106 protein-coding genes (1 of these 106 cut by a window edge) are annotated in these 114049 nt (G+C 68.6%); 39 read left to right on the top strand and 67 right to left on the bottom strand.

Annotated elements, in window-relative coordinates; genetic code table 11:
- The 3 genes from IG65_RS34655 to IG65_RS0113010 form a co-directional block, all read right to left on the bottom strand.
- Window positions 1–226 carry the 5' portion of a M56 family metallopeptidase gene (locus IG65_RS34655; RefSeq protein WP_036524287.1) on the bottom strand. It extends 2612 nt beyond the left edge of the window, so 226 of the gene's 2838 nt are visible here — the first part of the coding sequence; its start codon is at window positions 224–226; the stop codon falls past the left edge of the window.
- Between the two features lie 2 nt (window positions 227–228).
- The gene (locus IG65_RS0113020; protein WP_063833597.1) at window positions 229–762 is read right to left on the bottom strand and encodes a hypothetical protein; all 534 of its coding nucleotides are present in this window, start codon (window positions 760–762) and stop codon (window positions 229–231) included.
- Between the two features lie 380 nt (window positions 763–1142).
- Window positions 1143–1856 carry a hypothetical protein gene (locus tag IG65_RS0113010; RefSeq protein ID WP_051755875.1) on the bottom strand — a complete coding sequence of 238 codons (714 nt, stop codon included), beginning with the start codon at window positions 1854–1856 and terminating at the stop codon, window positions 1143–1145.
- Window positions 1857–2095: 239 nt separating this feature from the next.
- Between IG65_RS0113010 and IG65_RS0113005 the strand changes: the two genes are divergently transcribed.
- A complete protein-coding gene (locus IG65_RS0113005; protein ID WP_030515162.1) occupies window positions 2096–3025 on the top strand; it encodes a family 43 glycosylhydrolase in 930 nt (309 codons plus the stop codon).
- Window positions 3026–3044: 19 nt separating this feature from the next.
- Here IG65_RS0113005 and IG65_RS0113000 read toward each other — a convergent pair whose 3' ends face one another.
- The 5 genes from IG65_RS0113000 to IG65_RS0112980 all read right to left on the bottom strand — a co-directional run bounded on the left by IG65_RS0113000 (window position 3045) and on the right by IG65_RS0112980 (window position 7730).
- Window positions 3045–3713: a PhoU domain-containing protein gene (locus tag IG65_RS0113000; protein ID WP_030515161.1), complete on the bottom strand. Its 669-nt coding sequence runs from the start codon at window positions 3711–3713 to the stop codon at window positions 3045–3047.
- Window positions 3714–3823: 110 nt separating this feature from the next.
- Window positions 3824–4507: a hypothetical protein gene (locus IG65_RS0112995; protein WP_030515160.1), complete on the bottom strand. Its 684-nt coding sequence runs from the start codon at window positions 4505–4507 to the stop codon at window positions 3824–3826.
- Between the two features lie 86 nt (window positions 4508–4593).
- Window positions 4594–5772 carry an NAD(P)/FAD-dependent oxidoreductase gene (locus IG65_RS0112990; protein WP_030515159.1) on the bottom strand — a complete coding sequence of 393 codons (1179 nt, stop codon included), beginning with the start codon at window positions 5770–5772 and terminating at the stop codon, window positions 4594–4596.
- Window positions 5773–5906: 134 nt separating this feature from the next.
- Window positions 5907–6998: a trans-acting enoyl reductase family protein gene (locus IG65_RS0112985; RefSeq protein WP_030515158.1), complete on the bottom strand. Its 1092-nt coding sequence runs from the start codon at window positions 6996–6998 to the stop codon at window positions 5907–5909.
- A gap of 111 nt (window positions 6999–7109) precedes the next feature.
- The gene (locus IG65_RS0112980; RefSeq protein ID WP_030515157.1) at window positions 7110–7730 is read right to left on the bottom strand and encodes a PadR family transcriptional regulator; all 621 of its coding nucleotides are present in this window, start codon (window positions 7728–7730) and stop codon (window positions 7110–7112) included.
- 124 nt (window positions 7731–7854) lie between these two features.
- Between IG65_RS0112980 and IG65_RS0112975 the strand changes: the two genes are divergently transcribed.
- Window positions 7855–8319, top strand: coding sequence for a hypothetical protein (locus IG65_RS0112975; protein WP_030515156.1), 465 nt, complete (start codon window positions 7855–7857; stop codon window positions 8317–8319).
- A gap of 43 nt (window positions 8320–8362) precedes the next feature.
- On the opposite strand, the gene IG65_RS0112970 is transcribed toward IG65_RS0112975, so the two are convergent.
- From IG65_RS0112970 to IG65_RS0112955, 4 genes are all read right to left on the bottom strand, one after another.
- Window positions 8363–9139, bottom strand: a complete 777-nt coding sequence (locus IG65_RS0112970; RefSeq protein WP_030515155.1) for an acyl-[acyl-carrier-protein] thioesterase — start codon at window positions 9137–9139, stop codon at window positions 8363–8365.
- 126 nt (window positions 9140–9265) lie between these two features.
- A complete protein-coding gene (locus tag IG65_RS0112965) occupies window positions 9266–9604 on the bottom strand; it encodes a carboxymuconolactone decarboxylase family protein (RefSeq protein WP_051755918.1) in 339 nt (112 codons plus the stop codon).
- 84 nt (window positions 9605–9688) lie between these two features.
- On the bottom strand, window positions 9689–10420 hold the full coding sequence (locus IG65_RS35835) for a hypothetical protein (protein ID WP_030515153.1): 732 nt from the start codon (window positions 10418–10420) through the stop codon (window positions 9689–9691).
- 11 nt (window positions 10421–10431) lie between these two features.
- Complete coding sequence (locus tag IG65_RS0112955) at window positions 10432–11739, bottom strand: MFS transporter (protein ID WP_030515152.1); 1308 nt, start codon at window positions 11737–11739, stop codon at window positions 10432–10434.
- A gap of 206 nt (window positions 11740–11945) precedes the next feature.
- Here IG65_RS0112955 and IG65_RS0112950 point away from each other — a divergent pair, with 206 nt between their 5' ends.
- Window positions 11946–12977 (top strand): AraC family transcriptional regulator, encoded by a 1032-nt coding sequence (locus IG65_RS0112950; RefSeq protein WP_030515151.1) that lies wholly within the window; start codon window positions 11946–11948, stop codon window positions 12975–12977.
- 35 nt (window positions 12978–13012) lie between these two features.
- On the opposite strand, the gene IG65_RS0112945 is transcribed toward IG65_RS0112950, so the two are convergent.
- The 6 genes from IG65_RS0112945 to IG65_RS0112920 form a co-directional block, all read right to left on the bottom strand.
- On the bottom strand, window positions 13013–13678 hold the full coding sequence (locus IG65_RS0112945; RefSeq protein ID WP_030515150.1) for a 3-oxoacid CoA-transferase subunit B: 666 nt from the start codon (window positions 13676–13678) through the stop codon (window positions 13013–13015).
- Window positions 13675–14445, bottom strand: coding sequence for a CoA transferase subunit A (locus IG65_RS0112940; RefSeq protein WP_030515149.1), 771 nt, complete (start codon window positions 14443–14445; stop codon window positions 13675–13677). The genes IG65_RS0112945 and IG65_RS0112940 overlap by 4 nt, the downstream gene beginning before the upstream one ends.
- Entirely contained in the window at window positions 14442–15041 is a 600-nt protein-coding gene (locus IG65_RS0112935; protein WP_030515148.1) for an alpha/beta hydrolase, read from the bottom strand. Before IG65_RS0112935 ends, IG65_RS0112940 begins: the two co-directional genes overlap by 4 nt.
- An 88-nt stretch (window positions 15042–15129) precedes the next feature.
- On the bottom strand, window positions 15130–16182 hold the full coding sequence (locus IG65_RS0112930) for a 3-keto-5-aminohexanoate cleavage protein (protein ID WP_030515147.1): 1053 nt from the start codon (window positions 16180–16182) through the stop codon (window positions 15130–15132).
- A 58-nt stretch (window positions 16183–16240) separates the two neighbouring features.
- Entirely contained in the window at window positions 16241–17134 is an 894-nt protein-coding gene (locus IG65_RS0112925) for a TauD/TfdA family dioxygenase (protein WP_030515146.1), read from the bottom strand.
- A complete protein-coding gene (locus tag IG65_RS0112920; RefSeq protein WP_030515145.1) occupies window positions 17131–18123 on the bottom strand; it encodes a quinone oxidoreductase in 993 nt (330 codons plus the stop codon). The genes IG65_RS0112925 and IG65_RS0112920 overlap by 4 nt, the downstream gene beginning before the upstream one ends.
- Window positions 18124–18494: 371 nt before the next feature.
- Here IG65_RS0112920 and IG65_RS0112915 point away from each other — a divergent pair, with 371 nt between their 5' ends.
- The 8 genes from IG65_RS0112915 to IG65_RS0112880 all read left to right on the top strand — a co-directional run bounded on the left by IG65_RS0112915 (window position 18495) and on the right by IG65_RS0112880 (window position 24106).
- Entirely contained in the window at window positions 18495–18914 is a 420-nt protein-coding gene (locus tag IG65_RS0112915) for a hypothetical protein (RefSeq protein ID WP_030515144.1), read from the top strand.
- 58 nt (window positions 18915–18972) lie between these two features.
- Window positions 18973–19320 (top strand): DoxX family protein, encoded by a 348-nt coding sequence (locus tag IG65_RS0112910; protein ID WP_030515143.1) that lies wholly within the window; start codon window positions 18973–18975, stop codon window positions 19318–19320.
- Window positions 19321–19393: 73 nt separating this feature from the next.
- Complete coding sequence (locus tag IG65_RS0112905; protein ID WP_030515142.1) at window positions 19394–20239, top strand: alpha/beta fold hydrolase; 846 nt, start codon at window positions 19394–19396, stop codon at window positions 20237–20239.
- 131 nt (window positions 20240–20370) lie between these two features.
- Window positions 20371–21072 carry a hypothetical protein gene (locus IG65_RS0112900; protein ID WP_051755873.1) on the top strand — a complete coding sequence of 234 codons (702 nt, stop codon included), beginning with the start codon at window positions 20371–20373 and terminating at the stop codon, window positions 21070–21072.
- Window positions 21073–21087: 15 nt separating this feature from the next.
- The gene (locus IG65_RS35830; RefSeq protein WP_051755871.1) at window positions 21088–21828 is read left to right on the top strand and encodes a hypothetical protein; all 741 of its coding nucleotides are present in this window, start codon (window positions 21088–21090) and stop codon (window positions 21826–21828) included.
- 63 nt (window positions 21829–21891) lie between these two features.
- The gene (locus IG65_RS35825; RefSeq protein ID WP_051755868.1) at window positions 21892–22656 is read left to right on the top strand and encodes an IclR family transcriptional regulator; all 765 of its coding nucleotides are present in this window, start codon (window positions 21892–21894) and stop codon (window positions 22654–22656) included.
- A 101-nt stretch (window positions 22657–22757) separates the two neighbouring features.
- Window positions 22758–23372: a hypothetical protein gene (locus IG65_RS35820; RefSeq protein ID WP_051755865.1), complete on the top strand. Its 615-nt coding sequence runs from the start codon at window positions 22758–22760 to the stop codon at window positions 23370–23372.
- Between the two features lie 41 nt (window positions 23373–23413).
- Complete coding sequence (locus IG65_RS0112880) at window positions 23414–24106, top strand: response regulator transcription factor (protein ID WP_030515137.1); 693 nt, start codon at window positions 23414–23416, stop codon at window positions 24104–24106.
- Between the two features lies 1 nt (window position 24107).
- Here IG65_RS0112880 and IG65_RS0112875 read toward each other — a convergent pair whose 3' ends face one another.
- Window positions 24108–25502, bottom strand: coding sequence for an ATP-binding protein (locus IG65_RS0112875; RefSeq protein ID WP_030515136.1), 1395 nt, complete (start codon window positions 25500–25502; stop codon window positions 24108–24110).
- A gap of 130 nt (window positions 25503–25632) precedes the next feature.
- On the opposite strand from IG65_RS0112875, the gene IG65_RS0112870 reads away from it, so the two are divergent.
- Together IG65_RS0112870 and IG65_RS0112865 are read left to right on the top strand one after the other, a co-directional pair.
- Window positions 25633–26454 carry a membrane protein gene (locus IG65_RS0112870; RefSeq protein ID WP_030515135.1) on the top strand — a complete coding sequence of 274 codons (822 nt, stop codon included), beginning with the start codon at window positions 25633–25635 and terminating at the stop codon, window positions 26452–26454.
- Between the two features lie 41 nt (window positions 26455–26495).
- Window positions 26496–27362, top strand: coding sequence for an NAD-dependent protein deacetylase (locus IG65_RS0112865; RefSeq protein ID WP_036524283.1), 867 nt, complete (start codon window positions 26496–26498; stop codon window positions 27360–27362).
- 48 nt (window positions 27363–27410) lie between these two features.
- On the opposite strand, the gene IG65_RS0112860 is transcribed toward IG65_RS0112865, so the two are convergent.
- Genes IG65_RS0112860 through IG65_RS0112840 form a run of 5 tightly spaced genes read right to left on the bottom strand, consistent with a single transcriptional unit; the run spans window position 27411 to window position 29940 of the window.
- Entirely contained in the window at window positions 27411–27986 is a 576-nt protein-coding gene (locus tag IG65_RS0112860) for an ATP synthase F0F1 subunit delta (RefSeq protein ID WP_030515133.1), read from the bottom strand.
- Entirely contained in the window at window positions 27986–28486 is a 501-nt protein-coding gene (locus IG65_RS0112855; RefSeq protein WP_036524281.1) for a F0F1 ATP synthase subunit B, read from the bottom strand. The genes IG65_RS0112860 and IG65_RS0112855 overlap by 1 nt, the downstream gene beginning before the upstream one ends.
- Window positions 28487–28494: 8 nt before the next feature.
- On the bottom strand, window positions 28495–28746 hold the full coding sequence (locus tag IG65_RS0112850) for a F0F1 ATP synthase subunit C (RefSeq protein WP_025352811.1): 252 nt from the start codon (window positions 28744–28746) through the stop codon (window positions 28495–28497).
- Window positions 28747–28801: 55 nt separating this feature from the next.
- On the bottom strand, window positions 28802–29563 hold the full coding sequence (gene atpB, locus IG65_RS0112845; RefSeq protein ID WP_030515131.1) for a F0F1 ATP synthase subunit A: 762 nt from the start codon (window positions 29561–29563) through the stop codon (window positions 28802–28804).
- Window positions 29560–29940, bottom strand: coding sequence for an ATP synthase subunit I (locus IG65_RS0112840; RefSeq protein WP_030515130.1), 381 nt, complete (start codon window positions 29938–29940; stop codon window positions 29560–29562). The genes atpB and IG65_RS0112840 overlap by 4 nt, the downstream gene beginning before the upstream one ends.
- 969 nt (window positions 29941–30909) lie before the next feature.
- Between IG65_RS0112840 and IG65_RS0112835 the strand changes: the two genes are divergently transcribed.
- Window positions 30910–32013, top strand: coding sequence for a glycosyltransferase family 4 protein (locus IG65_RS0112835; protein WP_081879462.1), 1104 nt, complete (start codon window positions 30910–30912; stop codon window positions 32011–32013).
- Between the two features lie 91 nt (window positions 32014–32104).
- On the opposite strand, the gene IG65_RS0112830 is transcribed toward IG65_RS0112835, so the two are convergent.
- From IG65_RS0112830 to IG65_RS0112820, 3 genes are all read right to left on the bottom strand, one after another.
- On the bottom strand, window positions 32105–32698 hold the full coding sequence (locus IG65_RS0112830) for a MarR family winged helix-turn-helix transcriptional regulator (RefSeq protein ID WP_081879449.1): 594 nt from the start codon (window positions 32696–32698) through the stop codon (window positions 32105–32107).
- Window positions 32698–34470: an FUSC family protein gene (locus IG65_RS0112825; RefSeq protein ID WP_036524279.1), complete on the bottom strand. Its 1773-nt coding sequence runs from the start codon at window positions 34468–34470 to the stop codon at window positions 32698–32700. The genes IG65_RS0112830 and IG65_RS0112825 overlap by 1 nt, the downstream gene beginning before the upstream one ends.
- Window positions 34471–34834: 364 nt before the next feature.
- The gene (locus tag IG65_RS0112820) at window positions 34835–35872 is read right to left on the bottom strand and encodes an AraC family transcriptional regulator (protein WP_197039827.1); all 1038 of its coding nucleotides are present in this window, start codon (window positions 35870–35872) and stop codon (window positions 34835–34837) included.
- A gap of 89 nt (window positions 35873–35961) precedes the next feature.
- On the opposite strand from IG65_RS0112820, the gene IG65_RS0112815 reads away from it, so the two are divergent.
- Entirely contained in the window at window positions 35962–36180 is a 219-nt protein-coding gene (locus IG65_RS0112815) for a hypothetical protein (RefSeq protein ID WP_030515125.1), read from the top strand.
- 17 nt (window positions 36181–36197) lie between these two features.
- Here the strand turns inward: IG65_RS0112815 and IG65_RS0112810 are convergent, their stop codons facing one another.
- The 18 genes from IG65_RS0112810 to IG65_RS0112720 all read right to left on the bottom strand — a co-directional run bounded on the left by IG65_RS0112810 (window position 36198) and on the right by IG65_RS0112720 (window position 68742).
- Window positions 36198–36794, bottom strand: a complete 597-nt coding sequence (locus IG65_RS0112810) for a TetR/AcrR family transcriptional regulator (protein WP_051755861.1) — start codon at window positions 36792–36794, stop codon at window positions 36198–36200.
- A complete protein-coding gene (locus tag IG65_RS0112805; protein WP_030515123.1) occupies window positions 36784–37215 on the bottom strand; it encodes a hypothetical protein in 432 nt (143 codons plus the stop codon). The genes IG65_RS0112810 and IG65_RS0112805 overlap by 11 nt, the downstream gene beginning before the upstream one ends.
- Window positions 37212–37520, bottom strand: coding sequence for a hypothetical protein (locus tag IG65_RS0112800; RefSeq protein WP_030515122.1), 309 nt, complete (start codon window positions 37518–37520; stop codon window positions 37212–37214). The genes IG65_RS0112805 and IG65_RS0112800 overlap by 4 nt, the downstream gene beginning before the upstream one ends.
- 84 nt (window positions 37521–37604) lie before the next feature.
- Complete coding sequence (gene fabD, locus IG65_RS0112795; protein ID WP_051755859.1) at window positions 37605–38936, bottom strand: ACP S-malonyltransferase; 1332 nt, start codon at window positions 38934–38936, stop codon at window positions 37605–37607.
- A gap of 1 nt (window position 38937) precedes the next feature.
- Window positions 38938–39843 (bottom strand): 3-oxoacyl-[acyl-carrier-protein] synthase III C-terminal domain-containing protein, encoded by a 906-nt coding sequence (locus IG65_RS0112790; protein WP_030515120.1) that lies wholly within the window; start codon window positions 39841–39843, stop codon window positions 38938–38940.
- Complete coding sequence (locus tag IG65_RS35815; protein WP_197039826.1) at window positions 39840–46130, bottom strand: type I polyketide synthase; 6291 nt, start codon at window positions 46128–46130, stop codon at window positions 39840–39842. Before IG65_RS35815 ends, IG65_RS0112790 begins: the two co-directional genes overlap by 4 nt.
- A complete protein-coding gene (locus IG65_RS0112775) occupies window positions 46127–49510 on the bottom strand; it encodes a type I polyketide synthase (protein WP_081879447.1) in 3384 nt (1127 codons plus the stop codon). The genes IG65_RS35815 and IG65_RS0112775 overlap by 4 nt, the downstream gene beginning before the upstream one ends.
- 5 nt (window positions 49511–49515) lie before the next feature.
- On the bottom strand, window positions 49516–57171 hold the full coding sequence (locus IG65_RS35810) for an amino acid adenylation domain-containing protein (RefSeq protein ID WP_051755853.1): 7656 nt from the start codon (window positions 57169–57171) through the stop codon (window positions 49516–49518).
- 16 nt (window positions 57172–57187) lie between these two features.
- Window positions 57188–58984 carry a carbamoyltransferase C-terminal domain-containing protein gene (locus IG65_RS0112765; RefSeq protein WP_030515117.1) on the bottom strand — a complete coding sequence of 599 codons (1797 nt, stop codon included), beginning with the start codon at window positions 58982–58984 and terminating at the stop codon, window positions 57188–57190.
- Window positions 58985–58993: 9 nt separating this feature from the next.
- Window positions 58994–59818, bottom strand: a complete 825-nt coding sequence (locus tag IG65_RS0112760; protein ID WP_081879446.1) for a class I SAM-dependent methyltransferase — start codon at window positions 59816–59818, stop codon at window positions 58994–58996.
- Window positions 59819–59833: 15 nt separating this feature from the next.
- Window positions 59834–60979 carry an acyltransferase gene (locus tag IG65_RS0112755; protein WP_030515115.1) on the bottom strand — a complete coding sequence of 382 codons (1146 nt, stop codon included), beginning with the start codon at window positions 60977–60979 and terminating at the stop codon, window positions 59834–59836.
- Window positions 60980–60981: 2 nt separating this feature from the next.
- A complete protein-coding gene (locus IG65_RS0112750) occupies window positions 60982–62613 on the bottom strand; it encodes an AMP-binding protein (RefSeq protein WP_051755851.1) in 1632 nt (543 codons plus the stop codon).
- Entirely contained in the window at window positions 62610–62867 is a 258-nt protein-coding gene (locus IG65_RS0112745) for an acyl carrier protein (RefSeq protein WP_030515113.1), read from the bottom strand. Before IG65_RS0112745 ends, IG65_RS0112750 begins: the two co-directional genes overlap by 4 nt.
- 24 nt (window positions 62868–62891) lie before the next feature.
- Window positions 62892–63857 (bottom strand): hypothetical protein, encoded by a 966-nt coding sequence (locus tag IG65_RS0112740; RefSeq protein ID WP_030515112.1) that lies wholly within the window; start codon window positions 63855–63857, stop codon window positions 62892–62894.
- Window positions 63858–64356: 499 nt separating this feature from the next.
- Window positions 64357–65577: a gephyrin-like molybdotransferase receptor GlpR gene (glpR, locus tag IG65_RS0112735; protein ID WP_030515111.1), complete on the bottom strand. Its 1221-nt coding sequence runs from the start codon at window positions 65575–65577 to the stop codon at window positions 64357–64359.
- A gap of 229 nt (window positions 65578–65806) precedes the next feature.
- Entirely contained in the window at window positions 65807–66457 is a 651-nt protein-coding gene (locus IG65_RS0112730; protein WP_030515110.1) for a GNAT family N-acetyltransferase, read from the bottom strand.
- A 9-nt stretch (window positions 66458–66466) separates the two neighbouring features.
- Window positions 66467–67720 (bottom strand): gephyrin-like molybdotransferase Glp, encoded by a 1254-nt coding sequence (glp, locus tag IG65_RS0112725; RefSeq protein WP_030515109.1) that lies wholly within the window; start codon window positions 67718–67720, stop codon window positions 66467–66469.
- Window positions 67721–67788: 68 nt separating this feature from the next.
- Window positions 67789–68742: a UTP--glucose-1-phosphate uridylyltransferase gene (locus tag IG65_RS0112720; RefSeq protein WP_030515108.1), complete on the bottom strand. Its 954-nt coding sequence runs from the start codon at window positions 68740–68742 to the stop codon at window positions 67789–67791.
- Between the two features lie 292 nt (window positions 68743–69034).
- On the opposite strand from IG65_RS0112720, the gene IG65_RS0112715 reads away from it, so the two are divergent.
- The 4 genes from IG65_RS0112715 (at window position 69035) to mscL (ending at window position 71616) form a co-directional block, all read left to right on the top strand.
- Window positions 69035–69730, top strand: a complete 696-nt coding sequence (locus IG65_RS0112715) for a 5-formyltetrahydrofolate cyclo-ligase (protein ID WP_030515107.1) — start codon at window positions 69035–69037, stop codon at window positions 69728–69730.
- A 120-nt stretch (window positions 69731–69850) separates the two neighbouring features.
- Entirely contained in the window at window positions 69851–70171 is a 321-nt protein-coding gene (locus tag IG65_RS36795) for an FmdB family zinc ribbon protein (RefSeq protein ID WP_081879444.1), read from the top strand.
- A 158-nt stretch (window positions 70172–70329) separates the two neighbouring features.
- A complete protein-coding gene (gene cpaB / locus IG65_RS0112705) occupies window positions 70330–71064 on the top strand; it encodes a Flp pilus assembly protein CpaB (RefSeq protein WP_030515106.1) in 735 nt (244 codons plus the stop codon).
- Window positions 71065–71208: 144 nt separating this feature from the next.
- The gene (mscL, locus tag IG65_RS0112700; RefSeq protein WP_030515105.1) at window positions 71209–71616 is read left to right on the top strand and encodes a large conductance mechanosensitive channel protein MscL; all 408 of its coding nucleotides are present in this window, start codon (window positions 71209–71211) and stop codon (window positions 71614–71616) included.
- A 39-nt stretch (window positions 71617–71655) separates the two neighbouring features.
- Here mscL and IG65_RS0112695 read toward each other — a convergent pair whose 3' ends face one another.
- The 6 genes from IG65_RS0112695 to IG65_RS0112670 form a co-directional block, all read right to left on the bottom strand.
- A complete protein-coding gene (locus tag IG65_RS0112695) occupies window positions 71656–72342 on the bottom strand; it encodes an MspA family porin (RefSeq protein WP_030515104.1) in 687 nt (228 codons plus the stop codon).
- A gap of 107 nt (window positions 72343–72449) precedes the next feature.
- On the bottom strand, window positions 72450–72671 hold the full coding sequence (locus IG65_RS0112690; RefSeq protein ID WP_030515103.1) for a hypothetical protein: 222 nt from the start codon (window positions 72669–72671) through the stop codon (window positions 72450–72452).
- 7 nt (window positions 72672–72678) lie between these two features.
- Window positions 72679–73173: a molybdenum cofactor biosynthesis protein B gene (locus IG65_RS0112685; RefSeq protein ID WP_081879443.1), complete on the bottom strand. Its 495-nt coding sequence runs from the start codon at window positions 73171–73173 to the stop codon at window positions 72679–72681.
- A gap of 98 nt (window positions 73174–73271) precedes the next feature.
- Window positions 73272–74816: a trypsin-like peptidase domain-containing protein gene (locus IG65_RS0112680; protein ID WP_081879442.1), complete on the bottom strand. Its 1545-nt coding sequence runs from the start codon at window positions 74814–74816 to the stop codon at window positions 73272–73274.
- A gap of 194 nt (window positions 74817–75010) precedes the next feature.
- A complete protein-coding gene (locus IG65_RS0112675; protein ID WP_081879461.1) occupies window positions 75011–76408 on the bottom strand; it encodes a HAMP domain-containing sensor histidine kinase in 1398 nt (465 codons plus the stop codon).
- Between the two features lie 89 nt (window positions 76409–76497).
- Window positions 76498–77187: a response regulator transcription factor gene (locus IG65_RS0112670; protein WP_030515099.1), complete on the bottom strand. Its 690-nt coding sequence runs from the start codon at window positions 77185–77187 to the stop codon at window positions 76498–76500.
- A 368-nt stretch (window positions 77188–77555) separates the two neighbouring features.
- On the opposite strand from IG65_RS0112670, the gene IG65_RS0112665 reads away from it, so the two are divergent.
- The 5 genes from IG65_RS0112665 (at window position 77556) to IG65_RS0112645 (ending at window position 82857) form a co-directional block, all read left to right on the top strand.
- Complete coding sequence (locus tag IG65_RS0112665) at window positions 77556–80441, top strand: ATP-binding protein (protein ID WP_063833594.1); 2886 nt, start codon at window positions 77556–77558, stop codon at window positions 80439–80441.
- A complete protein-coding gene (locus IG65_RS0112660; protein WP_030515097.1) occupies window positions 80438–80848 on the top strand; it encodes a roadblock/LC7 domain-containing protein in 411 nt (136 codons plus the stop codon). The genes IG65_RS0112665 and IG65_RS0112660 overlap by 4 nt, the downstream gene beginning before the upstream one ends.
- Window positions 80849–80856: 8 nt before the next feature.
- The gene (locus IG65_RS0112655) at window positions 80857–81231 is read left to right on the top strand and encodes a DUF742 domain-containing protein (protein WP_030515096.1); all 375 of its coding nucleotides are present in this window, start codon (window positions 80857–80859) and stop codon (window positions 81229–81231) included.
- Between the two features lie 151 nt (window positions 81232–81382).
- A complete protein-coding gene (locus tag IG65_RS0112650) occupies window positions 81383–82006 on the top strand; it encodes an ATP/GTP-binding protein (protein ID WP_051755848.1) in 624 nt (207 codons plus the stop codon).
- A gap of 23 nt (window positions 82007–82029) precedes the next feature.
- Complete coding sequence (locus IG65_RS0112645; protein WP_030515094.1) at window positions 82030–82857, top strand: MHYT domain-containing protein; 828 nt, start codon at window positions 82030–82032, stop codon at window positions 82855–82857.
- Between the two features lie 94 nt (window positions 82858–82951).
- On the opposite strand, the gene IG65_RS0112640 is transcribed toward IG65_RS0112645, so the two are convergent.
- Window positions 82952–83461: a hypothetical protein gene (locus IG65_RS0112640; protein WP_051755846.1), complete on the bottom strand. Its 510-nt coding sequence runs from the start codon at window positions 83459–83461 to the stop codon at window positions 82952–82954.
- A gap of 531 nt (window positions 83462–83992) precedes the next feature.
- Between IG65_RS0112640 and IG65_RS0112635 the strand changes: the two genes are divergently transcribed.
- Window positions 83993–84409, top strand: a complete 417-nt coding sequence (locus IG65_RS0112635) for a hypothetical protein (RefSeq protein WP_156055570.1) — start codon at window positions 83993–83995, stop codon at window positions 84407–84409.
- Between the two features lie 272 nt (window positions 84410–84681).
- On the opposite strand, the gene rpmF is transcribed toward IG65_RS0112635, so the two are convergent.
- Genes rpmF through mrf form a run of 3 tightly spaced genes read right to left on the bottom strand, consistent with a single transcriptional unit; the run spans window position 84682 to window position 86444 of the window.
- A complete protein-coding gene (rpmF, locus tag IG65_RS0112630; protein WP_030515091.1) occupies window positions 84682–84855 on the bottom strand; it encodes a 50S ribosomal protein L32 in 174 nt (57 codons plus the stop codon).
- A 1-nt stretch (window position 84856) separates the two neighbouring features.
- Window positions 84857–85135, bottom strand: a complete 279-nt coding sequence (locus IG65_RS0112625; protein WP_030515090.1) for a type B 50S ribosomal protein L31 — start codon at window positions 85133–85135, stop codon at window positions 84857–84859.
- Between the two features lie 4 nt (window positions 85136–85139).
- Complete coding sequence (gene mrf, locus IG65_RS0112620) at window positions 85140–86444, bottom strand: ribosome hibernation factor-recruiting GTPase MRF (RefSeq protein WP_036524270.1); 1305 nt, start codon at window positions 86442–86444, stop codon at window positions 85140–85142.
- A 94-nt stretch (window positions 86445–86538) separates the two neighbouring features.
- Between mrf and rpmB the strand changes: the two genes are divergently transcribed.
- From rpmB to rpsR, 4 genes are all read left to right on the top strand, one after another.
- Window positions 86539–86775: a 50S ribosomal protein L28 gene (gene rpmB, locus IG65_RS0112615; RefSeq protein ID WP_030515088.1), complete on the top strand. Its 237-nt coding sequence runs from the start codon at window positions 86539–86541 to the stop codon at window positions 86773–86775.
- A complete protein-coding gene (rpmG, locus tag IG65_RS0112610; RefSeq protein WP_030515087.1) occupies window positions 86775–86942 on the top strand; it encodes a 50S ribosomal protein L33 in 168 nt (55 codons plus the stop codon). Before rpmB ends, rpmG begins: the two co-directional genes overlap by 1 nt.
- Window positions 86942–87247 carry a 30S ribosomal protein S14 gene (gene rpsN, locus IG65_RS0112605; protein ID WP_030515086.1) on the top strand — a complete coding sequence of 102 codons (306 nt, stop codon included), beginning with the start codon at window positions 86942–86944 and terminating at the stop codon, window positions 87245–87247. The genes rpmG and rpsN overlap by 1 nt, the downstream gene beginning before the upstream one ends.
- Before the next feature lie 97 nt (window positions 87248–87344).
- Window positions 87345–87599 (top strand): 30S ribosomal protein S18, encoded by a 255-nt coding sequence (gene rpsR / locus IG65_RS0112600; RefSeq protein WP_030515085.1) that lies wholly within the window; start codon window positions 87345–87347, stop codon window positions 87597–87599.
- A 59-nt stretch (window positions 87600–87658) separates the two neighbouring features.
- On the opposite strand, the gene IG65_RS0112595 is transcribed toward rpsR, so the two are convergent.
- The gene (locus IG65_RS0112595; protein ID WP_030515084.1) at window positions 87659–88219 is read right to left on the bottom strand and encodes a LysM peptidoglycan-binding domain-containing protein; all 561 of its coding nucleotides are present in this window, start codon (window positions 88217–88219) and stop codon (window positions 87659–87661) included.
- A 187-nt stretch (window positions 88220–88406) separates the two neighbouring features.
- On the opposite strand from IG65_RS0112595, the gene IG65_RS0112590 reads away from it, so the two are divergent.
- The gene (locus IG65_RS0112590) at window positions 88407–88868 is read left to right on the top strand and encodes a hypothetical protein (RefSeq protein WP_051755844.1); all 462 of its coding nucleotides are present in this window, start codon (window positions 88407–88409) and stop codon (window positions 88866–88868) included.
- Between the two features lie 85 nt (window positions 88869–88953).
- On the opposite strand, the gene purH is transcribed toward IG65_RS0112590, so the two are convergent.
- The 6 genes from purH to sucC all read right to left on the bottom strand — a co-directional run bounded on the left by purH (window position 88954) and on the right by sucC (window position 96790).
- Window positions 88954–90543 carry a bifunctional phosphoribosylaminoimidazolecarboxamide formyltransferase/IMP cyclohydrolase gene (purH, locus tag IG65_RS0112585; protein WP_030515082.1) on the bottom strand — a complete coding sequence of 530 codons (1590 nt, stop codon included), beginning with the start codon at window positions 90541–90543 and terminating at the stop codon, window positions 88954–88956.
- Window positions 90536–91180, bottom strand: coding sequence for a phosphoribosylglycinamide formyltransferase (purN, locus tag IG65_RS0112580; RefSeq protein ID WP_197039830.1), 645 nt, complete (start codon window positions 91178–91180; stop codon window positions 90536–90538). Before purN ends, purH begins: the two co-directional genes overlap by 8 nt.
- 65 nt (window positions 91181–91245) lie before the next feature.
- Window positions 91246–92982, bottom strand: coding sequence for a DUF6350 family protein (locus IG65_RS35805; protein ID WP_051755842.1), 1737 nt, complete (start codon window positions 92980–92982; stop codon window positions 91246–91248).
- 153 nt (window positions 92983–93135) lie between these two features.
- Window positions 93136–94260, bottom strand: coding sequence for a DUF5336 domain-containing protein (locus IG65_RS0112570; protein ID WP_030515079.1), 1125 nt, complete (start codon window positions 94258–94260; stop codon window positions 93136–93138).
- Window positions 94261–94696: 436 nt separating this feature from the next.
- Window positions 94697–95611 carry a succinate--CoA ligase subunit alpha gene (sucD, locus tag IG65_RS0112565; RefSeq protein ID WP_030515078.1) on the bottom strand — a complete coding sequence of 305 codons (915 nt, stop codon included), beginning with the start codon at window positions 95609–95611 and terminating at the stop codon, window positions 94697–94699.
- Window positions 95612–95623: 12 nt separating this feature from the next.
- On the bottom strand, window positions 95624–96790 hold the full coding sequence (gene sucC, locus IG65_RS0112560) for an ADP-forming succinate--CoA ligase subunit beta (RefSeq protein WP_030515077.1): 1167 nt from the start codon (window positions 96788–96790) through the stop codon (window positions 95624–95626).
- 1035 nt (window positions 96791–97825) lie between these two features.
- Here sucC and IG65_RS36460 point away from each other — a divergent pair.
- Both IG65_RS36460 and IG65_RS0112550 read left to right on the top strand, forming a co-directional pair.
- On the top strand, window positions 97826–98716 hold the full coding sequence (locus tag IG65_RS36460) for a M23 family metallopeptidase (protein WP_231509188.1): 891 nt from the start codon (window positions 97826–97828) through the stop codon (window positions 98714–98716).
- Window positions 98717–98741: 25 nt separating this feature from the next.
- Window positions 98742–99269 carry a GNAT family N-acetyltransferase gene (locus IG65_RS0112550; protein ID WP_030515075.1) on the top strand — a complete coding sequence of 176 codons (528 nt, stop codon included), beginning with the start codon at window positions 98742–98744 and terminating at the stop codon, window positions 99267–99269.
- A 24-nt stretch (window positions 99270–99293) separates the two neighbouring features.
- On the opposite strand, the gene pcrA is transcribed toward IG65_RS0112550, so the two are convergent.
- Window positions 99294–101840 (bottom strand): DNA helicase PcrA, encoded by a 2547-nt coding sequence (pcrA, locus tag IG65_RS0112545; RefSeq protein ID WP_030515074.1) that lies wholly within the window; start codon window positions 101838–101840, stop codon window positions 99294–99296.
- A 326-nt stretch (window positions 101841–102166) separates the two neighbouring features.
- On the opposite strand from pcrA, the gene IG65_RS0112535 reads away from it, so the two are divergent.
- Window positions 102167–102475 carry a chorismate mutase gene (locus IG65_RS0112535; RefSeq protein ID WP_030515073.1) on the top strand — a complete coding sequence of 103 codons (309 nt, stop codon included), beginning with the start codon at window positions 102167–102169 and terminating at the stop codon, window positions 102473–102475.
- A gap of 170 nt (window positions 102476–102645) precedes the next feature.
- On the opposite strand, the gene IG65_RS0112530 is transcribed toward IG65_RS0112535, so the two are convergent.
- Complete coding sequence (locus IG65_RS0112530) at window positions 102646–104097, bottom strand: NAD-dependent succinate-semialdehyde dehydrogenase (protein WP_030515072.1); 1452 nt, start codon at window positions 104095–104097, stop codon at window positions 102646–102648.
- Between the two features lie 124 nt (window positions 104098–104221).
- On the opposite strand from IG65_RS0112530, the gene pgi reads away from it, so the two are divergent.
- The 3 genes from pgi to IG65_RS0112515 all read left to right on the top strand — a co-directional run bounded on the left by pgi (window position 104222) and on the right by IG65_RS0112515 (window position 107285).
- Window positions 104222–105874, top strand: coding sequence for a glucose-6-phosphate isomerase (pgi, locus tag IG65_RS0112525; protein WP_030515071.1), 1653 nt, complete (start codon window positions 104222–104224; stop codon window positions 105872–105874).
- A gap of 105 nt (window positions 105875–105979) precedes the next feature.
- Window positions 105980–106405: a hypothetical protein gene (locus IG65_RS0112520; RefSeq protein WP_030515070.1), complete on the top strand. Its 426-nt coding sequence runs from the start codon at window positions 105980–105982 to the stop codon at window positions 106403–106405.
- Window positions 106406–106514: 109 nt separating this feature from the next.
- On the top strand, window positions 106515–107285 hold the full coding sequence (locus tag IG65_RS0112515; RefSeq protein WP_197039829.1) for a metalloregulator ArsR/SmtB family transcription factor: 771 nt from the start codon (window positions 106515–106517) through the stop codon (window positions 107283–107285).
- 36 nt (window positions 107286–107321) lie between these two features.
- On the opposite strand, the gene IG65_RS0112510 is transcribed toward IG65_RS0112515, so the two are convergent.
- Window positions 107322–108941 carry an acyl-CoA dehydrogenase family protein gene (locus IG65_RS0112510; RefSeq protein WP_030515068.1) on the bottom strand — a complete coding sequence of 540 codons (1620 nt, stop codon included), beginning with the start codon at window positions 108939–108941 and terminating at the stop codon, window positions 107322–107324.
- A 10-nt stretch (window positions 108942–108951) separates the two neighbouring features.
- Window positions 108952–109548 (bottom strand): TetR/AcrR family transcriptional regulator, encoded by a 597-nt coding sequence (locus IG65_RS0112505; protein WP_030515067.1) that lies wholly within the window; start codon window positions 109546–109548, stop codon window positions 108952–108954.
- A gap of 53 nt (window positions 109549–109601) precedes the next feature.
- Here IG65_RS0112505 and IG65_RS0112500 point away from each other — a divergent pair, with 53 nt between their 5' ends.
- Together IG65_RS0112500 and IG65_RS0112495 are read left to right on the top strand one after the other, a co-directional pair.
- The gene (locus IG65_RS0112500) at window positions 109602–110375 is read left to right on the top strand and encodes a crotonase/enoyl-CoA hydratase family protein (protein WP_036524266.1); all 774 of its coding nucleotides are present in this window, start codon (window positions 109602–109604) and stop codon (window positions 110373–110375) included.
- Between the two features lie 6 nt (window positions 110376–110381).
- On the top strand, window positions 110382–111608 hold the full coding sequence (locus tag IG65_RS0112495; RefSeq protein ID WP_030515065.1) for a hypothetical protein: 1227 nt from the start codon (window positions 110382–110384) through the stop codon (window positions 111606–111608).
- Here the strand turns inward: IG65_RS0112495 and IG65_RS0112490 are convergent.
- A complete protein-coding gene (locus IG65_RS0112490) occupies window positions 111595–112269 on the bottom strand; it encodes a pyridoxamine 5'-phosphate oxidase family protein (protein ID WP_030515064.1) in 675 nt (224 codons plus the stop codon). The genes IG65_RS0112495 and IG65_RS0112490 overlap by 14 nt on opposite strands.
- Window positions 112270–112390: 121 nt before the next feature.
- Here IG65_RS0112490 and IG65_RS0112485 point away from each other — a divergent pair, with 121 nt between their 5' ends.
- Complete coding sequence (locus IG65_RS0112485) at window positions 112391–113854, top strand: PLP-dependent aminotransferase family protein (protein ID WP_231509181.1); 1464 nt, start codon at window positions 112391–112393, stop codon at window positions 113852–113854.
- The last annotated feature ends 195 nt before the right edge of the window (window positions 113855–114049 follow it).

Below are 114049 nucleotides of genomic sequence, written 5' to 3'. Positions count from 1 at the left end.
GCTCGGTCGGATCGTATCCCACTGCGAGACGGCACAACTGGAACCAGGTGTACCACTCGTCGCCCTCGCGTAACTGCACCAGGGTGGTCGACAGCAGAGTCAGGCTGTCGACCATGACGAAGGCGAGCAGCAACGCGAACCGGACCGCGGTGCCTGCGGCGAAGAATCCGGTGTCTATAGGTACCGCGTCCGGACCCGCGGCGGCCTCCCCCTCCTCGGCACGCACGGTCAGCTCGGTGTACTCGAATCGCGGTCGGGTTCGGCCGAGGGCTCGGCGAGCTCGGGCACCGCGTCGACGACCAGACGGCCGGCCACCGAATCGGCCAGCAGCCGAGCCCGATCGGCGTCCATGCCACTGCGCAGTGCGGAATCCAGCACCCGCGCCCGCACCTCCGCGATCTGCTCGGGCTCGAGCGGAGGCAGTACCGTCACGGCCTTCGAGCGGCCGAGCCGCTTGCGCAACCAGCGCCGTGCCGCCTGGCCGCCGCTGCTGATCGCCCCCTCCGTGAACTGCTCCGCCGCCTTGGTGAGCACGATCCACAGCACCGGGCTCGCCAGCACAGCGACCTCGTCGATGCCGAAACCGAGCAGATCACCACCACTTCTGCGGCGTTCGAGCAGACGCGCCGCGCGGTCGTCGCCCAATTGCCGCAGTCGATCCACCACCGGCAGCTCGTCGGGAGCTATCTCCGCGACGACATCCCGAACCACGGCACCGATCTGAATCGAACCGACGGGCACCGTGCCCCCTACCGCGTCCATCGAATCGCCCTCCCCGCCCGCTCGAACGCGGGATTCTCCGAAATACCTTCCCCCGCAGCGGCAGAACCAAACGGAGGATCTCCACGAGTATGCCGGATTTCGGTCAGCCCAGGGCCAGAGCGAACCACACGCAGGCGGCGAGGAGCACGGCGGTGATCATCCAGACGGCGCGAGTGGTGTAGGTGTGTCGCATAACCGGGCCTTTCGGGTCAGACGAAGCTGAAGCGCTCGGTGTGAACGCGGGTCGGTCGGGAAGGTGCCGTCGGAGCAGGGCGCGGTCGACGAAACCACTGTCGCCGTCCCCGCCGGGGGCCGGGTCCTGCGGGACCGGTACCACGGTCAAATCCAGACGTCGGGTCAGCGCCGTGATTTCGACACCGCTACCTCCCGATGGGATGTTCGGCTGTGCCCGTCCGGGCGGTGAATACCGCGAGGTCGGCGTCCTCGTCGTTCGCATCGCCGTGGGTGAAGGCGGCGATCGCGAAGCCCGGACCGAAGGAGGCGGAGGCGACCTCGGTGCCGTCGTCCGACCATCCCCATTTCGTGCCGATGATCGCGGGAAGATGCGCGGTGCCCCAGTTCTGTGCCGTACCGTCGGCGGCGATCGGGCTCGCGGTGGCCATCCACCGCAGCATGAGCGAACCGGGATCGGTGCGTTGCTTGGCGACGAGGAATTCGGCTATGTCCCGGGCGCTGGTGTAGGAGTCGCCCCAGAACGAACCGCGCCGGGTATCGGCCGATCCGAATTCCGCGGCGGTGGCGTCGATGGCGCGGGGGTACTTGGTATCCAGCTCAGTGGCGGCGGCACTGTCGGAGAGCTGGATCGCGCGCTGCGCCGCTCGCCGATCCGAGGCGGACCCGTCGCCGTGGCGCAGCACGTAGTCGACCAGATACAGCTTGATGATCGACAGGGCGGGCCGGATCTCGTCGGAATTCTTTGTGCCGGCGCGGGTTCCGGGGACCAGTGCGGCCACAGCGAACGAGGTGCGCGGGTTCATCGGAATCGGATCGGAGTGCGCGGATGCCGGACTCGCCGTCGCGGCGCCGCCCGCTATCAACAGGGCCAGCACGGGCGCCACAAGAGTTGTTCGCACGAGTGAGTTCTCCCTCTTGGTCTGGCCACCTTCGGTCCGGCCACGGCCTTCGCCGCGTCGGCCGGGAGGTCGGTGCCGGTGGTGTCGAGCAAGATCACTTCACGTTCGGGCTGAACCGCGGGGCTGCGCATCGATTCCACTACAGCCGGCGGCGCGCTGGGGCCACGCCACGCCGGAGGCGAGTCCGCTCCGGCGCGCCTGCGGCGGATCGTCGCGCGCGAACCGCACAATCGCTGGTCATGGCGATGGGACGCAGAGCCGCACTCGCGCTGCTGGCCGGACTTCCCCTGCTGGCGCCGGGGAGGGCACGAGCGCAGTCGGCGCTACCGGGGATCGGCGCCGATCCCCAGCGGGTGCCCACGCGGTACACCATGACGGCGTTTCGCACCGACAGTGACACCACCGTCGCCGTGTACGAGTCGGCGGACGCGACGGTGTTCACGCCGGTCGCCGAACGCGCGTTCACACCGCGTACCGGGTTGGCTCGCGATCCGAGCGTGCTGCTGCATACCGACGGCTGGTACTACCTCACCTACACCGAAGCCCCTGATGCGACCTCGATCGGCCTGGCGCGCAGCCGCGACCGGATCGCGTGGACGGAGTTGGCCTCGGTCCCGATGCTGGTGCCGGGCCGCCTGGAAGGGGCGTGGGCCCCGGAGTGGTATGCCGATGCGGCGGGCCGAGTCGGCATCATCGTGTCGCTGACCTGGGGGCACGGCTTCACCCCGCACCTGCTGATACCGGCGGGCGCGGGACTTTCCGCCTGGGCGCCGCCGATACCGCTGCTCGGCGTCGGCCCGAGCGGTCCGGGTTCGCTGGGCTACATCGACACGCAGCTGGTGCGGTGGAACGGGCGGGTGTACGCGTTCGTGAAGAACGAGGACAGCAAACTCGTCGAACTGGCGGTCGCGGACAACCCCTTGGGCCCGTATTCCTTTATGGCCAAAGGTGATTGGGCCGGATGGGGCGGCCCGCGGGAAGGCCCTTCGGTGGTGCCGCTGCCCGACGGCGGGCATCGCATCTATCTCGACGCCTACACCGAGGGCCGCTATCTCTACAGCGACAGCTACGACGGATTTCGCACCTGGTCGGCGCCGGCGGAGCTCCCCGGCCTCTCCGGTGTCGTCCGGCACGGCACGGTGCTGGCCGAATTCGGTTCCGCCCCATGATATCTGCGGGCCGGCCGGATCACTCGTTGTCGTCCGGCGCCCAGTTCTCGGCGGTTTCTCCGGTGGTGAGGAAGATGGTGCGGCGTCCCACTTCCACGGCATTGTCGGCGAAGCGCTCGTAATACCGTCCCAGCAGCGTGAGGTCGACAGCGGCCGTGATGCCGTGCGCCCAGTCGTGGTCCAGCACCGCGGCCAGCAGTTGCTCGTGCAGATGGTCCAGCGCGTCGTCCTGGGCGTCGAGACCGGCCGCGTCGTAGGGATCGCCGGTTTCGAGCACCGCCGCGGCGCTCGTGGCGATGGCGCAGGCGGTCGAGCCGAGGCGCTCGACCAACGGCCGCACCGGTTCGGGAACGACGTGCTCGGGATGGCGCCGGCGCGCGCTGGTGGCGATATGCCCGGCCAGCGCGCCCATGCGCTGGAGATGGCCGGTGAGCTGGATAGCGGTCACCACTCGCCGCAACTCGCTGGCGACCGGGGCCTGCAAGGCCAGCAGGCGCAGCGCTTCCTGTTCGGTCTGCTGCGCCATCTCCTCGACCCGGCCGACGACGTCCAGCGCGGCCTCGGCCTGTTCGATATCGGCGTTCACCACCGCGTAGGTGGCCGCCGAAATGGCCGTCCGGTCCTGTTCACACATCGCATGCAACAACTCGGCGAGCTGCCGCAGATTCGCGTGATAGTCCGACCGCATATCCCGATTCAACCCCAGTGGGACGCACATTGCGAATTTCGTGCCGGACCGGCCGATCGCTGCGAAATAACCGGAATTCGCGTTCCGGACATTCGATCGCGGTCTGCCACTCACCCCAGCCGGTAGTTGTAACTCGCGTAGCGGTGCGAATCCGCACCCGCTTCCTCCCAGCTGTAGCTGTAGGTCCCCACATGCCCCAGCCGGAAGGAGCTGTCGGCCATGATCGAGTAGCCGCTGCGCCGCGCTCGCTCGCAGAACGCGTAGTCCTCGCCCAAATACCAGGTGTGCTCACCGTCGGGTACCAGCATGGGCAGGAAATACGGGACGGTCGGGCGGTCGAACCGCAGATTGCACACCGGAAGTTGTTCGTGTTCGGCGACGGTTTCGTAGACGTCGCGGTGGGTGAACAGGAATCCGGTGGCGGCGTATTTGATCTCCAGCAATCCCCCGCCCTCACCGAACAGGATGCTCCGGGTTCCGGGCAATACATGGCAGGCCAGGCCGCGCACACCCTTCTTCGCATAGATCCCGCACACGATCGGCAGATCGTGTTCGCGCAACCGGTCCACCGAATCCACATCGAACGCGATATCGGAATCGATCCACATCAGCCCTTCGAATCCGTCGCGCAACGCGTCGGTGGCCATCTGACTGCGTCCCTGATCGATCGCCGCGAATCCCGTGACGGTCCGGACCTCGTAACCACGCTGCTCCAGCCGGGCCAGATTGCGGGCGAAATCCGGTGCGATCGATCCGTGGGTCGGGACCAGGACAACACAGCGCGAGGGCTCCATGCCCGCAGCCTGCCATGCTCGCGAGGGGACCGCTCGGCGTGGGAAGCGCCCGATCGCCGGGTCGCGGCCGCCCTCATCGGCGCCTCCTACGCGGGCAGCGGGTTCTGCCCCAGAAAGCGGTGTCCGTCGGCTGCCCCGGTGCGGACCGCGGTGAATCCGTGGTCGATCAGACGTTGTTCGTACTCGTGCAGCGCGGAACGCCGATCCTCGCCTCCCACAACGGATTCGAGAGTCTCGGCCAGGTCGGCCGCGTCGCGTAGTGCGACGCAGGCTCCGGATCCCGCCGCCGGACTCATGGCGTGCACGGCATCACCCAGGAGGGTGATCGGCGTGGTCGGCCATGCCGGGATCGGCACGCTGGTTCGCAGCGGGAGGGCGAACATACCGGCCGGGTCGCAGGCGTCGACGATCGCGCGAATGCGTGGATGCCAGGTCCGGACCGCGGCGGAGACGAGATCTTTCAAGCGGCCGCCGTCGAGGTCGCGCAGGGACGGTTCCACGGCACCGAACCACTCGACGCGAGCGCCGAACGAACAGGTCATGTAGTCCGGAACGGACGGCAGGTTCGCGGCCGGAACGAGGCGGGCCGCCGCGGTCGCCGGGTCCTCGGAGAATTCGACGGGCGCGACGCCGACGAAATTCCCGTCCCGGCCGGCGATCATGGTGAAGATGCCGAACATGCTGTCGTCGAACAAGTTCCGCGTCCGCGCGTTCAGAGCGATCGCACCGTAGAGCTGGCGCACACCGGTGTCGACGATCCGGGCATGCGGCAGATACTGCCGGCGCACAACGGAATTGATCCCATCGGCGCCGACCAGTATGTCGGCGCGAACACTGTCGCCGCCGGCAAGACGAACGTCGATCCGATCGCCCGCGGTGCGGTATCCGACGACCGCCTTGCCGAAGACGACGCGGTCGTCGATACCGGTGAGCAGGATGCGGCGCAGCGTCAGGCGGTCGACCGCGTAGGCCGGTTCCGCCGAATCCTGGACGAACCGTTCACCGAGTTCGGTGTCCAGCACCGTGAATCGGGATTTCGGGGTGCCCGTGGTGGCGTCGAACAGTGCGCACAGCGACGCGGGCAGCACCTGGTGCAGCGCACGTCGTGCCGCGGCGTCCAGATGCAGCCGGTAGCCCTGGCGCCGGGTATCCACCGCGGAATCACGTTCGTACACAACGACATCGATGCCCCGGCGGCGCAACCCGTGCGCCAAGGCCAGCCCGCCCAGCCCGGCTCCGGCGACAACAACAGTGAACTTCGACATGACCGAGTCCCTTCGCATGCAACATCATCGGAAGGGACGTACAGGTCACACCTGCGGAAGGTGCGGTGTTCAACAGTTCGCGTCACCGGGACTAACCCATACCCGGCCGGGTCTTCGCACGTCCGGAAGTCAGTCTACGCGGGTGTGGCCCCGCGCAGTCCGGCATCCGCCGCCGCGGCGGTGAGCGGTTCCAGGCCGAAGGCTTCGACCGGCCCGAGGGCGCCGGTGCCGACGAGACCGCCGGCGAGCGTGGTGTGCGCGCCCCAGGCGAGGATCGCGGCGGTGAAGTCGTAGGGGTCGACGCCGGCCAGGGTGGCGGAGGACAGGATTCGGCCCGTGGCGTCGCGGGTTTCGGCGACCGCCCAGGTGCGCGTCCGGGCCCGGGTGGCCGCATCGGGTCCCCCGGTCGAACCCTTGACCACGGCATTCAAGGCACTCTCGGCCATTTTCTTCACGGGCGCCACCCGGGCGACGGTGTCCGTGACGAGGGAGGTCGCCTGCAGCACGCGGGCGGCGCCACCGGGCATGCCGAGATAGACGTCGGCCTCGCGCAGGTTCGGGTGGGCGCGGTGCAGAACGAGGTGTTCCGACCCCGGAATCGAGGCGCCGGTGAGCCCGCGGCCCTCCACATCGAAGGTGTGCGTCCGGGCCCCCGTTCGCTCCGGCACGATGTCACCGTCGCGAAGGGCGAAGCCACGCTCGAACAACATGCCGACCATGGATGCGCGGGTGCCGCCGCTCGTGCCGGGGCTGGCGATGAAGTAGCCGATCTCGACGCGGGCGGCGTCCGGCGCGTCGCGCAGCGCGAGGGCGGCGGCCAGATTGCCTGGGACGTAATCGAATCCGAAGGCCGTCAGCAGGGCGACACCCGCCTGGCGCGCGTCGGCGTCGCGATCGAAGACCCGGCGGATGAACGGGCCTTCGCCGGTCGAGTCGAAGTAGTGCGCACCCGCCTCGAGTGCCGCCTCCAGCGCCGGGCCGCCGTACCGCAGGAACGGTCCCACCGTCGTTACCAGCACGTCCCCGCGATCGAGCAGTGCGCGCACCGATGCGGGATCGGCTACGTCGGCCACCGCGGTCTCGATGCCGCCGAGATCGGCCGCGAGCTGCTGTAGCGCGGTGGCGTTACGAGCGGCCAATACCGGCTCGGCGCCGCGATCGAGCAGGGCTCGAGCGGTCAGGCGGCCGGTATATCCGGTAGCTCCGAACAACACGATCTTTGCCATTGCCATCCCCTGTGTCCTGTTGGTCGCCGGCGGTTCGTGCCGGTTCGTCTCGACGTCGGCACCGTAACCGACGATAGGGCCGTCGAGCCGCACCCGGCCACGGTGGCATATCTAGTCGCCGGGGGTGGCCTGGTCGCGGAACTGTGCCAGCGACTCCCACGACCAGGTGAGCGAACCGTCGGCGAGGGCGGCGACAACGCCTTCCAGCCACCGTATTTCGGCATCGGTGACCGCACGCTGATATTCGTCCTCGAGCATGGTGACACGCGGCAGGCCGAACCGCGTGGCCTGCGCGAGGCCGGTGTCGAGCTCGGCATGCTCGGCACGCAACGCTTTCAGCCTGCGCTCCAGTTCTTCGCGGGCCGCCTCGGGACCGAGGAGCATCAGAAACGACAGGGCGGCCGGGAATTCGGGAAATTCGTTGCGGGGCACGGCGAGCATGTCCGTGAGCCAGGCCGTGCAGGCATCGCGGCCCGCGTCGGTGATCTCGTAGACCGTGCGTTCCGGATACTGCTGGTCGCGACCGGTGGTGCGGACCGCCACCAGACCGGCGTCCTGCAGGCGCGTGATCGTCTTGTACAGCTGGGCGCGCTGCCCGACATTGACGACCTTGTCCTTCCCCCACTCCTTGATGCGGCGCTGGATGGCGTACGGATGCATCGGCTCCAGGTGCAGGATGCCGAGCACCGCCATGGCGAGCGGGGATCGCTTGAACCGGTCGGAGGTGGGCATGTCACCCATCCTACTAGGTGCCATCTGACTAGTTTTTGAAGGACTAGTTGCTTCGATACTAGTTTGTGTGTCACTATTGAGAGGCAGGCGAACCCGACCACTGAGATCCGGAAGGACCAGAACAATGACCCTCACGACCGACACCGTCCGCATTCACGCCGATCACGAAACCGCCAAGCGGCTCGGCGATTGGACCCACGCCACCGCCTTCGAGGTGAAGGCCCGCTACGCGAGCGTCGTCATCGACCTGCGCTCGCCGTGGATCGAGGGCGAGGACCCGATCGTGGTCCATGCCGACCTGGACCACGCCATGGTCAAGCTGCTGGTTCCCGACGACGCGGTCGTCGAGCACAGCGACCTGGAGTGGACCGGGCGTGGCCGGGTGAAGGATTTCGCCCGGCCGCAGGATGCCGCCGGCCGAATCGTCCGGCTGACCGGAGCCAGCACCAAGAGCGAGTTCCGCGTTCACCGCGGCGGCATCGCGATCCTCTCGGCACTGTTCAGCCGCGAGTTCTTCGACGACGCCCAGCAGGCACACCGGCAGGGACGCACCCCGACCCTCGCCGACCCGGCCAACGCGCCGCGATGACCGAGGGCCGCGCCGGGCGGCGGCAAACGCCCGGCGCGGCTCGTCAGCGCGCGAGCGGTTCGATCCGCGCCAATGTGCGGGCGCTGCCGTCGACTTCGAGCTGCACATGCAGCGCGCCCGCGTCCCGCCACGCGCGGATCATCACCTCGTCGGCGCCCATCACCGGCCCGGCGTGTTCGAGTATCACCCGATAGGGCGGCGTCGGCGCGTCGGGGAACCGCGCGAGCGCCTCCTCGACCGCCTCCCAATGGACCGCGTTGTTCACGTGCCCGTAGCGGTCCACATCGGTGACCCGCAGCGGAAACGGACGGACTTCGGCGTCGTCACCGGCCCCCTCCCGCAAGGCGGCCCGCCACCGCAGGCGGTGCTCGACGGTGGTGGCGCGCATCGGCGCCATGAAGCGCTCGGTCATCCGCGCCGGCCGCCCGGCCTCGATATCGACGTGAATGAGGAACATCTCGGTCTCGAGCAGGCCGCCGTTCTCACTGCGCACCTGGATGCGCATGTTGCACCACCGATTCGACAGGGCGGACGGCCAGCGCCGCAGATGCACCCGGTCCCCGAATTCGATGGGCCGCAGCACGTCGATCACGGTCCGGCGCACGATCCACCCCGGATGCAGATCGCCGTCCTCGACCACTTGCAGGTGGTCGTAGCCGATGTCCTGCAGATACCGCGCCACCGCATCGAGCCGCAGCCGCTGGTCCCCATCGGTGTCCCCGAGCCGCACCGGCCACTGTTCGTGAAACGCCCGGCTCTCGTCCGGACACGGCGACAGCGGAAACGCGATCTCGGCCAACCGATCGACAGCGGCACCCATGAACGCTCCTTTTCCCGGGGACCGCGCCAGCGTAGCGATCGAGCCCGGACCCCCGGCGTCGACACGGCGGCACAGGCGCACGGCGACCCCACCTGGTCGATCGACGCTACCGATCGGACTGCTGTGTCATCGGTCCGGCCGGGGTTTGCCGAGTTCCTCCGCGAGGATGGGTATGCCGAGGTTGCAGGCGTGGATGCCGAGGACGCTGACCATCTGGAGGACCGTCAGGATCTGTTCGGGTGGCACACCCAAGTCCAGTGCGGCGCGGATGTGCCGGCGCACGCCCGGGGCGTACATGTGGGTGCAGGACGCGTCGATGGCGATGTTCAGCAGTTCGACGAATTCCGGTGGAAAGATGTGGCGCGCGATCGGTGTGGCGTTCATGGCCATGAACCGTTCGGTCCATTCCGGGTCCCATTCGTAGAGCTGATCCCACAGCGGGTTCCAGCTTCCGCCGGCCCGCATGCCGTCGACGACCGGTGTGGAAACCGGTGCGGGCGAATCGAACACGATGCCTCCTGAGATGTGGTCGAAGAATCCGGCGGCCGTCTACTTGGCGGGTGCGGGCTGTGCGGGGTCCTTGCAGTAGGGCAGCTCGGGCGGGCACGGCGCCAGCACCGTCGAGAAGTACTGGATGGCGGAGAACAGCATGATGGGACCACCGGCCAGGATGAGACCGGCCATCGATCCCACGGCGCCGAGCGTGGCGGCGCCCAGGACACAGCCGGCGACGGTGGCTCCGACGAACGGCGCCAGGAGCACGATCACCGGACTGGAGATCGCCGCGCCGACGGCACCGCCGACCAGGCAGCCGATTCCGCCGCCGATGACCGCGCCCAGTACCGCGCTGACTCCGGCCGCGATGGCGACCCGCTGACCGAACGCGCCCAGCGCCTGCGAATCGCGTGGCGTGAACGATTCCGCCGCCTGCCGGACCGAGACGACATCGCGACGCGCCTGGGTGGGCCGCCCGTTACCGCGGTCCGGGGTGAGTGTCGCGGTGGAGCCGTCGATGCGGGCGCTGATCGGATACGCGATGTCGTCGACGGCGAAGGTCAGCGGTACGGCGGCGACCGGCCGATCCGCACGGTCGGTGAGGATCAATTGGTCCGCAACCACTTTCAGCTTGCCGTCCGAAGTCGTCACCAGGGCCGAATCCGCCTGACGGCCGATCTCGTAGTGCACCGCGGTGCGGTCGGGTTCCGCATGAGCGGTGCCGGTGGTGACGGCGGCGACGGTGATCCCGAGCGCCGTGATCAGTGCGGGTGTCGTGAATTTCATCGGTTTCCTCATCATCGGTTGTGAACAGCGGCGAGTGTGCGCAGCCCGGCCGGGTACAGGCAGCGACCGGCCACCAGTGCGGCGATCGCGACGAGATAGGCGAGCGGGGCGAGTCGTAGTGCGGCGCTCAGGCCGTAGTGGTCGGCGAGCACGCCGACGACGAAGGGGCCCAAAGCCATTCCGAGCAGACTGTTGGACAGCGTCAGCGTTCCCATCGCGGAGGCGCGGACCGACGAATGGGTCAGGTTGGCCACCATCGCGGCGGTGGGCCCGGAGGAACCGCCCGAGAACCATGCGCCGACGCCGATCAGAATCAGTTGTGCCACACCGTGTTCGATGCTGAATCCGAGCGTCAGGCAGATCAGCGAGATCGAGCAGAACACGATGGCGGCGAGCCATTTGCGCGACAGGTCGCGGCGGCCGATCCGGTCGGTGACGATGCCGCAGCACACCATTCCGGCGCCGACCAGCAGGACGACACCCGCCGCGGCGGCGGCTGCGGTATCCGCCGCCAAACCGTAGACCCGATTGAAGAAGCTCGGCGTCCACGCCAGCAGCACCGCGGCGGCGAACAGCTGCACGCCCCCACCGACGTAGGCGCACAGCACCGCCGGGTTGGTGAACAGCGACGAGACAGGTGCTCGGAATTCGGTGTGCGTCGCGGGTTCGACCGATTCCGCGTCGGCGTGCCGAGCGAGTTTCCGCTCGTCGACCAGCGCGGCGAACAGCGCCGCGAGCAGCAGGCCCACCACCGCCATGGTGACGAACGACCACCGCCATCCCAGGTGTACCGCGATCGCGCCGCCGGCCGCGACGCCCAGCACCGAACCGAACGACCCCCCGGCCATGAAGGCACCGCTCAGCGCGGCATGCACCCGCGGCGCGAACACACCGAGGACCACCGCGATCCCGACACTGCCGTAGGCCGCCTCCCCGACGCCGACCAGGAATCGCGCGCCGAGCATCTGGTGATAGTTCGACGCGAGCGCACACAGCAGGGTGGCGATACTCCACAGCGTCGCCATCAGCACGAGGCTGCGCACCCGGCCCCAGCGATCGGCCAGCAGCGAGAGCGGGAACGTCAACAGGCCCACCATGAGCGCCACCACGCTGTTCAGTGATCCGAGTTGTGAATCCGTCAGGCCCCATTCGGTTTTCAGGAGCGGAAAGACCGCGCTGAGGACCTGGCGGGACATGTAGTCGGCGAGCAACAGCCCGAAGGCGAGGGCGAAGACCAGCCAGGGGTAGCGCCGCGTACGGCCGGTCGATACGGCCGAGGCCTGCGCGGCGGGAAGCTCAGGGGTGGTGTTCAACTGCATGGGTGCTCCTACGAACGCGGCGGGCGACGCCCGCCGGAGCTGGGGAAGGTGCGGGCGCTGAGGCGCCGAAACGCTCGAGCCCTGTGGCCGACCGGCAACATCGGGCGGCCACCTCGCTGTGATGGAGACAACAGTAGGGGCGCCGGTCCTATCGTGCTTTACTCTCGGGGACACGGATGCGAACAATCTGGGACAGCGAGGCGCTGATGAAACCCCTGGCGCGATACGCGGCCTTGAACGACTACGTAGATCTAGGCCGGTCTCTCGGGCTCGATCCCGCCCGGTTGCTGCGCGAGGCCGGACTCGATCCGGCCGGCCTGAGCCTGCAGGACCGGTGGGTGCCCGCCGCGGCCGTCACCGACCTCCTCGAGCGTTCGGCCGCGGAATCCGGCCGGCAGGATTTCGGACTGCTGCTCGCGGAACGGCGGCGACTGTCCAATCTGGGCCCGCTGAGTCTGGTGATTCGCGAGGAACCCGATGTGCGCAGCGCCCTCGAACTGATGGTGCGCCATCAGCACACCTACAACGAATCGCTGCACATACGCCTCACCGAACGCAACGGCATCGCCCACGTCCGTCTGAGTCTGGATATCGGCGAGCACCGCAGCACCCGCCAGGCCACCGAACTGGCCATGGGAGCGCTGCAGGGAATTCTGCGCGCATTCCTCGGAGCGGGCTGGCAACCGGCGGAAACCACCTTCACCTATTCCGCGCCGCGGGATCGCACCACGCATCTGCGATTGTTCGGATCCCAGTTGACATTCGATCACGAATTCACCGGAATCACGCTCTACACAAGCGATCTCGATACCCCGAACCCGATGTCGGACCCGCTGTTGCGCCCGTACACGCAACAATTGCTCGGCGCCGTGGACAGCGGCCACGAAACGGCGATGCGCGACCGGGTCCAGGAACTCGTCGAAATGCTGCTACCGACCGGCCGCTGCTCCGCCGACCAGGTCGCGCGCAGTCTGGGCGTGGACCGTCGTACCGTCCACCGCCGCCTGGCGGACGAGGGCTGCACCTACTCGGAGATCGTGAACACCACCCGGCTGGATCTGGCCCGCCGGGTGGTGGGAAATCAGGGCCGTTCCCTCACCGAGATCGCGGATATGCTCGGTTTCTCCAGCCCCGCCAGTTTCACTCGCTGGTTCCGCAGCCATCACGGACGCAGCCCGAGCCAATGGCGTCGGGCTGCGTCGAAAGACAGTGGCGGACAGAGCGAAACAGGTCGATGATCCGAACTCGCGCACCATCGCGAGATCGAGAACGGTCAGTGTCCGCCGATGTCGGTGAGTACGGGCGCGCCGGTCGCGGCGACGACGTCGGCCTCGGTCACGCCCGGTGCGCATTCGCGCAACACCAGACCGGAAGCGGTGACGTCGAGGACCGCCAGATCTGTGATGACGCGATGGACCACGCCCACGCCGGTCAGCGGTAATGTGCAGCGGTCCACCAGTTTCGGCGCGCCGGATTTATCGGTGTGCTCCATCAGCACGATCACCCGGCGGGCGCCGTGCACCAGATCCATCGCCCCGCCCATGCCCTTGACCATGTGGCCCGGCACCATCCAATTGGCGAGGTCACCGGTGGCCGAAACCTGCATGCCGCCGAGAATCGCGGTATCGATGTGACCACCCCGGATCATCCCGAAACTGGTCGCGGAATCGAAAAAGGAGGCACCGGGAAGCACCGTGACGGTCTCCTTGCCGGCATTGATCAGATTCGCGTCGACCTCGGCCTCGTCCGGATAGGGCCCGGTGCCGAGGATGCCGTTCTCCGAATGCAGGGTGACCCGGATATCGGCGGGCAGGTGGTCGGGAATCAGCGTGGGCAGGCCGATGCCGAGATTGACGTATTCACCCGGACGCAATTCTCGCGCGGCCCGGGCCGCCATCGCGGAGCGATCCCATCCGGAACGGGCGATGACGCCGCTCATTTCCTCTCCTCGCTCCGTACGGTCCGCTTCTCGATGCGACCCCGGGCCGGCCCGGTGGGCACGATGCGATCGACGAAGATGCCGGGCAGATGAATCCGGTCCGGGTCGAGATCACCTGCGGGAACAATCGTTTCGACCTCGGCGATACAAATCCGGCCCGCCGCCGCGACCAGTGGATTGAAGTTGCGCGCCGATTTGTCGAAGACCAGATTGCCGGCAGTATCGCCGATGAGCGCGTGCACCAGGGCGAAGTCGGTGGTGATCGCCTCCTCCAGCACATAGGGTTTCGGCCCGGCGGGCCCCGCGAAGGTGGCCACCGGCTTCGGCGGCGACGCGACCGCGACGCTGCCGTTCGGCCCGAAGCGCCACGGCATTCCGCCGTCGGCGATCAGCGTGCCGACGCCTGCCGGTGTGTAGAAGGCGGCGATACCCGCGCCGCCGGCGCGCAGCCGTTCGGCGAGAGTGCCCTGCGGAGTGAGCTCGACTTCGAGTTCGCCCGACAGATACTGCCGGGCGAATTCCGCGTTCTCACCGACATAGGAGGCGGTGACGCGGCGTACCCGCTTGTCCGCCAGCAGAATTCCCAAGCCGTACGCCGTCGTGCCGCAATTGTTGGACACGACGGCGAGCTCGTCGGCTCCGGCGGCGGCGACCGCCTCGATCAACGTCTCCGGGATGCCGCACAACCCGAACCCGCCCACCGCCAGCGACGATCCGGAGGAGATGTCGGCGACCGCTGCCGCCGCCGACGTGATCACCTCGGTCATCGCGCCTCCCGCCCGACCGCGGACGGGCGGGCCAGGTCGACGGCCGCCCGCAGCAGTTCCCCGGCGCGGTCCCAGGGTCCGAAACCCGATGCCGGATTGAGATGTCCGACATCGCCCAGGTCGACCAGCCGGCTGCCCCATGCCTCCGCCATACCGGCCACCCGCCGGAAGGATGCCAGCGGATCGGTGGTGCTCGCCGCGACGATGCTCGGAAACGGCAGCCGGCGCCGCGGAATCGGCAACCAGCCGTCGGCATCCAGTTGCTCGGTCGTCGGATAGCCGGGAGGAAAGGGCTTTTCGATATCGGCCGGAGTGGCCAGCAGCGCACTATGAACATCGCGGGTCGGTTGTTGTGCCCAGTGCACGGTGATCATCACGCCTGCACTGTGGGCCACCAGTACCACCGGCCCGGCCACGTCCGACAGCACCCGATCCAGCGCTTGCACCCGCGCCGCGAGGCCGATTCCGTCCTGCTCGAGCGGTGGCACGATACGTACCCGCTCCAGCGTCGCGGCGAGTTTCGTCTGCCAGTGATCGGGAACGTGATCACGCAGGCCGGGCACGATCACCACGGTCGGGTCGAGGGCAGTGTGCACTGTGCTGCAACTCCTTTCTGCAAGTCGGTGGCCGAGCACGGAGGCCCGGCGGGCGGAGACGGTGTACCGCCCGACGGAGTACGTCCACTCAGGCGTGGTGGGTGAAGCCGACCTGGCCGGGCCTGCGGTTGGGGGCGTAGCCGAGCCGGGCGAGGGTTTCGTCGGCATCGGCGTAGGTGGTGCCGATCTTGTAGATCTCACGCGCATCCTTGGCGGTGGCGACCTCGCGGCCCAGTTCACCGGCGATGCGGACAAGCTGCTGGATCTGCTGCACCGAAGTGAACTTCTCCCCCTTGCGCCCCCAGATGGTGTCCTCGTTACCGCAGCGCGTGTGCAATCCCATGGCGATCGCCATCGCATTGACCGGCAACACCGAGCGCATCAGCGTCTCGAGGGTCAGGCACGCCCCGTCGGGGACGCGCTGAATGAAATTCATGATGTTGTAGGGATTCGGTCCGTCGAAGCCGCCCCCGATGCCGACCCATGTCAGATTCAGCGGACCCGTGTACACGCCGCGACGGATCAGCCGCTCGACCGTCTCGAGCTGCGGAATGCTCGACAGCTGGAAATGCGGCTGGATCCCCGCGCCCTGCAGGCGACGCAGATGTTCGGCCACCCACGCCGGTCCGGCCGGGACGGTCATCTCCCGGTAGGCCTCGGCCAGTTCCGGCCGCTGCATCGAGGTGCCGGCGATATCGTCGGCGGTCATCAACTCCATGATGTTCATCTGACTGGTGTTGATCGCGATCGTCACCTGATCCGGCTTGGGATCGAGTTCGGCCAGCATGTGGCGGGTGTCGTCGGACAGCCACTTCGCCTCGGCGCCTTCACCTTCCGGCGCGAACGAAATCGATCCGCCCACCTGCAGGATCATCTCCGGGACGGCCTCGCGCAGCCCGGCCAGCAGCTCGTTGAACTTCGACAGGCGCTTGGAACCCTTGCCGTCGAGCTCACGCACGTGGATGTGCAGCACGGTGGCGCCCGCCTCGTAGCAGTCGACCGCTTGCTGGATATGTTCCTCCATGGTCAGCGGCAGATCCTCGCGGAAATCGTCGGGCTCCCATTCCGGCCCGTACGGCGCGCTGGTGATCACCAGCTTCTCCTGGTTCTCCGGGAACAAGGCGTCGTCGTGGAAATGCATGGCTGTACTCCGATCGAAATAGGCTGTGATATCGAAATAAACTGTGGTTCAGTGACTTTCAGAAGGGCTTGTCGCCGATGATTCCGGCGCGCTCCATCTTGCGAACGTCGGGGAAGTAGTCCTGCACGGCGTAATGCTGGGTGCAGCGGTTGTCCCAGATGGCGAAGCTGTTCTCGGTCCACCGCCAGCGGACCTGATATTCGGGAACGCTCGCCTGCCGGACGAGGTAGTTCAGCAGTTCCGATGCGCCGGGGGCGTAGTCGATGCCGAACCGCACATTCTCCGGCGTGTGGTAATTGACGAAATGTGTGGTGAACGCGTTGACGAACAACACCTTCTCGCCGGTTTCCGGGTGTGTGCGCACGACCGGGTGTTCCGCGTCCGGGAACTGTTCGTGCAGCCGCAGGCGCTCGGCGTCCGGACGCATCGCGCCGAAGCTCGCCTCGATGGAATGACGGGCGCGCAAGCTCGCGATCCGCGAGCGCACCGATTCGGGGAGGCGGCGATACGCCTCGGCCATATTCACCCAGATGGTGTCGCCGCCGACGGCCGGCGTTTCCACGCAGCGCAGCACACACCCCATGGGCGGAGCCTCCCGCCAGGTCGCGTCGCAGTGAAAGGCGTTCTCGTAGTGTTCCGGCGCGCTGTCGAGGTCCTTGTAGATGCGAACCAGGCCGGGATGTTCGGGGTCGCTGCCCAGGACGGGGTGGTCCTCCAGTGGCCCGAAACGCTCTGCGAGCGCGACATGTTCGGCGCGACTGATGTTCTGATCGCGGAAGAACAGCACCTTGTACTCGAGGAGCAATTGCTTCAGGGCGGCGAACAAAGCGTCGTCGCGCGCCACCTCGGCGAGGTCCAGATCGAACAGTTCCGCGCCGATGGTGCAGGTGAGCGGGCGCACTCCGAACGGCGCGGAGCGCGCCGAAAGATGCACGGGCGCAATGCTTGTCATGACTGTCCTTCCCGGCCCACGGTGAAGACCGACGAGCCGATGCTCGTGCCCTGTTCCAGATCGCGGTGCGCGGCCACCGCGTCCGCGAGCTCGTAGCGCTGATTGATGTCGATGCGGATGCGGCCCGCCGCGACGTGGGCGAACAGCTCGCCGGCCAGTTCGGCGCGCTCGGCCGGGTCGGCGATGTAATCGGCCAGGGCCGGCCGGGTCACGAACAACGACCCCTTGACGGCCAGGCTCATGGCATCGATCGGCGGCACCGGACCCGAGGCCGTCCCGAAACACACCAGCAACCCGCGTCGTGCCAGCGAATTCAGCGAGGAGTCGAAGGTCGTCTTGCCGATGCTGTCGTAGACCACCCGGACGCCGGCGCCGCCGGTGAGTTCACGCACGCGCTCGGCGACATCCTCGCGGGTGTACACGATCACGTGATCGCACCCGTGGTCCCGCGCGATCTCGGCCTTCCTGTCGGACGAGACGGTGCCGATCACGGTGATACCCAACAGCTTTGCCCATTGGGTGAAGATCAGGCCGACCCCGCCCGCGGCGGCGTGCAGCAACACCGTATCGCCCGGACGCAGCGGGTGGATGCGGCGCAGCAGATACGCCGCCGTGAGGCCGCGCATGGTCATCGCCGCCGCGGTGTCGAAGCCGATGCCGTCCGGAAGTGCGATCAGATGTTCGGCCGGCATCACCCGCTCCGTGCTGTACGCCCCCAGCGGACTGCCCGTATAGGTCACCCGGTCGCCCGCGGCGAAGTCGGTGACACCCGGACCCACCGCCTCGATCACACCCGCACCTTCCACGCCCATCCCCGCGGGCAGCGCCGCCGGGTACAGCCCGGTACGGAAATAGGTGTCGGCGAAGTTCAGGCCCACCGCTCGGTGGCGAATCCGCACCTCGTTCGGCCCCGGATCGCCGACTTCCACGCGCTCCCACCGCAGCACCTCGGGCGCTCCGGTCTCGTAGTAACGAAAGGCTTGTGGCACAGGACATCTCCTCTTCCGACAGGACCGGAGGATCGGCGCCGCGAGGGCTCGCGATCCACGGTCCGCACTGTCTCGGTGCATCCGGTCGGGCGGTTCGCTCGCCGCCGAGTCCGGCACCGGGTGATGCGTTCAACGGTAGGCGCAGACAGGCGCAAATACTTACCGTGCCGGGACCTAGAACTTAACATCTCGGGACATCAGTAGTCCGTCCGCATGGTGATAGCCAGTCCCGGGCGACGCCACCACGTCGATGTCCGCACCGCTGGTTTCGTTTGCGGGAGCGGGGAATCCTCCCATCAGAGCGACCCGGTTGCCCGAGACGACTCCGGCATCCGGCTGATTTCGATGGATCGACCGATGGGAGCCGGACCATGAATGTTCGACGCGCCGCGGCCGGAGCCGCACTCGCCGCCGCCACCCTTTCCGCGGTGCCGGCCGCCGCCTCCGCCGACGACCCCGGAGTTCCCCGCAACGGGATCCTTCCGGCCGGGACCTACCACATCACCCAGCACCCCGACAATATGATCGGCTCGCCCGTGCACAACTGCGACCTGCAGGTCTTCGTGGACGGTGCGACCGTGACGCTGGTGTGCGGGAATTCCTCGAAGACCGGCCGCCAGAACGCGGCCGGCCCCGATGAGACCTACGTGACGTTCGAGGGGATGCCGACGGGTTTGGACCTGCACGCCGTCGACGCACCACAGGGTTATTGGGAAGGCACCCTGAATGCCGCCGCGACCTCGATCGACGCCCCGTATTCGATCGCGGGATTCACCTTGCAGCGACGCTGACCGCACCATCGCTCCGGGCGGCATGTCACACTGCGGCCCGCCGCGTCGTCACACCGGCATGGACATCGCGTATTACATCGTCGGCGCAGCGGCCGCACTGTGGATCGGCTTCTCCGGCTACTCACTGTTCAACAAGAGCGAATTCGTCGTGGAACCGCTGAATCAATACGGCGTGCCGCGAAGCTGGTGGAACTGGCTCGCCCTGGCCAAATCCGCCGGGGCGCTGGGACTCGTCGTGGGCTTCTTCGTCCCGGTGATCGGGGTGGCCGCGGCCGTGGGATTGATTCTGTATTTCCTCGGCGCGATGGCAACCACGGTACGAGCCCATTCCTACGGAACCACGATCTTCCCGGCGCTGTATCTGATCCCGGCCGCGGCGACCCTGGCCCTGCAGTTGGCCCGCTGAGCCGCATGTTCAGCGCGGGTGCGGTACCGTACCCACTTACGAACATCGATGTTCGTAGAAGTGAGGAGTCGTCGTGGCGGAATTCGAATATCAGGGGCGGCGGGTGGTGTACGACCACGCCGGCCACGGCGATCCGGTCGTCTTCCTCCACAATGCGGGCGCCCAGCGGCGGATCTGGGACGAGCAGATGGCCGCGTTGCGGGGCGAATACGAGGTGTTCGCCTTGGACCTGCCCGGCTACGGAGATTCGGAGCAACCGCACGGGTATCGGCTCGCCGATTACGTGGCCACGGTGCGGGCCTTTCTCGACGAGTACCGGCTGAACCGGGTGATACTGGTCGGGAATTGCCTGGGCAGTGCGACGTCGCTGAGTTTCGCGATCGGTGATCCGGCGCGGGTGCGCGGATTGGTGCTGATCAATCCGCTCACCTGGAATACCGTGCGGCACGGAGATCAGGCGCCGCTGATGTGGTTCGACCGGTTCGTGCCGCTCGCGCCGTTGGCCCGGCGGCTCGCGCTGCCGAAACCCCTCGTCGCATGGATCGTCGCCACTCAGCTGGGACCGCGCGGACGCGACCGGAAAATGCAGAACGACCCACGCCTGCAATCGCATTGGGCCGATCGCGGCCGCCTGCTCGCGCTCGACCGGCTGGTACAGGACTTTCCCGCTTTCGCCGCACTCGACGACTTCACTCCGGGCCCCGAGTTCCCGCCGATCTGCACCGTCTGGGGCCGGCGCAATCGGATCCTCTCGGCGGCCGCCGGCGCCCGGCTCGACGAAACATTGCGCCCCCGTGAGCGTCTCGTGCTCAGCGACTGCGGACATCTGCCGATGGTCGAGGATCCGGAAACGGTCACCTCGGCGATCACCACCTTCCTGGCCGGGCTTCGGGCCACGACGGAGAAACTGTCTCGCTGAGCGAGACGCTCTCGGACGCTTCCGAATCCGCCGCGCTACGGTCCGGCTTCCCGCACGTCGTGCGCGACACCGCACCCGTACCGGGGCCGGGCGTCACGAGCGCCCGGTGGATCGAGACGAGGGGGCGCCCCATGAAGATTCGGATCTCGACGACAGCGGCGATTTGCGCCGCGGCACTGGCCGCGGCGGGGACGGCGGCGGCCGATCCGGCCCCGGCGGTGGTCACCTACCGTGCCGCATCGACCGATACCGGCTCGGTGACAGTCGAATTGACCCACGGCCGCTTCGCCGTCGACCCCGACGGCACCGCGGTCACCGTCCGGGACGATGCGGGCCGCGTGCTCGATACCCTGCCGCTGGCCTATGCGATCGGCGACCAGCGCATGCCGATCCGCGCGCGGATCGGCGGGGATGCGACGACTCTCACGCTGACACCGGAGACCGCGGGTCTGCGCCGCGACGCCCCGACCCCGGTCGCCTCGCCGCTGGAGAATCAACTCGCGATGAACGACCTGGTCAACGCGGTCAGTATCGGCACCTCGGTCGGCGCGCTGATCGGCACGGCGGTGGGCGCGGTCCTCGGCATCGGGCTCGGGATCGCCCTGGCGGGTGCCTCGTGTGCGGTGTTGAGCGTCGGCTGTGTTGTCGCCGTGCTGCCGATCGTCAGCCTCGCGGGAGCCGCGGGCGGCGTCGCGGGACTGGTACTGGGCGGTGGTCCCGCCACCGCGGCAGGGCTCTACCGCTACGTCACCACGCTGCTGGCTCCGCCGGGAACCAGCGAATACGCCCCCGATCTGCGTGGCCGGCCGGGTGTGCCGGATACCGGTCGCTGAGCGTGGGAGGCGCAGATGTCCAGCCGTACGATCGCCGCGCTCACCGCGGCCACCGCGGCCTTGGCCGCATCCGTCACCGTCACCGTCGCCACCGCGACCGCCGAGCCACCGGCTCCGAGCATCGAAACCACCTCTGGCGCAGTCGTTCTCAGCGGCTTCGCCGCCGATGCGTTCAGCGCGGGGGACGACGGTTCCGTCCGCGTCACCGTGGACGGCACTCCCGTCACGACGCTGCCGGCGAGCTTCACCGTGGACGGCATCGCCCACCGCATCGCTATCCGCATCGGCGACGGCGGGCGCACGCTCACGATGACACCGGATATCGCGAGACGCCCCGCGGCTTCCGCGATGGAGAATCAGTTGGCGCTCAACGATTTCGCGACCGTCATGTCGCGCGGCCCCGTGATCGGGACCGTCGTCGGCACCGTGCTGGGCGCCCTCATCGGCGCCGCGGTCGGAGCGAGTACCTGCCTGGTGGTCGGCCCCGGCTGCCTGGCGACGATTCCGGCGGCCGTCCTGGCGTTCGCGGGTGCGGGCGGCGTCTTCGGGACGGTGCTGGTCGGCGGGGGTGCGCTCGCGGCGGGACTGTGGAATTACCTCACGGTGCTGCAGGCGCCGCCGGGCCGGAGCCCCTACGCCGGCCAGGGCGGAATGCTCGACCCGAACGGCACCGGCGCGCCGGACGCTCAACTGCAACTGCCCAGCGGGTCCGCGAACGGCCTCGGCGCCGGATCGGCGTCCGGATCCGGCGGGTGAGCTCGGCGTACCGAATGGATAACGTGGCCCTCGCGCAGCGCGAGTGACTTCTACCATCGGTACATGTCCGAGGTAGCCGCAGCTCAGCTGCCTCTGACGATGCTCGAGCGCGCCACCTTGGTGATGGATCTGTTCCAGGCACCGGATCGGCACCTGACGCTCGGCCAGATCGCCGTCCGGACCCGGCTGCCGCGCGCCACCGTGCATCGGATCGTGCGGCAGCTCATCCAACTGGAGTGGCTCACCCACAGTGCGGACGGTTATGCGCTGGGCCGGCGCGTCCGCACGTGGAACGCCGACACCGCGCGACTGTCCCGGTTACGTGCCTGCGCGGCGCCGATTCTGCACGAATTGCTGCTGGCCACCGCGGCCGTCGTCCATCTCGGCGCCCTCGACGGCGGCGAGGTGCTCTACCTCGACAAACTCGGCGGCAGGGCGGCGACGGCGGTGCCCACCCGGGTCGGGACCCGGGTGGCGGCGCATCGCAGCACCCTCGGCCGCGTCGCGCTGGCCCACCTGCCGCCGGAGGACGTCGAGGCGCGGGTGACCGATATCGAGCCCGGCTTCGATCTCCCTGAACTGCACCGCAGGCTGCACCGAATCGCCTGCCACGCAACCGATTACGACGACGACGAATTCGGATCCGGACTGGCCGCGGTGGCCGTGGCCGTCGACGCGTCGGCGGCCGTGGGTGTCGTCTGTGATCGTCCGGCGGCGCTGCGGCGGATCGCACCGCGAGTGCGGGCGGCGGCCGCCGAGATCCGCGGCGCGCTGACACCGCGGTCGCGACAGGTGAGCGAGCACCACCGCCCACGCCCGTCGCGATGACGGAGTGGTCTCGATTGCGCCGACACGCCTCACCGCCGATAACACACACCGGCCGGGCGCGGATCACACGATGACGGCACCGATCGCATCAGGAGAACGCCATGCGCTCCCACACCCGACTCCCGCACAGATCCGGCCATCGGCAGATCCGGGCCACGGACATACCCCGCGTCATCGCCGTCGCGGTCGGTGTCGCGGTCGCCGCACCCCTCGGCGCCTGCTCGACCGACTCGCCGGCCTCGGAAGGACCGAATACCGCCGAATACCGCTCGACGACGCAGACAGCCGCCGTGAACACCACCGTCGAAACCCACGACGGCTCCGGCAGTGTCGAGCGGCCATCGTCCGGCCGCGCCGAATTCCCCTCTGCCCCAACGTCCGAGCTTCCCGTCGTCTCGCCGTCCGTCCCGGCCGCAGGCGACCATCCGCCGGCCGGCACCGCCTTCCCCGGCGAAGGCATCAGCGGCGATGCGGCCGAGCAGTTGCAGCAGTCGGTCGACGCCGGTCACCAGCCGTGGCGGCTGGACGAGGACGCCGTCGCACGTGCCTTCGTCTCCGGACGCTTCGGCTGGTCGCAGCCGGCGATCACCCACGGCGGCCCCTACCTGGCCGTCGCGACCGGGCCGGACGGACAGCGTGTCTCCCTGCAACTGTCCCAGCCCGCCCGCAAGAACAACGGCGGCGTATGGGTCGTCGAATCGGGCATCTGGTTGTAGGACCCGCGCGGCCCACCGCACGGATCCGGCATGCTGGAGGGATGCGTGTGCTGGTGGTCGAGGACGAGCCCCGGCTCGCCGCCACTCTGCGGCGCGGCCTGGAGCTGGAGGGTTTCGTCGTCCAGCACGCTCACACCGGCACCGACGGCCTGTGGTGGGCGAGCGAGGACGACTTCGACGTCATCGTGCTCGACATCATGCTGCCCGAACTGAGCGGCTACGAGGTGCTGCGCCGGCTGCGCGAACGCGACATCACCACCCCGGTGCTGATGCTCACCGCGAAGGACGGCGACTACGACCAGGTCGACGCGCTGGACCTGGGCGCCGACGACTACCTGACCAAACCGTTCTCCTTCGTCGTCCTCACCGCCCGCCTGCGCGCCCTGCTGCGCCGTCGCGCCCCACAGCAGCCCGAAATCCTGGCCGCGGGTGATCTGAGATTGGACCCGCGGCGGCGCTCGGTCACCCGCGCCGATTCCGAATTGTCCCTGACGCCGAGGGAATTCGGACTGCTCGAATACCTGTTGCGACACAAGGGCAGTGCCCGCACCAAAACCGAGATCTTGCGCAACGTCTGGGATGCGCACTACGACGGGCCGGAGAACGTCGTCGAGGTCTATATCGGTTATCTGCGCAAGAAGATCGATACGCCGTTCGGCAGCAACAGCATCGAAACGCTGCGCGGTGTCGGCTATCGGCTGATCGACTCGGAAGTCACCGCCACACCGGAATGAGTCACCGGTCCGGCGGTCCCGTCACCGGCAGCTCGACAACGAATCGTGCTCCACCCCACGGCGACTCGTCCACACGCACCACTCCCCCGTGGGCCGCCACGATTTCCGCGACGATCGCCAGCCCGAGGCCCGAACCCCCGGTCGTCCGGGACCGGTCGGCCTCGAGTCGCACGAAACGATCGAAGACCCGCGTGCGGTCGGCCGCGGGAATGCCCGGCCCGTCGTCGTCCACGACGAGGCGGGCGCCCCCGGACGCTCCCGGCGCGACATCGTCCGCGACCGCGATCCGGATCCGTGAACGGGCATGGGCGACCGCGTTGTCGACGATATTGCGCAGCGCCCGCGCCAATCGCTCCGGATCACCGACGATACGGGTCGGGCGGATATCCGTATCGACCGTTATCCCCCCGCGCAGCCGAGCGGCGACGGCCGCCGCCTGGGCGATGTCGTCGAGATCGACATCGCCCGTCCGCAATTCGAGTCCGCGTTCGTCGGCGGCGGCGAGGGTCAGCAGATCGTCGATCAGCCGGCGCATGCGCTCGGCTTCCGGCAGCAGCGTGCCGTCGATCAGCTCCGCGTCCACCGTTTCGGGCCGATGGCGCGCCAATTCCAGTGCGGCCGTGACCGTGGCGAGCGGACTGCGCAACTCGTGGGAGGCGTCGCCGACGAAACGGCGCTGGGCCCGGTGTCCGGCCTCGACGCGCGCGAGCATGTCGTTCATCGTCTCGGCCAGCCGGGCGATCTCGTCGCGCGGCGCCGGCACCGGCACCCGCTCCGAGAGCTGTGTGGCACCGATCCGGGCCACCCGCTCGCGGATCGCCTCCACCGACCGTAGCGAGCGGCCGACCAGCAGATACGTTGCCACGGCGGCGGCCAGCACCACGATCGGCGCTCCCACCGCCAGCAAGGCTCCGACCCGGCCGACCGCCCGCTCGACCGATTCGGTGTCGACCGCGACGAACACCTGGTAGCGGCCCGAGGACGTTTCGGCGACACGGCTCGCGACTCGCAAGTCCTCGTCGTATCCGGGCGAGGCGGACAGTCCGACGGCCCGCCTCGCACCTGCCGGGGCGGTGGCGAGTACTCCGTGCGGATCGTCGAAACCCCAGATCACGGTTCCATCCGGCGCGACGACCTGGGCCGCCGCGACGCGCCCGTCCTCGGCGCGCGGAAGTTCGCGCACCCGAGCCGGGTCGTGTTCGAGCGTCTCCGCGATCTCGCCGGCACGCGCCTGTGCGGCGGCGTCGAGTTCGTCGATCAGCGAACGGTGCAGCAACCAGACCATCGCACCCGCGGCGACGAGCAGCACGACACCGACCGCCAGAGCCGAAACGAGGGCAGACCGGATCCGCACACCCCACCGCGACGGATGTGTCCAGCGCCGGAACCGATTCACCCACCCATCATCGACCACGACCGCGGCGAGCCCGTCACGATCTCAGCGTGGTCTCAGCGACGGGCGGGCAGAATGCCGCCGTCCCTGTGTCGAGACGGTCGCCGGCTCGCGGCCCGGAAAGGACTACCACGTGACCAACCCGGCACCGGCCCGGACCGGATATAAACTTCCCCAGGTCACGGCGTTGTTCTGGGTTCTGAAGATCGCCGCGACCACCCTGGGCGAGACCGGAGGCGATCTGCTGGCTCAGACCCTGAAGCTGGGCTACGCGGCCGCTTCGCTGCTGTTCCTCGCCATCTTCGTGGTGAGCCTCATCGCCCAGTTGCGGGCCCGCCGCTTCCATCCCGCCCTGTACTGGACGGTGATCGCCGCGACCAGTACGGCCGGCACCACCATGTCCGATCTGATCAACCGCGGACCGGGTTCGGATACCTCGACCGACGGCGGGCTCGGCTACGGCGCGGGCGCGGCGTTGCTGATCAGCGGCCTGGCGATCGTCTTCGTGATCTGGCGGTTCAGCGGGCAGACCTACGACGTCTCGAATATCCGGACGCTGCGCGGCGAGATGCTGTACTGGGCGGCGATCCTGCTGTCGAACACCCTCGGCACCTCGCTCGGCGACTACCTGTCCGACAGCTCGGGCCTCGGTTACGGCGGCGGCGCGGCGCTGATCGGCACGATCATGGTGGTCATCCTGCTGGCGCACTACTGCACGCCGATCTCGGGTGTCGTCCTGTTCTGGATGGCCTTCATCCTCACCCGGCCGCTCGGCGCCACCGCGGGCGATCTGCTCTCGAAATCGCACAGCGGCGGCGGACTGGGATTCGGCACCTACGGCACCTCGGCGGTCCTGCTGGCCATCCTGGTCGCCGGGATCGCCTACAGCCACGCGAAGGCGGCCAGGACCACACCGGAGAGCTCCGACGACGATCTGATCCGCGCCATCGAGTGAGCCCTGGGAGAACAACGCGCACGGGCTCGTAACCTGGATTCATGCCCCAGCTCGCGACCCTGCCGACCGACACCGGCCTCGATCGTGCGGTGGAGGTGCTGACGGGCCGGCGGATCGTGGTCCTCACCGGGGCCGGCATGTCGACCGACAGCGGTATCCCCGACTATCGCGGGCCGGATTCGCCGCCCCGCAATCCGATGACCTATCAGCAGTTCGTCGGTGATCCGGTGTTCCGGCAGCGCTACTGGGCGCGCAATCACGTCGGCTGGCGGCGGATGGACGCCGCGCGGCCCAATCTCGGCCATCGCGCGCTGTCCCGGCTCGAACGTGCGGGGGTGGTCAGCGGGCTGATCACGCAGAATGTGGACCTGCTGCACACCAAGGCAGGGCACCGCGCCGTCATCGATCTGCACGGTACCTATGCGCGGGTGCGCTGCCTGTCGTGCCACGGACTGATCTCGCGCATGACACTCGCCGATCGGCTGGAAGCGGCCAACCCCGGCTTCGCCGAACTGGCGACCGCCACGGGTATCGAGGTGGCGCCGGACGCGGACGCCGTGGTCGGCGAGACCGACAGCTTCCGCATGGTCGACTGCACCGACTGCGGCGGCATGTTGAAGCCCGATATCGTCTACTTCGGCGAGAACGTCCCGAAAGATCGGGTGGCCGAGGCGTTTTCGATGGTCGACGCGGCCGACGCGATGGTCGTCGCGGGTTCGTCGCTGACGGTCATGTCCGGGCTGCGCTTCGTCCGCCGGGCCGCGAAATCCGGTAAACCCGTCGTGATCGTGAACCGCGGCGCCACGCGAGGGGACGAATTGGCCACCGTCCGTATCGATTCCGGCTGCTCGCCCACCCTCGCCGCACTCGCCGACGCGCTGACTCCGCCCGCCACCGTCTCGGTATGAAACGAGTAGCCGGTGGACCGTAGTCCACCGGCTACTCGCCTACGATGTTCAGTTCCAGCCCGGTTGGGCCTGCCGCTTGACCGACGACGAGTTGGCCAGAATCTCCAGGTCCTCGAGGAACCGTTCGATACTGTCCGACTTCGCCTCCGGTGTCGCCACCTGGTCGCGCACCTTTTCCTCGGTGATCGCCAGCATCGCGGCCGCCAGATCCGTTTCCAGATCGCGCACCATCTGGCGACGCAGCTGGGCGACCTGATCGCGACCCTGCCGTCGCACCCTTTCGACTTCCGCCGCGGCCGCTTCTCGCATCTGCGCCACGATGTACTCGGCGTCGGCGCGCGCGTCGGCGCGAATCTGCTCGAGTTCGGTGTGCGCTTCGGTGATGGCGTTCGCGTAGGAGCGCTTGGCCTCTTCCAGCTGTTGCGCGGCGTGATCGCTTTCGGTGAGCTGCTTGGCGATCGCGTCCTGACTCTTCGCCATCAACCTCTTCACCGGCGGGACAACCCATTTCCAGATGATGAAGACGATGACGGCGAAGCCGAACAGCTGACTGAAGAAGACCGGCCAGTCGAAGGTGATCTCGTATCCGCCTGCGGCAAGCACACCGCCGCTGGTGTCAATCATTACGAATCCCTGCCCCTCCTACGACCGGCGGTGCCGGCGTGGCGACTGTCACCGACCACCTGGTCGGCGAGCGATTGGGCCAGCGGCTCGACCTCGAGTCGCAGCTCGGACTTGACGCGGTCGGCCTCGGCGCGCAGATGGGCAGCGGATTCGGCGACGATGCCGTCGACCTCCTGCTGAGCCTGCGTCCGCAGGTCGTCCATGATCGCCCGGCCCTGGGCCCGTGCCTCGTTGCGGATGTCGGCCGCCTCGGTACGGGCTTGTTCCAGCGCCGTCTCATATTTCGCCTGGGCGTCGGCGAAGACCTGTTTCGCCTCTTTGGCGTTGGCGGCGGTCGCCTCCACCCGCTCCTCGCGTTCGGTCAGCACCTTGCGGATCGGCGGAACGACGAAGAACCAGATGACTCCGAGCACGATCAGGAAAATGATCAGCTCGACGAAGAAGGTGCCGTTGGGGATGAGGAAGTTCCCCTCGGCCACCACATCGGTTCGCGCGGACATCTCGCCGATTACTTACCGGGAGTTGCGAATACGAACAGCGCCATGAACGCGAGGTTGATGAAGTACGCGGCCTCGACCAGACCGACGGTCAGGAAGAAGTTACCGCGCAACCGGCCCTCGGCCTCGGGCTGCCGGGTAACGCCGTTGATCAGTGCCGAACCGGCCAGACCGTCACCGATACCCGCGCCGATGGCGCCACCGGCCATGATGAGGCCGCCGCCGATGAGGGCACCCTGGACGATTGCTGGATCTGCTGCCATTTTCTCTTCCTGTTCTCCAACGTTGACCGATCGGTGAGCCGACCGGGACTGCCGTTCAGTGGTTTTCGTGCTCCAGCGTCATGGACTGGCTGAAGTAGAGGACGGTCAAAAGCGAGAAGATGAACGCCTGAATGGCGCCGACGAACAAGTCGAACAGCTTCCAGATGGCGTTGGGGCCCCACGCGATCCAGTACGGGAACAGCGCGATCACCGCGACCATGACGCCGCCGGCGAACATATTTCCGAACAATCGCAGCGACAGCGACAACGGCTTGGCGATCTCTTCGATGATGTTGATCAACACCATCGGCCCCCACCCCGTGTGGCCCTTCAGCAACTGTTTCACATGCGTCACCGGACCGCGGCGCCGGACACCCGCCGCGTGGTAGAAGACGAAGACGAACAATGCCAGGGCATAGACGAAATTGACATCGGAGGCCGGCGGGAAGATGAATTCGCCGCGGCCGTACTGCATAGGCAGCACCGATATCCAGTTCGACAGCAGGATGAAGGTGAAAAGCGTTACCGCCAGCGGCAATACGAACGGCGCGATACGCATTCCGATCGCGGACTCCACCTGCCCGCGCATCTGCACGGTGATGGTCTCGAAGAACAACTGCACGCCGTTCGGGACGCCCGAGGTGATCTTCATGCGAAGGAAGAGCGCCAGGGCGATGACTATCACCGCGGCGACCGCCGTCGAGAGGATGGTGTCGACGTTGAACGTCAATCCCCAGAGCTCGGTGGTGGCGTGGTGACCTACTTCGATCTTCGGCTCTTCATCGGCCAGGATCATCGTCGCGATAGTGCTGCTCATGACTGCTGACGGAGCCCTCTCCACTCGGGCACAACGGTATGCAAGACGAGGATCACCTGGAACAACGCGAGTCCGAAGAAGATGCCCACACCGTTCGGACGCGTCAGGAACGCCACGATGATCGCCAGTACGGTGACGATGATCAGCCGCGCGGCCGTCGACAAGGCCAGCGCCTGCTTATTCGGCGATTCCGAGCGGGTGATGCCGGTGACCGACCGCAATGTCAGTTGCGCGTTCAGCCAACCCAAACCCAGCCCGATACAGATGAAAACACCCAGCATCAACCGATCCAGTGGACCGGTCACCACCAAAGCCAGCACACCGAATGCGGCTACCATGTAGCTCGCACGGCGCAGCCGGAGTTTGTCGATACTCACTGCGACACCACCATCGCCGCCATCCCACCTCGTAGTAGGTCGTGATCGAGGTCAGCTTACACAGACCAACCTTCTTGCGTAGCAACATTTTTGATCTTCATATACTTGATCTTGAATTTTGCACCGGACACTCCGGGACAATTGCCCCAGCCATCGACCGGCTATCACTTTCTACGCCGTACGACCTGCAAATGAGGGCGTTTTCCGGAAGATTCGGACGCCGCGCGCAGCGGCGCGGCAATGGTAAATCAACGGTCAATACTCTGCCGTGAAACAGTAAATCCGTCGGCGCGTCGTAATCGCAATTTGTCTTGAATGCCCGAATTGCCGGGATTTCTATTCAGTGATCTATCGATGCCTTATATATATGGGCGCCGCGGCGCCCGAACGCGGAGCCGCCGGCGCGGCCGTGACGCCTCGGACACCCCCGGCAGGACCGGCGACAGGGTCCGCCGCGATGTCCTACCGCTCGGTAATCCCGCCCGCGTACCCCGGATCACTTGCACAAATTTTGCGTTCTACCAGGCATTCCCGGACATTTTACTGCCGAAGGGTTACCGTGTCTGCTGCTGGGTACATCACCCACCGGGTCGCTCCGGCCCGCCCGATGAGGGAAACCGAAGTTCCCGAGAGACGCCTGGTGGTTTCTGGTCTCTCGCCATGCTTGGTCGCAGCTTCACACGTTGAGGAGGCAGTACCATGAGCAATAACCCGTCAGGCTCGGATTCCGCGGGCCCGTCCGGCTCCAGTCCCGTCGAGTACGACGACTCCCTGCACTATCCGGAATCGGAGTACTCGGCCTCTTTGTCCAGCGCATCGTTGTCCGGCGCATCGCTGTCCGGCGCTTCCGCGGCCGGCGCCCTGCGCGGCACCACGTTGGGGGACGCTTCACTGGAGGACGCTTCACTGGCGGACTCGGAATCCTTGATCTACCGGCTCCACGAACCCGGCGTGTCCTTGCACATCGTGATGGTCGCACCGCCGTACTTCGAAGTGCCGCCTGCCGGTTACGGCGGCGTCGAAGCCGTGGTGGCTCAACTGGCGGACGCACTGGTAGCACGTGGGCACCGGGTGACCCTGCTGGGCGCCGGCCGCTCCGGGACTACTGCACGGTTCATCCGGGTATGGGACGACATCCTCGCCGAACGCCTCGGCGATCCGTTCCCTGAGGTGCTCAACGCGCTCAAGGTTCGGCGCATCATCACCGAATTGGCGCAGACCGAACGGATCGACGTCGTTCACGACCACACTTTCGCGGGGCCGCTGAACGCTCCGATGTACTCCGCTCTCGGCATTCCGACCGTCGTCACCGTGCACGGTCCGGTCGACGGGGAAGCGCAGGAGTACTACAGCTCGCTGACCGATACCGCGCAGTTCGTCGCGATCAGCGATCGGCAACGCTCCCTGGCGGAGAATCTCAACTGGGTCGGCCGTGTCTACAACACGGTCCGCCCCGCGGAATGGCCGTTCCAGACCCGCAAACAAGACTTCGGCCTGTTTCTGGGGCGCTACGCCCCTTACAAGGGTCCCGACCTGGCCCTGCACGCCGCACACGAGGCGGGGATGCCGCTGGTGCTGGCGGCGAAGATGAACGAACCCCCGGAGAAGGCCTACTTCGAGAACGCGGTGCGGCCGCTGCTGCGCGACACCGATTTCGTCTTCGGTGAGGCCGACCAGATCGCGAAGCGGCTGCTGCTCGCCTCGGCGCGCTGCCTGCTGTTCCCCATTCGATGGGAGGAGCCGTTCGGCATCGTGATGATCGAGGCGATGGCCTGCGGCACCCCCGTGGTGGCCCTGCGCGGCGGCGCGGTCGAAGAGGTCGTCGACCACGGGGTCACGGGCATCATCTGCGACGATCCCGCCGAACTGCCCGCGGCCATCGCCGCGGCCGACGAGATCGACCCGGCCGCCTGCCGGCGCCGGGTGGTGGAGAAGTTCTCCGTCGACCAGTTGGGCGCCGGATACGAGGCCGCCTACTACGCGGCGATCGACAAACTCGCCGGCGTCCCGGTACCCGTCGCATCCGACGGCGTTCCCCTGATCCGCCCGCTATCGGCCGTCGGAAACGGCTGACGCGCAGGCGAATCCACCCGCATCCGGTCCGCTTCGTCGCACGACCGGATGCGGGCGTCCTCGGGAGAAGCGGAGCGAGTTGTCTCGAGAGTCAGCGGGGCAGCCCGCCGAACCGTCCCTCCCACCGCACCAGCACATCGGCCAGAATGCGAGCGAGTTCGCGCTGGTCGTCATCGGGTAGTCCGGACAGCAATCCGGCCTCGTAGGCCAGCTGTCGCGGCATCAGCCGATCGATCAGCGCGCGGCCGTCCGCGGTCAACGCGATATGGGAGACCCGCCGGTCCCTGGTGTCGGCCCGCCGGCCGACCAGCCCGCGCTCTTCCAGCCCCCGCAGCCGCTTGGTCACGGCCGCGGGCGAGGCGAACGTTTCGCGCGCAAGCCGGCCCGGCGTGAGTTCACCGCCGACGCGGCGCAGCGCCAGCAGAATGTCGAATTCCGGTCGAGCCAGTTCTTCGTCGCCGAGCGGGGCGTCGGCTACCTGTTGCAGCAGGGCCGCACAGCGAGTGATGCGGCCGATCACCGCGATCGGACGCAGATCGAGTTCCGGTGCCGCCCGCGCCCACTGCCGCATCACCTCGGCAACGGCATCGTCGGCTACCGCGTTCTCGGCCGCGTTCTCTGTGGCGTTTTCGGTGGCGTTTTCGAGGACCGGGGAGGGAGAACCGGCCGGGGTCCGCGCAGTCATCACGACACCGCCGCGAAGGTTCTGACCGGCAAGCGATCCAGGAGCTGATGTCCGGTGCGTTCCGCGGCGACGATGCGTTCGTCTGGGAGCGGAGCACTCCACCATTCCCCGGCCGCGGTATCGGCGCACGTGCGAACCTCGATCAGGGCGGCGGCGAGCCGGGCCCGGTCGGCCGGCGCCGCCGTGCCGGAGTCCGCTGCCCGGCGGGCGCGGCCGATCGCGGCATCGAGGTCGCCCAGCGCCGCGGCCACCCGGTCGGTGACCCGGCGATTAGGGATGGCGAAGCAGATCAGGACCGCGACCACCGCACCCACACAGGTGTCGAGCCAGCGATCGAGTCCGAGCTCGGAGGCCGGTCGCGGGGTGGCGAACTCCACCATCGCCAGGGCCATCGGTGTGATGAATACCGAAGCGACCCAATAGTTCCGGGAGATGGTGGCCTCGACGATCACCTGGCAGATCAGCGCCATCACCACCAGCGCGACGGCGCTGTGCGCCCACGGCGCCACCGCCGTGAACAGCGCGACACCCACGAGATTGCCCAGCACGCGTTGCACAGTACGCTGCCACGACTGCGCGGTATTGACGACGATCAGGACCGCGGCGGTCATCACGGCCCAGTACGGACGATTCACGCCCAGCGCCAACGAGATCCAGCCCGCCGCCGCGGCGCCGAGGGTGACGCGGGTGGCGAGCGGCAGTCCGGGGGCGCCGGGCAGGAAGGCGCGGCCCACGCGCCGCAACGCCGCCCCGCGGACGGCACCGGTTCGGCCGAGGCCGATACCGCGAATCTCGGACTCTTCGGCTGCGGCGCAATGGATCCGGGGTACCTCGAGGCCGCTGCGCAGGGCCCGGGCGTACCGGTCGAGGGTGTCGGCGCCGGCCTCGGCGTCGATTCGGGTTAGATCTCGTGCCGTCGCGAAATCCGATGCCGCGGTGTCATTCTCGGCGTCGGAGGGGTACAGCAGATATTCGGGACCGGCGGGCCTGGTTGTGGCGGCGAGGGTTTCGGCGCGGGCGAGCAGACCGGCCAGCGCGGTGAGTTGCGCCGTGGTGCGAGCGGTCGCGGGCACCCGGGACAGCGCGGTCCATCCGGCCTGCACGGCGACCGCGGCGTCGTGCCGGGCGCGCGGCACTCCGGCATCGCCGAGTGGCACCCGCAGCAGCCGGGCGGTCGATTCCAGGGCCCGTGCCACGGCCAGTCGTTGCGGCCCGTGCGGGCGGACCAGCGCCGGAGCCATACAGACACACCACGCCAGGACGCCGCCCAGCAGGATCAAGGCGAGGTGACCGGGAAGTTGTCCGGCACGCTGCGGGATGAAGGCCGCGCTGGAGACCACGAACGTGAAGATGATGTTGCCGGGCGGCCCCATCCGGGAGGCGTCGCAGACCAGCTTGTACAACCCGGCGAGCACCGCGATCACCAGGACCCGCACCGCCGCGGATTCGATCAGCGCCGACGCGGTCAATGCGACCGCGGTGCCGGCGAACATCCCGAGCACCACCCAGGCCAGGGTCCGGCCGCGGGCGGCATAGGGCAGGCCGTGCCCGTACAGGGCGCACAGACCGCCGGCGCTGGTGTAGAAGGCCAGCTGCACCTGCCCGGTCGCGAGCAGCACGACCTCCGGTCCGCCGATCGCGATCAGCGCGCACAGCGCGGACTGGTACCAGGTGTCGGCGACCGGGCGCATCCGGAAGACCCCGCGCAGCGACAGCATCCGCAGGGTGGTGCGGACACCGGCAGCCGGGGAGGACGGGGCACGATGCGACACCCGAGAAGGTTAACAGGTATTTTACTAGGAAACTATATGAGGGCACTCACCCTGCCGCACGCCCGGACATGGGTAGCCGGCTGGGCGACGTTTCTCCGCCCGAGCTCGGCTAGGCCGAACGGCCGGCGCCCCGGGGCCGAGGGGCCGAGACACAACCGAGCGGCTCGGCTTCCCCGTCGGCCCGCACGCGCCCACCATCCGGCCCCGGCGCAATTCGCCGGCATTCGGTCGCCATATTGCGAATGCAGAATGTGCTCGCGAAAAAACGTGTGGCGAGTTATCCGGAACACCGTGCCACACATTGTTGCGGGCACCGGAAATCACGGATTCCCCGAAATCCGAATACGCGTCAGGACACGATTCGCTATCGATTTCGGGTCAGCGACTGCCGGTAAGCCCGCGGCGACATCCCCATCCATCGGGTGAAGGCGTGAGTGAAATTAGCCGTTTCCGCATATCCGAGTCGGCGGGCGACATCCTCGACCGTCGCCCCGGCGCGCAGCAACTCCGCCGCGGTGCTCTCGCGCACGGTGTTGAGCAGGCCGCGGAAGCTGGCGCCCTCGGTGGCGAGCTGTCGGCGCAGCGTACGGACGTTGATGTGCAGCTCGGCGGCCACTTCGGCCATCGACGGCACCGAACCCGGTTCGCGCAGCAGGCGCTCGCGGACCAGTGTCGACAACTTCCAGCCGCCGTCGAGCAGGACCTGCAGCGCCTCGCGGCACTGCCGCTCGATCAGATTCGCGGTATGCGAATCGGCATGTGGCATGCGCAGATCCAGGAACGAGCGCGGCAGGACCAGCGCGGTACGCGGGCAGTCGCTGAGGATGGTGTCGATCGAGGCGAACTCGGCCAGTGCGGCGGCCCGGTCGGCGTCCAACTCCAGTTCCAGGCGGACGGCGGGGATGGTCACGTCGAGCGCCCGGCCGGCCACGAAGATCAGCGCCACCTCGCGTTCGACGAAAAATCCCCGCAGGTCGGCAGGTATTCCCGAGCCGTCGGCCACCAGCGCGACCTCGTCGCCACCGGACTCGTCGAGGTGATAGCGCGCCGCGACCGAGACCAGATCCTGATAGCGGACCGCGATGTTCAGCACATCGCGCATGGTCGCGCTGGCCAGGGCCGCGAGACCGACCAGACCGGCCTTCCCGAGCGACGCCTGCGCGGCGGTCTGCACGCCGAGCCCGGGACGATCGCCGAGCGCGCGAATGAGATTGCGGGCGACAGCGAATTCTTGATCCGGCCAAATTCGAACTTGTTCATCGGTCAGATCCGCGGGTTCGATTCCGGTGCCCGCCAATAACAGCGGTTCATCCAATCCATGCGCGAGCCCGACACTCACCATCATGCGCACACTGACGCTGCCGTGCGGTAACACATCGGACGGCGTACCGATCCCAACCACAGTCCGAAATTACCAATATTCGGTCCGTTCGGCACATTCCGGCCCCCGAAAGTGGGGGCATAACCTCGACAGACCGACATCGGCACGGGATGGCCGAAGGTCAGGCAGGGATCGAGGAGGGCGACTACACCGTGGACATGTTCAGTACCTGTTGGATGGAACCGCTCGACCTCACCCCGCAGAAGGCCCATCAGATCATGCAGATGCACCGGGGTTGCCGCACCGACGAATGCCCGCGCCGCCGTGCCGCACTGCGTGTTCTGGTCGAGGCGGGCCGACTGATTCCGGATTCCTCACGGGTGCACTGACACCGCCCGGGTGACGGTTACCGGCCCGCCCAGCGGTCGGTCCAGTCCCGCCCGATCCGGCGAGCCCGGGCCGGCGGCATGCGATCGGGTTCGGTGAGGACGGCGAGCGTGAGACCGTCGAGCAGCGCCAGCAATTCGGCTGCGGCGTCGGCGGATTCGGCGGACCGGTCCGGATTCACGGCGGCCAGCGCCCGGGCGAGCAGTTCCTCGGTGTGCTGCCACTGGGCTCGATGCAGCGCCGCGATCTCGGGGTCGTGGGCGGCGCGGGCCACCAGGGCGAACCACACCCGGGCGAGGCGATCCTCGCTGTCGGGGGCGATGAGCAGGTCGACGAGGCGGGACAGGCGCTGCGCCGGCGGAAGCTGTGCCACCGTCGCGGCATCGAAGCGGCAGGCCGCCTCGTCCCGCACGTATTCCCACACCCGGTGCAGGAGGTCGGTTTTCGTCGAGAAGTAGTACTGCACCGTGCCGATCGACACCTCGGCGCGGGCGGCCAGCGTGCGGATACTGACGCCCTCGATCCCATCCTCGGCGATGACGTCGGCCAGCCGATCGAGCAGCTGACCACGACGGTCCACCGCGGCACCGGCCGCCCCGGCCCGCTCAACGCCCACCGCGTCGACTCCTCTCCCGCTGATCGCGAGCCTGATAGTAGTGCCGGATCTGCGCTCCCACCCGACGCGCCACCGCCACCGGTTCCCGGCGGCCGTCGCCCCGGGAGGCCCGCTCCACGACGGCGGCGAAGAACAGCAGCAGCACCGCGAAACCGCTCAGGCCGAAGTAGACCGCATCCCCGAGCAGGCCGACGAGCATGCGGGCCGATTCGTGATCCGGCCCCGCCAATGTCGGTAGCAGCGCTTCGAATTGCAGCAGACGCAAACCCTCGGCAACCAGCCACAACACCGCTGCTCCGGCCAGCGACCACCCGGCGAGGCGATAGCTGCGCGCCAATCCGACGCCGGCCACCAGTGAGACCACAGCCAGCACCACCACCGCCAGCTCGCCGGCGCCGAACACCACCTGCGCGCCGCTCATCGCGCCGGCTCCGGCCGCGCCGGACGCCGCAGGATGGCGACCAGCAACAGCGCCCAGGCCAGCACCAGCAAGAGGTTGCGGACGCCGGCGCCGAACTCCATGCGCCGCGTAATGCCCTCGGCGCCACCGGAACCGAACCACATCGCCCGGCTGGTGACCAGTCCGACCACCGAGCCGATCACCGCCACCCCCGCGGCGAGTACCGCGGCGCCGAAGGCTCGCCCCAGCCGCCGCCGGTAGTACAGCGCGAGCGCCGCACCCAGCAGCGGCGCGCACAGACCGAGCAGTTCCACGAGACGAAACATCGGCAGCCACCCTCTCATACGTTCGTATGAGAACTACCATACGAACGTATGAGGCCTTCGGTCAATACGACCGTATGAGACCGGTCAGGGCGTCGCGAAACTCCATTCGTCGCCGTCGGGCCAGACGACGCGGGAGCCGTCGCGCCGGCGCAGGGTTCCGGCCGGGTCGACGATCCATTCCGCGGGGTCGAAGGTCTCACCGCCATCGGCCGGATGTTCGACGGCGAGGTGGTCCCGTCGCAGATAGGCTCCGTCCTCGCGTGGCGTCCACGCGTCCGGATCGAAAGTGCGCAGCGCGTTGTCCGCGGCGATCACCGCCATCGGGCCGTAGCGCCGCAGACGGGAGCCGTCGGAACGGACGGTCCAGGCCGCATCGGTGATCGGCTCGGATTCGTCGGTACCGGCCCAGACGATCTCGGATGTGCTGGGCGCGTACAGATCGCCGCGCTCGCCGGGGCGCCAATATCCCAGTTCGCGCCGCGTCCACGGCCGGTCGGCGAGCAGATCGAGCACCGCGTCCAGATCCTCCGGCGCGCCGAAATGCGTTGCTGCGATGGACTTTTCCGACCGTAGCACCATGGAGGTGAGGCGGGCGCCGGGCCCGGCTTCGATCACGTACCGGACGCCGCGGGCCGTCAGTCCGGCCATCACGGCGTCCCAGCGCACGGGTGCGCAGATCTGCGCGGACAGCGAGCCGGCCGGATCCGCTCCGGCTCGCCAATCCCCGGATGTGCCGTCCACCACCGGAATTCGTGGCGTCGTGAATTCGGCGCGGGCCAGCTCGGATCGGAAGGCGGCCGCCGCAGGTGCCATCAGTGCGCAGTGAAACGGGGCGCTGACCTCGAGAGCGCGGGTGATCGCGCCGCGTTCGTCGGCGAGTTGGCGTGCCCTGCCGACCGCGCCGGTGTGCCCGGAGATCACCATCTGACTCGCGCCGTTGTAGTTGGCGACCGCGACGACCTCGGATTGCGCTGCGGCAGCGCAGATCCGATCGACCTCGTCGGCGTCCAGACCCATCACGGCCACCATCGCACCCGCCCCAGGCGGCACCGCCTCCTGCATCAGGGCACCCCGGCGGCGCACCAGGCGCACCGCGGTCTCGAAGTCGAGGGCGCCGGCGCAGACGTGGGCGGTGATCTCACCGAGGCTGTGACCGGCCACGACCACCGGATGAATGCCGGTCTCGGACACCAGAACCCGGTACGCCGCCACGCTGGTGGCCAGGATGGCGGGCTGGGCGTACTCGGTCCGGGCCAGCTCCGTCGGGTCGCCGCCGAAGCACAGCTCGCCGAGGCCGAATTCGATCGCCGCGTCGGCACGGTCGAACACCTCGCGCGCGACCGGGTAGGTGTCGGCCAGCGCCTTGCCCATGCCGGGGAATTGCGCACCCTGACCGGGGAATACGAATGCGAGCATGTCAGCCGATCCTCAACAGTGCGACGCCCCAGGTGCCGAACCCGTGGCTGATGGTCATGACGATCTCCCCCGGTGCGACGCCGTCCTCCAGATAGGTCTGCAGGTTGATCAGGTTGTCGGCCGAGTGCACGTGGGCGTAGTCGGCGATGTTGTCGAGATAGCACAGGTCGTGGTCGAGTCCGGCCGAATCGGCCATGAAACGCACGGCCTCCTCGTTGACGTTGTTGGCGATGATGCGCCGCACGTCGGCGCGGTCCAGGCCGGCGCGGTCGAGCATATCGGCGACCGCGCGGGACAGGCCGCGTTTGGTGAGCCCGGCCAGCGCCGGCATCTTCGCCACGCGGATCAGCTGGTTGGTGCCCTGATTCGAGCCGAGCACCTCGATGCGCGACGGTTCGGCGGAGGTGATCAGGCAGGCGGCCGCACCGTCGCTCAGCACCGAGAGCGCGTCGCGCAGGATGCGGGCGTGCGGGTCCGGGCACGCGTCGGAGGTGACGACCAGGACATTGCGGGCCGATCCGGCGGCGACCAGGCTGTGCGCGATCCGCAGGGCGCTGCCGAAATTCGCGCATTCGGCGAGGGTGACACCGATCGGGGTGGCGCGGGTGAGGCCGAAACGCTCACAGAAACGCAGGAATTCACCACCTGCCAGGGCGCCGGTTTCGGGACTCGACGACGCGTAGACCAGCAGGTCGATCTCGGCCGCATCCACCGGGATCCGGTCGAGAGTGCTCGCGACCACCTCGGCGGCCAGTTGCAGCGGGCTCTGTTCGGTGCGGCAGTAGTGGTACAGGCCGAGGCCGTGCATATCGCGCAACATGGCGGGGTCCTCGCGCAGCGGCTCCAGGCCCGCGATCGGCTCGCGAGCGCCGACGGCATAGGAGATCCCGTGCAGATAGACGCTCATCGGGACTCCTCCTCGCGCAGGCGGCCGGACAGGTAGCGGTGCATCGCCCGCACGGTCGGATGCTCCCAGTGCACCGCGCCGGGCAGGTCGATCCCCAGCGCCGCCGACAGCCCGTTCTTGAATTCGAGCAGCGCCAGCGAACTCATGCCCAGTTCCAGAAACGGTGTGGCGGGATCGATCTCGTCGGCATCGATGCGCAGGACCGCGGCCGTTCTGCTCAGCAGCAGCTCCCACAGCGCGGCCTCGCGCTCCTCGGCCGGGAGGCGGCGCAGCTCGTCCGCCAGGGCCGAGGTGGCGCCGGAACCCATGGCGCGCAGAGGTTCGTACATCGGCACGGCGCGCGCGAAGGGATGGGCCCCGAGCCAGGCGTCGGCATCGAGACCGATGATGGCGGCGCGGGGACGACCGTCGTCGAGCAGTGTCTCCAGCAGCGTGTATGCCGTCGCCGGCGCCAGCGAGCGGATTCCGCGGCCGGCCAGATACTCCTCCGTCGCGGCGCTGCGCGCGGCGAGTCCGGTATCGCGGAACGGACCCCATGCCACCGCGGTGGCCGCCAGCCCCTGCGCGCGCCGGTAGTGCGCCAGGCCGTCGAGAAACGCGTTGGCGGCGGCGTAGTTCAATTGACCGCCCGAGGGCAGCAGGGTCGCGGTGGAGGAGTACATCACGAAGTACTCGACGGGATCGCCGGCCACTGCGCGGTGAATGTTCCAGGCGCCCAATGCCTTCGGACGCAGCACGGGATCGAACTGAGCCCAGCTCTGATTGGTCAGGACGGCGTCGCGCAGGACGGCCGCGAGATGGAACACCCCGCGCACCGGACCGATCCGGGACCGCAACCGCCCCACGGCGTCGGCGACCTCGACCGCATCGGCGACGTCGGCGCGTTCCACGATTACGCGTTCTCCGGCGGCGTTGAGTTCGTCGATGATCGCGCGTTCGTCGGCGGTCGGCTCACGGCGAGCGAGCAGTCCGACCTGCGCGCCGCCCCGTTCGACCAGGGTGCGGGCCAGTTCGAGACCCAGCCCGCCGAGGCCGCCGGTGATCAGCACGCAGCCGGGTTCGGCCAGCCCCTGCGCGGCGCCGCGCACGATGTCGGTGATGGCCGCGTCGTCGGTCACCAGCACCAGTTTGCCGGTGTGCGCACCGGTGCTCATCAGCCGGAACACCTCGGCCGCCGCGGCGATCGGATAGGTCTGCACCGGAAGCGGTTCCAGTTCGCCGGAGACGACGCGGTCGAGCGTGTCATGCAGCAGTTCGGCGAAGACCGCCGGGCGCTCGCGGTGCAGGCCGGCCATATCGACGGCGGTGTAGGTAACGCGGCGTTTGAAATGCTCCAGGGCGAGTCGCCCCGAGCCGTAGATATCGCGTTTGCCGAGCTCGAGGAAGATCCCGTCGGCGGCGACCGTGCGCAGACTCGCCTCGGCGGCCGCGCCGGTGAGGGAGTTGAGAACGACATCGACCCCCGCGCCGGCGGTGACGTCGAGAACCTGCTGCTCGAATTCCGTGGTGCGCGAGTCGAAGACGTGCTCGATGCCCAGCTCCCGCAGGAAGCGGCGCTTGTCCTCGGTGCCCGCGGTCGCGATGATCTCCAGCCCGTGCCGCTGTGCCACCGCGATGGCCGCCGCACCCGTGCCACCCGTAGCCGAATGGATCAGGATGCGCATGCCGGGGCGCACCCGGGCCAGATGTTCGAGTGCGTAGCAGGCAGTGGTGTAGGCGGTGGGCAGCGCCGCGGCGTCGGTGAGCGCGAACGTCTCCGGCAGCCGATAGACCAGCGCCGCGTCGGCGACGGCATGGGTGGCCAGGCAGTTCAGCGCCACCGCCACCACCCGGTCGCCGACGCGCACCGTGTCGACCTCGGCGCCCACGGCGACGACGGTGCCCGCGCATTCCGATCCCAGCGGCACGTCGTCGAGATCCGCGAAAAAGCCCATGGCCCACATGACGTCGGCGAAGTTGAGGCCGGCGGCGGCCACGGCGACGACGACCTCACGGGGGCCCGGTCGCGGCCGGCCGCGACCGCGCAGCGTCAGCGTCTGCAGGCGGCCGGGCTCGTCGATATCCACCCCGAAGCCGCGGGTGCCCGCGGCGACGACGGGTGGATCCGGGTTCAGCCGGACCCGGTCGAGGCGCGCGACCCAGCGGAGTCCGGAGCGCAGCGCGATATGCCGCTCGCTGCCGTCGGCGAGTTCCGCGATCAGGTCGGCCGCGTCGTCGCCGTCCACGCCCGCGTCGGCGGCCAGGTCGACGAGCGTGGTCCGCAGTTCGGGGTGTTCGGCGGCCAGGGCGGTGCCGAAACCCCACAGGGCCGCCTGCCACGGGTCCACGCACTCCTGCGCCACCGCCTGACCGCCGCGCGTGACCACCCACAGCCGGGGCGCGGAGGTCATCCGCACGGCCGCCCGCGCGAGGCCGAGCAGTGCGGCGAGATCGGCGAATGCCGTTGCACCGTCCTCGGTTCCGGCGAGGTACAGGATGTGATCCGCGGGTTCGTCGAAGGTCGGGGCGTGCGGTTCGGTGTCGTCGGCACTCGGCGCGACCGCGACCGTGGCGGCGTCGGCGCCCGCCGCGACGAGTTCCCGGATCAGCGTTTCGGATCCCAGCGGTGCGTCGTCGTCCGGGTCGCCGCCGACGACCACCCAGCGCCCCGAGAGCCGCCCGGTCGCGCGCGGACGCTGCTGCCAATCGACCGCGAGGACGGCGGCATCGGCGGTATCCGCCGCGTCGACGCGGGTCGCGGTCAGCTCGCGCACCGTGGCGACGAGCGAGCCGTCGTCGGCGTAGATGTCGAGGTCGGCGGTCTGCAGGCGACCGTCGCGGGCGTAGCGGCGCACATGGGCGTGGACCTGCGGCGGAATGTGGTCGGCGACGTGCAGGGCGCCGATCGCGGACGGCAGGAACAGTTCGTCCCCGGCCAGTGCGCCGACCACCTGGAAACATCCGTCGAGCACCGCGGCGGCCGCCACCCCGTGCTCCGGGTCGCGCGCACCGGCCGCCGCGCTCACCCGCCCGAGCGCCTCACCATCGCCGACCGACAGTTCCGTCACCGTGCGGAAGGCCGCCCCGTAACGGGTGCCGTTGCGGGTGTAGGCCGCGTAGAGATCCTGCGGGTCCACCGCGGTGAGGCAGTGCCGCCGCGCCGCGGCCAGTCCCGGGACCTCGGGGATGTTCTCGCCGGAAACGATCCGTCCGCGAGCGTGCTCGGTCCACACCGTGGCCGCGTCACCCGGCTCGGCGGCGCGGGCGCTGATGCGAAACTCGTTGTCGCGCAGCACCACCTGCACTCGACGGCCGGATTCGGGCAGGGTGAGTACCCGTTCGAACCGGATATCGGCGAAATGGCAGCCGGGCCCGAAACCGTGCTGCAGGCGGGCCGCGGCGGCGAGGTTGACCAGCCAGGCGCCCGCGGCGACCGGCGTATCCCCGACCGCGTGGTCGAGCAACCAGGGCGAGCGGGCGGGATCGACCACGCGCTGGAGCAGGCGTTCGCCGCTGACGGACGATTCGACCACCGCCTGACCATCGTGCTGTTCGGCGGCCACATCCCAGTCGGAGCGAGCCCAGAACCGCTTGTGCTGCCACGGATACGCCGGTAGTTCGACGATCCGGCCGCGCACCCCGGCGGCCGCCCAGTCCACGGGAACTCCGTGCACGTACAACCGGGCGATCAGTTCCAGGATGTCGCGGCGCGCGTAGCCGTTGCGTTTCAGGGATCCGGCCACCGCACCCCGGTCGTTCGAGGCATCGATGCGGGCGCGGATGCCGTCCACCAGAACGGGATTGGGCCCGATCTCGACGAAGGTCGCCGGACCCTCCGCAAGCACCCGCTCGACGGTCTCGTCGAGGCGGACCGTGCTGCGCAGATTACGACCCCAGTAGTCGGCGGTCAGCGCATCGGTGGGGACGTAGTCGGACTCCACGGTGGACAGGAAGGCGGCCCGGCCACCCGGGATCGCGGTGATGCCGGCGATCCGCTCGACGAAGGCGTCCAGGTGCGGATCCAGCTGGCGGCTGTGCGCGGCCGACTCGATCTTCACCCGCCGAGGATCGTAACCGGCTGCGGCCAGCGCCTTTTCGAGCCGGTCCAGATCGGCGACCGTCCCGGAGACGACGACCTGCGCGGGTCCGTTCACCGCGGCGAGGTCGAATTCGCCTTCGATCTGCTCCAGCCATCCGGTGAGCTCACCGGCGCTCATCGGCACCGACAACATGCCGCCGGTACCTTCGATCGCGCGCAGCACACGATTGCGGTGGACGATGACCGCGGCGGCGTCGGCGAGGCTCAGTGCCCCCGCGACCCGGGCGGCCGCGATCTCACCGACGCTATGGCCGATCACGGCATCGGGCCGGAACCCGGTCGCCGCCAGCAATTCCGCCAATCCGATCTGCACGGCGAAGGACATGGGCTGAGCGAGATCGATACGGCCGCCGTCGGATTCGCCGGTGGCCAGCAGTTCGGCGATGTCGGTGCCCAGATGAGGTTCGAACGCCGCCGCACACCGCCGCACCGCCTCGGCGAATACCGGATAGTCGGCCATGAGCTGGGCACCCATTCCGGTCCAGTGCCCGCCGAATCCGGCGAAGACGAAGACCAGGGCGCCCGGTTCGCCGCGGCGGCCGCGAATCACGCCCGCGCGATCACGATCCTCGGCGATGGCGGTGAGTCCGCGTTGCAGTGCGGCGGCGGTTTCCCCGATCACCACGGCACGATGGTCGAGCGCGGCGCGACGCGACGCGGTGAAGCACAGGTCACGCGCGGGCGCGCCGGCCGCCAGCCGGTCACGCCAGCGAAGCGCGGTATCCCGCAAAGCTTGTTCGGTGGCCGCCGACAGCGGCAGGACCAGCAGTTCCCGAGCCGGTTCGGCGGCAACCCCGGCATCTTCGGCCGCCGGTTCGATCCCCGGGGTCGCGGTGATGATCGTATGCGCGTTGGTCCCGCTGAATCCGAATGCGCTGACCCCCGCGTACACCGGCTCGGCGCCGGAGATCTCCCGCGCCTCGGCCGGGATCACGATCGGCGTGGCGTCCCAGTCGATCAGCGGATTCGGCGCGTCGAAATGCAGTGTGGGCGGGACGATCCGGTCGCGGACGACCGTGATGGCCTTGAGCAGTCCGGCGATTCCGGCGGCCGGTTCCAGATGGCCCAGGTTGCCCTTGGCCGATCCGACGAGCAGTGGACGGTCCCGATCGGCGCCGAAAACCGCGGACAGCGCCCGCAATTCGATGGGGTCGCCCAGCGGTGTGCCGGTGCCGTGCGCCTCGATGTAGTCGATGCGGCCGGCCTCCAGCTTGGCCTCGCGCAGCGCATCCCGCAGCACCTGTTCCTGGGCGCGGCCGTTGGGCGCGGTGAGTCCGTTGCTGCGGCCGTCCTGATCGAGGGCAGTGGCCACGATCGAGGCCAGCACTCGATCCCCGGCGGCGTGGGCGGCGGACTCGCGCTTCAGCACGACGACGCCGCACCCCTCGCCGCGCACCAGTCCGTCGGCGGCGGCGGAGAAGGGCGCGCAGCGATTGCTCGGCGAGGGCGCCCGGAGTTTCGACATCGAGATCATCGACTGCGGGGACACGATCAGATTGACCCCGGCCACCAATGCCAGCTCGCACTCCCCCGACCGCAGGCTCTGCACCGCCAGATGCAGCGCGACCAGTGCGGACGAGCATGCGGTGTCGACGACCAGGGCGGGCCCCTGCAGTCCGAGGTGATAGGCGATCCGCCCGGCCGCCACCGACGGCGCCAGACCGGTGGCGGAATAGATGTCGATCGCCGCCGGATCCGTCGCCGCGGCGCCGTAATCGTTGGGGCACATGCCGACGAAGACGCCGGTTCGGCTCTCGCGCAGGGACTCCGGTGGAATCGCGGCATGCTCGAGCGCCTCCCACGCGACCTCGAGCAGCAGCCGCTGCTGCGGGTCCATGGCCTCGGCCTCGCGCGGCGAGATGCCGAAGAAGGCGGCATCGAAATCGCCGATATCGGTGAGGGCGCCCATCTTCGCGATGAAGGATCTGCCGGGTGCGTCGGCGTCCGGATCGTAGTAGTGCTCGACATCCCAGCGGTCCGGTGGAATATCGACCACGCCGTCGCCGCCCGCGCGCAGGAATTCTGCGAACTCCTCCAGCGAACCCACCCCGCCGGGCAGGCGACAGCCCGCACCGATCACGGCGACCGGCTCACTGCGCTGTGCCAAGGCCCCGCGGGCCGTGCGCAGGGCGGCGATGGCGCCGCGTAAGGCCTCGCTGCTGTCGCCGCCCTCGGGCAGCACACTCGGATTCGTCGCGGTCGGGGTCAACGCAGCACCTCTTCCAGGGCAGCCACTTCCGCGCGAGCCAGCGCGATGAGATCGGATTCGCTCAAGCCGTCGAGCGGGGTGCGGGTCGTGCTGACGGGGATGTCGAACGACACGGGGTGCGGGTCGGACGCGTCGTGGTGCTCCGGCTGCGGCTCGATCGTGGTCGGTTCCGCCGCGGTCGCCGGTGCCGACATCGCCGGTTCGGCGGCCGGCCCGGGCGGAATCGTCGGTGCGGCGGCCAACCGCTCGGTGAGCTCGGCGATTTGCGCTGTGGCCGTGGGGAATTCGAAGGCGAATGCCGCTTCGATGGGCAGCGCGAGCGCGCGGCCCAGTACGGTCCGCAATTCGATCGCCATGAGCGAGTCGAAGCCGAGTTCCTGCAGCGGTGTCTGCAGATCGACGGGATCGGAATCCGGCATCTGGAAGACCTGCCGGATACTCCCGACCACCACCGAGCTCACGCGTCGGCGCAGCAGGTACAGCTCCGCCTCGGACGGCGCGGACCGCGCCGATTCGACGGCTCCCGCGGGCACGTCCGACCCGGTCGCATCGGTGCGCACAGGCGGTCCGGAAACTGCGGACCCCTGGACAGTTCCCTGACCAGCGCCCGATGCTGTCGTGGCCGGTGGAGCGGCATCGAGGCTGTCCACACCGAGGGCTTCGACCTGCGGAGGCCGAGCCGACGCAGCGGGTGTGCTCGGCTCGCCGCTCGCATGCGTGGCGCCGGACGCTTCCGCCCAGTAGCGGCGGCGCTGAAAGGGATAGGTGGGGAGGGTGATCCGGGAATAGTGGGTGCCGTGCAGGTCGCGCAGGTCGTCGACGGCTCCGGCCACGAACAGCCCGGCCGTGCACCGGATCAGTTCGCCGCGAGTGGTACCGGTGGTGAACCAGCGGCTCTCCGGGGCGGTGCGGCGGCTTCCCAGCTCGCTCAGCGTCGCCCCCGCGACCTCGGCGAATACCGTGCAGTCGAGTTCTCCCAGCGTGGCGAAGGCCCGGTCCAGGTGCCCGGGCCACAGCGGGCGGCTCGACCAGTACGCGGGATCGGACGCTTCGTGGCCGAGGCGTATCCCGGTGTGCGCGGAGACGACGGTGAGTTCGGGCTCGCCCGGCTGTCCCAGATCGGGGACAGCCGTTCCCAGGTGGTCGCGCAGTTCGGCGTGCGTCGTCGCGGCGATACCGGCGGCGCGCAGGCGGTGCAGGAAGGGCTCGCGGCCGCCGGGGCCCGCCTCCAGCAGATAACGGTCGCCGGCGTGACCGCACAGGCGCGCACCGGTTTCGCGCAGTACCGCGTCGAGCAGCGCACGGTCGTCGGTGCGTGCCACCACGCGCTCGCCGAGCAGCGCCGCTGTCGAGACCGAAGCACGCAGTGCCACAGCCGGTTCCAGAATTCCGGCGATCGCGGCGGTCACGTACTCGCCCACGCCGACGCCCAGCACGGCAGCCGGGCGCAGACCGAATGCCAGCAACTGGCGAGTGGTGGCGTACCGGTGCACGAAGGCCAGCGCATCCGCCAGGCCGGGGACGCGCTGCGCCTGATGCGGTGCCAGCCCGGCGAACAGGGCGGTCCGGAAACCCTCCCGCGAGGCGGTCGCCTCCAGGCATTCGTCGACGGCGGCGCGAAAGACGTCGGAGCCGGTGTAGCTTTCGCGATCGAGCGGTTCCACACCGGGTCCGCGGTGCCCGATCAACAGTGCGGTACGCACGGCACGACCCCGCGGCACGTGGCCGGTCACGATCGTCGGCTGCCGCTGCCCGGCGGTATGCGCGTCCAGGGCGGCCGCCATCGCGGTCGTACTCCCGGCCACCACGGCGAGTCGATGTTCGAACGCGCTCCGCCCGAGATTCGCTGTCGCGCACACCGATTCGAGCCTCGTCGGTTCCACGGTACGCAGCGCGAGCGCGAACCGCCGCGCCTGCGCCCGCAACGCCTCGTCGCTGCGGGCGGACAGCGTCAGCAGGCCCGAGGGCACGGCGCTGCCGGATTCGGCTGCCACCGGCGGTTGTTCGACCAGCACATGCGCATTGGTCCCGCTGAAGCCGAACGAACTGACACCCGCGATCCGCGATCCGGCCGGCCACGGTGTGGGCTCGGTGACCACCCGCGCCGAACCGGACGCCCAATCGATGCGTGGATTCGGTTCCCGCACGTGCAGCGTCGGCGGCAGCACACCGCGCTCGACGGCCAGGGCCGCCTTGATCAGACCGGCGATCCCCGCCGCCGTCTCGGCGTGCCCGAAATTCGATTTGATCGACCCGACCCACAGCGGCGCACGCGCGCCGCCGAAGACGGAGTTCAGCGCACCGATTTCGATCGGGTCGCCCAGCGCGGTGCCCGTGCCGTGTGCCTCGATGTAGTTCACTTGCGCCGGTTCGAGATTCGCCGCCCGCAGCGCTGCCCGCACCACTGCCTCCTGGGCGCGGGCACTCGGCACGGTGAGTCCGCCGGTCCGGCCGTCGTGATTGACCGCGGAGCCGCGGATCACCGCGTAGATCCGGTCGCCGTCGCGCTGTGCCTGCGAGAGCCGCTTGAGCACCACCAGACCGGCGCCCTCGGCGCGACCGTATCCGTCGGCGGAGGCATCGAAGGTCTTGCAGCGGCCGTCCGGCGACAACGCCCGGATGCGACAGCAGAACATCGTCGAGAACGGCGAGAGAATCAGATTCACACCACCGGCCAGCGCCGTCGAGCAGTCGCCGTTGCGCAGACTCTGCACCGCCTGATGGACCGCCACCAGCGACGACGAGCACGCGGTGTCCACCAGTGACACCGGTCCGTGCAGATCCAGCGTGTACGCCACCCGGCCCACCGCGATACTCGGTGTATTCCCCAGCCCCGCATAGGCGTTCATGGCCTCGGGGATATTCGCGACGGCGATGCGGTCGTAGTCGCGCCAGCTGAATCCGACGAACAGGCCGGTATCGGATCCGCGCAGCCGCTGGGGCGCGATACCCGCGTTCTCCACCGCCTCCCACGCGATTTCCAGCAGGAGCCGTTGCTGCGGGTCCATCGCGTGCGCTTCGCGCGGCGAGATGCCGAAGAAGTCGGCGTCGAACATGTCCACCGCGTCGAGAAATCCGCCGCGGGTGGTGTAGATGGTGCCGGGCTTGTCCGGGTCCGGATCGTAGAACCGCTGCACATCCCACCGATCGCCGGGCTGTTCGCCGGTGGCGTCGACACCCCCGGCCACGACGTCCCACAGGGTGTCCGGCCCGGTGATGCCGCCGGGGAACCGGCAGCCGATGCCGACGATCGCGATCGGTTCCGCCGGACGAGGTTCGGCCAGCCGCTCCCGCGCCGCGCGCAGGGCCGCGGCGATGCGCTGCTCGCGGTCGGGTGTCACACCGGTGGTGGAGACGGATTCGGAACTTGCTGCGGACATATCCCTCACCACTGTGCGTCGCTGTGTAATGCCGCCTCCAGCAGAGCCAGCTCGGCGGCGATCGGATCCTCCGACTGGGGCGGCGCCGGCGGGGCCGACGGGGCCGATTCCGAAGCCGCCGGTTGCGATTCGGCCGGAGGCGGACCTGCCGGACTCGCGACAGCGGCGGTCGGCGCGAGCGAATCCGCAGCCGGCGAATCCGGCGCGGCCGGGGCCGAGGTCGAGGCATCCGAATACGGCCCGGCCGGAGCCGAACCCTCGGGCGGTACGTCGGTGAGGTGCGGCGCTCCGCCCTGTGTCGTCGTGTGGTGCGGCCGAGCATGAACGGCGGCAGTGGCCGGGTCCGGCGCGTCGGCCTCCCCGGAACCGATTGCGGCCATGAGATATTCGGCCGCCTTCTCGACGGTCGGATAGTCGAATCCGAAGGTCGCGGGCAGCGCGAGTCCGAAACCGTCCTGTAGGCGTGAGCGCAGTTCGACGACCGCGAGGGAGTCCATCCCGAGCTGGGTGAATCCCTCCTCCGGGTCGATCAGATGCCCGGCGTCGAGGCCCAGCACCGCCTTCACCTCGGTGGCCGTGAGCTCGCGCACGAGGGCCGCCCGGTCGGTCCGGGCGGCCGCCAGAGCCCGTTCACGCAGCGAGGCGGCCGGTCCGGCAGCGGCGGGGGTGGCGGCGATACTTCCGTACCACGGGTCACCACCCGCGGCCGCGGCCAGCTTCGGCCAGTCCAGATCCGCGGCGATGACGGTCGGACCGGCAGCGACCAGGTTGCCGGCCAGCAGACGCAGCCCCTGCTCCGGCGAGAGCGGGCGGTAGCCGCGTAGCCGGGCCCGCTCGCGCTCTTCGGCGTCGAGCCGGGCCGCCATCCCGATCTCGCCCCACGGGCCCCACGCGATGCTGGTCGCGCGGATCCCCCGGGCCCGCAACAGCGACGCGTACCCGTCCAGATACGCGTTGGCCGCCGCGTAATTGGCCTGTCCGCCCGCACCGACGGTCGCGGTCAGCGACGAGAAGCACACCACGAATTCCGTATCCGCACCGAGGATTTCGCGCAGCCGGTGGATACCGCCGACCTTGGGCGCCAGGACCTTCTCGAATCGGCCGGCGTCCAGCCCGGCGATCGTCGCATCGTCGAGCGCACCCGCCGCATGCACGACGCCGCCGACCGGGTGAGGCGCTGCCGCCACCACGTCGGCGAGCGATTCGGCGCCGATGTCGGCGGTGTGCACGGTGACCGAGCAGCCGCCGCCGCGGATCTCGTCCAGCAGCCGCGCGGTCTCCGGATCGGGTGCGGTGCGGCCGACGAGTACGAGGTGCCCCGCGCCCTGCTCGGCGAGCATGTGCGCCACGCGCGGGCCGATCCCCCGCAGCCCGCCCGTGACGAGATAGCTGCGATCGCGCCGTATCCGCACATCCGTCCCCGGCTGCGCCCGGCGGAGCCGCGCGACGTAGCGATTCCCGCCGCGATGGGCGATCCGCATCTCCGGCGACCAGCGGTGGATCTCGGCCGCCAGCCGCATCAGCGACGAATCGTCGTCACCATTCAGATCGACTGTGCTGCAACGCAGTTCCGGATACTCGCGCCGGACGACCGTGGCGATACCCCACAGCATGGTCGCAGCCGGATCGGTGACGTCGGCGTCGCCGGTCACCGGTTGGGCGCCGCGCGTGGGCCACCACACGCGGACGCGTTCGGATGCCAGCGCCGGTAGTGGTCGCACCGCCGCGGCACACCGCCGGGCGGCCTCGCCGACGAACCGCGCGCTCTCGCCGTCGGCTGTCGTCAGGCCGCGCAGGTCGACGTAGCCGCGACGGTCCGCTGCGGCGAATTCGACCGGCCACGCGCGAATTTCGGCGTCGGTGGCCGCGCTGCGCGTGATGCCCGATCCCGGCGGGGCATCCGCACCGATCAGTACCGTCTCGGCCGGAATCGCCCGCGCGCGCAGCACCCGCGCGAAACGGCTCAACCGGTCGGGTTCATCGTCGACGACCAGCAGCGAGACCGGCTCGGTGCCCGTATCGGCTGCCTCGGTGCGCTGCCAGTGTTGCTCGTGGGTGATATCGACCGTCTTGTGCGCGAGCGCCCGCTCCACCTGCGCCCGGCTGATGCGCCGCGATTCGAATCCGTCCACGGCGACCACCAATTCGCCGGTGGCGCTGTACATCCGGATATGCGCGGTGAACGCCTCGTCACCCGCCCCGTGCCCGCCCGCCAATCGGGCATGGATCCACAGCGGGCCCTCGGTGCGGCGACCGGAGAAGTAGTAGCGGTCGATACTGAACGGAACGTAGATGTTCTCCTGCGCCCGCAGCAGATCGTTGTCGTATTTCCAGCAGCTGTTGAGCACCTGGAACGCGGCCTCGACCAACCCGGCGTGCAGCGGTTCCGGCCCGATTTCCACCCCCTCGGGCCGGGTGGTCAGGCACAGTGCCTCGTTGTCGCCGCGCCGGATGCTCTCGATCCAGTGGAAGGAGTTTCCGGTGTCGAGCCCCGGCACCCACACGTCACGATAGAACTCGAGTCCGGACAGCTCCTGCGGGCAGCGGGCGAGAATATCGCCGCGCTCGGTATCGCCGAATGTCGAATCCGATTCGGCGGGAGCGCTTTCCAGCGCGGTGCGGAACAGCGCCGGCCAGGCCGCGCCCGCACCGGATTCCTCCTCGGCGACGAGGGTCACGTCCCAGCCCGGACCGCTCGGCCGCAGCACCAGTTGTGCGCGGCGGCTGCCGCCGTCCGACACGGCGAACGGATGCAGGAACAACGTGTCCCGCAGCACGTAGGGCCCGTCGATGTGGTGCGCGGCCGCGGCCAGCACCATCGCGATATGCGAGGCGCCGGGCACCACCGCGGTACCGAACAACCGGTGATCGGTCACATACGACGGTGAGTCACAGGCGAAACCGCGTTCGTAGCGAATCTCCTCCGACAGCGGCAGATCCACCGGACGGCCGGGCAGCCCGGTCTCCTCGGCGGCGCTCTCGGCGCGGCGGCTAGCACGTTTCGGTTCGACCCAGAAGGTGCTGCGTTGGAATGCGTAGGTGGGCAACGGGATTCGACGCCCCTGGGCGAACGGTCCCCACGGCGTGGGACAGATGTCCACACCGCTCGCATAGAGTTTCGCCGCCGCGACCAGCAGACCGCGCGAGAAATCGTGCGGCCCGTCGGCCGCCAGTACCGTGTGGACGCCGTACCGATCGGCGGCCAGCCGCAGCCGGGCTCGTTCGTCGCTGCGACGGCCCAGCACCAGCATCCGATCACAGCCCACGGCCGCCACGCACGAATCGAGCGGTGCGTCGGCATTCGGTGCGTGCGATGCCAACCGCAGGTCCCGGCGATCGCCGCCCGCCCACGCCGGCGTCCCCGCCGCGGCGGCCCGCATGGCGGTCGCCAGATCGAGGACGCCGGAGATCGTCGCGGCCACGTATTCGCCCGTGCCGTAACCGATCACCGCATCCCAGTGCAGGCCGCACGCTCGCCACATCTGCACCAGGACGTACTGACGGGCCAGCTCCGCCTGCACTCCGGCGGGTTCGGCGCCGCCGAGTGCCGCCGACACCTCCGCGCGCGCCTTCCGCACCACCGCATCGTCGGCGTACCGGTCGAGGAATTCGTCGACACCGGCTTCGGGAGCGTCACCCAGGACCAGGCACAGGCGGTGGTCCGCATGCTGCTCCGCCTCGGTGAACAATGCCGCCGCGGGTTCACCGCGCAGGTAGGCCGCCAGCGCCGCCCGCAACTCCGGCAGGGTGGAGATCACCGCGGCCAGCCGCTGCCCATGATGCTCCCGGCCGAAACCTGTTGTGTAGCAGACGTCTTCGACGGCAACATCGGCATCCAGCCGATCGAGGTAACGCTGCGCGAGGTCACGCAGTGCCGCATCGGAACGCGCCGACAACCGGAACAGTCCGGTCCAGCCCGCGGGTGCGGCGCTCGCGATGCGCGGCGGCGCGGCCTCCAGCACCGCATGCGCGTTGGTGCCGCCGATGCCGAAGGCCGACACCGTGGCGATCCGCGGCCGATCCGACGGCCATGCGCGCGAGCGCGGCGACACCCGGAAAGGCGTCTCGGACCAGGGAATCCGGCTACTGGGCTGGTGCAGATCCGCGAGTCCCGGCAGGACCGCGTGATCCAACGCCAGAACGGCTTTGACGAATCCCGCCACACCGGCGGCGGTATCGAGGTGGCCGATATTCGCCTTCACCGATCCGACCTCGCACCGATCCGCGCGCGGACCGCCGAATGCCTCGGTGAGGGCGGCGATCTCCATCGGATCCCCCATCGGGGTGGCGGTACCGTGCGCCTCGACGTATCCGATCTCGGCCGGCGCCACCCCGGCCACGCGATGCGCCCGGCGGATGACCTCGACCTGGCCGTCGACACTCGGCGCGGTGAACCCGACCTTCGCGGAGCCGTCGTTGTTGATCGCTGTGCCGCGCACCACGGCGAAGATCCGGTCACCGTCGCGCACCGCGGCGACGAGCCGTTTGAGCACGACCACGCACGCCCCGTTGCCGAAGACGGTGCCGCCGGCCTGCTCGTCGAAGGCGCGACAGTGCCCGTCCGGCGAGGCGACCATCCCCTCCTGATGCAGGTAGCCGACCCGATCCGGCACTCGCACCGCGACCCCGCCGGCCAGGGCGATCTCGCATTCGCCCCGTCCGATGGATTGGCAGGCCAGATGGACCGCGACCAGCGAGGTCGAACACGCGCTCTGCACGGTGACGGCCGGTCCGTGCAGGTCGAGGCGGTAGGCGATCGAGGTGGGCAGGAAGTCGGGTTCGTTGCCGACCTTGATCTGATAGTGCTGGGTGGAGGGCAGCTGCGTGAAGTCGTCGGCGAAATAGCGGTGGAAGTAGCTGCTGGGCAGCCCGCCCACGAACACCCCGGTGCGCGGACGGTGCGGCGCACCACCGTAGCCCGCGTGTTCGAGCGCCTCGACCGCGCATTCCAGCAGCAGCCGATGCTGCGGATCGGTGACCTGTGCCTCGCGGGCGGTGAAACCGAAGTACTCGGCGTCGAATCCGGCGATATCGTCCAGGACGGCCGCGGTGCGCACGTAATTCGGCGCGGCGATGCGCTCCTCCGATTCGCCCGCGGCCCGCAACTGCTCGTCGTCGAGTTCGGTCATCGTCGTGCGCGCATCCGCGATGACATCCCAGAATTCGTCGAGATCGGCAGCGCCCGGAACCCGCACGGCCATGCCGATCACCGCGAACGGACCGCTGTGGTCGCCGGCATCGTCGACCGACTCTCGGGCGGCGACCGAGCCGGCGAGAGCCGCGGCCAGTGCGGCCACGGTCGGATAGCGGAACAGGTCCGTGCGCGCGATCGAGATCCCGAGCGCCTCTTCCAGTGCCAGGTGCACCCGGGCGACGAGCAGTGAATTGCCGCCCAGATCGAAGAAATTCGCGGTGGCGGGCACCGAATCGCACTCGAGCACGTGCGCCCAGACCGCCGCTATCGCGTCGGAGAGATCGCTCGGTGACGCGGCGGTCGTGCCGGGCACCGCGACGACGGGCGCGGGCAAACTCCTGCGATCGATCTTCCCGGCCGAGTTGCGGGGAAAATCCTCGAGCACAACGATTTTCGCCGGCACCATATACGCTGGCAGCAGAGTACGGACATGTGCGCGCACCGCGTCGGTGTCGACACCCGCGTCGGCGGCGGCGCTCACGTAGCCGACCAGTTCGCTCCGCTGCGGATCATCGCCGAAGACCGTGACCACGGCCTCGCGCACTCCCTCGGCGGAGCGTAACGCGGCCTCCACCTCACCGGCTTCGATCCGCAGACCACGCAATTTGAGCTGATGGTCGGCCCGGCCGAGATACTCCAGGCGTCCGTCGGGCAGCCGCCGCACACGATCACCGGTGGCGTACAGCCGTTCTCCGGTCCGCCGGTCGGCCACGAAGCGGCCGATCTCGTCGGCGGGGTCGACATAGCCACGCGCCAGACAGACCCCGGCCAGATGCAGCTGCCCCGGAACGCCTACCGGCACAAGCTGTCCCGCGGTGTCCAGGACGACGGCACGCACATTCTCGATCGGCCGGCCGAGGGTGACCGCCGCGCCCGGAAGCACCTGTTCGCAGGTGACGTCGACGGCCGCTTCGGTCGGTCCGTAGTAGTTGTAGAGCGCGGTATCCGGCAGCAGCCGGTGGAATTCGGCGGCCACGTCGGCGGGTAGCGCCTCACCGCTGGTGGTCACGTACCGCAGCGAGGTGCACGCCTCGGCGCCGGGTTCGGCCAGCCACGTGCGCAGCATCGAGGGCACGAAGTGCGCGACGGTGATCTCCTGCGCGCGAATGACGTCCAGGAGATAGCGCGAATCCCGATGCCCCTCGGCATCACACAGGACCGACTGCGCCCCGCGCACCAGCGGGTAGAACAGATCCCACACCGACACGTCGAACGTCAGCGGCGTCTTCTGTAGCACCCGGTCCGACTCGTCGATGCGAATCGCGTCGTGCAGCAGGCGATTACAGATCGCCGCATGTTCGATCAGCACACCCTTGGGCCGGCCGGTCGAACCGGAGGTGTAGATGACGTAGGCGAGATCCGTCGGCGCGCCGACACGGGCGAGTGCGGGCTCGGTCCGGTCCAGTTCGTCCCCTACGGCGTCCAGATCGATCGCCGTGACGCCCTCGGCGGATAAGCGTTCGGCGATCTCGGCGTCGTCACACAGCACCACCGACGCCCCGGAATCCGCCAGGATCGTCGCCAGCCGCGCATCCGGATCCGCGGGATCCAGCGGCAGATACGCCGCACCGGCCTTCATGACACCGAGCGCCAGCACCGGCACCCGCGGCGAACGCCGCACGCACAGCGCGACGATCTGCCGGGGCCGCACCCCCGCGGCGCTCAGATATCCGGCGACCCGCGCGGCGCGGTCGTCGAGTTCGCCGTAACTCAGCGTGCCCGCGTCGGACACGACGGCGGGACTGTCGGGCCGGCTCGCCGCTCGTTCGGCGATCAGTGCGTGCAGCGTCGTCGCCGGGCGGGCCACCTGCGGCCCGGTCGACCACTCGTCGAGGGCCGCCCGGTCCCCCTCCGGCAGCATCGGCAAAGCCGCGAGCGCGGTATCCGGCTGCGCGATGAACGCGTCGATCAGCATCGCCCACTGCGCCAGCAGCCGCCGCACCGTCTGCGGTTCGAACAGCTCCGCATCGTATTCGCAGCGCAGTTCACCCGCGCCGCGATCCTCGACGAAGACCAGATCGCAGCCGACGACGGCCTCGAGCGCGTCCTCCGCCGCGTCCGGGTCGTGCTCGCCGGTGATTTCGCAGTAGGCGATCTGGAACAGCGGATGGCGGTCGAATACCGGTGTGGGACAGAGCGTCCCGATCAATTCGTCGATGTCGAAGCCGGCGCGTGCGGCCGCCGCTCGCGAGCGGGCCGCATCGACCTCTGCGGCCAGCGCCTGCGCCGTGCGATCCGGCTCGACGGCCACCCGCAACGGAATCGGTGAATCATCCTCCGGCGCAATCACTCCGAGCGTGACCTCGGCGTGCTCGGAGTACCGGTGGATCAGGGCGATCAACGCCGCCACTGCCGGACCCGACGAGCGGGGACGATGCTCTTCCCGGGCACGCAGGTATCGCTGCACCGGTGCGCGGCGGAAATCGGTGGCGATGGCGATGACGCCGGGAAGAAAGTCGGCTTGCACAGTAACTCGATCCCACTTATCCGGCGCGAACCGGCTCTACCAGGTAATTGCCGATGGCCAGCACGTCCAGTCCGGCGGTGACGAAGGTGTCCAGGCCCTCGGCCGGCGTGCACACGATCGGCTGGCCCTTCACGTTGAACGAGGTGTTCAGCAGGATCGGCGTGCCGGTCTCCTGCCGGAAGGCGTCGATCACCGTCCAGAACCGCTCGTTGCGCTCGCGCGACACCGTCTGCACCCGAGCCGATCCGTCGACATGGGTGACCGCCGGCAGCCCCTCGCGGAATTCCGGCCGCACCGAGGTGATGAACAGCATCCAGGCATAGGTGTCGACCTCGGCGTCCTTGATGTCGAAATACGTTGTCGCGTACTCGTCGAGGACGGCGGGAGCGAAGGGGCGGAAGCCCTCCCGCTTCTTCACCTTCGCGTTGATGATGTCGCGCATGCGCGGATGGCGCGGGTCTCCGAGAATGCTGCGATTGCCCAGGGCACGCGGACCGTATTCCAGACGTCCCTGAAACAGCGCCCCGATCTGCCCGGCGGCCAACCGGCGCCCCAGTTCGGCGGCCATCGCCGCGAAATCGTCGAATCGGGTTGCGGTGCAATCGGTCCGGCCGGCGAGTGCCGCCGCGATCTCGTCGTCGGAGTATTCCGGGCCGTTCAGCGGTGTCGCGATACCCGCGATCGGGGCGGCCCCCTCGCGCTGGTGGTGCACATACAGCGCCGCACCCAGCGCGGTGCCGTCGTCACCGGCCGCGGATTGGATGAACATGCGCTTGAACTGGCGGCTGCGCAGAATCACACCGTTGGCCGTGCAGTTGAGCGCGACCCCGCCGGCCATGCACAGATTCTTCGCACCGGTCTGTTTGCGGAAGTACCGCAGCGTGTGCAGCAGGGTCGCCTCGAGCGCCGCCTGCAGGGCGGCGGCGATATCGCGGTGGTGGTCGGTCAACTCGTCGTCGGGGCCGCGAGCGGGGCCGAAAATCTCCTCGATCGCTTTCAGTGTGCCGCGGTAGGTTTCCCGGTCCAGATCGGTTTCGTTGCGGTACAGGATGGGAATCGTGAAAGTACCGTCGGGCCGCAGATGAATGAGGTCCATCATCGCCGCGAAGTGTTTGCGGTGGTCACCGTAGGGCGCCAGCCCCATGATCTTGTACTCGTCGAGGCCGAACGCGAAGCCCAGATAGTAGGTGAAGACGCCGTAGAGAATTCCGAGGGAATTCAGTTCCGAGACCGTCGCGATCGGTTCGATGCCCGCATCCGTTCCGAGCGCGACGGTCGCGCTGTGCTGCTCCCCCATGCCGTCGGCGACGAGGATCAGCGCCGAATCGAATCCGCTGGGATAGAACGTGCTGGCCGCGTGGGCAAGGTGATGCGGTACCTGCACCAGCCGGTCGTCCCAGTCGCCGCCGAAGGTCTCGGTGAGTTTGTCCAGCAGCACCTGCCGGGCGAAGACCTCGCGGAACCGCGCGCGTCCGAGTTCGCTGTGTTCGAATTCGGCTCGCAGCGGCTCGTAGGAGAAACCGTGGGCGAGCACGTCGAGCGAATCGACCGAGATTCCGGCTCGTTCACAGCCGAATCGGATGGCGTGTTCGGGAAAGGCGCCGGTCGCCTTCTCGCCGGTGAACCGCTCCTCGGCCACCGCGCTGATCAACTCGCCGTCGTGCAGCAGTGCCGCCGCGGAATCGAAGCCCTGGGTGATGCGATAGTCCCGCCACTCCAGCCCCGGGAAGCGGGCCTGCTTGAACGGCACACTGTTGTGCAGACCGCTGATCCCCATGATCGACTTCGGTTGCGCGGCTGGTGTTCTCACCATGGCGGAGGCTCACAATCTTCGTGCCCGCGGACGTTTGCGGGCGAAATACTGGCTGGTCGCATACAGTTCGACGGCGATGTCGGTATCCGGGACGACGCGCTGCAGGAAGGCGCGATGGGCATCGATGGCCGCCGGATCGGCGCCGGCGTGTTCGAGGTAGGCCGGCACGCACTGTTCGAAACCCAAGGCGTGCAACATCTTCGCCTCGGGCATCGCCGAGACCGGCTGGAAGCGGTCGCGGCGCGCGATGATGAAGCCGGCCTCGGTGAGCAGCTGTGGGGTGCGCTCGTAGATGTCGTGGGCGGCGCCGCGCGCCCGGCCGAGGGCGAACCACCACTCCCGCCACAGATCCGCGGCGGGATCGTCGGCGGGAACGAATCGCAGCGCACCGACGTCGGACATCTCCAGCAGCAGCGCGCCGTCGTCGGCGAGCATGCGCTCCATCGCGGTGAGCGCGGCAGCGGCGTCGGCCACGTGCATCAGCAGGAAGCGGCTGTACACCCAATCGACCGAACCGGGTTCGAGCGGTGCGTCCTCGATGCGCGCGTGCACGTAGCGCACCTGCGGCAGATCGCCCACCAGGCGGCGCGCGATCTCGAGCTGTTCGGCGGAGGCGTCGACGGCGTAGACGACGCCGTCGGGTCCGACTCGCTCGGCCAGCCAGGCCGTCATCGCGCCGTGCCCGCAGCCGATATCGGCCACCGTCGCGCCGGCACAGAGCCCGACCGATTCGAGGAAGGCACGCGAACTCGGGTTGTAATGCTGATCGAGCAGGGCCAGGCGCGCCGCGTCGCGATCGCCGACGGCCATGCTGTAGGTCATCGCTGCAGCCATATCGGATTCGTCTCTCTACGAACGCGCGGCCGGTTCGTGCTCGAGCGTGGAGGCCCACTGCAGGCTGTGCGCCCGCTCGGGATCGGGCAGCAGATAGCACCCGTCCTGACGCGGCCGGCGGCCCGGCGTCACCAGACCGACCGGCGGCCCCGCGCCGAAATCCAGCCAGGAGGCGGGGATCCGGGACAGATTGCTGACCAAAAAGCCCGACTGCGGCGGATATCCCCAGACCCGGTCGAGTCCCGCGATGCCGTGCACCTGCAGAAACGCCTCGAGTTCGGCGATCGCGTCGTCGATGCGTCCGGGCGCGGTGGCGACCGCGTCACGCACCCAGCCGGCGATCTCCGGCACCGAGGCGTTGCGGACGCGCTCGGTCTCGACATCGATCAGCACCTGCACGAAGGCGTTGCCGAAATAGGTCGGGCCGAGTTCGCGGACGAAGCGGCGGATGTCGACCGGGCAGGCCAGGGTCACCAGGTCGGTGTCCTTGGTCGCGGCGTAGTCGCGAAACAGGCCCGCCGCCACCAGATCCGCGGTCGACAACCCCGAAACCTCGGCTTGCGCCTCGCATTCGGCGAGATCCAGCCGGCCGGTGTGGACGTCGAGCTCGGGCAATTCCAGATCCGGCTCGACCGTTACGAATCCCGCCCGGCGCAACGCGTCCGGATCGACGCTGTCGCGGTCGCGTGCCTGCGGGCGCGTGAGCACCTCGCGGTCGCAGCGCGGCGACAGGAAGCGAGCACCGCGGGCCCGGGCCGCCCAGGCCGCCAGGAAGAAGAACATCCCGTAGCCGTCGGCCAGGCCGTGCGACATCGACAGCCCGACGGCCGTGCGGTCGCCGCGGGTCACCACCCGCCCGCGGGCGAGCACATGCCCCACTCCGATCTCGACCGGATCGAGGCATTCGCTCAGCGGCACGGTGGATTCGGCGACCGTGGCCCGGATCGCGGGGCGTGGGTCGTCGACATCCATCGCCAAGGTGCGCTCGTCGAGTTGCACGAGCGCCGCGTCGGCGCCTACGAATTCACGGGCCGTCTCGACGTAGGCCTCGACGATCCGATCGGCGTCGAGCACCTCGCCGAACTCCACCACGAACTGCAGCGGACCGGCCATATTCGCCGTCCACATGTGGTCGACGGTCGACAGCGGTACCGGCGCCATCGTCAACTCCTCTCCAGGGCGTCGAATTCGCCCTGCAGCAACTGGTTCCACATCACCCGCCGCCGCGGCTTACCGCTGGTGGTTCGCGCGATGAGTCCCCGGTCGCCGATGAACAACCGCAGCGACGTATCCGTTCCCAGCTGCCCGGCCAGGACCTGCCGCAGCCGCACGGCCTCGACCGGCTTGTCCTCGACCAGCACGGCGACGCGTGCGGCGCCGAAGGCGTTGCCGGCCAGCGCGACCACTCGGTTGGCGGGCACGCCGAAGGCCTCCACCACGGCCGCCTCGATGTCCTCGGCGTAGATCGTGCGGCCCCGCACCTTCACCGCGTCGCCGACCCGGCCGATCGGATACAGCTGCCCACCCACCAGCAGCCCCGCATCACCGGTCGCCAGAGCACCGTCCTCGGCACGCGACAGGTCGCGCGTGCCCTCCGCCGTCTGGTATTCCCGAGCGACGCTCGGGCCACCGACGATCAATTCGCCCGGCGCTCCGGCGTATTCGTCGGTCGCCGCGGTCCGCACCGTCACTCCGTCCAGCGGTGCGCCACACCCGACCAGCCACCGCCGGCCGTCCTCGAGCGGCGCCGACATCAGCTCGAACGGGCCGTCCACGGCGCCGGTTTCGGGTGTCACCGCGGCGGCCTGCACCGGCTCCGACGGCCGGAGGCCGGAGACGGCGAGCGTGCCCTCGGCGAGCCCGTAGGCGGGACACGGTGTGCGCGAATCGAATCCGTAGGGCGCCAATCGCTCGGCGAATCCGCGCAGAATCGCCGGGTCGATCCGTTCGGCGCCCACGATCATCACTCGCCAGGGATCGAAATCCATTCCGGCCAAGCCCTCATCGGTCATCTTTCGCAGCAGATACGCCAGCGCGAAGTTCGGCGTCGCGGTGATCGTCGCACCGTCGCGGCCGAAACAGGACAGCCACGACAACGGATCCCGAATGAAATCGATCGGCGTCATGGCCTGAATGTCCAGATTCAGAATGGTCGGCGTGATGATGCAGCCGATCAGGCCCATATCATGATACGGCGGCAGCCAGGTGGCGATCCGGTCCGTCGGGCGAAACTCCAGCCACCGGTCGATCGCGGCGCAATTGGCCTCCAGATTCGCCACCGATACCCGGACGGCTTTGGGCGAACCGCTACTGCCGGAGGTGAATTGGAGCAAACCGATGCGGTCCGGCGCACACCCCGGCAGTTCGGTCACGGCGGGAGTCGCATTCGACGTGCCGACAATCGTGACCCCGCCCACGGATTCGAGCACCGGATGAACCACTCCGGCGAGTTCCTCCGCCACGATGATCGCCGAGGGAGCGGCCGCGGCCAGCAATGCGGACAGTTGCTGCCGATACGCCGACTCGTTCTGCAGTGGTAGCGGCGGCGCCAGCGGGTTGGGAGTGGCTCCCGCGGCCAGCACGCCGAAGAAATTCGTCATGAATCGTTCCGGGGCCGATTCCACGATGGAAACCACCGCACCCGGACGTACCCCGGCCTCGATACAGGCCGCGGCCACCCGCCGCACCTGTTCACTCAACCGGGGATAGGCGACGCGGCGCCAGTCGCCGTTGTCGGCGATGGTCCAGCCTCGTTCCTCGCCGTCGTAGGCCAGCCAGTCGAGCAATCCGGTCATGGCTGTTTCGCCCGCAGCGCGTCACACACCATCTGCTCGATATCGCCGACGGTCACCACATTCGTCGCACCGGAATCGCCGCCGGCGTCGATGCCGAAACGCACCTGCAGGCCGAGCGCGAGTTCGATCAGGGCCAGCGAGTCGTAGCCCAGCTGTTCGGCCAGCACATCATCGGAAGCCAATTCCGCCGAAGGCTGGGGGGCGTGCCGACGGACCAGTTCCCGCACCTGGTCGCGCACTTCATTTTCGTCCACGAAATGCTCCCGAATTGTTTGTGTTCATCGAACGAGGTACGTGATGGGATGTGATTCACCGTGCAGATCGGCATATTCTCCCGCGGCTGCCGCACAGGATTCCCGCCAATTTTCCGTGAGTTCCGAAATTGTGTCCGAAGGAATTCCGATCGACGTCATTCTCCGGCCGAGAGAACTCTCCGCGAATTCCCATTGCTCCTGAAGTATTTCGGCGCGTTTCCGCAACACCGGCACCAATCGCGGAAATGGATCACGCGTTTCCGGATCGACCAATGTCCGGGCGGCCGCCGGAATATGTTTGCGAATCATCGCGACAATATGGTCGCGCTGTCCGCCGCGCACTCCGTTGCGCAATGCCAGCACGCCGAAGGAAATATGCCGCGATTCGTCGCGGGCGACATTCGTGATACCGGTCCGCAGAATATCGAAGCGCGGCAGCGCCCGCACGGTTCCCAGCACGGTGTGCAGACCGGTCATCGCCACCGCACCCTCGACCAGCAGGTGGTAGACCACCACGCCCTCGTACCAGGCGGCGATGTCGCCCGGGTCCGCCCGCACCCGCTCGACCGCGTCCACGAGCGCCTTCTCGAACAGGTCACCCACCCGATCGACGCCGCTGACCTGCGATAACTCCTCGTTGCCGAGGGTCTCGGAGAGAAAGGCGAGGTAGCGCCGAAAGAAGACGGTGTGGCGCGCCTCGTCGGCCAGCTGGGTGGCCAGATACATCTTGTAGTCGACCTCGGGCGCAGCGTAGGCCAGCGGCGCCAAGGTCTCGGTCACGGTCGTCTCGCCGACCAGGAAGCGGGCCAGGGTGGCCAGCAGCGGCAACCGCGCGAAGGCCGGCAGCCGGGTCCAGCCCTCCGCATCACGCTCGTATTCGAGGCTCTGCGCCTGCCATTGCTGCATTTCCCAGCGGCGATAGAGATCGAGCGCGGTTACCCGTTCGGCAAGATCGATCTCGATCTCGTCGATGACCGTTGAATTGTTCATCGCGATTTCTCGATCTGTTATGCGAGCAGGCCGGTGAAAATCGATAGCAGAGTGCTTTCATACACGTCGATCAACCCTTCCAACCGCCCAGCTACCCCACGCGCAGCGTCCTCACCTGCTGCGGCGTGTCAATACCCGTGACCACGCATCCGTACCGGAAGGATTAAATCCTTCGATCTTGTGGACAGCGATTCTGCACGGTGCCCGAGCTTACTCCGGAAATAGCTCGCGAGCCACTCGTAACGGGGAGATCACAGCGACAAAAGGTTACCTATGAATTTGCCGCCTTCTCGGCACTCCCGGTGAGTGGACACGGACGTTTCACATTCCGGCTGACAGCCCACCACACCCCACTTCCCCTATGGGATGCGGAAAGTTAGCCACGAGCGGCGATTCGTCCGCCCACAGCCGCGAAAAAACACCAGGACACACCGAAACGGCCGCCGCTCGCAGCTCCTGGCTACGATGCGGCGGCCGTCGGCGACCGGCTACCCCGCTCCTATTCGCCTGCGGCGCGGCGGATTTCACCACCCGCGGCCCGGTTCCGGGTGGCCCGGGCAGCGGCGGCGTCGAAGTGTTCCAGATGGTCGAACAGCGGGTCCTCGTCGTCGACGTCGAGCACCACCGCGCGCCGGCGCAGCGCGCGGGCGGCATCGCGATCCATCCCCGGACGACGCTCGGCCCGGACCCTTTCCTGCGCAACGGCTTCGGCGTTCTCGGCGGGGCGCTGCTGCGCTCCGGACAGCCGTGCCGCGCGGCGGCGGCGGATGTCCTCCTCGAAGCGCACCTGACGCCGCAGGTAGGCCAGATAGCCCCCGAAGGCCACGACCGAAAGCGCACACCCCCACCACAGGGTCGCGCTCACGGCGATCGCGAAGGCGCCGAAAAGCAGTGTGCTCAGGATCAGTCCGAGTGCGGTGCGCTGCCGGAAGCGATACCGGGCCGCGCGCGCGATGGCGTCGGCCTCCGGATCGAACCCGCCGCGGCCACGCCGGGAGGGGACGAAATCGCGTGCGGCCGATCCGGGTTCGCCGTCGGCGCCGTCGTCGAGATCATCGAGCTCGTCGCGCTCGTCGTCCGGATCCACATCGCCGCGCCGGGCCGGAACAGCCGCGTTCGGAGCGGGTGGGATGCGGGCCATGCTCGCCTGCGGGCGATCCTCGGTCCCGGCGGCGGCCGGGAGGTCGTCGGCCTCTTCACCATCCTCGGCAGCGTCCGGATCGTCGGCGCGGGCGTCTCCGGCGGGATCGCCGTCGCCGTCGCCATCGACTTCGCCGAAGTCGTCGTGTTCGTCGCCCGGCTCGGCATCGACGGCGTCGCCGGGGGTTTCACGGGCGTGCTCCTCGCCGCCCCCGTCGGCGCGACCGGGCGGATCACCGGCGCTCCGGTGGGCCCGCGTCACCTCCGATTCGGCGCGCTCGGGTGCGTTCCGGTCGTCCTCGATGACGGGCTCATCGGCCGATGTCGTCATCCGGTCCTCCGCATCATCGCCGTGGGAAAGCCTTTTCTGCCGAGGGGTCGGTACCCAGTCCGGATCGGTCTCATGCCCGGTGGCCGGCCCTTTCTTCGCACGTCGTCTGGTACCACCTCGATGCAGCACCCGGGTTGCCAGGGCCACGTCCGTGGTGCGGCGGATCCGCGGATGCCGATCGGCCAGCATCGGGAACAGCACGAAGACCCAGAGCACGACGAGCGCGATCCACAAGATCGAATTCGGCATCGCGCTCCCACCTCCGTCCCCGCCTGACCACTGTCCCTTCTCGACCGCTGGGCAGGTTCTCGCCACCTGTTTCGTCCTGGCACCGGACGCACCACCGACGTCCGTAGGTTAATGCGGCGTCACAGGAATATCCCGAAGGCGCGCCGCCCACACCTGCCCCACCCGTCACAAGGCGGTCATCACCAGGCCCGGGCGCGTCGCCGCCGAAAACGCCGCGCGACCGGGCCGCTCACGGCGGCGTGGCACGACCCGAGCGGATGAGGCGATCGACAACCGTGCCGGACACCTCCTCGACGGTCATCGCGACCAGCAGATGGTCGCGCCACGCGCCGTCGACGTCCAGATAGCGCCGCAACGTGCCCTCCTCGCGGAAGCCCACATTGCGCAGCACCGCCTGGCTGGCCAGATTCTCCGGGCGCACCGTCGCCTCCACCCGGTGCAGGCCCACGGGACCGAAGCAGTGGTCCAGTCCCATCGCCAGCGCGGCGGTGGCGACACCCTGGCCGCCGACGTCCTTGGCGACCCAGTAGCCGATCCAGGCCGAACGCAACGCACCCCGCACGATGTTGCCGATGGTCAGCTGGCCGCCGAAGGATCCGTCCACCTCGATCACCAACGGCACCATCGCTCCCCGGCGCGCCTCGGCCTTCAGACTCGACCACAGCGAGGGCCAGTTGGAGGCGTGATTGCGCGCCTCCCAGCTACCCCGGCCGGTCGGCTCCCACGGCTCCAGATGTTCGCGGTCGCGCAGGCGGATTCGCGACCAGGCGGCCGCGTCCCGCAGCCGGATCGGGCGCAGGGTCACCCGCCCACCCGCGACTCGAACCGGACCGAGATGTGCGGGCCAGCCCGGATGCTGGGCGGCCCGGAATACGTTCATGTCCACAGATCACCCGCGCTGTGCGAGAAATGCGACCTGGACCTCGTCACCGGTGCGAATATCAGTGACCTCCGGGTCGATGACGATCAGGCTGTTGGCCTCGGCCAGGGTCGAGAGCAGATGCGACGAGCCGTTCACACCCAGCGGCTGCACCAGGTATTCACCGGTCTGCTCGTCGCGCATCAGTTGGGCGCGCAGGTATCCGCGGCGGCCCTCCATCGAGGTGATCGGCATGATCGTGCGGGCCCGCACCACGCGGCGCATCGGATGCCGGCGGCCCAGCGCGATCCGGATCAGCGGTCGCACCATGATCTCGAAAACGACCAGGGCGCCAACGGGATTCGACGGGAGGAGGAAGGTCGGCACCTCGTCGCGGCCGAGCCGGCCGAAGCCCTGTACCGAGCCCGGATGCATGGCCACCCGGTCGATGGTCAGCTCACCCAGCCCCTCCAGGGCCTCGCGGATCTGCTCGGAGGCCCAGCCGCCGACCGCACCCGCGATCACGACGACCTCCGAACGCACGAGCTGTCCCTCGACCACATCACGCAGGCGCTTGGGATCGGCGCTGACGATGCCGACCCGATTCACGTCGGCGCCGGCGTCGCGGGCGGCGGCGGCGAGTGCGTAGGAGTTCACGTCGTAGACCTGTCCCGGACCGGGCGTGCGATCGATGTCGACCAGCTCACCACCGATCGAGATCACCGACAGCCGCGGCCGGGGATGCACCAGCACCTTGTCCCGGCCGACCGCCGCCAGCAGGCCGACCTGCGCCGCGCCGATGATGGTGCCCGCCCGGACCGCGATATCGCCGGGTTGCACGTCGTCACCGATGCGCCGCACGTAATCGCCGGAGCGAACCGGCTCGTAGATCTTGATCCGGGCCCGGCCACCGTCGGTGAAATCCAGCGGCAGCACGGCGTCGGCGAGCGTCGGCAGCGGCGCGCCGGTATCGATGCGCACCGATTGCCGCGGCTGCAGTCGGATCGGCTGGCGCGAACCGGCCGCGACCTCGCCGACCACCGGCAGCGTCAGCTCGATCGGATCGCCGTCCTCGGTGCGGATGTCGGCGCCGGCGCCCTGCACGTCCACGCTGCGCACGGCGTAACCGTCGATGGCGGCCTGATCGAATCCGGGCAGCGGACGCTCGGTGACCACATCCTCGGCACACAGCAGACCCTGAGCCTCGGAGATCGCGACCCGGACCGGCCGCGGGGCCACGGCCGCCGCGGTCACCTTGATCTGCTGGTCCTCAACCGAGCGCATGCCGCCCTTCCCCTTTACTCCGACTGATCACCCGGTCCCGCGGTGACGGGACCCGGCCGACCCCGTCGTCACGACGAGATCAGCTGCGGGTTCCAATCCGGAGCAAGCCGACGCTGCAACCACTCGCGCAAGGCGGGGCCGTATTCGTCTCGCTCCAAAGCGAAATCGACCGCAGCACGAAGATAACCGCCAGGGTTGCCGAGGTCGTGGCGCGACCCACGGTGGACAACGACATGTACCGGATGTCCCTCCGCGATCAGCAGCGATACGGCGTCGGTGAGCTGCAGCTCACCGCCCGCACCCGGCTCGATGCGGCGCAGCGCGTCGAAGATCGCGCGATCGAGCAGATACCGGCCCGCGGCGGTGAAGGTCGACGGCGCCTCCTCGAGCGCCGGCTTCTCCACCATGCCGACCACGCGCAGCACGTCGGGGTTCGTACTGTCGGTCACCGGCTCCACGTCGAAGACACCGTAGGCGCTGACCTCCTGCTTCGGGACGTCGATCGCGCACAGCACCGTGCCGCCACGTTTGCGGCGGACACGGCTCATCACGTCGAGGACGCCGCAGGGCAGCACCAGATCGTCGGGCAGCAGCACCGCGATGGCGTCCTCGTCGGGATCGAGCGCCTGCTCGGCCTGGGCGACGGCATGGCCCAGCCCGAGCGGCTCGTCCTGCACCACCGAGGTCACATCGAGCAGGCCCGGAGCCTTGCGCACCTTCTCCAGCAGCTGGAACTTCCCGCGCTCGGCGAGCGTGCTCTCCAGCACCAGGTCCTCGACGAAGTGGGCGACGACCCCGTCCTTACCGGGCGAGGTCACGATGACCAGCCGCTCGGCGCCCGATCCGGCGGCCTCGGCGGCCACCAATTCGATACCGGGCGTGTCCACCACCGGCAGCAGCTCTTTCGGCACGGTCTTGGTCGCGGGCAGGAACCGTGTCCCGAGTCCGGCCGCGGGGACCACCGCGGTACGGAAGCAGGAACTCACGGCCTGCGTCGCGTCCGATCCGGCGTCAGCTGTCATAAGTGCACACCCTATCCATCGCTCTTGTCGTCGGACCGGCTCAACACCGGCCCGGCATCTGGGAAGCCTAGGCGGCCGCGGCGGCGCCGTCGCACCGAAACGGTGCGGCAGCAACCCTGCCGAGGTCCGCCGCCGGCCCCCGCGACTACCCGTCGGGGAACCGGCCGCAACCATGGTTTCACTGCGTTACCAGCGTGTTCGCGATACCGCGTCGGGTCAGCGATTCCCCGCCGAGCGCACCTGGAAACACGGGAGCGGGCAAACTCACCGTTCGCCCACCTAGGGTGAGCCTGTGGAGATCGCCGGTCAGCGGGACAAGGGGCGGTGGCGAGCGGAATTGCTGGCCGCCCGGGCGGCGGTGCCGCCGGAGGTCAGGGCCGCGGAGGCGGACGCCCTGGCCCGTTCCGTGTCGCGGGTACTGGACATCGACCGGTCGCGTATCGATGGGTCCGGTGGCGAGCGGCGCCGCCCGGCGAGCGGATCCGGCTCGGGCGCTCCGGGCTCGGAGTGGGTGGCCGGGTATCTTCCGGTCGCGGGTGAACCCGGTTCGGTGGCGATGCTCGACGCGCTGCGGGCCGCGGGGGCTCGGGTGATGGTCCCCGTGACCGGACCGCCCGGGCCACTGGACTGGGCGGAGTACACCGGAATCGAGGGGCTGCGGCGCGCCCGCTACGGCCTGCTCGAGCCCGAGGGGCCGCCGCTGGGCGTGGCGGCGATCGAGTGGCCGGAGGTGATCGTGATGCCGGCGCTCGCCGTCGATCGGCGCGGCGTGCGGTTGGGACGAGGCGCCGGCTACTACGACCGGACACTGCCCGCGGCGCGACCGGACGCACGCCTGGTGGCCGTCGTCCGGGACTCGGAACTGCTGGATGTGTTGCCGGAGGAACCCCACGATCGGCGGATGGGGTGGGCCTTGCTGCCGGAGGCCGGGCTGTGCACGCTCGGCGCGGACGATCGACGGATCGACGTCCGCCCGGTGCCACGGTGAGAGCGAGACCACCGCGCCGGCGCCCGACCGCACCGGCACCATGGGAATCAATACCGGATTGGCACTGTTGGCACTGTCGGCTGTAGAGTGCTAAAAGACGAAAACCGTGGAGGTTCGCAGGTGCCTACTTACTCGTATCAGTGCACGCAGTGTGGCGACAAGTTCGACATCGTGCAGTCGTTCTCCGATGACGCCCTGACCACCTGCGAGAAGTGCAACGGCAAGCTGCGCAAGCTGTTCAACTCGGTCGGCATCGTCTTCAAGGGCAGCGGCTTCTACCGCACCGACAGCCGCAACGGCTCCTCGTCGGCCAGTGAGCCCGCCGCGAAGTCGAGCGAATCCAAGTCGAGTGATTCGTCCGCCTCGAGCAGCTCGGCCGGCTCGTCGAGCAGCTCGGGTTCGTCGTCGAGCTCCTCGTCGACCAGCACCGCCGTCGCCTGACCCGGCCCGCACCGGGAGGCCACGGACCGCCCGGTCGGCCATTGTCTTCTGTCCGCGCCGGTCTCCGGTTGTCCACAGCCTCTTCGTTATCCACAGAGAAGTTCTGACCTGCTCTTTTCCGGGATGACCGAGCTGCTGCGGCCCCTACGGTGGCCGGTATGCGAACCTTGCGATTCGATCGTCTACGCCCCCTCGATACCGATCTCGGCCGTGCTCGCGGCACCGAATTTCTGTCCCGGATACGGCCACCCTGGCTCGATCTGACGCTGATACGGCGACTGTCGGCGGTCGGACTGGCCGCCGCCGCGGCCGTCGTCGCCCTGCGCGGCGACCCCGCCGGGCATCGCACGCCGGTCGTCGTCGCTGCGCGGGATGTCGCGCCCGGACAGGTGCTGTCCCCCGCGGATCTGCGGCGCGTGGACCTGCCACCCGACGCGATACCGGACGGCGCCGTCACCGATCCCGCGAAACTGCTCGGCGCGACCTCCACGGGCGCCGTGCACACCGGGGAAATACTGACCGATCTCCGGATCGTCGGCCCGCGGCTGGCAGCCGCGGCGACCGGTGTGCCGAATGCCCGGATCGTGCCGATGCGATTGGCGGACAACGCAATTGCGGATATTCTTCGGCCCGGCGACCGGGTGGACGTGGTCGCCGCGGAAGAGACCGACGGCCACGGCGATCCGGATACGGTTGCGCCACGGGGGCGTTCACCGTCCGCGCACACCCTCGCCATCGATGCCGCGGTGGTCTTGATCTCCGGCGCCGCCGACGCGGGCTCCCGGACCCGCTCCGCCCCCGAACGAATCGTGCTGCTGGCACTCGATCCGGGCCATGCGACCACCGTCGCGGCCGCCTCGTTGCAGACGGCGCTGACCGTGGTGTTTCACTGATGTTCGCTGTGTTCGCCAAGCATTTGCCGTAACTGTCCGTTAGCATCCCGAGTACCTCATTCGATAGCGGAAAGCGATCGCATCGGATGCCACGACCAGACCGAACGGCGAGGCGGGGGCACGCCGGATGAGACAGGAGCCGCAATGCTGAAGGGTTTCAGGGATTTCCTGCTCCGCGGGAACGTGATCGATCTGGCGGTTGCGGTGGTCATCGGTACCGCGTTCACCGCGGTCGTCACCGCCATCGTGAGCGGAATCGTCAATCCCCTCTTGGATTTGTTCGGCGGCGCGAACGAACACGGCTGGGGCTTCTATCTGGATTCCAGTAAGCCGTCCACGTTCATCGCACTCGGCCCGATCGTCACCGCCGTGGTCAACTTCATTCTCATCGCGGCGATTTTGTACTTCATCCTGATCCTGCCGGCGGGCCGCCTGATGAAGCGATTCGGCACCGAGAAGGAAGCGGTGATGACCGAGGTCGCACTGCTCGTCGAGATCCGCGATCTGCTCTCGGAAGGCAGCAAGAGCGCCGGCGGCCGGCACGAGTTCTGAGATCGAATCCGCAGGCCGCCAGGTGTATCCGGCTCGAGCTCAGCCCAGGCTGAACGGCTCGCCCCACAGCGTCACCCATGAGATGACGTTGTCGGTCTCGACCTCGACGCTGACGAATGCGCGCGCCTGCGCGTCACCGCCACATCCGGTCAGGCCGATGGTTTCGTCGGACCAGGCCACCGAACCGCTGTCACCCCGGAACTTGTTGCGGGGCTTGTGCACATCCTGGGCGACGTCGTCCTTCTCCTCGATGTCGAGGACATAGAACGACTTCGCCTGGCCCGGCGCGAGAATCAGGTTGCCGCCGATATTTCCGCCGGCGTCGGGCTTGGCGTTCTCGCCGTCGCTCCAATCCATGCTCGCGCCGGGACCGCCGTCGACGCCGACACCGGAGATGTCGACCTGGCAGCCCACGGTGTACCCGGGGTAGATGCTGCCGCCCACGACGGTGGTGTCGCCGGACAGTTCGACATGGGCGTTACCCGAGACCCGGGCAGTGCGGTGCACCGCCGGGACAACGATCGCCGGATCGATGGTCGCGGATTCGCCGTCCAGCCGGACATGCACGACGGTGCCGTCGGACAGCGTCTTGGACAGGTCGCCGCCGGGCAGCGGGACGAAGGTGCCGGCATTGGCGGCGCCGGTGGAGAACAGGCCGAGCGCGGCGGTCGCCACGGCACCGATGCCGGCGATGCGCGCACCCCAGACCCGACCGTTCGTATTCATATTTCTCTCATCAGGTTCTTGCGGTCGGCCGCGATGAACGTCGAGATTCACGGCTGCCGACAGGGGACAGTGACATGCCTCGACATCCGAGACACCGCAGAGTCCGATTATCCGTGATGTGGCGGGACCTGCGCGCGCAGCCAGTCGTCCCCGGAGCGGGGCAACTCACCGTCGGGGGCGCGCTCGTCGCTGCTGGTGCGCGGCAGCGCCTCGCCGAAGATCCGCGCCAGGCGCGCGGACTCGGCGGCCGAACGGGTGCGCCCCTTCGCCGGGCGTTCCGCGGATTGCGAATCGTCCGGGCGCTGCGCCCCCGCCGGCCGGTCGGTCATACCGCGATTATTCCGCCAATCCGGACAGTTCGTCGACGACCCGGCTCACCAGCGGACCGAGCGTGGCCATGCCGTCGCGAACGGCGTCGCGCGTGCCGGGCAGGTTGACGACCAGGGTGCTGCCCGAGACGCCGGCCAGACCACGAGAAAGACCGGCGTCGAGCGAACCGGCCGCGAGTCCGGAGGCGCGCAGAGCCTCGCTGATTCCGGGCAGTTCTCGATCGAGCACCTCCAGGGTCGCCTCCGGGGTGACATCCCGCGGCGACATACCGGTGCCGCCCACGGAGATCACCAGGTCGACCCCGCCGATGACGGCGGTGTTGAGGGCATTGCGAATCTCGATCTCGTCACCGGCCACCGACACCGTGGCATCCACGAGGAAGCCGAATTCGGTGAGCAATTCGGTCACCAGCGGGCCCAGCGAGTCCACCCCGCCATGCGCGGTTCGATCGTCGACGACCACAACAAGTGCCCGGCCCGCCACGGGAGCATCGATTTCCATGTTGCTCACCGTAGCGTCCGTGGGCGACAACCACTCCGGTCCCCCGGGCTCGTCGGCATCGGGTGTCGGGAGCACTGTCAAAGGACGCGGTTCACGGATCATCGGCCACCCTCCGCCGGTGCGGCGCCGAGGGTCACCTCGACGGTTTTCGGATTCTGTCCCTGTGGATCGGTGTAGGTGACCTTCACCTTGTCACCTGGTTGGTGCGACCGCACGGCGGCGATCAGCGAATTGCCCGAGTCGATGACCTGATCGTCGACGCGGGTGACGATCGCGCCCGACGGGACGCCCGCCTTGGCGGCCGGACCGTCGGGTGTCACGTCCAGGACCCGGGCGCCGTTGACGTCGTCCTGCGCGCGCACCGAGATCCCGATCTGAGCATAGGTGGCGTGACCGGACTTGGTCAGTTCGTCGGCCACGCGACGGGCCTGATCGACCGGAATCGCGAAGCCCAGGCCGATCGATCCGCTCTGCGAACCGGGCATCTCGGAGGCGCCGAGTGTGGCGATCGCGGTGTTGATGCCGATCAGCTTGCCGTTAGTATCGACCAGCGCGCCACCGGAATTACCGGGGTTGATCGCGGCGTCGGTCTGGATCGCGGAGATGACCGTGCCCTGTGAGCCGGCCTCACCACTGGTCGACACCGGGCGGCTGAGCGCCGACACGATCCCGGTGGTGACGGTTCCGGCCAGGCCCAGCGGCGAGCCGACCGCCACCACGGGCTGGCCGACCATCAGATTGCGCGAGGTGCCCAGTTCGATGGGCGTCAGGTTGGTCTTACCTGCCGCCTTGATGACGGCCAGATCCGACACCGGGTCGACACCGACGACCGAAGCATTGGCGGTACTGCCGTCCTGGAAGGCGACCTCCATCTTCGCGTTGGGACCGGCACCGCTGGCGACATGGTTGTTGGTGAGGATCAGCCCGTCCGAGGACAGCACCACACCCGAGCCCTCGCCCTCCGCGCGGGCGCCCGCGACACGGATCATCACCACGCTGGGGAGGACCTTCTGCGCGACCGCGGGGACGGATCCGGGCGGCGCGCTCGCCGAGGCCGGATCGACCGGAGCGGGCGCGTTCAGGGCATTGTTGACCGGCGCGTTGTTGTTGTCCGAGCGCGTGGCGAGGGTGCCGACCGCACCGCCGATACCACCCGCGACGAGCGCCAGCACGACGGCGCCGACGAGCAGCCCCGCCCGGCCGCGGCGGCGAGGTGTCCCGGCGTGGACACCGATGGGATCGGCGCCGGGGGGATACGGTTCGCCCGCGCGATGTTCGCCGGTGGTGGCGTAGGGCGTACCGGAGGGGTACGAGCCGGGCTGCTGATAGCCCTGACCCGAGGTGTGGCCCGTCACGGCGTACGGGTTGTACGGCGGCATCGGCGCGGTGTGCGCGGGCTGTTCCTGCGGTCCCCCACTCGGACCCGCCGGTCCCGGCGACTGCGCACCGGCTTCGGCACCACCGGCCTGCGACGACGGCCCTGCCCACTGCGACGGTTGCCCCCACCCGCGCGACGCGTTCCCGGCATCCCCCTCCGGCGAAGCGGGCTGCGCCCCACTCGACGGCGACGTCGGCTCGGGCCCTCCCGACTGGGGAGTCGAACCGGTCGGCTCGTCGCGCCTGTCCCTCGAATCCTCGGTCATATTTCTCGTTTCTCCTCGAGTCTGTCGCCCAGCCTGGTGACAGCGACTGAGAGCGGACTGAGACCGTGCTTTCAGTTCTCCGTGACTCCGTGCCGTATCCGGCCGCCGCAGCCGGGTTTCCGCGGGACGGTACGCATGCGTGTCAGTTTATGGGGCCGCCCCACGCACGCCCATCGATTCCGGATCGCCGCTGATCACTCCCGGCGGTCGGCGGGGGTCGGCGGTTCGCCGGGAAGAACGATGCGCACCAGCGTGCCACCGCGTTCGGAGGTGTCCACGGTGATCGTGCCGCCGTGCTTGGACACCACCTGCTTCACGATGGCCAGCCCCAGTCCGGATCCGGGCATCGATCGCGACGCCGTGGTGCGGTGGAAGCGTTCGAAGACCAGTTCCCTTTCCTCCGGCGGAATGCCCGGCCCGGCATCGTCGATCGCGATTTCCATGAGCCCCGGCCCGGTTTCGCGCATGGTCAGGACGACCTGTGCCTCCGGCGGGCTCCACTTCGCCGCGTTGTCGAGCACGTTGAGGATGGCCCGCTCGAGTCCGGCGTCGTGGCCGTAGACGAACCACGGCCGCAGCTGCGCCGAGAATTCGACGTCCACGCGCCGCCGCCGCACCCGTTCCAGCGCGCGCTCGGCGACCTCACCGAGATCGACCCGCTCATAGACGGTTTCGGGCGCGTCCTCGCGAGCCAGGTCCACCAGGTCACCGACCAGCGTGGACAGCTCCTCGATCTGGGCGATCACATCCGCGCGCAGCCCGGCCATGTCCTCCTCGGGAATCGGCGGTGCGTCCGGACGCGAGGAGGCGATGAGCAGTTCCATATTGGTGCGCAGCGAGGTCAGCGGCGTGCGCAGTTCGTGTCCGGCGTCGGCGACCAGCCGCCGTTGCCGGTCGCGGGATTCGGCGAGCGCCCGCAACATCAGATTGAAACTCTCGGTGAGCCGTGCCAGTTCGTCGTCACCGGTGACCGGAATCGGCGCCAGATCGTCGGTGCGCGCGACGCGTTCGGTGGCCGCGGTCAATCGCGCGATGGGCCGCAGCCCCGTCCGCCCGACCGTCGCACCGGCGGCCCCGGCGACCAGCACGCCGCAGCCGCCGATCGTGAACAGCAGCCACGCGAGCCGGTCGAGCACTTCGCGGGTGGGTTCCAGCGACCGCGAAATAACCAGGGTCGCACCGGATTTCGTGCGCCGGGCGAGTACGCGCTGATTGTTCGCGGTCCGCAGCGAGACATCGGCCTTACCGTGCGCCACCGCCATCTCGGCCGGGCCGATCGGCGGATCCATCGGTTGCGGCGGGGCATAGGGCACATCGACGTCGGGATAGATCAGCGCGATGCCGATATCGTTGGAGTACAGACTGCTGAACATGATGATCGCCTGGAAGCCCTGCAGGTCGATGTTGTTCTTGACCATCACCTCCGAGCGGCTGCGCAACTGGCTGTCCACATCGGCGTACAGGGCGCGGGCGACCAGTGCGTAGGCGGCGATCGAGGTCACCGCGACGGCGATCGCCACCACCGAGGCGGCGAGCAGGGTCACCCGCCAGCGCAGCGACACCGAACGGGTCAGCGGCATCGGCGGGCGCATCTCGTGCGGATCGGGGCGCGGCCCCAGCCGGGCCACGCGATCGGGCCGGCCACCGTGCCCGGGATGAGCTCTTGCCACGACGACCCGGCCTACGGAGGAGTCTCGCGCAGCACGTAACCCACCCCGCGCACGGTGTGGATCAATCGCGGCTCCCCCTCGGCCTCGGTTTTGCGGCGCAGATAGCCGATATAGACCTCGAGCGCATTACCGGAGGTCGGAAAGTCGTAGCCCCAGACCTCTTCCAGAATGCGGCTGCGCGTCAGCACCCGGCGCGGATTCGCCATCAGCATTTCCAGCAGCGAGAATTCGGTGCGGGTCAGGCTGATGGCACGCTCCCCGCGCGATACCTCGCGCGTCACCGGATCCAGGGACAGATCCGCGAAACGCATCGTCTCCGAGGAATCGGTGGCCGCGTCGGGGGCGGTGCGGCGCAACAGCGCGCGCAAACGCGCCAGCAATTCCTCGAGCGCGAACGGTTTGGGCAGATAGTCGTCGGCGCCGGCGTCGAGGCCGGCCACTCGCTCCGATACCGAATCCCGGGCGGTGAGCACGAGAATCGGCAGATCGTCACCGGTGCTGCGCAGGCGGCGGCATACCTCCAGGCCGTCCAGCCGCGGCATCATCACATCGAGCACCAATGCGTCGGGCCGGGACGCGCTGACCTTCTCCAAGGCGTCGACGCCGTCGACCGCCAGCTCGACGGAATATCCATTGAAGGTGAGCGACCGGCGCAGCGACTCGCGCACCGCGCGATCATCGTCGACTACCAGAATACGCATGGCCTCCAGTTTGACCGGATCGACTGAGAGCCGACTGAGAACCGACCATTCGACACGCCGCGCATCCACAACAGGTGACCTGCGGAATCATCGAAAATAGTTCCGCGAAGTATCTGTTGCACACGAAAGTTGTTGCGCCGAGCCGTTTTAGACCGTTGTCGCCGGACCCCTCCAAATTGCCGCGAACGTGTTCTCGCGGTATGTTGCCTGCGGTAAAAGTAAACCTCTAGTTGGTTCTCAACCCGTTGGACCCGAACGGCCAGACGCGGGCGGCGGCCGGAACCCGGGGCACGTGCGCGAGCGGAGGCGACGGAAGCGGGATGGGCACTGCACCGCGGCCATGGCAGAGGAGTCTGTCCAATCTGTCCGTGACTAGCAAGGTCGGCATCGTGCTACTGCTGCCGGTCGTGCTGGCATCGGCATTCGCCGTTCTTCGAATCAAGGACGAACTCGGCACCATCTCACAGCTGAACACGGCCAGTGAGCAGGCGCGGATCATTCGGCCGACCCTCGACTTCGGTTCGGCGGCCAACAATCTCGCCGTGACCCTCGGCAACGGCGAACACGTTCCGCAGTCGGCGCTGGACCAGGCCGCGGCCCGGTTCGACCAGGCCTCGGCGGATCTGCAGACGGCGCTGCAGAATTCGGCGACCGACAAGCGGGTCGCCACCGAACTCACCGAGGCGCTGGCGGCCGGGCGCACGTTGCGCAACAGCCTGCACGGCGGCGCGCCGCAGGAGGTCGTCAAACAGGCGAGCGAGGTGAACGGCCACGTCAGCAACGCCGTCTCGTCCCTGGCGACGCCGAAGGAGACGACCCTCGAGCGCTATTACGTGCAGATGGGTGTCATCGCCATCGCCCGCCAGATGTTCACGCAGCAGCAGCTGGCCCTCGAGAGCGGTGAGATCGGCAACAACCCGGCCGTGCTGGCCCAGGTCCTGACCGCCACCGGCGCCGAGCTCACCATGATCAACCAGTACGCGGTCGTGCAGCCGGAATCGGCGCTGAAGCCGGATGTGCTGCTGGGCGCGCTGCAGACGCGTATCGCGGCGATGAGTCAGAACGCGGTCGAGCCGATCAACGTGCCCGGTGTCGTGCAGTCGATGCAGACCAGTACCGACACCTACAACGAGGCCACCAACCATCTGGTCGACCTGATCGACTCCGGACTGTCGGACCGCTCGGTCGACGCGCGCGGCACGGTCCTGCGCGATGTGGCGCTGGTAGTGGTGACCCTGCTGGCCGGTCTGGCCCTGGCGCTGGCGGTCGCCCGCTCGCTGGTCGTCCCGATTCGCCGCCTGCGCCGCGATTCGCTGCAGGTCGCGCACACCGACCTGCCCGCCGAGCTCGCGGTCGTGCGCGGTGGCGGCGCGACTCCGGAGATCGTCCCGGTCGACGTGCAGACCACCGAGGAGATCGGTCAGCTGGCCCGAGCGGTCGACGACATGCACCGCCAGGCGCTGTTCCTCGCCGCCGAACAGGCCCGCCTGCGCCTGCAGATCAGCAATATGTTCGAAACGCTCTCGCGGCGTAGCCAATCGCTGGTCGAACAGCAGCTGTCGCTGATCGAGGATCTGGAACGCGACGAGGACGACTCCGATCGGCTGCAGAGCCTGTTCCGCCTCGACCACCTCGCGACCCGCATGCGCCGAAACGGCGACAACCTGCTGGTGCTCGCCGGCACCGCGTTGCGCCGCGGCCATCTGCCACCGGTACCGCTGTCGGACATGCTGTGGAGTGCGGTCTCCCAGGTCGAGGACTATCAGCGCGTCGAAATCGGTTCGGTGCCCGACGGTATCGTCGCCGGTGAGCCCGCCGTCGACATCGAGCATCTGCTGGCCGAGCTGATCGACAACTCGCTGCGCTACTCGCCGCCGAACACGCCGGTAGCGGTCTCGGTGTCGCGCGCGGTGGACGGCGGATATCTGATCGAGATCACCGACCGCGGCCTCGGCATGTCCGCCGAGGATATGCGCGCGATCAACGAGCGCTTGGCCTCCGGTGGTGAGGTCACCATCGAAACCGCGCGCCGCATGGGTCTTTTCGTGGTCGGACGGCTGGCGGCACGGCACACCATCACGGTCAGCCTGCGCCGCACCTCCACGATGGCGCAGCAGCCGGGCATCACGGCCAGCGTGCATCTACCGGGTGCGCTGGTCTCGCCCGCGGAGGCCGTGGTCCCGCCGGCCATCTCGACCTTCACCACGCCGATCGCGGACTTCCCATCCCCGGTCACCGAGTTCCCCGCTCCGGGCCGCACTCTCACCGCGGTGCCGAATCCGCCGGAGCGGTTCGGGGACAGTTCGGAGCCGGCCCGATTCACCAGCGCCGGACTGCCGCAGCGACGCCCGGCCGGCCAGTCGGACTCCGAAACCGCGGCCCCGGTCACCCGGCTCACCCCGCTGCCCGACGTCGCGGAGACCGACAACCGGGCGGCGGAACCCGTCGACGACGGCGTGCTGCGCGGTGCCGAGACCGGACGTGAGGACGTTTTCCACGCCGACCACGCCGAGGAGATTCCCCGAGACGAGCGCGCCGAGGCCGAGGAGCCCGAAACCGCGGGCCGCGGCGAGAGTTTCGCGCCGGTCTCCGATCCGTGGAACCCGGTGACCGACCGCGACCTGGAACAGATCGCGCCGCCCCGGCGTCCCGCCCCGGCCGATCCGCGGCCGCAACCCCAGCCGCAGCCGCAGCCCATCGATATCTGGGCCGAAACGGCGATCATGGCCCCGGCGCAGCGCGCTCCGGACCGCGAACCGGCGCCGCTGTCCCGCCACGGCGCGACCCTCGCGCCACCCCGGCCCGACGCCTACCAGCACGATGCCCACCAGCAGGATGCTCAGGCGCCGGCCAAACCGGAATCCCCCACGCCGATCTATCAGCGCATGGTGTCGGAATGGCTGGTCGAACCGTCCTCGAACGCGCCGACCGGCGCCTGGTCGTCTCCCGCCGACGAGGGCTGGGCGGCGGCAGCGGACGCCAGTAGCCCGACCGCGACCACCCGTACCTCGGGTGGCCTGCCCATCCGCCGTCCCGGTGCGCAGCTGGTGCCCGGCGGACTGACGCAGGAGGATGTCGTCGAGGCCCGGGATCCGGAGGAAATCCGCAACAACTTGTCCAGGCATTTGAGCGGCGTCCGCAGCGGCCGCGTCAGCGTCCGAGACAACACGGCCCAGTACGACCCGGCCGATACGGCCGGCTACGACCCGGCCGGGCGGAACAACGCTCAGCAGAACGACGGAGGCTTTGCATGACCGACACTGCGCAGAACAGCACAGACGAGAATTTGAACTGGCTCGTCACCCGCTTCACCAGAGAGGTGCCTGGAGTCTCGCACGCGGTGCTCGTGTCGGCCGACGGCCTGCTCCAGGCGACCAGCCCGCATCTCCCGTCCGATCGCGCCGAACAGCTCTCCGCGGTGACCGCCGGTCTGGCGAGTCTGTCGGCGGGTGCGGCGCAATTGTTCAACGGCGGCAAGGTGATGCAGTCGATCGTCGACATGCAGCGCGGCTACCTGCTGGTGATGAGCGTCGGCAACGGCTCGCACCTGGCGGTACTGGCCAACAAGCAGCACGACATCGGCCGCATCGGTTACGAGATGGCCTTGCTCGTCGATCGAGTCGGATCGGTCGTGCAAGCCACGGCCCGTTCGGCGGTCTGACGATTGCGATGTCCAGCTCGTTCGGAGCCGGGTCCGGCCGGCCAACCACACGCGTCCGTCCTTATGCGCTGACCGCTGGGCGCACCGAGCCCGCGGTCGAACTGCCCCTCGAGGCGGTCGTGGAAACACTGCCCTACGCCAATCAATTCGATTGGCCCGCAGGCGATATTCGAACAGATATTCTGCGTCTGGGCGCGGGTCGGCTCTCGGTCGCCGAAATCGCCGCCCATCTGCAACGTCCCCTGGGCATGATCCGGGTGGTGATCGGCGACCTGGTGGTGGCCGGAACCCTCCGGGTGCACACCACGCTCAGCGAAGACGCCAGTTTCGACGAGCGGCGATCCCTGATGGAGAGGACCCTGCGTGGACTCCGTGCCCTTTGACACCGCGGCACCGCCCCAGAACGCCGCGGCGCCCTCGACTGCCGAGCGTTATCCGCCGCTACCGCAGACGAATTCTTCGCAGATCGCTCAGCCCGGAGCCAATTCCCCCGGCTCACACCCACAACCGCCGCTTCCATACCAGAATCCCCCCATGCACTTTCAGAACTCGACGGCTCCGACGCCGCCCCACCCGGAGCTCGACAGCCGCACCGCCTCGACCAAGATCGTGGTCGCGGGCGGGTTCGGCGCCGGGAAGACCACCTTCGTCGGTGCGGTCTCGGAGATCGTGCCGCTGCGCACCGAGGCCATGGTGACCGGCGTATCCGACGGTATCGACGACCTGTCCGCCACCCCGGGCAAGGAAACCACCACGGTGGCCATGGATTTCGGCCGCATCATCCTGCCCGGCAATCTGACGCTGTACCTGTTCGGCACGCCCGGACAGCGCCGATTCTGGTTCATGTGGGACGACCTGATCCGCGGTGCGATCGGCGCCGTCGTGCTGGTCGACACGCGCCGGATCGAGGACAGCTTCGCCGCGGTCGACTTCTTCGAGGCGCGCGGGCTCCCGTTCCTGGTGGCGGTCAACAGGTTTCCGAGCGCGCCGCGTTTCCCGGTCGCCGAACTGCGTGAGGCGCTGTCGATCCGCGAGGGTGTGCCGGTGGTCGACATCGACGCCCGGGACGCCGGGGAGGTGCGGCGGGCGCTCGCCGCGGTCACCGAATACGCGATTCAGCGGTTGACCGCCACCCACGCGACGGTGGGACAGAGCTGAGCGGTGCGAGCGGAGGGGAAGCGATGAACTACTTCACCATGGGGTACTGGGTGCTGGGTCTGGCACTCGGGGTTTCCGCGGCCGGCGCGGTCGTAGGACTGGCGTGTGTTCGCCAGTCGACGCTCTCGGTCACCGCGCGGTTCCGGATGGTGTGGCTCACCGCGGCGGCAGTGTCCATCGGCGGCGTCGGCACCTGGCTGGCGGTCTACGTCACCATGCTCGGCATCGGGGTGTCGACCGGTGAGATCCGTTACGACATCACCCGGATGGTCGTGGCGACGGTCGTCGCGATGGCGGGGGTCCTGGCGGGACTGGTGATCACGGGCAAGGTGAGCACGATCGTGCGGGTGATCACCGGCGGCGTGGTGATGGGCCTCGGCATCGGGATCATGCATCTGCTCGCCATGGGCGCGATCCGAGTGCAGGGATCGGTCGATGTGAACATCTGGATGTCGCTGGCGGCGGGAGCGCTGGCTATCGCGGCCTCGATCGGTTTGCTCTGGGCCACCACGCGTTTCGCCGCGATGCTGCCCCTGGCCGGTGCGGCTGTGCTGTACGCGGTGGCGGTCACCGCTGTGCACTACCTCGGTCAGGCCGGGGTGCACGTCCATCTCGACACGGCGGTCGGCCAGCCCGGCGGCGACGATCTGTTTACCCTCTTCGTCCCGGTCTTCGTGGTGGGCACGCTGTCGCTCGCGGTACCGATCACCGCGGTCCTGGTCGCACCCGACCGCACCGGCACCACCCGCTCGCGGCAGCTGGCTCAGGCGGCGAATTCCACTGCCGGGCAGACCGCGTCGCCGGCCGCCAAGGCGCGGCCCGCGGGACGGGCGCCGCAACCGGTGGGCTGAACCCTTCGCGCCGGCTGGACGGGGCCGAGCCGCACACAGACGAGAATCGGGGCGGGCCGTACGGCCCGCCCCGATTGCGTTGCGCTGTCGGAGATTACGATTCGGCGGGCGCGTTGATCCGGTTGAAGTACTCGATCGCGACCAGCACGCCGGAGATACCGCCGACGCCGACCAGACCGGCCGCGGCACCGAGCGGGGCGCCCAGGGCGGCACCGGTCAGGCAGCCGCCGATCCAGCCCGGAACGACCAGGAACGGGGTGCCGAGGACGGCACCGAGCGCACAACCGCCGGCCAGGCCGATCGCGGTCCCGACGAGGGTGCCGATGCTGGTGGCGATACCGAGCTCGTTGATCGCGCTCTGGTTGGCCGCGTCGAGATCCGAACGGCTGGCCACGTCGTGCAGCATCTGCGCCGGGTGGGCGGCAGCGCGGTCGGTGCTCGGGACCAGCGTGGCCTGATTGCCGTCGATCTGCGCGGCGATCGGGTACTCCAGACCGTCGTGCTGATAGCTCAGCGGAAATCCGGCTACTACCTTGCCCTGGTTGTCGCGAACCTGGAACTCGTTGCCTTCCGTCGTCAGCGATCCGGCGTCGGTCTTCACCACGACGGATTTGTCGACAACGTTTGCCGTGTAATGAATATCGGGGTTGGCGGCCGGAACGGGAGCTGCGAATGCGGTGCCTGTGGAGATCCCAAGAGCAGCGATGACCAGAGCCGATGTTGCGGCGAACTTCCTGAGCTTCATTCCCTCATACACTTTCTTCAGCAGTTTGCGGCGCCGATACCCTGGCGCCTGAGCTCGAAATCGAAACCCTTAGACAGGCTGTCGTGACCCCATTACGAACACGTAACAAAGGCCGTTAATAAGCCGCCAAGAAGATGCCAGGAATGTTAAGAAGCTGAAAATTCGGACATTTTCGGGCCCATGAGCACGAGTTGGCAAATGTGCAGCCGCCCGCGAACCGGCCTCTTCCACTCCCGAATCGCGGCGGCGTCCGCACCCCTCACGGCCACGCCGGAACCGTCGCCCCACGGCATGGGCGCCCCGGTCTCGGTGCACGGGAGGGGCTCCGCGAATTACAGTGTGGAGCAGGCATTTCGGCCCGCCGCGGAAGCGATGAGAGAGGTACCGGATGTGACTCCGGAGCAGGAAGCGATGTTGCGCGATGTACAGGTTCAGCTGCGTGGCCCCGGTTTGGCGGGCTGGCCCCAGCTGGGCGACGACGATGGCACGGACGGCAGCGCCATTTCGGAGCGGACGGTCGTCGAGGCGCTGGGTGCCGCGCTGCGGCAGATCGGCGAGCTGCGCACCGAGATCGCCGACCTGGAGACGACGGTGCTGGAACTGACCGGACAGACACCGCCGCCGGCCGAATTGCCGTGGCCGCTGTCGCTGGTGGCCGCACTGCTGGAGAATCCGGCGGCGGTGATCGGCGAGCAGATCGCGCGCTGGGAGTCACTGCTCGACGCGCTGCGGCCGAAGCCGGACGAGGCGCCACAGCCCGGGCAACGAGCCCTGGAAGCGCCACCCTCTTCCACGCGACAGGGGTGAAAGGCCCGAAAGTGGCGATGAGCGGGTTCTCCTGTCACCAGGAGAACCCGCCCTCAGCCACGAGGGTACCGGCATCGGCCTCGGAAGGCAGCGTTTCCACCGGACTTTTTCCGACGCCAAAAACCAACCAGCAGTTGCCGATTCACGTTCCAGCTACCACATCGCAAGCCCAGTTGCGGCGATAGCCCAGCTGACTCCGGCTTATTCGATAACCAAGCGGTCGCTCGATTCAGGCAAACGACACAAACCATCGACTGATCGGAACGTGTGTCCTACAGCCGGTTCGGGTCGATCAGCCCACGCAGGACGGCGGCGACCAATCGGCGCGGGACCTTGTGGACGACGCCCCCGACGCTCACCGGCACCAGGTCGGGAGGAGTCGCCTTCCAGTTCGAACGCCGGCTGTGGGTATTGGCACGCGACAGGCGTCGCTTCGGGACCGCCATATCAGTTCTCCCCGCGTCCCGAGCCGGGAAGCGATGTGCGCCTGCCGTATTTGCGTTCGAATTTCTCCACCCGGCCCTGGCTGTCGAGGACGCGGTGCGCGCCGGTCCAGAACGGGTGGGAATCCGCGGTGACATCGACCGTGATCAGCGGATAGCTGTTGCCGTCGGACCATTCGACGGTGCGGACGCTCGTCGCCGTCGAACGAGTGAGGAAGCGTGTGCCGGTGCTCACATCCTCGAACACCACCGGGTGGTACTCCGGGTGAATCCCTGATTTCATCGTCCTACCTTTCATTCGGCCGGGAATCGACACCGCGGCCGCCCGAGTTGTCGGATTGCGTTGTCTCGCAAGGATCCTCGTGGAATTCGCCGAACGGATCGGCCCAGTGCGCGACCAGATCCGGCGCATTGCGCAGCAGGATCATCTCGGCCTCGTCGAGCAGCGCCCAGTGCAGCGCGGTACGGATCTCGTCCGCATCGGCGCCGCAGGTGAGGATCACCAGCGAGATGTCGCGGTCCCCGAAATCCTCGTCCCAGCGCAGTGTCGCCAGCGCGCGCCGATCGGGGTCGACGCACGCCAGTTCCGCGGGACTCATCGCCGCGAGCCACCGCCCCGCGTCGCCGACCCGCAATCCGCCACCGGCGGATTCCAGCCACACCACACGCTCGGGCTGAGTCGCCAGCCATATTCGCCCGCGCGCGGTGATCACACCCTCGAACAGCACATCCAGCGCTTCGTGCAGGCGGGTCGGATGAAATGGGCGAGCGGCGGCGAATTCGATCAACGCCACACCGTGTTCCGCCACCAGCGGCGGCCGGCCACGCAACAGCGGCGCATGTGCGTCGAAGACGCGGCCGCGCCGGGAATCGGCGGGAATGCGGTCGAGCAGCATCTCGATGCGCGCCGCGGCGATGTCGCGCCCGTCACCGGCCCAGATCGACGGAGCCCGGGGCACCAGCCGATCCACGACCGCCCGCACCACGTCGCGCTCCGCGTCGCTCACCTGATCGGCCGCGAAAACCACCAGCGCATCGGCGAATTCGACCTGTCCGACGGCGAGCTGCGCCACGGTCCGATCGTCGTCACCAGGCCCTCCCGCTCGTTCGTCGACGGTCTCGTCACTCAGCGCGTCCGCCGGCCAGCTGCGCGCATCGAGGCCGGTGACCACCGCCTCGATCCGCACATCGCGACCGGCAGGGCCGTCCACGCGGCCCACCATGTCGACCACGGGCACGGTGTCGATCGCGTGGCATACGGCTTCCGCCTCGAAGGCCGGGTCGAGCGCGATCACGATGCGGCGCACCGAATCCCGGGCCGCCAACCGGCACAGCAGCGGCACCAGATCGGCACGCAGGGTGCAGGAGACGCAGCCGTGCGCGAGTTCGTGCACGCTCGCGGTCTCCCGGCCGTCGAGGCGCACCCGGCGACGCACCACGCCTTCCCGAAGCGAACTCAGATCGTGTCGCACGACGACCGTGCCGGGCGCCGCGCCCAGCAGTCGCGCGATGTGGTCCATGCCGTCCGCGACCGGCCCCTGGAAGCCCGCCAGCAGCACGACGGGCGTGCGGCGGTCGGGATGTGACAGCACCGGAACCCCTTTCGATAACGATTTTCATTTGCTACAGCGTCACGGTACAGTCTGCGGCGACCGTTGTCGAAAATCATTTTCAGAAAGGAGCCCCATGTCGGCCCACTGCCAGGTCACCGGCCGCAAGCCGGGCTTCGGTAAGTCCGTCTCGCACTCCCACGTTCGGACCAACCGGCGCTGGGATCCGAACATCCAGCGCAAGACCTACTTCCTGCCCAGCGAGGGTCGCCGCATCACGTTGCGCGTCTCGGCCAAGGGCATCAAGACCATCGACCGCGACGGGATCGAAGCGGTCGTGGCCCGGATCCGGGCTCGCGGGGTAAAGGTCTGATGGCGCGCGGCAACGAGATCCGCCCCATCGTGAAGCTGCGGTCGACGGCCGGTACCGGGTACACCTACGTCACCCGCAAGAACCGCCGCAACGACCCCGACCGCATGGTGCTGCGCAAATACGATCCGCTGCTGCGCCGGCACGTCGAATTCCGCGAGGAGCGGTGATGGCGAAGAAATCCAAGATCGCGCGCAACGAGCAACGCCGCGACATCGTGGCTCGCTACGCCGAACGCCGCGCCGAGCTCAAGGAGCTGATCCGTGATCCGGCCACCGACGACGATCGCCGGGCCGCAGCACAGCTCGCGCTGCAGCGGCTGCCGCGCGACGCCAGTCCGGTACGATTGCGCAATCGGGACGCCACCGATGGCCGCCCCCGCGGTCATCTCCGCAAGTTCGGACTATCCCGGGTACGTGTGCGCGAGCTGGCCCACCGGGGGGAGCTGCCCGGTGTACACAAATCGAGTTGGTAGACCATCGCAGATCTCGTCGGAAGGAACCGGCAGGAGCGGTCGGGGCGCCCGCGCGACAGCGTAGGACCAGAGCTCACGCCGAGAAAGGATGGCCCACATGGCACTCAAGCGAGCACCGTCGAAGCGGATCCGCGCCGAACAGGCCCGGCGGCCCAAGAAGAACCCGCTGATCGCGGCCGGCGTCGAAACCGTCGACTACAAGGACGTGAACCTGCTGCGCACGTTCATCTCCGACCGCGGCAAGATCCGCAGCCGCCGCGTCACCGGACTCACCCCGCAGCAGCAGCGGCAGGTGGCGGTCGCGGTGAAGAACGCGCGCGAGATGGCGCTGCTGCCGTTCACCAGTAGGTAGCGAACGACAAACGAGCGCCCCCGATGCCGCGGCATCGGGGGCGCTCGGTCGTTTCCCGGTCAGGGAATGGTCAGCAGCTGACCCTCGTTGATGACATCCGGATTCTCGATGCCGCTCGCCCCGGCGATCTCCAGGTAGCGGTTGCCGTCGCCGTAGAACCGTTCCGCGATGGCCCACAGCGTGTCACCGGACTCCACGGTGTAGGTGCGGGGTTCCGGCGCCGCCGGCGGCGGAGGCACCTGCTCGGCGGCCGAAGCGGCGACCGGCTCCTCGACCACGATCGGGCTGTCGGTGTTGGTGCCCGACGCCCACAGCGAGGCGCCGTCCCGGCCGTACAGGACGAGGTTGCGGTCCGATTGCAGGACCAGATGATCGGCGGCCTGCCCGTTGGTGTCGGTGGCCCAGACGGGCCCGCTGCCGGAGTACAGCACGAAGTTGCCGTCCTCCTGCAGAACGGCGCGCTCGACGCTCCGCTCATGGGTCATGGTCGCCCACACCACGGTGCCGTCGGGCTCGGAAAGCACCAAGTTGCCGTCATTTTGGAGAGTCAGCGTGTACGCGCCGCCCTGAAGGGCCTGACCCAGGCCGAGTTCCTCGCCTACCTGCAACGTGTCGCCCACGCGGTGGATCCTTTCGAGAAGAGGTCGTGTCGATCGGTGATTCGATGGCGCAGAACCGCATTCGCTCATCGTTTGCGAACACTACTTGGCGCGCCCCGGATTTCGCAGCAGTTACGCGCCGGCGTTCGCAGAATGTTCACTGGGACGTGGCTCACAGCCACCTCGCGCCCGCCGATAGGGTGACTCCATGGACTCCATCCCCGGACGACGCCGCATCGCAGCGGCGGCACTCGCGCTCCTCGCACTACCGGCCCTCCTGGTCACCGCCTGCGGGAACTCCGACAACGGTGGGGCACAAGCGAATACGACGACAGCCGCGGTGAGCACTCCCACCGAGCAGAATCCGCCGCAGCCCGGCCGGATGTTCACCGCCAACTCGACGATCACCAATCCGCACCCGCTGCCGTTCGACAGTTGGAGCCGGGTGGCCCCGGACCGGATCGCGGTGAATTTCCAGATCGGCTCACCGGAGTGTTACGGCGTGGACGCGACCACCACCGAAACCGACAGCACCGTCACCGTCGCCCTGAAGGCCGGCACCCTGCCCGAGGCGGCCGGGCGCATGTGCACCATGATCGCCGTCTTCGGCACCCTGGAGATTCCGCTGAAGAAGCCACTGGGCGACCGGAAAGTGTTGAGCGCGAACTGATTCGCCCGGGTCAGCGAACGGCCCCGTCGAACGACGTCGCCGCCCGCCGGAGACTCCGGCGGGCGGCGACGTTCGTGTTCACCGATCAGTGCGCGAAGTGACGCGCCCCGGTGAGGTACATCGTGACTCCGGCCTCTCGGCAGGCATCGATGGTCAGCTGATCGCGCACCGAACCACCCGGCTGCACAATGGCTTTCACGCCCGCGGCGATCAACTGCTGCGGACCGTCGGGGAACGGGAAGTAGGCGTCGGAGGCCGCCACCGAACCCTTGGCGCGGTCACCGGCGCGCAGCACCGCCAGATGGACGGCGTCGACCCGGTTGACCTGCCCCATGCCGACCCCGACCGAGGCGCCGTCGTGGGCCAGCAGAATCGCATTCGATTTCACGGCCCGGCATGCGCGCCAGGCGAATTCGAGGTCGGCGAGAGTTTCGGCATCGGCCGCTTCGCCGGTGGCGAGCGTCCAGTTGGCGGGGTCGTCACCGTCCGCGTCGACGATATCGGTCTGCTGCAGCAGCGCGCCGCCGCTGATCGGCCGCAGTTCGACGCCACCGCGCCGGGGTTCGTCGGCGATCAGGATGCGGACGTTCTTCTTGCGCTGCAGCACCTCCACCGCGCCGTCGGCGTAGCCCGGAGCCACGATGACCTCGGTGAAGATCTCGGCCACCTGTTCGGCCATCTCGACGGTGACCTCGCGGTTGGCCGCGATCACGCCGCCGAACGCACTCACCGGATCGCAGGCGTGCGCCTTGCGGTGCGCTTCGGCGATATCGGAGCCGACCGCGATGCCGCACGGATTGGCGTGCTTCACGATGGCCACCGCGGGTTCGGCGTGGTCCCAGGCGGCCCGCCAGGCGGCATCGGCATCGGTGTAGTTGTTGTACGACATCTCCTTGCCGTGCACCTGCTTCGCCTGCGCCAGCCCGGCCGGGCCGGAGTCGTTGCGATACAGCGCCGCCGCCTGATGCGGATTCTCGCCGTAGCGCAGCACCGCGTCGCGGGTCCACACACCGCCCATCCAGGACGGGAACCGGCTGTCCGCGTCGGAGTCCGCGGAATCGTCGGAGGTCAGCACGTTGGTCATCCAGCTCGCGACCGCGACGTCGTAACTCGCGGTGTGCTGGAAAGCCTTGGCCGCCAGCGTGGTTCGCTCGGCGAGGGTGAAACCGCCACCGCGCACCGCCGTCAGCACGTCGTCGTAGTCACCGGTGTCGACCACGACGGCGAGCGAGGGGTGGTTCTTCGCGGCCGCGCGCACCATCGACGGGCCGCCGATATCGATCTGCTCGACGCATTCGTCGGGTGTGGCGCCACTGGCGACGGTCTGGGTGAACGGATACAGGTTCACCACCACCAGCTGGAATGCCTCGACGCCCAGCTCCACCAGCTGATCGAGGTGTTCCTGCTTGCGGGTGTCGGCGAGGATGCCGGCGTGCACGCGGGGATGCAGCGTCTTCACCCGGCCGTCGAGGGTTTCGGGGAAACCGGTGAGGTCTTCGACCTTGGTCACCGGAATTCCGGCGTCGGCGATGCGGGCGGCGGTCGAACCGGTCGACACCAGCTCGACACCGGCCTCGTTCAGTCCGGTGGCCAGCTCGATGAGCCCGGTTTTGTCATAGACGCTCACCAACGCCCTGCGGATCGCCCTGCGTGCACTAACCGGGGCCTCACTCATCTGGAATTACTGCCTTTCGTCCGTCGCAGACAATGCCTCGCGTGGCGACGGCGGCGACGGTCTCCGCCAGCAGCCGACGCTCCACAACTTTGATGCGCTCGTGCAAACTCGCTTCGTCGTCGCCGGGCAGCACCGCGACCGGCTCCTGAGCGAGGATCGGTCCGGTGTCGACGCCCGCGTCGACCAGATGCACGGTCGAACCCGTCACCCGCACCCCGTATGCCAACGCGTCGCGCACCCCGTGCGCGCCCGGGAAGGCCGGCAGCAGCGCGGGATGGGTATTGATGATCCGGCCCTCGAATCGCTCCAGGAATTTCGGGCCGAACAGGCGCATGAATCCCGCCGACACCACCAGGTCGGGGACGTAGGCGGCGACCGCGTCGGTGAGCGCGATATCCCAGGCGGACCGATCGGGATGGTCGGCGGGGGCGACACGGAAATCCGGGATGCCGGCCCGCACCGCATGGTCGGTCGCCGCGCAGATCCGGTCCACGCCCACGGCGGCGATGCGCGCCGGATAGTCCGGGCGCTCGGTGGCCGCGATCAGCGATTGCAGCAGCGATCCCGTGCCCGAGGCGAGTACGACGAGGGTCGCAGGCGCGGTCGGAGGGACCAGCTGGGCGGGCGGGGTGGTCAGCGCTCTACTCCCTGTGCGTCGGGGCTGCCGGAGGGCGGCGAACCCGAGGTCCGCCGGGTTAGAGCCTAACGACCGCCCCTGCCGGGACTCTCCGGCAGGTCACCCTCTACCACTTCGGCGTCGACGATGTCGGAGTTTCCGGCGTCGAATTCGTCGTCCGGATCGGCGTGCGCGGGCGCGAGGTCGTCGTCGAGCAGTTCGCCGTCGACCTCCACCACCTCGACGGAGCCGGTGCGTCGGTAAGCCGGTCGTGGATAGTCGTCCTCGACGGCGGCATTGTCGACATCGTCCTCGAATTCGTATTCGACATAGCGCGGGTCGTCGTACAGCTGGTCGATGTAGCCCGGTTCGGTGCGGTCGTCGTAGTCGTCGTCTCGGTCGAAGTCCGGGTCGTAGCCGTGATCCCGGTGCTCGTCGTGGTCGTACTCGTCCCGGTCGTTCTCGTCACTGTCGTACTCGTCGCGCGAGTAGTCGGTGGGCAGGTACCGGCCGCGGTGGCCGGAACGCCCGCCGAACCCCGGCTCGACCACCGCGGGCGGAATTCCGAGAAACCTTCTCCCACACAGCAATCCGAGATATCCGGCCACGGTCAGCCAGGCGAAGGTCAATCCCGCGGTGACCAGCACGCCGGGACCGATCTCGCCGAACGACCCGACCGCGCCGCCCGCCGGCAGTCCCAGCAGCACCATGGCGAGCGCCGCGAGCGCCGCCGAGAACACCGTCGCCCACGGACTGCGCATCTCGTCGGCGGAGTCGCGCGCGCAGTCCAGCCCGCCACGCACCCCGACCGCCGCCGGAACCAGCAGCAACACCGGCCACCAGCCGGCCGCGGGCCCGCTCGGCACCGCCGCGAGTACCGGCAGCGCGGGCACCGGCGCCCCGGCGACCGAGAAGACGCTCAGCGCCCCGGCGCCGATGTGCACGTCCGCACCGATCAGCACGCTGGTCGCCGCGATCACGACGTTCGGCAGATAGGCCAGCGACAGCACGGTCAACCCGACGACACCCGCGAAATTCCCTGCGGCCGCATAGGTATCACCGATCACCGACCAGTGCAGCACGAACGACACCAGTGTGAGGGTCGCCCCGCCGAGCAGCAGCCGCCACAGTGCCCGCGCCGCCGCCCGCGCCCCGGCGAAAACCCAGTCCGGTAGATAAGAGGCGATCCGGTCGCGCAGCGCATTGGGCCGGGTCGCGATCCCGGTGGCCGCCGCGAGCAGATGTAAACCCCCCACACAGCAGAAGGCGGTGAGCGTATCGGGCGACTGCAGGGGCACGGCCGTCGCGGCGTCCTCGGCCACGGCCAGGCAGACGGCGGTGACCAGCAGCGGGCCCGCGAGCGCGGCGCCGACGATCCAGCCCAGATCGGCCCGCGAGGAGCGCGGCGAGACGGCATGCGCGCAGTCGCGCATGGTCAGCCACAACACCACTGCGGTCGGCAGCAGCGGCAGCAGGCCGAGTGAGGTCTTGCCGACCACGACCGGGACCTGATGAACGGCCAGCCATCCGGCCGCGATCGCGCCGGACGCGCCGGTCATACCGCTGCCCGCGGCCATCAGCGTGACCAGCACGATCGCCACGATGGCGACCACGGTGAAACTCGACGCGCGAGCCGCGATGATGAGCAGCACCTTGGCCCGCTCGGGACTCAGTGAGAGGAATACCGGATCCTCGGGTCCGTCCGCGCCCGGGCCCTGACCGCTCCGCTGCTGCGGCGCATCGCCGTGCGAGTGAGCCTGCGCCGGTCTCGCGCCGGCCCGCTGTTCGCGAAGGTCGGCCCATCGGACCAGTGCGGACTTCATAGAACTACCTCGCGGGATCCTGGTTGACTCGTCCGGTTGACGCCGAAGCACGACACGACCACCGACATGTCAGGGTGTCAGCTGGAAACGGATCGGCGAGTCAGGCGCGCCGTGAAGAGCGCCTGACTCGCCGATCGTCGCGTCGGAGCGGATCTACTTCTGGTCGTCCTCGGGACGGAAGGCCTTGGTGGCGTCGGCGGCCGGGTTGCCGGTCTGCTCGCCACCGAACGGCTGGGCGCCGGGCTGACCGGTCTGCCCCGCCTGGCCCTGCTGGCCCTGCTGGCCCTGCTGACCGAAGTTCAGCGAACCGTACTGCTGGCCGGGCTGCTGGCCCGCGGCGCCGAAGTGCTGGGTCGCGGCCTCGTCACCACCGGTCTGCGGGCGCTGACCGTAGGGCGACTGGGCACCCTGCGCGCCGTAACCCTGCTGGCCCGGCTGCCCGTAGGGCTGCTGCCCGGGCTGGCCGTACGGCGAGGGCTGCTGGCCGTACTGCCCCTGGGCGTACTGCTGGCCGTACTGCCCGTAGCCGGCCTGCTGCTGACCTGCCTGCTGCTGGGCCTGACTCTGCGCCTGGCCGTACTGCTGGCCGTACTGGCCGTAAGCGGCCTGCTGGCCGGCCTGGGCCTGACCGTAGGACTGCTGCTGGGCCGGCTGGCTCTGGCCGTAGGAGGACTGCTGGCCGTAGGCGCTCGAGCCGCCGGCGCCGGGAGCGGCTGCCGCGGGCTTGGCCTCGGGCGCGGAGAGGATTCCGGTCTCGAACAGCAGCGCGACCACGGCGGCGGCGAGCTGCACGAGCGCCAGGAAGACCAGGACCCAGGCGGTGCCCGCGGTCTTGTACAGCGTCGGCGTCACGAACGCCTGGAACAGGACGCCGAGGAAGCCGGCCGCCGAAGCCGCCGCGACCACCCCGTTCTTGGCTTCCTGCTTGGGCAGCAAGGCGATACCGGCCACGAGACCCGCGAACAGCAGCAGCAACAGCGGGGCCGTGCCGCCCTCCTGGAACAGGCTCATGCCCTTGTCGGGCTCCTTGGAGCTGTTCATCGCGCCCTCGTCGAAGGTCGAGAAATCGAGGAAGCCCAGGAAGAAGTTGATTACGCCCAGCGCGGCGATTCCGACGGTCAGGTAGAACGTCAGACCCTTGCCGCTCAACGCCGAAAGCCCCGAGCCGCCGCCGGTACTACCTGTCGGCTGCTGGCCGAAGCTCGGGGCGGACGAGGGTGTGGGCCCGGGCGTCTGATTGGGCGCGTTGTACCCGGATCCCCCGGTCGGGTAGGACATGTGGTCGTCTCCTATCGAGTCCTTCATCGGCTTTCAGGCTGAATGCCCTTGACGCTACTGCACTCGAGCGCGCCGGTCACGGCCACGACGCCACTGGCGGCAAGCTCGAGAATTCACTATGAACCGCATACCCGTCTCGATCGTGTTGTCACCGAAGACGATCGGAGGTATCGGATGGACGTTTCGGAAATGTTCTGCACGGTGGTGCGGACGCTGGGCCTGTGCCACCTGCTCCCGGCACCCTGAACGACGGTTGTTCCCTGCCCACGACAACCGCTGCCGACCTGCCCACCACAGTGAGCTGCCGACCTGCCCACCGCAGCGAGCTGTGACCCCACGGCAGCGAGCTGCCCACTGCCCGGCAGCACGTCGTTCACCTGCCGAGATGAAAGAAGGCCGCCTTGTCGGAACAAGGCGGCCTTCGCAGTACCTGTGATCAAGCGGTGATCGAGGCCTTCTCCAGGATCTCGCGCGCCAGGGCGGCGGTCTCGGACGGGGTCTTGCCGACCTTCACGCCCGCGGCCTCGAGGGCCTCCTTCTTCGCGGCCGCAGTACCCGAGGAACCGGACACGATGGCGCCGGCGTGGCCCATGGTCTTGCCCTCCGGCGCGGTGAAGCCCGCGACGTAGCCGACGACCGGCTTGGTCACGTTCTCCTTGATGTAGGCCGCGGCCCGCTCCTCGGCGTCGCCGCCGATCTCGCCGATCATGACGATGAGCTTGGTCTCCGGATCCTTCTCGAACGCCTCGATGGCGTCGATGTGGGTGGTGCCGATGACCGGGTCGCCACCGATGCCGATGGAGGTCGAGAAGCCGAAGTCACGCAACTCGTACATCATCTGGTAGGTCAGGGTGCCCGACTTCGACACCAGGCCGATCGGGCCCTTGCCGGTGATGTTGGCCGGGGTGATGCCCACCAGCGACTCGCCCGGGGTGATGATGCCGGGGCAGTTGGGGCCGATGATCCGGGTCTTGTTGCCCTTCTCCACGTTGTAGGCCCACGCGTAGGCGGTGTCCTGCACCGGGATGCCCTCGGTGATGACCACGAGCAGCGGGATCTCCGCGTCGATGGCCTCGATGATGGCGTCCTTGGCGAACTTCGGCGGCACGAAGGCGATCGACACGTCGGCGCCGGTCTCCTTGATGGCCTCGGCGACGGTGCCGAACACCGGCAGCTCGACGGCCGAGCCGTCCTTGGCGGTGTGCGACACGGTGGTGCCGGCCTTGCGGGCGTTGACGCCGCCGACGACCTGGGTGCCCGCCTTCAGCATCAGGGCGGTGTGCTTGGTGCCCTCGCCGCCGGTGATGCCCTGGACGATGACCTTGGAGTCCTTGTTCAGGAAGATAGACATGTTCTCTTGTCCTTACTTGGCCGCAGCCAGTTCGGCGGCCTTGTCGGCGCCTTCGTCCATGGTCTGGGCGAGGGTGACCAGCGGGTGGTTGGCATCGACGAGGATCTTGCGACCCTCCTCGACCTTGTTGCCGTCGAGGCGGACGACCAGCGGCTTGTTCGCCTCCGACCCCAGGATCTCCAGGGCCTTGACGATGCCGTTGGCCACCGCGTCACACGCGGTGATGCCGCCGAACACGTTCACGAACACGCTCTTGACCTGCGCGTCGTTGAGGATCACGTCGAGACCGTTGGCCATCACCTCGGCCGAGGCGCCACCACCGATGTCGAGGAAGTTGGCCGGCTTCACGCCGTTGTGCTTCTCACCGGCGTAGGCGACGACGTCCAGGGTCGACATGACCAGGCCGGCGCCGTTGCCGATGATGCCGACCTCACCGTCGAGCTTGACGTAGTTGAGGTCGTTCTCCTTGGCCTTGAGCTCCAGCGGATCGGTGGCGTCACGATCGGCGAACTCGGCGTGGTCGGGGTGACGGAAGTCGGCGTTCTCGTCCAGGGTGACCTTGCCGTCCAGCGCCAGGATCTCGTTCTCCGGCGTGCGGACCAGCGGGTTCACCTCGACCAGGGTCGCGTCTTCGGCGACGAAGACCTCCCACAGCTTCTGAATGGTCACCGCGGCGGCGTCCAGCACGTCGGCGGGCAGGTGGCCCTGCTCGGCGATGGAGCGCGCGAAGGCCAGGTCCACACCCTTGACGGCGTCGACCGGCACCTTGGCCAGGCGGTCGGGCTTGGTGGCGGCGACCTCTTCGATCTCCATACCGCCCTCGACCGAGCACATGGCCAGGTAGGTGCGGTTGGCGCGATCGAGCAGGAAGGAGATGTAGTACTCCTCCGCGATGTCCTTGGCCTCGGCGACCAGGATCTTCTTGGTGACGTGGCCCTTGATGTCCAGGCCCAGGATGTTGGAGGCGTGGGTGAAGGCGTCGTCCGGGGTGGCGGCGTACTTCACACCACCGGCCTTGCCGCGGCCACCGACCTTGACCTGCGACTTGATCATCACAGGCTTGCCGATTTCGGTCGCGATGGCACGGGCGTCCTCGGCCGAGTCCGTGACGCGGCCCTCCGACGAAGGCACTCCGTGCTTCACGAAGAGTTCCTTCGCCTGATATTCGAAGAGATCCATGTACTCACCGTCTCGTCTGCGTTGTTGTGACAACGACTTTGTTGGCGGCCCGTCGTCGGAAGCGGGTCGAGTCGGACTCTAATCAGTTCGATGTCGCCGAAATCAGCCGCATACAGCCTAAGTGGCGCAGGTCACGAGCGGGCATCCGCCCGGGCAAAACCGCTGGCCAAGGCTACTGGCGAGTAGCTTGCTGACACGCCGCCAGGTAGGGCGGACGATGGTCCGAATTGCCACATTGGCTACTACATAGCGTAGTTGTCTGTTCTCACTCGCGTGCCCAGCGGGATGTGAGATATTCCGAGAGCCAGACGTGATCAATCTCACAAGTACCCCCTTATCGAGCGGAGCGCTTGCCCACCTGCAATCGTTTCGTTACCGTCGATGCGGTCGATGTCACAGCCAGATCACAAGCGCGACGGGAATACTCGTCACTCGGTCGAAAGATCCAGCTGGTAGAACACCTGGTACAAGACATCGGCGAACCCACCCGGATGAGGCCGCGTACACCGCACCGATCAGGAGGACGGCAGGCTTGTTGCAGCACAGTGCTCCGCAGGTAGCGAGCCGTTGTACCGGCGCAGCGCGTCCCGCGTCATCCGGCTCCCCCGCGTTATCCGGTCTCGGAGTCCGCCGATGAGCCACGGTCGCCTACAACCCGGGCATCGGCCGCAGTCCGCTCGCCGTTACCGCGCCGACGGTGAATCCCTCGACCAGCATCCATACTTCGGTGGTAACCAATCCTTCGGCGGTTACACCGGTTCCCGTTCCGAGGAGACCGCGGCCCCGCCCGTGCGCAGTATGCCGGGGCGTGCCGACAGCTGGATGCCGTCCGGTGGTGCGGCCGTCGTCGGTCTCACCGCGACCACCGCACACTCGGCCGAGAACACCTGGGGCGCAACCGGTTCGGACGATTCCGGACAGTGCCAGCCGTGGGGCGCCCAGGCCCGGCCCGACGGTGACTGGACCGCCGATCCGCAGTGGCCGCGGACCGATGAATGGGCCGCCGCCGATCCCGTTTACGACGACAGCCGGGGCGTGCACTACCCCGAGAACGAGGCCGACTACGAGGCCGCCGACGGCTACGACGAGCCCGCCGGCAACGAACCGTTCAACCTGGCCCGGCTGCGCAGCCCCTGGAAGCGTGACGATGCCGAGGCCGATGAGGCCGGCGCCACCGCGGAGGGCCCGAAGCGGTTCAGCGGCGCACACCGGGTGCCGACCCCACCGGCCGCGCTCAAGGGCCGTGCCGCCGTGGTGGCGGTCGCCGCCGGCGCGGTGGTCGCCGCCGGACAGGCCGGAATGGAGTCCGGCAGCCAGCACCACAATGCGACCGCCGACTACGACGCCGCCGGTCAGGTTCACGAAATCGCGGCCCAGGCGGTCAGCACCCAGGCGGGTAATCCACAATCGCCGCAGGTTCTCAATGTCGCGCCGGTCGCGGATCTCAGTCAGTTCCAGGACATCCTGCAGCACGGTCAGGAATTCGCCGCCGGACTCGCGGCCCAGGAATCGGCGAAACTGCGCCCCCTGTTCTCCAAATTCGCCAACGGCACCTTCACCTCCGGCTTCGGTAGCCGCTGGGGTGTGCAGCACCTGGGAGTCGACATCGCCGCCCCGATCGGGACCCCGATCTACGCGGTCGAGGACGGCGACGTGATCAGCGCCGGCCCGGCCTCCGGTTTCGGCATGTGGGTCCGCCTGCGGCACGCCGACGGCACCATCACGGTCTACGGCCACGTCGACACCGCCACCGTCTCGGAAGGCCAACACGTGCTGGCCGGCGACCAGATCGCCACCGTCGGCAACCGCGGCTTCTCCACCGGCCCGCACTGCCATTTCGAGGTGTGGCTCAACGGCCAGGACAAGATCGACCCCCTCCCCTGGCTCGCCTCCCGCGGCATCTCCCTCGGCCCCGAACGCGACTAGTTCGGGCGGCGGTCACTCCGGCGTCATGATCGAAATAAGGGTGGTCGGCGCTGAGGACTGGCGGATCTGGCGCCGAGTTCGGCTGGCAGCACTGGCGGGGGCACCGCGGGCGTACCGGACCCGGCTGGCGGAATGGCAGGGCGACGGCGATCGCGAGCACCGCTGGCGCGCGCGGTTGGATATCCCGGGAGCCCGCGATCTGCTGGCGTTGCACCACGGCGAACCGGTGGGAATAGCCAGCGGAGTGCCGGGGCCGGAAGATACTGCGGCCAGGGTGATTTCGATGTGGGTCGACCCGTCCGCGCGGGGTTTGGGCGTCGGCGATCTGCTGCTGACGACTGTCGAGCGCTGGGCTGCCGAATGCGGCTACACCACGCTCCGGCTCGGTGTCTTCGCCGACAACGAGCCCGCCATCGCGCTGTACCGCCGCAACGGATTCGAATTCGAGACCGCGCCCGGCGAAGACGCCGAACGGTTCCGGCGCACCGATCTCGACTCGGACGACCGTGTGGAACTCGTGATGGTCAAGGCTGTGGTTCCGGCGCGCCGCTGAGCGCGAGCCCGCCGGAACCGCCGCTCAGAGCTTGACCAGGGTCCGGCTGTACTGCGGGATGAGGCGGATCTTGCCGGCGGTGCCGAAATCGATGGTGACCGTGGCGAGGGCGCCGAAGCCTTCGGCGGCGACCACTCGGCCGAGGCCGTACTTGTCGTCGCTGACGCGGTCACCCACCGCGAGGACGAGGCCGGAGTTGTTGTGTTTGGCCGCGGGCCGGGCGGGACTGCGGTCGCGCAGGCCGGGGCGCTGGGACCAGCCGTCGCCGCGGGTCCAATCGCGTTCCAGGCCGTCGTCCTCGCCGCGGCGGCGGAAGCCACGTCCGCCCGAAGGCGGAGTCGGCTCCAGACGCTGCCAGTCCATCAGATGGCCCGGAATCTCCTGCAGGAAGCGGGACTCCGGATTCGACACCGCCTGTCCCCACCCGGACCGCACCACCGCACGGGACAGGTAGAGCCGTTTCCGGGCGCGGGTGATGCCGACGTAGGCCAGGCGGCGTTCCTCGGCCAGTTCGGCCGGATCGCCCAGCGCGCGCATATGCGGGAACTGGCCGTCCTCCCAGCCCGTCACGAACACCACCGGGAACTCCAGCCCCTTCGCGGTGTGCAGGGTCATCAGGGTGACCACACCGGAGCCCTCGTCCGGGATCTGATCGGTATCGGCCACCAGCGAGACACGTTCCAGGAACGCCGCCAGGGAACCGGGGTCCGGTTCGCCGTCGGCCGCCTCGGGCAGCAGGCCCTCCTCGCGGGCGGCCTCCACATTGTTGCGCGCCTCGGAACTGAATTCCCTTGCCACGCTGACCAATTCGTTCAGGTTGTCCAGCCGGGCGCCGTCCTGCGGATCGTCGGAGGCCTCCAGTTCGGCGCGGTAGCCGGTCTTGTCCAGCACCGCCTCGACGACATTGCCCACATCCGGGAATTCGGTGTCCCCGGTAACGCCCGCGGCGCGGATCTCGTCGAGCAGATCGAGGAAGCCGGCGATCGCACGTTGCGCGCGGGTGTTCAGCAGGGCCACCTTGCCGTCGGCGGCGTCGCGCAGCGCGGCCGCGAAGCCGATATCGCGCTGTTCGGCGTGCACCGCCACACAGGCCTCGGCGCGGTCACCGATCCCGCGGCGCGGCGTGTTGAGGATGCGACGCAGGCTCACCGCATCGTCGGGGTTCTCCAGCACACGCAGATAAGCGACCACATCGCGGACCTCCTTGCGCTCGTAGAACCGGACTCCGCCGACCACCTTGTAGGGCAGGCCCATGCGGATGAAGATTTCTTCCAGCGCGCGCGAATTGTTGTTGGTGCGATAGAACACCGCGACATCGCCGTAGTTGTAGTCGCCCTGTTCGACCAGCCGGTCGATCTCGCGCGCGACGAACGACGCCTCGTCGTGTTCGTTGTCGGCGACGTAGCCGACGATCAGATCACCCTCGCCGGAATCGGTCCACAACTTCTTGTCGCGCCGATTCTCGTTGCGGGAGATGAGCGCATTGGCCGCCGAGAGAATGTGCTGGGTGGACCGGTAGTTCTGTTCCAGCAGAATCGTTTCCGCGTCCGGGAAATCGCGCTCGAATTCCTCGATATTGCGGATGGTCGCCCCGCGGAACGCGTAGATGGACTGGTCGGCGTCACCGACCACGCACAGTTCGCTGGGCGGCACCACATCGTCGCGGCGCGCCGGTGTGAATTCCGGATCTGCGGCCTCGGCACCCGCGTCGGCGTCGTCGAGTTCGCCGGCCGGCGGTCGCACATGATGGCCGACCAGCTCACGCACCAGTACGTACTGGGCGTGGTTGGTGTCCTGGTACTCGTCGACCAGCACATGCCGGAAGCGACGGCGGTAGTACTCGGCGACCTGCGGGTGGCTCTGCAGGAGCGCGACCGTCTCGCCGATCAGATCGTCGAAGTCGAAGGCGTTGGCCGCGCGCAGGCGCCGCTGATATTCGGTGTAGACCCGGGCGACGATGCCGGGCAGCTCGGTCTCGTCGGATTCCGCGTCCGCCGTGGCCGTTTCGGGGTCGATGAGCTCGTTCTTGAGATTGGAGATCGCGGTCGCGAGCAGTCGCGGCGAGTACTTCTTCGGATCCAGATTCTGGTCGCGAACGATCATCGCCAGCAGGCGGCGCGAGTCGTCGGCGTCGTAGATCGAGAAGTTCGAGTTCAACGCGCCGGGCAGCAGATTCGCCTGCATGCGCAGGATGCGCACGCAGGAGGAGTGGAAGGTGGACACCCACATGGCGGCGGCACGCGGACCGACCAGGTCGGTCACGCGCTCGCGCATCTCCGCGGCGGCCTTGTTGGTGAACGTGATGGCGAGGATCTGCCCGGGCGTGACGCCGCGTTCGGCCAGCAGATAGGCGATGCGCCGGGTGAGGACCGCGGTCTTCCCGGAGCCGGCGCCGGCCACGATCAGCAGCGGCGAACCCGCATGCACGACCGCCGCCCGCTGCTGCGGATTCAAGCCCTCGAGCAGGCGCTGCGCCTGCCCCTCGGCCTGCGCGGATCCGACCGCGCCTCGCGTTGCCGCCGTACTCACCGTTGCCGTCCCCGCCGCTGTTCCCGCCACCGTCGTCTCCATCGTCCATCCACGCTACCGGCGGCCACCGACATGCTGTAGTCCGGCGCGATCTCAGCGCATTCTCGACCGCGATCTCAGCGCATTCTCAACGACGAGAACTTTGCCTCACTTGCCCCACGTGGCAGACTGGCCACATGACCAGCGCGCTCACGACCTCTGCTGTTCAGGCGTACGAAGGTATTCGTGGTCGCCGATTTCGCACGTGAGCGCACACTCGACGGGGGACAATTCAAGGCCGAACAGGTCTGTTTCACGGTGGAGGAACTAGATCGGTAACGGGGCAGGGCCGCACGCCGATCGAAGTTCTGACACGAGGAGAAGAAAGTATGAGCACCTCTACTGAGCCGATTGATCAGTCCGCGACCGGTTCCGATGCGACGTTGCCGAGTAGCGAGGCGGAGATCGAGAAGCTCCGCAAGGAGATCGATCGCCTCGACGCCGAGATTCTCGCGGCCATCAAGCGGCGCACCGAGGTCTCGCGCATCATCGGCCGCACCCGCATGGCCAACGGTGGCCCGCGCCTGGTGCACTCTCGCGAGATGAAGGTGCTGGAGCGCTTCAGCGAACTGGGTCAGGAAGGTCACACGCTGGCCATGCTGCTGCTCCGCTTGGGCCGCGGCCGCCTCGGCCACTGATCTACAGCCGCCCCGGCCACTGATCAACGGCCGCATCGGCCACTTACCGGACTGCCGAATCGGCAGCCCCTCGAGACCACGCGGCGATCGTCTCGACGAACTCCGCGACCCCAGGCCGCCCCGGGTGCCGATCCCTCGGGGCGGCCGTTTCGTATCCGGGAACTGCCGGATCAGGGCAGGGCGATGTATTTCGTCGACAGATACTCCTCGATTCCCTCGAAGCCGCCCTCCCGGCCGAATCCGGAGGCCTTGACCCCGCCGAACGGCGCCGCCGGATCGGAGATGACGCCGCGGTTGATGCCGACCATTCCGCTCTCCAGCCCCTCCGCGATGCGCAGCGCACGATCCAGATCGCGGGTGTACACGTAAGCGACCAGACCGAATTCGGTGTCGTTGGCGGCGGCGAGGCCCTCCTCCTCGGTATCGAATCCGACGATCGGCGCGACCGGGCCGAACACCTCCTCGCTGAGAATGCGGGCCTGCTCGGGCACCTCGCACAGCACGGTCGCCGGGTAGTAGTACCCGGTCCCACCGGGCGCCTTACCGCCGATGCGCACCTCGGCGCCGCGTTCGACCGCGTCCTCGACCAGTTCGCTGACGGTGTCGAGCTGGTCCTGGTTGATCAGCGGGCCGAGTGTGGTCGACGGGTCGTCACCCGGGCCGAGCTTGACCTCCTGCATGGCGGCGACGAGTTTGTCGGTGAACTCCGCGCGGACCGAGTTGTGCACGTGGAACCGGTTGGCGGCGGTACAGGCCTCGCCGCCGTTGCGCAGCTTCGCCAGCATCGCGCCCTGCACCGCGGCATCGATGTCGGCGTCGTCGAAGACCACGAACGGGGCGTTGCCGCCCAGCTCCATCGAGGTGCGCAGCAGACCGTTGGCGGACTTCTCGACCAGCTTCTTGCCGACCCCGGTCGAGCCGGTGAAGGTGAGTTTGCGCAGCCGCGGATCGTTGATCAGCGGCTCGGTCACCGCGCCCGAGTGGCTGGAGGTGATCACCGACAGCACACCGTCCGGCAGCCCGGCCTCGCTGCACAGCTTCGCCAGCAGCAGCATGGTCAACGGCGTGGCCGAGGCCGGCTTGACGATCATCGTGCAGCCGGCGGCCAGGGCCGGGCCGATCTTGCGGGTACCCATCGCGAGCGGGAAATTCCAGGGGGTGATGGCCAGGCACGGTCCGACCGGCTGCTTGTGGACCACGATGCGGCCGGTGCCGGTGGGCGCGGTCTGGTAGCGGCCGTGCACCCGGACCGCTTCCTCGCTGAACCAGCGGAAGAATTCGGCGCCGTAGCGCACCTCGTTGCGGCTCTCCGGCAGCGCCTTACCCATTTCCAGGGTCATCAGCAGTGCGAAGTCCTCGGTGCGCTCGACGATTCGCTCGTAGACCGCGCGCAGGATCTCACCGCGTTCGCGGGCCGGGGTCGCCGCCCAGCTGTCCTGAGCGGCGACGGCCGCGTCGAGGGCCCGCACGGCGTCCTCGGGCGTGGCGTCGGCGACGTGTGCGAGGGGCTCTCCGGTCGCCGGATTCTCGACCGCGAAGGTGGCGCCCCCGGTGGCATCCACCGGCCCGCCGATCCAGAGTTGAGTGGGGACGGATTCGAGTAACTCGGTTTGCGACACCATGTGCTCAGGGTAGGCCGCGATGGACGCGGGCGCGGGCAACTGCCGGGTGGGCGGTGACTGTCTGCGACGGCACCAGCAACATCACTCCCTGCACGTCCGGGAACCGGTCTGTAATCTCGCGGGAGTGAGCAGCGACATCACCGCGACGGCGGCCTGGCGGAAACTGCACGATCACTATTCGGCCGTGGCCGACCGGCATCTGCGCGAATTCTTCGCCGAGGATCCGGACCGGGGACGCGAGCTGACCGTCGAGGTCGGCGATCTCCACATCGACTACAGCAAGCACCGCATCACGCGCGAAACCCTGGATCTGCTGCTCGATCTGGCGGAGACGGCGGGTGTGGCGCGGCGCCGCGACGCGATGTTCGCGGGCGAGCACATCAACACCTCCGAGGACCGCGCGGTGGGGCATGTGGCACTGCGCCTGCCGGCCGGCGCGTCGATGATGATCGACGGCGCCGACGCGGGTGCGCAGGTGCACGAAGTCCTGCGCCGGATGGGCGATTTCACCGATGCGGTGCGGTCGGGACAGTGGCGCGGCGCCGGCGGTGAACGCATCTCCACGGTGGTGAACATCGGCATCGGCGGCTCGGATCTGGGTCCCGCCATGCTGTATCAAGCGTTGCGGCACTACGCGGATGCCGGGATCTCGGCACGCTTCGTCTCCAATATCGATCCGGCGGATCTGACCGCGAAACTCGACGGCCTCGATCCGGCGCGCACTCTGTTCGTCGTTGCCTCCAAGACGTTTTCGACGCTCGAGACGCTCACCAACGCCACCGCGGCGCGGCGCTGGCTGGTCGCGGCGCTCGGCGAGGACGCGGTCGCCAAACATTTCGTGGCGGTGTCCACCCACGCGCAGCGGGTGGCCGATTTCGGTATCGATACCGCGAATATGTTCGAGTTCTGGGATTGGGTCGGCGGCCGCTATTCGGTGGATTCCGCGATCGGGCTGTCGATGATGGCGGTGATCGGGAAGGAGCGGTTCGCCGAATTCCTGGCCGGAATGCACAGTGTGGACGAACATTTCGTCTCCGCGCCGCCGGAGCGCAATGCGCCGATCCTGCTCGGCCTGCTCGGGGTCTGGTACTCGAATTTCTTCGGTGCCCAGTCGCGCGCGGTGCTGCCGTACTCCAACGATCTGGCGCGCTTCCCGGCCTATCTGCAGCAGCTGACCATGGAGTCGAACGGCAAATCGGTACGGCTGGACGGCAGTCCGGTGACAACCTCGACCGGCGAGATCTTCTGGGGTGAGCCCGGAACGAACGGGCAGCACGCCTTCTACCAGCTGCTGCATCAGGGTACCCGGCTGGTGCCGGCGGATTTCATCGGATTCGCCCGTCCCACCGACGATCTCGCGACGCGCGACGGCTCCGGCAGCATGCACGACATTCTGATGAGCAATCTGTTCGCGCAGACGAAGGTGCTCGCCTTCGGGCGCACGGCGGCGGAGATCGAGGCCGAGGACGGCGGAACTCCGGGGTTCGATCCGGCCCTGGTGCCGCATCGCGTGATGCCCGGTAACCGGCCCTCCACCACGATCCTGGCCCCGCAGCTCACCCCGTCGGTGGTCGGGCAGTTGATCGCGCTCTACGAACATCAGGTCTTCGTCGAGGGCACCATCTGGGGAATCGACAGTTTCGACCAGTGGGGCGTGGAGCTGGGCAAACAGCAGGCGCTCGCCCTGGAGCCGCTGCTCACCTCCGCGGAAGATCCGGCACCGCAATCGGATTCGTCGACCGATGCGCTGATTCGGTGGTATCGCGGCCACCGCTGACCCGCCACCACGGAAAATACCCCGCCCGGATGCGTAATTGATCTCATGCCGGGAATGTGAGCAGGGCACTGCCATGGCCCGATGCCCCGCTGTAACGTCCGGAATATGACCTCGGTTGCACAACATCTGCTGTGGTTCCTGCCGATGCTGTGGCTCGGCATGGTGCTGGCCATCTCCTTCCTGGAAGCGCCGCTGAAGTTTCGCGCGCCGGGAGTGACGCTCGCCCTCGGGCTGGGTATCGGCCGGCTGGTGTTCAAGGCGCTCAACATCACCGAGGCCGTCTTGGCGGCGCTGTTGCTGATTTCGGCGGCCGTGGTAGGCCCGAGCGGGGCGACCTGGGGATGGCTGATCGGCGCGGCGGTCGTGCTGGCGATACAGGTGGTGGCGGTCCGGCCGCCGCTGACCCGGCGTTCGAACCGGGTCCTGGCCGGTGAGGACGGACCGCGCTCGACGGCGCACTACTGGTACATCGGGCTCGAGCTTCTGAAGGTGGTCGCGCTGATCGGCCTGGCCATCGCCGCCGCGCCCTGACATCGGCAACGACCACCGCCGCCGTATCTTCGCCTGCTCACCAGACCCGTTGACTTATGCAGGTAAATGCCTGCATAATTTTCCCGTGCAACCCGAACCGGATTTGGACGTGGTCTTCAAGGCATTGGCCGACCCGACGCGGCGGCTGGTGCTGGATCGGCTTCGCGAGCAGAACGGGCAGACTCTGCGCGAATTGTGCGAGCGGGTGGAGATGGCGCGCCAGTCACTGACGCAGCATCTCGACATCCTGGTGCGAGCGGGACTGGTCACCGTGCTGCGACGCGGGCGGGAACGGGTGCACTACATCAATCCGGCACCTATCCACGACATCGAACAACGATGGATCTCCGTCTTCGACAGGCCGCGACTGGATGCGATCCGGGCCATCAAAAACCAGGCTGAGGAGTACGCCATGAGCACCACCGTGCCCAACTACGTCTACGTCACCTATATCCATGCCAGCGCCGACCAGGTGTGGAAGGCACTGACCGACGCCGATCTCACCGCCCGATACTGGGGACATGCGAATGTGTCGGACTGGCAACCGGGTTCGAGCTGGGAGCACCGCCGCGTCGACGGCTCGGGGGCCGTCGACGTCGTCGGCGAGGTGATCGAATCGGATCCGCCGCACCGCCTCGTGGTGACCTTCGAGGATATGCCCGACGCCGACCGCTCGGCGTCGCTGGTCACCTTCCTCGTCGAACCGCACCGCGATATCGTCCGGCTCACCGTCACGCACGAGAATCTGCCGAATCAGGAGATGCTGCAAGGCATTTCGAGCGGCTGGCCGGCCGTGCTGGCCAACCTCAAGTCCCTGCTCGAGACCGGCGACGTACTGCCGCAGGCCCCGTGGGAGATGTCGAGCGAACCGGTCGGCTGAGCCGGATCGGGCGAATCCGGATCAGCCGAATTCGGATCAGACGAAGGCGCGCTGCAGGATCGCCTCGGTATCCACTCCCACCGGGAGGGTGCCGAAGGCGATTCCCCAGTCGCCACCGAATCGGCTGGCGCAGAAGGCATCCGCCACCGCGGCATGGCCGTGGCGCACCAGCTGCGCGCCCTGCAACACCAACGCCATCAGTTCGACCACCCGCCGGGCGCGGAACTCGATATCACTGAGGTCGGTGAGCTCCTTGCCGATCCGGTCGATCGCGTCGTCGAGGTGGTGGTTGGCGCCGCGGGCCAGCGAGACCTCGTTGAAGTAGGCCTCGACCGTCTCCGGCTGCCGGCCCATGGCGCGCAGGGCGTCCAACGCCGCCACATTGCCCGAGCCCTCCCAGATCGACATCAGCGGCGCCTCCCGATAGAGCCGCGGCATACCGGATTCCTCGACATAGCCGTTGCCGCCGAAGCATTCCAGCGCCTCGGCCGCGTGTGCGGGGGCACGCTTGCAGACCCAATACTTGGTCACCGCCAACGCGATTCGACGCAGCGCCGCCTCGGCGGGATCGGTCGCGGCGCGGTCGGTGGCACCGGCCAGCCGCATCATCACCGTCGTCGCGGCATCGGATTCGATGACCAGGTCGGCCAGCACATTGCGCATGGCGGGCTGGTCGACGAGCTTGGCGCCGAACGCTTCCCGATGCCGGGCGTGGTGAGCGGCGTAGACCACGCCGGTGCGCATGCCGGTCGCGGAACCGATCACACAGTCGAGACGGGTCATATTCACCATCTCGATGATGGTCTTCACACCCGCGCCCTCGGCGCCGACCAGCCAGCCCGTCGCGTTCTCGTACTCGATTTCCGAGGACGCGTTGGACTTGTTGCCCAGCTTGTCCTTCAGGCGCTGCAGCCGCAGCGCGTTACGGGTGCCGTCGGGCAGCACGCGCGGCAGCAGGATGCAGGACAGGCCGCCGGGCGCGTGCGCCAGCGTCAGGAACATATCCGACATGGGCGCGGAGGTGAACCACTTGTGCCCGACGATGCGATAGGTACCGTCGGATTGCGGTGTGGCCGTGGTGGTGTTGGCGCGCACGTCGGAGCCGCCCTGCTTCTCCGTCATCGACATCCCGGCGATCAGACCGGCCTTCGACGAGGGCTCACGCAGGCCGAAATCGTAGGTGCGCGAACCGAGTAGCGGCTCGAAGCGAGCGGCCAGTTCGGGATTGTGGCGCAGTGCCGGAACCGCGGCGTAGGTCATGGAGATGGGACACATGTGTCCGGCGTCGGCGACGCCCCAGGTGTAGAACTTCGCGGCGCGGGCGACGTGCGCGCCGGGCCGATCGTCGAGCCAGGGGCTGCCGTGCAGGCCGTGTTGTACGGCGACATCCATCAGGTTGTGCCAGTACGGGTGGAACTCCACCTCGTCCACCCGATTGCCGTAGCGGTCGTGGGTGTGCAGCACCGGCGGGTACTCGTTGGCCAGCCGGCCCCACTCCTGCGCCTCGAAACTTCCTGCCAGCGCGCCCAATTCGCGCACCTCGGCTTCGGCCCAGCCCGCACCCTCACGGTGCAGGCCCTCGATCAGGGCCGGGTTGCGGGAGAAGTCGAACGGGGTGATCGGCGGGACCTGGTTGAACACTTCGTGGGTGGCCATATGAGTTCTCCTATTTCTGCGCGCCGAGCGCGCGCAGCGCGAAGGCGACGAGTTCGGGCACCACGGATTCGCTCTGCAACTGCTCGGCCAGCGGTCCGACCAGCACCTCACCGATGGCGCCGACCAGGGCGGTGGCGGTGGTGCGCGGGTCCTGGGGCGGCAGTTGCCCGGCGCCGACACCGTCGGCGATCGCGGACTCGAAGGTTTCGGCGAAGGCCCTGCGGAAGCGCAGGCGTTCGGTATCGACGCTCGCGTCCACGGGTTCGGCGAGCAGGACGTAGGCGAGTTTGGGATTCTTCAGCGCGCGCCCGGCGAAGGTCTCCACCGCGGCGGTGACGCGCTCGACGACGCCGCCCTCCGCCCCGGCCTGTGCGACCGCGGCGACCTCGCGCGTGACGACGTCCCGGAACACAGCGGTGACCAACTCGGCCTTCCCGCTGAAACTCTTGTAGACGGTTCCCGTGGCGACTCCGGCCTCCGCCGCGACGGTGGCCATCGACAGCCCGCCGAAGCCCTGCTCCGAGAGCACCTTCATGGCCGCGTGCACGATCGCGCGCGACTGTGCGTCCAGTCGCGCCTGCACGGCGGGGGTTCTGCGGTACGCCACGCAAGAAGTGAATCACAAATTCATTTCTTGACGCAAGGGCCGGGGCGGGCCGTATGGTCGAATTCGTGAGCGTACGAATCGAGCGCAGCGGGCCGGTCTTCACGGTGATCCTGGATCGCCCCGAGGCACGCAATGCCGTCGACGGACCGACCGCACAGGCGCTGGCCGCCGCGTTCCGCGAATTCGATGCCGACGACACCGCGGCGGTCGCGGTGCTCTGGGGCGCGGGCGGCACCTTCTGCGCCGGGGCGGATCTGAAATCGCTGGGCACCGAGAAGTCCAACCGGGCGGCCGAGGACGGCGACGGACCCATGGGCCCCACCCGCATGACGCTGTCCAAGCCGGTGATCGCCGCCGTCTCCGGCTATGCCGTAGCCGGCGGACTGGAACTGGCGCTGTGGTGCGATATGCGGATCGCCGAGCAGGACAGCACATTCGGTGTGTTCTGCCGCCGCTGGGGCGTCCCGCTGATCGACGGTGGCACGGTGCGTTTACCGCGCATCGTCGGCGCGGGCCGGGCGATGGACATGATCCTCACCGGCCGAGCCGTCGCCGCACCCGAGGCCTTGCAGATCGGGCTGGTCAACCGGGTCGTCGGCCCCGGCGAATCCCGTTCCGCCGCAGAGCGACTCGCGGCCGAGCTGGCCGCCCTGCCGCAGACCTGCCTGCGTTCGGACCGGATGTCGGCGCTGGAGCAGTGGGGGCTGGACGAATCGGAGGCGATGGCCCGCGAGTTCCGCTACGGCTTCACCGCGCTGGCCGACGGTGCGCTCGAGGGCGCGCAGCGGTTCGCCGGCGGGGCGGGCCGCCACGGATCGTCGGCCTGAACGGCGATGGGCCGGCTCAGCGTAGTCGACGAGATCTTCCTGCGCGCCCATCGCGGTCTCGGCACTCCCAGTGCGCTGCAGGGATTGTGGCGCACCGCCGACCCGATCGACAGGCGGCTGTTGGAACAGATCCACGCCGCCCTGCGCGTCGGCCCCCTCGGCCGCCGCGTCGTCCGCCCCCGAGTTCCGGGTGCGCGGCCGTACTGGCGGCGCAACGACGGCGCCCATCCGTTGCGCATCGCCGGCGGCGGCATCGCCACCGCCGACCTGCTGAGCTGGGCCGACGAACAGGGCTACGATCTGGATCCGGAATTCGGGCCGGGGTGGCGGCTGTCCGCGGCGGCGCTGCGCGAGGGCGGTTCGGTGGTGGCACTGACGTGTTCGCATGCCCTAGCCGATGGACGCGGCCTGGCGCTGGCCGTCGACCACGCGCTGTCCGGCTCGCCGCTCACGGATTATGCGGCGCCGCAGTCGGATTGGGCCGATGCGGCCCGGCAATGGACCACCGTGTTGTCCGGCAGTGCGCGCGCCCTGCGACACGGGGTGCCACGGGAACCCGGTGACGGAGCGTGCCGCAGCGCCGAGACGGCGACGACAACCGACGCGGTCCTGCAATTTCCGGCGGCGGACTGGGAGCTGGCCGCGGCGGGGCGGAGCGGAACGGCGAACAGCCTGTTCCTCCACGTCGTCGCGAAGATGCTGTGGGACAGCGATTTTCCCGACCATTCGATAACCGCCGCCGTTCCCGTCGACACCCGCGACGATCGCCGCGTCAACAACGACATGGCCATGACCGAAGTGGTGGTCGAGCGCACCGATACTCCCGCGACCCTGCGCGAGAAGTGCCGTGCGGCATACGAATACCGGATGTCCGGCCCCCCGGGCATGCCCGCGGAGCTGCTGCAGGTACTGCCCGCGCGGGTCGCGCACCGGCTCTCCCGGGGTGCGGGCGAACGTGACATTCTGTGCTCGAACATCGGCACCCTCCCGGCCTCGCTGGCACAGCTGGGCCCGCATCGCTGCACCGGCGTCGCCGCCCGGGCCATCCATCCCGGACTGCAACCGACGGCGCTCCCCCGCACCCGCCTCGCGGCCTACCTGTGCCGGATCGGGCACACGTACACCCTCGCTCTGGTGGGCCTGGACCAGGAGCGGATCGAATCCTCCGATGCGCTGGTCGATTTCGCGCGGAAGGCTATCGAACGATTCGAGGTACCGGTCACCGCGTGGTGAGGATCCGCGCCGTCACGTGGTCCGGCACGGCGCCCGGGCGTACCAGGTCGGGCGCCGGGATCGGAGTGCCGAAGACCTGACGGACCGGGAGCAGGCCCGCCCAGGCGTCGCTGTTCAGGTCGGCGGGATCGTCGGAGGGATCGCCGGTGCGGGTCTTCACCGAGGCCTCGGTGAGGTCGAGGGCCAGGACCAGGGTGGCCGCCAGCTCCTTCTTGTCGGGCGCACGCACGGTGTCCCAGGCGCCGGGGGCGGAATGGTCGACGATGGCGCGCAACGCGCGTACCCGCTCCTCGGGGTCGGTGACTTCGACCGGGCGCCCGTGGATCACGGCGGAGCGGTAGTTCATCGAAAAGTGCATGGCCGCACGGGCGTACACGATCGCATCGACCAGACTCACCGCGACACAGATGTCACCGGTGAGGGCGGCGCGCAGGTTGCCGGCGCCGGTGGATCCGTGCAGATACAGCGTGTCCGCGTTGCGGCCGTAGACCGTCGGCAGCACGACGGGCGCGCCGTGCAGGGTCACCCCGATATGGCAGATCAGTCCGGCGTCGAGCACCTCGTCCAGGGCCGCGCGGTCGGTGGCGGCGCGGTCCCGGTAGCGGGTGACGGTGCTGCGCGGGGTCGGCGAGAGCTTCGGGCGCGTGGGTGTTCCTGGCATATGACCAGGGTCTACGATCGGGTGGCATTGTCATATGGCCAATCAGGAGCTATTCCGGAAGTCCACTTGTGCGGACGCCGCGCTGGCGTCGCGGTCGGGCATTCGAACCGAAGGGAGCATCGTGGAGGACCTCCCGCTGTCGATCGATCGCGATGCACCACGCCCGCTGTCGGTCCAGGTGGCCGACGAACTGCGCGCCGCGGCGACGGCCGGCCGGCTGCGAGGCGGCGAGCGACTCCCGTCGTCCCGCGCTCTGGCCGAACGCCTGGGCGTCAGCCGCACGGTGGTCACCGCCGCCTACGACCAATTACATGCCGAGGGCTGGATCTCGGGACGGCACGGCTCGGGCACCTACCTCACCGCCGCACCGGCATCGGTACCGGCACCCGTTGCGGCGAGCGCTCTTTCGGATTCCGTCGGCGAACTGCTCGACCTGGCCCCCGGCGCCCCCTGCGTGGCGGCGATAGACCGCGCGGCCTGGCGTCGCGCCTGGCGCGCCGCGAGTGACCGGCTGCCGTCGGCGCGCAAGGACCGCGGCGGCGAACCGGATTACCTCGCCATGATCACCGAACATCTGCTCCGCCATCGCGGCCTCGCTCCCGGCACCGACAGTGTCGTCCTCGCCACCTCCGGCACCAGTTCGGCGGTCGGCGAACTCGCCCACGCCGTGCTGCGCCGCGGCGACACCGTGGCCGTCGAGGACCCCGGGTACCTCCGCGCGGTCGGCGCCTTCCGCGCCGCGGGTATCGAGGTACTGCCGATACCGTTGGACGACAAGGGCATTCGAGTGGACCGGATTCCCGCCGATGTGCGCGCCGTCTACTGCACTCCGGCCCATCAGTTCCCGCTCGGCGCCCGAATGCCCGCCGCCCGCCGCGTCGAACTGATCGACTTCGCCCGGCGTACCGGCGCGCTGATCATCGAGGACGACTACGACGGCGAATTGCGTTACGACAGCGCCCCTTTGCCACTGCTGGCGAGCCTCGACCCGAGTCGGGTCATCCATCTCGGCACCACCTCGAAAATTCTGTCCACCACGCTCGGCGTCGGCTGGCTCGTCGCCTCCCGGGCTGTCGCGGACGCCGTGACGGCCCACCGGGAAAGCACCGGCACCTGTCCGGCTCCCGCCGGTCAGCTGGTGTTCGCCGAGCTCGCCCGGCACGGCGACCTGGCCCGTCATCTGCGCCGCCTGCGCCGTGAGATGCCGCCGCGCCGGGCACTCGTGGTTGCCGAACTTCGCGCCCGCGGGCTCGATGTCGTCGGCGACCATGCCGGATCACATGTGCTCGTCCCGCTCGAATCCGCCGCGGTCGAGGAAGCCGCGATCGCCCACGCCCGCGATCGCGGGGTACGGCTCGACGGCCTCGCCCGCCATCACGCCGATCGACCGCACACCTTCGGCGCCCCGATCGGCTACGCGGCCCTGCCCTCCGCCGAACTGCGCGCCGCGATCACCATCGCCGCCGAATGCCTCGCGGCCGCGTCATACGCCGGTCCGATGCGGCCCCTTTCCACGGGTGGCAATAGCGGCTCGGTTGCGTGCGGGCCTCGGGGTACGAAATTCTCGAACCGAGTGCGACCCTGACGAGCGATAGATCGAGGCGGTTGTGGGAATTGCTTCTGCTCCTCCCGAGGTCGAGGTGCGCAGCTGCGGGCGTGGTCGCGTATCGGCGGTTCGTGGATCGGGGAGTGTGTGGTGAGCGGTTCCGGGGGTGAGGATCTCGCGGACTTGGTGGACCGGATCACCGCCGGCTTGCGCGCGCTCGCGCCGCCGGGATGG

This window comes from Nocardia sp. NRRL WC-3656 (assembly GCF_000720265.1).
Taxonomy (GTDB): Bacteria; Actinomycetota; Actinomycetes; order Mycobacteriales; family Mycobacteriaceae; genus Nocardia; species Nocardia nova.
The sequence above is the reverse complement of the archived record's forward strand: the minus strand, read 5'-3'. Positions and strand labels throughout refer to the sequence as shown.

Excerpts from the sequence above, each read along its gene's own strand:
- IG65_RS0113020 (WP_063833597.1), bottom strand. The coding sequence starts at position 762 with ATGGACGCGGTAGGGGGCACGGTGCCCGTCGGTTCGATTCAGATCGGT.
- IG65_RS0113005 (WP_030515162.1), top strand. The coding sequence starts at position 2,096 with ATGGCGATGGGACGCAGAGCCGCACTCGCGCTGCTGGCCGGACTTCCC.
- IG65_RS0113000 (WP_030515161.1), bottom strand. The coding sequence starts at position 3,713 with ATGCGGTCGGACTATCACGCGAATCTGCGGCAGCTCGCCGAGTTGTTG.
- IG65_RS0112995 (WP_030515160.1), bottom strand. The coding sequence starts at position 4,507 with ATGGAGCCCTCGCGCTGTGTTGTCCTGGTCCCGACCCACGGATCGATC.
- IG65_RS0112990 (WP_030515159.1), bottom strand. The coding sequence starts at position 5,772 with ATGTCGAAGTTCACTGTTGTTGTCGCCGGAGCCGGGCTGGGCGGGCTG.
- IG65_RS0112985 (WP_030515158.1), bottom strand. The coding sequence starts at position 6,998 with ATGGCAAAGATCGTGTTGTTCGGAGCTACCGGATATACCGGCCGCCTG.
- IG65_RS0112980 (WP_030515157.1), bottom strand. The coding sequence starts at position 7,730 with ATGCCCACCTCCGACCGGTTCAAGCGATCCCCGCTCGCCATGGCGGTG.
- IG65_RS0112975 (WP_030515156.1), top strand. The coding sequence starts at position 7,855 with ATGACCCTCACGACCGACACCGTCCGCATTCACGCCGATCACGAAACC.
- IG65_RS0112970 (WP_030515155.1), bottom strand. The coding sequence starts at position 9,139 with ATGGGTGCCGCTGTCGATCGGTTGGCCGAGATCGCGTTTCCGCTGTCG.
- IG65_RS0112965 (WP_051755918.1), bottom strand. The coding sequence starts at position 9,604 with ATGCGGGCCGGCGGAAGCTGGAACCCGCTGTGGGATCAGCTCTACGAA.
- IG65_RS35835 (WP_030515153.1), bottom strand. The coding sequence starts at position 10,420 with ATGAAATTCACGACACCCGCACTGATCACGGCGCTCGGGATCACCGTC.
- IG65_RS0112955 (WP_030515152.1), bottom strand. The coding sequence starts at position 11,739 with ATGCAGTTGAACACCACCCCTGAGCTTCCCGCCGCGCAGGCCTCGGCC.
- IG65_RS0112950 (WP_030515151.1), top strand. The coding sequence starts at position 11,946 with ATGAAACCCCTGGCGCGATACGCGGCCTTGAACGACTACGTAGATCTA.
- IG65_RS0112945 (WP_030515150.1), bottom strand. The coding sequence starts at position 13,678 with ATGAGCGGCGTCATCGCCCGTTCCGGATGGGATCGCTCCGCGATGGCG.
- IG65_RS0112940 (WP_030515149.1), bottom strand. The coding sequence starts at position 14,445 with ATGACCGAGGTGATCACGTCGGCGGCGGCAGCGGTCGCCGACATCTCC.
- IG65_RS0112930 (WP_030515147.1), bottom strand. The coding sequence starts at position 16,182 with ATGCATTTCCACGACGACGCCTTGTTCCCGGAGAACCAGGAGAAGCTG.
- IG65_RS0112925 (WP_030515146.1), bottom strand. The coding sequence starts at position 17,134 with ATGACAAGCATTGCGCCCGTGCATCTTTCGGCGCGCTCCGCGCCGTTC.
- IG65_RS0112915 (WP_030515144.1), top strand. The coding sequence starts at position 18,495 with ATGAATGTTCGACGCGCCGCGGCCGGAGCCGCACTCGCCGCCGCCACC.
- IG65_RS0112910 (WP_030515143.1), top strand. The coding sequence starts at position 18,973 with ATGGACATCGCGTATTACATCGTCGGCGCAGCGGCCGCACTGTGGATC.
- IG65_RS0112900 (WP_051755873.1), top strand. The coding sequence starts at position 20,371 with ATGAAGATTCGGATCTCGACGACAGCGGCGATTTGCGCCGCGGCACTG.
- IG65_RS35830 (WP_051755871.1), top strand. The coding sequence starts at position 21,088 with ATGTCCAGCCGTACGATCGCCGCGCTCACCGCGGCCACCGCGGCCTTG.
- IG65_RS35825 (WP_051755868.1), top strand. The coding sequence starts at position 21,892 with ATGTCCGAGGTAGCCGCAGCTCAGCTGCCTCTGACGATGCTCGAGCGC.
- IG65_RS35820 (WP_051755865.1), top strand. The coding sequence starts at position 22,758 with ATGCGCTCCCACACCCGACTCCCGCACAGATCCGGCCATCGGCAGATC.
- IG65_RS0112880 (WP_030515137.1), top strand. The coding sequence starts at position 23,414 with ATGCGTGTGCTGGTGGTCGAGGACGAGCCCCGGCTCGCCGCCACTCTG.
- IG65_RS0112865 (WP_036524283.1), top strand. The coding sequence starts at position 26,496 with ATGCCCCAGCTCGCGACCCTGCCGACCGACACCGGCCTCGATCGTGCG.
- IG65_RS0112860 (WP_030515133.1), bottom strand. The coding sequence starts at position 27,986 with ATGATTGACACCAGCGGCGGTGTGCTTGCCGCAGGCGGATACGAGATC.
- IG65_RS0112855 (WP_036524281.1), bottom strand. The coding sequence starts at position 28,486 with ATGTCCGCGCGAACCGATGTGGTGGCCGAGGGGAACTTCCTCATCCCC.
- IG65_RS0112850 (WP_025352811.1), bottom strand. The coding sequence starts at position 28,746 with ATGGCAGCAGATCCAGCAATCGTCCAGGGTGCCCTCATCGGCGGCGGC.
- atpB (WP_030515131.1), bottom strand. The coding sequence starts at position 29,563 with ATGAGCAGCACTATCGCGACGATGATCCTGGCCGATGAAGAGCCGAAG.
- IG65_RS0112835 (WP_081879462.1), top strand. The coding sequence starts at position 30,910 with ATGGTCGCACCGCCGTACTTCGAAGTGCCGCCTGCCGGTTACGGCGGC.
- IG65_RS0112830 (WP_081879449.1), bottom strand. The coding sequence starts at position 32,698 with ATGACTGCGCGGACCCCGGCCGGTTCTCCCTCCCCGGTCCTCGAAAAC.
- IG65_RS0112815 (WP_030515125.1), top strand. The coding sequence starts at position 35,962 with ATGGCCGAAGGTCAGGCAGGGATCGAGGAGGGCGACTACACCGTGGAC.
- IG65_RS0112805 (WP_030515123.1), bottom strand. The coding sequence starts at position 37,215 with ATGAGCGGCGCGCAGGTGGTGTTCGGCGCCGGCGAGCTGGCGGTGGTG.
- IG65_RS0112800 (WP_030515122.1), bottom strand. The coding sequence starts at position 37,520 with ATGTTTCGTCTCGTGGAACTGCTCGGTCTGTGCGCGCCGCTGCTGGGT.
- fabD (WP_051755859.1), bottom strand. The coding sequence starts at position 38,936 with ATGCTCGCATTCGTATTCCCCGGTCAGGGTGCGCAATTCCCCGGCATG.
- IG65_RS0112790 (WP_030515120.1), bottom strand. The coding sequence starts at position 39,843 with ATGAGCGTCTATCTGCACGGGATCTCCTATGCCGTCGGCGCTCGCGAG.
- IG65_RS0112775 (WP_081879447.1), bottom strand. The coding sequence starts at position 49,510 with ATGTCCGCAGCAAGTTCCGAATCCGTCTCCACCACCGGTGTGACACCC.
- IG65_RS0112765 (WP_030515117.1), bottom strand. The coding sequence starts at position 58,984 with ATGGTGAGAACACCAGCCGCGCAACCGAAGTCGATCATGGGGATCAGC.
- IG65_RS0112760 (WP_081879446.1), bottom strand. The coding sequence starts at position 59,818 with ATGGCTGCAGCGATGACCTACAGCATGGCCGTCGGCGATCGCGACGCG.
- IG65_RS0112755 (WP_030515115.1), bottom strand. The coding sequence starts at position 60,979 with ATGGCGCCGGTACCGCTGTCGACCGTCGACCACATGTGGACGGCGAAT.
- IG65_RS0112750 (WP_051755851.1), bottom strand. The coding sequence starts at position 62,613 with ATGACCGGATTGCTCGACTGGCTGGCCTACGACGGCGAGGAACGAGGC.
- IG65_RS0112740 (WP_030515112.1), bottom strand. The coding sequence starts at position 63,857 with ATGAACAATTCAACGGTCATCGACGAGATCGAGATCGATCTTGCCGAA.
- glpR (WP_030515111.1), bottom strand. The coding sequence starts at position 65,577 with ATGCCGAATTCGATCTTGTGGATCGCGCTCGTCGTGCTCTGGGTCTTC.
- IG65_RS0112730 (WP_030515110.1), bottom strand. The coding sequence starts at position 66,457 with ATGAACGTATTCCGGGCCGCCCAGCATCCGGGCTGGCCCGCACATCTC.
- glp (WP_030515109.1), bottom strand. The coding sequence starts at position 67,720 with ATGCGCTCGGTTGAGGACCAGCAGATCAAGGTGACCGCGGCGGCCGTG.
- IG65_RS0112720 (WP_030515108.1), bottom strand. The coding sequence starts at position 68,742 with ATGACAGCTGACGCCGGATCGGACGCGACGCAGGCCGTGAGTTCCTGC.
- cpaB (WP_030515106.1), top strand. The coding sequence starts at position 70,330 with ATGCGAACCTTGCGATTCGATCGTCTACGCCCCCTCGATACCGATCTC.
- mscL (WP_030515105.1), top strand. The coding sequence starts at position 71,209 with ATGCTGAAGGGTTTCAGGGATTTCCTGCTCCGCGGGAACGTGATCGAT.
- IG65_RS0112695 (WP_030515104.1), bottom strand. The coding sequence starts at position 72,342 with ATGAATACGAACGGTCGGGTCTGGGGTGCGCGCATCGCCGGCATCGGT.
- IG65_RS0112690 (WP_030515103.1), bottom strand. The coding sequence starts at position 72,671 with ATGACCGACCGGCCGGCGGGGGCGCAGCGCCCGGACGATTCGCAATCC.
- IG65_RS0112685 (WP_081879443.1), bottom strand. The coding sequence starts at position 73,173 with ATGGAAATCGATGCTCCCGTGGCGGGCCGGGCACTTGTTGTGGTCGTC.
- IG65_RS0112680 (WP_081879442.1), bottom strand. The coding sequence starts at position 74,816 with ATGACCGAGGATTCGAGGGACAGGCGCGACGAGCCGACCGGTTCGACT.
- IG65_RS0112675 (WP_081879461.1), bottom strand. The coding sequence starts at position 76,408 with ATGCGCCCGCCGATGCCGCTGACCCGTTCGGTGTCGCTGCGCTGGCGG.
- IG65_RS0112670 (WP_030515099.1), bottom strand. The coding sequence starts at position 77,187 with ATGCGTATTCTGGTAGTCGACGATGATCGCGCGGTGCGCGAGTCGCTG.
- IG65_RS0112660 (WP_030515097.1), top strand. The coding sequence starts at position 80,438 with ATGACCGACACTGCGCAGAACAGCACAGACGAGAATTTGAACTGGCTC.
- IG65_RS0112655 (WP_030515096.1), top strand. The coding sequence starts at position 80,857 with ATGTCCAGCTCGTTCGGAGCCGGGTCCGGCCGGCCAACCACACGCGTC.
- IG65_RS0112650 (WP_051755848.1), top strand. The coding sequence starts at position 81,383 with ATGCACTTTCAGAACTCGACGGCTCCGACGCCGCCCCACCCGGAGCTC.
- IG65_RS0112645 (WP_030515094.1), top strand. The coding sequence starts at position 82,030 with ATGAACTACTTCACCATGGGGTACTGGGTGCTGGGTCTGGCACTCGGG.
- rpmF (WP_030515091.1), bottom strand. The coding sequence starts at position 84,855 with ATGGCGGTCCCGAAGCGACGCCTGTCGCGTGCCAATACCCACAGCCGG.
- IG65_RS0112625 (WP_030515090.1), bottom strand. The coding sequence starts at position 85,135 with ATGAAATCAGGGATTCACCCGGAGTACCACCCGGTGGTGTTCGAGGAT.
- rpmB (WP_030515088.1), top strand. The coding sequence starts at position 86,539 with ATGTCGGCCCACTGCCAGGTCACCGGCCGCAAGCCGGGCTTCGGTAAG.
- rpmG (WP_030515087.1), top strand. The coding sequence starts at position 86,775 with ATGGCGCGCGGCAACGAGATCCGCCCCATCGTGAAGCTGCGGTCGACG.
- rpsN (WP_030515086.1), top strand. The coding sequence starts at position 86,942 with ATGGCGAAGAAATCCAAGATCGCGCGCAACGAGCAACGCCGCGACATC.
- rpsR (WP_030515085.1), top strand. The coding sequence starts at position 87,345 with ATGGCACTCAAGCGAGCACCGTCGAAGCGGATCCGCGCCGAACAGGCC.
- IG65_RS0112590 (WP_051755844.1), top strand. The coding sequence starts at position 88,407 with ATGGACTCCATCCCCGGACGACGCCGCATCGCAGCGGCGGCACTCGCG.
- purH (WP_030515082.1), bottom strand. The coding sequence starts at position 90,543 with ATGAGTGAGGCCCCGGTTAGTGCACGCAGGGCGATCCGCAGGGCGTTG.
- IG65_RS35805 (WP_051755842.1), bottom strand. The coding sequence starts at position 92,982 with ATGAAGTCCGCACTGGTCCGATGGGCCGACCTTCGCGAACAGCGGGCC.
- IG65_RS0112570 (WP_030515079.1), bottom strand. The coding sequence starts at position 94,260 with ATGTCCTACCCGACCGGGGGATCCGGGTACAACGCGCCCAATCAGACG.
- sucD (WP_030515078.1), bottom strand. The coding sequence starts at position 95,611 with ATGTCTATCTTCCTGAACAAGGACTCCAAGGTCATCGTCCAGGGCATC.
- sucC (WP_030515077.1), bottom strand. The coding sequence starts at position 96,790 with ATGGATCTCTTCGAATATCAGGCGAAGGAACTCTTCGTGAAGCACGGA.
- IG65_RS0112550 (WP_030515075.1), top strand. The coding sequence starts at position 98,742 with ATGATCGAAATAAGGGTGGTCGGCGCTGAGGACTGGCGGATCTGGCGC.
- pcrA (WP_030515074.1), bottom strand. The coding sequence starts at position 101,840 with ATGGAGACGACGGTGGCGGGAACAGCGGCGGGGACGGCAACGGTGAGT.
- IG65_RS0112535 (WP_030515073.1), top strand. The coding sequence starts at position 102,167 with ATGAGCACCTCTACTGAGCCGATTGATCAGTCCGCGACCGGTTCCGAT.
- IG65_RS0112530 (WP_030515072.1), bottom strand. The coding sequence starts at position 104,097 with ATGGTGTCGCAAACCGAGTTACTCGAATCCGTCCCCACTCAACTCTGG.
- IG65_RS0112520 (WP_030515070.1), top strand. The coding sequence starts at position 105,980 with ATGACCTCGGTTGCACAACATCTGCTGTGGTTCCTGCCGATGCTGTGG.
- IG65_RS0112510 (WP_030515068.1), bottom strand. The coding sequence starts at position 108,941 with ATGGCCACCCACGAAGTGTTCAACCAGGTCCCGCCGATCACCCCGTTC.
- IG65_RS0112500 (WP_036524266.1), top strand. The coding sequence starts at position 109,602 with ATGGTCGAATTCGTGAGCGTACGAATCGAGCGCAGCGGGCCGGTCTTC.
- IG65_RS0112495 (WP_030515065.1), top strand. The coding sequence starts at position 110,382 with ATGGGCCGGCTCAGCGTAGTCGACGAGATCTTCCTGCGCGCCCATCGC.
- IG65_RS0112490 (WP_030515064.1), bottom strand. The coding sequence starts at position 112,269 with ATGCCAGGAACACCCACGCGCCCGAAGCTCTCGCCGACCCCGCGCAGC.